The sequence below is a fragment of the Candidatus Pelagibacter ubique HTCC8051 genome, assembly GCF_000472605.1.
Taxonomy (GTDB): Bacteria; Pseudomonadota; Alphaproteobacteria; order Pelagibacterales; family Pelagibacteraceae; genus Pelagibacter; species Pelagibacter communis_B.
In genome coordinates this window covers 1,091,356-1,206,698 of record NZ_KI421440.1, presented here as the reverse complement: position 1 = coordinate 1,206,698, position 115,343 = coordinate 1,091,356, and the positions used below count along the sequence as shown (strand labels likewise).

Below are 115,343 nucleotides of genomic sequence, written 5' to 3'. Positions count from 1 at the left end.
TTTCTAGGCTTACTTCATTTAGAAATTGTTACAGAAAGATTAGAAAGGGAATTTGATGTAAATTTGTTAACAACAACTCCAGGTGTAGTATATAAAGTTCATATGAACAGTGGAGATATTATTGATCTTCATAATCCCTCAAGCTTACCAGAGCCAACATTAATTAAGTTAATTGAAGAACCATGGATAAAGGCAACTATAATTACTCCAGATGAATATTTGGGCTCAATAATAAAAATCTGTCAGGATAAAAGAGGAGTTCAAACCAATTTAAGTTATTCTGGAAATAGAGCTGTATTAAGTTATGAACTACCTTTAAATGAAGTTGTTTTTGATTTTAATGATCGCTTAAAATCAATGACGAGTGGATATGCTAGTTTTGATTATGAGATTATTGAACACAGAGAAGGTGATTTAGTAAAACTTGGAATTTTAGTTAATGCAGAACCAGTAGATGCATTAGCAATGATGATACATAAAGATTTTGCTCAAAGAACAGGAAGAGAGGTTTGCGAAAAACTAAAAGATTTAATCCCAAGACATAATTTTATGATACCAGTTCAAGCCGCAATTGGAGGCAAAATAATCGCTAGGGAAACTATTAAAGGTTTTAAAAAAGATGTTTTAACAAAAATTCATGGGGGAGGAGCAACAGATAGAAAAAGAAAACTTCTTGAAAAACAAAAAAAAGGTAAAGCTCGATCTAAACAGTTTGGAAGAGTAGAAATTCCTCAGGAGGCATTTATTGGTGTATTAAAAATAAGTAAGGAATAAATGAATAAAAAAGTTAATTGGGGAATAATTGGACTTGGAAACATTGCAATGAATTTTGCTAAAGCTAGCCAATTAACAGACAACGCTATTTTAAAAGGTATATCTAGCAAAAATAAAAAAAAAATTTCTAATTTCAAAGAATTATTTGGAGTAAAATCTGAATATTGTTTTGATAATTATGAAGATTTAATCAACTGTAGCGAAATTGAAGCAATTTATATAGCCCTCCCTAATTCAATGCATTATGATTTTATTGTAAAATGTATTGAGGCTAAAAAAAAAATTTTAGTAGAAAAACCTGCCACAAAAAATTTTTTAGAAATTAAATCCATAAAAGAAAATTATAATATAAATAAATTTTTTTATTCAGAAGGATTTATGTATTTACATCATCCACAAATTTTAGATGTTATCCAAATTTTAAAAAAAAAACTAATTGGAAATTTGATTTCTATAAAATCCAAATTTGGAATTAATATTCTTAAAAAGAAAAATTTTTTAGGAAAAGAAATTTTAAAAAAACAAGATATTAACAATAGGTTGTTTAATGAGGATTTGGGTGGAGGAGTAATTTTAGATTTAGGATGTTATCCAACTTCTTTTTGTATTTTAGTCGTGTCTTTATATTTTGATTTAGATATAAATAAAATAAAAGTTAAGACAAATAATAAACAGTTTGGAAACACTGGAGTTGAAATTGACTCGAGTGCATCTATAAGTTTTAACAATATAATTAATGCTGAAGTTGAAACTTCATTTATAAGAAATATTGGATCTGAAAGTGAAATTATTGGGGACAAAGGTAAATTACTAATTAGAGACACTTGGCAAGGATCTTCTTCTATAAATCTAATTTTAGACAATAAAAATAAAGAAATTCTTAATGATGCCAAAAATAATTGTTATTACTACCAAATAAAAAATATTAGCAATAGTATATTAAATAAAATGAGCAAACCTGATCAACCAATAATGGATTTTGAAAAAAGTTATATCAATATGAGCATATTAGAAAAATGGAAAAATAATGAAAAATAAGATTTTAGATTGCATTACTTTTTTTGATAATAATTTTATGTTTGATCTAAGATATAATATCTTAAAGAATCATGTGGACTATTTTGTGATATGTGAGTCTAAATATGATCATCAAGGAAATAGAAAAAAAAATAATTTTATACTCAAGGAAACTTATGAAAAAAATAAAATAAAATACATATTAATTGATGAAAAATTTCCTTTAAAAAATGATCCGTGGAGAAATCAGGCTTTACAAAGAGAATATATGCTAAATAAATTAAATTTTGCTGATAAAGATGACTATATTTTTTTTTCAGATCCAGATGAAATTCCCAGACCTGAATTGTTAATTGATTTTAGTTTAAAAAAAAAATTTGGAATATTTTTGCAACGTTGTTTTAATTTTAAACTTAACCTTTTTAATCCACATGAGTCCCCTTGGGAAGGCACAAGAGTAGCAAAAAAAAAGGACTTAAAATCAATTGATTTTATGCGACAAAAAATAAAATCAAAAAATTTAAATTATAGTTTTTTTCGATTTGATAAAGAGAAGAGTATAGAGCTATTCAATGAGGGGGGCTGGCATTTTAATAATGTTATGAATCCTCAGGAAATTTCACTTAAATTAACAACTTTTGCACATTCAGAGTTTTCAGACCCAAAATTTTCTGATGTAAAAATCATACAAGATAAAATAAATAGACAAGTAGATTTGTTTGATAGAGGTCATAAATATTTTAAAATTGAGATTGATAAGTCATTTCCACAATTTATAGTTGATAATAAAACTATTTACCAAAAATGGATATTATAGATAAGCTATTTTTTGTATTTTATATATGCGATTATTCTTGCATAGTATTTAATTAAATCAAAAAATTTTAGTGTAAAAAAACTTACCAAAATTTTAAAACAATAATTTGATATTTTTGATTTAAGTTTATTTATTTTATGATCACTAACATCTTTAAAATATACTAATTCATCTAAGGTAAAATATAATTCTCTTAAATAAATTTTATAAAATTTATTTTTAACTTTACTGACGCCATGAACATGAATACATTTTGAATTATAAATTTGTACAACATGTTTATTTATACTTTTAATTTTTTTGCATAATTCAAAATCAGAAAAAAAAATAAATAAATTTTCGTTAAACATTCCTACTTTTCGAAGATCTTCTATTTTTACAAACATTGACGATCCTAAAACTTTTTCTACACAAACATCTCCTTCAACTTTCAAAATTTCATTAGAATTTTCATTTTCTGGTAATTTGCCAGAATTATAACTTAGATTGTCATATTCATCATAACTAGTAGGTGAAACAATACCACAGTCTTGATTATTTTTAATATAATCATACAATTTTATTATGTTGTCTTCGTCGATATAACAATCTGCATTTTTGATAAATGCATATTTTGTCTTACAAAAATTTAAAGCTTTATTAAATCCTTTTGAAAACCCAAGATTTTTATCGCTTAGATAATAAGTTGATATTTTGAATTTTTGAATGATTCTATCTTTTAGTTTTTCATCACCTTTATTATCGATTATTATGATTTTAAAGTTTTTAATTTTCTCTAAATTTTTAAAAATAATTTCATCAGTTTCATCGTAGAGAACCATTAAAATTGTTATTTCAGGAATTATATTCATTAAATTATTTTATATAAAAAATATCATCATTATCTATTGCAGAGCTTAATGATTAAGATAATATTCTAATAATGGAAATTGTAAATAAAAGACAATGGAAGATAAATAAAATTTTTCATTATATACTAAGAGAAAGATTCAGAAAAAAAATTGAATTTAATTTTCCTAAAAATATAGATAGATGGAATTTGATAAATGAAGTAATTGTTATAAAAAATTTTTCTTCATACCTAGAAATAGGCTGTGATAACGACGATGCTTTTTCAAAAATTAAATTAAAAGACAAAATTGGTGTAGATCCTCATTCAGGAGGAAATTTCAGAGGCACAAGTGATTTATTTTTTCAACAAAATAAGAAAAAGTTTGATTGTATTTTTATTGATGGCCTCCATGAGTACGACCAAGTTAATAAAGATATATTAAATTCAATTGATAGCCTTAATGAAAATGGAATTATTTTATTACATGACTGTTTGCCCAAAAGTATGAACCAACAAGCTGTACCAAGGTTTCAATGGGTTTGGAATGGAGATGTTTGGAAAAGCATAGTAAAATTTAGATGCAGAAATGACTTAGATATTGTCACTTGTAAAATTGATCATGGAATATCTATTATTAGAAAAATTAATAATAAAGATCCTCTTTTGTTAGATATTAAAAATTTCAAAGAGTTAAAATTCAAAGATTTTTATTATAATCATATTAAATATATGAGAATTATGGAGTACGAAAAGTTAATAGAATATATTAAAGATTAATTTTCTTATCTAATTTTTTTAAATCAACAAATATATCTCCATTTTTATTTTTAAGATATTTTTTTTGAGATTCTATTGAATAATAATTCAAATTATTTACTTTTGATATTCTTTTATAATTTTTACCTGGGTGTTCAAAAGGTTTTAATTCTATAACTTTTGTTTTTGGTTTGCAGAAAATAAGATTTGTTAACGCTGCACCGTGTGCACCAATAATACAATTCGCGTTCCAAAACATATATATTTGTTTTGCAAAACTTTGATTGGCTAATCTTACAATCTTAAATTTTTTTCTTTTTAAAAATTTCTTTAACTCTAAATGATTAATAATTTGACAATGTGAAAACTTTGACTCCGCTCTATCTATATAAATGTTTTTGTTAATTTTAAATTTTTTCTTAAATTTTAGAAAAGTTTCTTTTACCCAGATTATTTCCCATCTTGGTAAATTATGTGATTGATCATGAAACTTGCCTTTAAAATACCACGGATGAGTTATAAAAAATAATTTTTTAGCATTAATATGTTTATAAATTTTACTTTTTATTATTTGTTTTTTTTTAATTCCTAGAAACTTTAAACTTTCTTCTTGTGATGAAGTTAAATTCCCTAAATAAAAATAGTCAATTTTGTTAATTGAATATTTTGACGTAAATATTCTAATTTTAGGTAATATATCCATTAACCAATGAAAGTAGTTTTCTGTACTTGCTCCCTGAACTAAAGATAGAACATTTCCATGATATTTTTTCTGAAAATTAGTTAACCCTTTTTTTAAAACTGAATTATTTTTTGCAGAAATTATTTTACTATTTCCATGCTGAAATGAAGACTCAACATGTAATTTTTTATTACTTATTGCGGCAACATTTTCTGTATTATCAGTAAAAACTGATCCATTTATTATTGAGTATATAAAATAATTTTTTTTTTTAAAAAATTTATTTTTTACTTTAATTTTTGAAATTAATTTTGAATTTTTACTTTTATCAATGCTAATATTTCCATATAAGAATTTGAAAAATATTTCTGATAATTTTTTATAATTTTTTTTTAATAAATTTTTCATTATAAATAAAAACTATTCCTTTAGTTTAAAGGCTACTAGCATATTTCCATATTCTACTAGATTGGGATAACCTTTTTTTAAAGTTTTGCCGCCACTAGAATGTAGGATGATATATTGTTTTTCATCATAAAGGTAAGTTGAAGGAGGACCCGACCCTATAAAAGGCAATTTTTTACTAAATAAAATATCTCCATTATTGCTATCAAAAACATATACCTTTTTATCCAATGTTCCTGTTGCAATTGCAATGTTGCCTGCTGTAGCTGTAACACCACCAAAGTTTTCTGTGCCTGTGTTTGGAAAACCTTTTTTTTTAAGATAATCATATTCTCCAAATGGAACCTGCCATATTATTTTACCTTTATTTAAATCTAAAGCTGTAAGAGATCCCCATGGTGGTTTGTTTACTGGATAACCATTTTTATCCAGAGCTCTATTAAAATAACTTGAGTATTTTGGTATTAAACTTTTTTTATCTTCAATCTTATTAATTCCAGTTTCCCAGAGAATATTGTTACTTGTAACATACATTATGCCATTATTATGGTCTACTGATCCACCCATCCATTCAGCACCACCGTTAAAGCTATATTGTAGTGTTTTTTTTCCTATTTCATAAGGTTGATAAAAACCAAAAATATGATTTTCATATTTAATATTTGTCTCTTCTTTAATTTTTTCATCATATGACCATAGATCTTGTTTAGAAAATTCATTTCTACCGAAAGGTTCTGGAAATTTTAAATTTGGTTGATAAAGACTAGTTTTTTCACCTGGTAATTTAGACATTGGAGCTTTACGAAATCTAAAGTTAAAAATTGGTTCTCCCGTTAGCCTATCAAGGATTAATGTATTAGATCTTTTTGTAGGGGTTACAACAACATCAATTTTTCTATTGTCTTTGATTATTGATGTTAAAATTGGTGGAGCAGGTAAGTCAGAATTCCATATATCGTGGGAAGTTTCTTGGAAACTCCAAAGAAATTCTTTTTTTTCCAAATCTACTGCAATTAAACTACTTGAATTAGGATTACTTCCTGGTCGCTGGGTGCCATCAAAATAAAAATGAGGATTACCTGTTGTAAAGTATAATATTCCTCTTTTTTTATCTAGTGAAATCCCTCCCCAAGAATTTGAACCATTGTTATTAAATTTTTTTCCTCCAAATCTTTTTGATATTTTGTTTATATATTTTAATTTCCATTTTGTTTCTCCTGAATACAAATCATATACTTCTATAGCTCTATCCCAAGTAACAATTACAATATTATCTTTATAAATTACAGGTGTAGTAACATTGAGACCAGTTCTTTTAACTTGACCATTCCCCCCAAATGACTTGATGAAATCTCCATTTTCAGCATTTAAAGCAATCAACCTCTCTCTATTAGAAAATATTATTCTTGAAATTTTATCATTATTATCTTTGTGATATAGCAAACCTCTTCGAGCTACTGAATTACCAAATTTCTTTGACTTCCAAATTAAATTTCCAGATTTTCCATCAAGTGCAACAATATATCCGCCAGCAATAGGTGTATATATTATCCCATCTACTATTATAGGATTAGCTTGAATATCTCCTTTAAAATTTTCCATTTCAAATATCCATGCAATTTCTAAGTTGGATGCATTTTTATTATTGATTTTTTTTAAATTTGAAAATCTATTTGAAGAATTGTTACCATGACTTCTTTCCCAATTTGAAAGATTTATAGGATTATTATCAATATTTTTTGTAAATTCTTTCTTATTTTTTAAAAATTTATATTCTGGAAGCTTATCTCTCTCATCATTATTTAAATTCCAATAATTTTTATGTTTATCAGAATATTTAACTAAAATATTCTCTAAAGTTCTATTATATAATTTATCAATTTTTTTAATTGTGATACTATTTACATTTTTAATATCATAAGTCACAATACTTTGATTCAAAAAAGAGATATCAATCTTTTTGTAATCTTTCCAAACCCAAAATAAAATTAGAAATAAAAATAACAAAAAAATTTTTTTTCTATTATTTTTTAATTTATTTATTAAATTCATATATTTATTTTCTTAATATATGATAAATCTACAAAACAACATGTTAATGGAGAGATGGCCGAGTGGTTGAAGGCGCACGCTTGGAAAGCGTGTAAAGGAGCAATCCTTTCATGGGTTCGAATCCCATTCTCTCCGCCATCAAATAACCCTATATTTTCAATCTTAATTAGCAATTTTTTACTTAATTTAGTGAAGATAAATAAGCATTTTTTACAAAAAATGTTATAATTTTTTTTTCCAAAAAAATTAAAAAATGACAAATAAAAACACATATCAGGCAGATTCCATTAAGGTTTTAAAAGGTCTTGAAGCGGTTAGAAAAAGACCAGGAATGTATATTGGAGATACAGATGATGGAACTGGTTTACATCATATGGTTTATGAAGTCGTTGATAACTCTATAGATGAAGCTTTAGCAGGTCATTGTAAAAATATTAATGTTAGAATTAATTCTGATGGAACTATTACGGTAAATGATGATGGTAGAGGCATTCCGGTTGATATGCATAAAGGAGAAAAAAAATCAGCTGCAGAAGTTATTATGACCCAACTCCATGCTGGTGGTAAATTTGATCACGACTCATACAAAGTTTCAGGTGGACTTCATGGTGTGGGTGTTTCCGTTGTGAATGCTTTGTCAGAATCACTACAATTAGAAATAAAAAGAGATGGAAAGAAGCACTTTATAGAATTTAAAAACGGTGAAGCAAAATTACCATTAAAAGTTATAGGAAAATCTAAAGATACTGGAACCCAAATAAAATTTTTGCCTTCAAAAGAAATTTTTTCTTCTACAAAATTTAGTGCAAACATCATTATTAAAAGAATGAGAGAGTTAGCTTTCTTAAATAAAGGTATTAAAATAATTTTTACAGATGCAAGTTTAAAAAAAGAAAAAGTATCTGAGTTTAAATTTGATGGTGGTGTACTTGAGTTTGTAGATTTTCTAGATGAAAAAAGAGAAAAATTACAAAATAAAAATGGTAATGATTTATTTAAAAAACCAATTTATATTGAGGGTAAAAAAGATAATATTGAACTTGAATGTTCATTAAAATGGAATGCAAGTTATGCTGAAGACATCTTTCCTTATACTAATAATATTTATCAAAAAGATGGTGGTACACATTTATTAGGTTTTAGAAGTGCATTGACTAGAGTTGTTAATAAATATGCAAATGAACACAATTTACTTAAGAAAAATAAGTTAGCAATTTCAGGAGATGATATTAAAGAAGGCCTAACTTGTGTGCTATCTGCAAAAATTCCTGATCCTAAATTTTCATCTCAAACAAAAGATAAGCTAGTTTCATCAGAAGTAAGGATAATTGTAGAAACAGTTATAAATGAAAAATTATCTATATGGTTTGATCAAAATCCATCAGTAGCAAAAATAATTTTAGCAAAAGTTATTCAAGCTGCAATGGCAAGGGATGTAGCTAGAAAAGCTAGAGAAAATGTAAGAAGAAAAGGTGCCCTGGAATTAAGTGGGCTCCCAGGAAAACTTGCTGACTGTCAAATAGGAAAACAAGATGGTACAGAGTTATTTATTGTAGAGGGTGATTCAGCGGGTGGATCAGCTAAACAAGGTAGAAATAGAGCTAATCAAGCTGTCTTACCTTTAAGAGGTAAAATTTTAAATACTTATGTTGAAGATTTAACAATAAAAAAAAATGGCAACGGAGATAGTTCCGAACAACAAAGAACGAAGGCTTTGTCAAAAATGATATCTTCTAATGAAATAGTTACTTTAATCAATGCACTAGGTTTAGATCCAAAAGTACAAGAAATAGATTTAAAAGACCTTAGATATGGAAAGATTATTATTATGACAGATGCTGATGTAGATGGGTCTCATATTAGGGCTCTTCTATTAACTTTTTTTAATAACAAACCATTTAATAAATTAATTGAAAATGGACATGTATATTTAGCTCAACCCCCATTATTTAAAATCAATAAAGGTACAAAGGGAATATATATTAAAGATGAAAAAGAATTAGAGGATTATATTGTTAATAACAATAAAGAATTAAAAAAATTAAAAAGAGGGTCAAAAGAATTTATAAAAGAATTAGATCTAGAAAAATCTAAAATGAATATTCAAAGGTTTAAAGGTTTAGGAGAGATGAACCCAGAAGAATTATGGAGCACAACGCTCGACCCTGAAACAAGAAATCTATTACAAGTACAGTATTCAAAAGATTTTAAGAAAGATCAAAGTCTGATACATACTTTAATGGGAAATGATGTTGCACTAAGAAAAGATTTTATAATTTCTAACGCAATCAATGTTCAAAATCTTGATATCTAATAATGAAGTTCTTTGAAACTTCAAAATATCATTTTTTTAAAAAATCAACCTATATTAGTTTAAGATGGATTGGTATTATCGGACAATTAATATCAGTTAACTTTGTTTATTTTTTTTTAAATTTTAATTTTGACTTTATCATTTGTAATTTAGTCATATTTTTGGGTATCTTAAGTAATTTATTTTTAATCTTTATATACAAAAAAACACAACTATCCGATAGGTCAGCTTTTATCTTTTTAGTAATCGATATTTTGCAATTAGGTGCTTTACTCTATCTTACTGGAGGAGTTACTAATCCATTTGTTATTTTTTTATTGATCCCAAGTATTTTTTCATCATCAAATTTAAGTTTTAGAACTAATTCTTTATTAGTATTGCTCACAACAGTTATAATTTTCATACTTACATTTTATTCATTGGAATTACCGTCTCCAATTAGTGATCATTTTCATGTAAGTCCGTACTATTTTTACTCAATTCCAATTGCATTAATAATTGCTTTATTTTTTTTAAATTATTTAGCAATGTCATTTGGAACACAATCTAGATTAAGAAGAGAGGCATTAGCAAAAATGGAAGAAGTGATGGCCACTGAGCATGAACTTTTGTCTTTAGGAGGGCAAGCTGCTGCCGCCGCTCATTCACTCGGAACCCCTTTGTCAACAATAAAGATTATTGCTCATGATCTAGAGAAACAATTTAAAAATCAAGATGATGTTAAAAAAGATATAGAGTTACTGTCTAGTCAGGTAGAAAGATGTAATGAAATTTTAAAACGATTAACTTTAAATCCTGTTGAAGAAGATGATTTCATTGATAAAGATCTTTCAATGAAAGACTATTTAAGTGAAATTATATCTTCATTTAAAGAGATTAGTAAAAAAAAGTTTATTTTTAATCATGATCAATTTTCAAATCTAAAAAAGATAAATAAATCTATAGAAATCGTATATGGCTTAAGAAATTTTATTGGAAATGCTAATAAATTTTCTAAAGAAGCAGTTTATATAAATTTAAAAAGTGATAGTGAAATTACAGAAATTATTATTGAAGACGACGGTAATGGTTATCCAAAAGATGTCTTGTCAAAAATTGGAGAACCATATTTAAGATCAAAAGATCCTATTGAAAAGTCAAAAACAGGCCTCGGATTAGGTTTATTTATTGGTAAAACACTTTTAGAAAAAAATTTTGCCTCAATCAATTGTAGAAACTCAAAAACCAGAAGTGGAGCAGAAGTTATTATTAAATGGAATAATAAAGATTTGTTTAATATTTAGTGAAATTTTCTTTTAGTTTCAAATAAAGAACTTAATTGAGATATCATAACATCCCCTAATTCATTTACATCTGTAATTTTTATTGCTCTATCATAATATCTTGAAACATCATGACCAATACCAATTGCTAAAACTTCAATTTCAGTTTTGGTTTCTATGAATTTTACCATTTTTTTTAGATGCTTTTCTAAAAAATCTCCTGAATTTACTGAAAGAGTAGAGTCATCTACTGGTGCACCATCAGAAATTACCATCATAATTTTTCTTTCTTCTTTTCTCTTCTTAATCCTATTGTAAGCCCAAGAGATAGCTTCTCCATCTATATTTTCTTTTAACAGGCCCTCTTTTAACATGAGTCCTAAATTATTTTTTGCTTGTCTCCAGTGAGTATCAGCCCCTTTGTAAATTATATGTCTTAAATCATTTAATCTTCCTGGAGTTTTAGGTTTTAAATTTTTATTCCAAAGCTCTCTACTTTGTCCACCTTTCCAATTTTTTGTTGTAAACCCTAAAATTTCAACTTTAACTGAGCACCTTTCTAAAGTTCTAGACAATATATCTGCACATATTGCAGCTATCGTAATAGGTCTTCCTCTCATGGATCCAGAATTATCAATTAATAAAGTTACAATTGTGTCTTTAAAATCTAAATCTTTTTCTTTTTTAAATGACAATGAATTATATGGGTCCATAATAATTCTAGGTAACTTTGAACTATCAAGTAACCCTTCCTCTAAATCAAAATCCCATGCTCTATTTTGCTTTGCAAGTAATTGTCTTTGTAGTTTATTTGCAAGTTTAGTTATTACGTCTTGAAATCCTATTAACTGTTGGTCTAGTGTTCTGCGAAGCTTTGCCGCTTCGTCAGCATTCTCTAATTTTTCAGCTTTTGTGACCTCATCATATTGAGTTGTAAAAATTTTGTAATCTAAATTAATATTATCAAGAGTTTTTTGAACAATTTGTTCTGAACTTTGTTCATCTGATTCAGTGTCTGAAAGTTGTTCATCTAGATTAAATTCATCAACATTATAATCAGCGTCTAAACTTGCTTGTGTTTCCTGGTCATTATTCTCATCTTTATTATCATCCTTATCTTTATTCTGGTCATCATTTGAAGGATTATCTTGTCCTTGATCTTGATTTTCTTCTTTTTTTTCTTCATCCTCTTCACTTTGAAAAATATCCATTTCTTCTAAAATTTGAGAAAATCTTGAGCTATAGTTTTCTTGATTTTCTAAATTATCCTGCAAAAATTTCTTATGTTTTTCTACTGATTGCTCAAAGTCTTTTTCCCAAAAATTTAACATTTTTGTAGTTAAAGGATTAAGTTTTATTTGATGAAAGTTTTTCAGCATATATAACTCGAATGCTTCAGTTACAGGCACATCTTCCTTTGTTCTTAATTGGTCTTTCCTTTTAGTACTAATTATATGTGAGTAGTTTTCATGAAAATTTTTTTCAATTCCTTTAAGCATTTTGCCACCTAATGCTTCATATCTTATTTTTTCTGCTATGTTGTATAGAGATCTTGAGGAAGTATTTGATGGTAGATTTTTTCTATAAACAATGTCATCAGAAAATTTTTTTTTTAAAGCAGAAGAGTCAGTTTCAGCTCGTAATTTAATAAAATCACTTGGGTTATTAAGATTATCAATTTCAATTAAATTTAAATCTTTCTTTTTATCATTTTCTGATGAGTTATCTTTTAAATCAAAATCATCTGAAATTACTTTTGCTGTTGAAGTTAATGCAATTCTAAATTTTTCTTTTAAACTTACTATCTTATCACTCATTTAAATCTGAATATTCATCAAAGACTCAGGAAGCTCTTCACCAAAACACCTTTGATAATATTCTGCGATAGTATTTTTTTCAATTTCATCACACTTGTTAAGAAAAGTTACTCTAAAAGCATAACCTATGTCTTTAAAAATCTCTGAGTTTTCAGCCCAATGCATCACAGTTCTTGGACTCATAACTGTTGAAATGTCACCTGCAATAAATCCTTTTCTTGTCAAGGAGGCCACTTTTATCATATTGGCAACTTTTTCTTTACCTTTCGCATTATTAAGATTTTTATTTTTTGCTAAAACTATATCTAATTCTCTTTCAAGGTTAAGATAGTTAAGTGTAGTTACAATGTTCCATCTGTCCATTTGACCCTGATTTATTTGTTGAGTTCCATGATAAAGGCCTGTGGTATCACCTAATCCAACAGTATTTGACGTAGCAAATAGTCTAAAAAATTTATTTTGTTTGATAACTTTGTTTTTATCCAGAAGAGTAAAGTTACCTTCTGCCTCCAAAACTCTTTGAATTACAAACATTACATCTGGTCTACCAGCATCATACTCGTCAAAAACAAGAGCGACAGGATTTTGTATAGACCAAGGTAAAATACCTTCATTAAATTGTGTAACCTGTTTTCCATCTTTAAGAACAATGGCATCTTTTCCAATCAAATCTATTCTACTAACGTGGCTATCTAAATTTACTCGAATACATGGCCAGTTTAATCTGGCAGCGATTTGCTCTATATGAGTTGATTTACCTGTACCATGATATCCTTGAACCAAGACTCTTTTATTGTGGGCAAAACCAGAAATTATTGCCATTGTAGTGTCTCTATCAAATTTGTAACTTTTGTCTATTTCAGGAACGTACTCATTTTTTTTTGAAAATGCATCTACTTCCATTTCAGAGTCGATTCCAAAAGTTTGTTTTAATGAAACTTTTATATCAGGTTGAATATTAAGATTTGGTGTCAATTTTATCTCTATAAGTATTTTTAAGCTGTGTGTAAGCTAAAGTAATTAATTTAAGTTTTTCCTCATATTTTTTGTTACCAGCATTTATATCTGGGTGATATTTTTTGACAAGCAATTTGAACTTATCTTGGACTTTTATCCACTTCAATCCAACAGAAATTCCCAATATACCAAAGGCTTTAATGTCTTTATGATTAAATTTAAATTGCCGCATATGATCGTAGTCACCGTTAATTTTATCTTTGTCCAATTCATCTCTTAATGTGTTATTCCAAAGAACCTTAAAGAAATTGTCAGAGGAGCTGAAGCTTTGTGTGGGTTTGTGCCAAATCATATCTGATTTTAAGAAATTTAAAACTTGATCATCATTCATTCCTGAAAAATAATTCCAATTTTTATTAAACTCCTTCACGTGCTCAAGACAAAGCATCCTGTATTTTTTACTGTTATCTTTTTCGACTGGTGCTTTATATTCACCAATTTTATTACAATTATTCCAGTCGCAAATATTTTTCATGATGTATAATATGTTTATGGATATAAATGAGTTAATTGCAATTGTAAAAAAAAAACTTACCGATCAAATTAATATTGAAAGCATTGAAATAGAGGATAAGTCTTTTCTTCATAAAAATCATGCTGGTAATCAAGAGGGCAGATATCATTTGAAAATTATTTTGAGTTCAAGTGAATTAAAGGTCTTGAGCAGAATTGAAAGTAATAAAAAAATTTACAAAATTTTAGATAAAGAATTAAAAGAACACATTCACTCAATACAAATACTAATTTCTTAATTCTCTTTTTAGAAACTCAGATAAATTATGTTTTGTGTATTCTCTATTTATAATTGGATGACCAATCTTTTTTAATAAAACTAAATTAATTTTATTTGAGTTGTTTTTTTTATCTTTAGCCATAAAGGATAATATTTTATTTAAATCTCTAGTTTTAAAAAATTTTTTTAATTTTGATGGCAAATTTGTCTCTGAAATATGCTTTAAGACTAAATAATAGTCATTTTTTTTAATTAAATTATTTTTTAAACTAAAACTTAATGCGCTTTGCATACCAAGTATTACAGCCTCACCATGGTTAAGTTTTTTTGAATAACCTAAAGAAGCCTCATAGGCATGAGCAAATGTGTGCCCAAAATTTAATATTTTTCTTAAGCCTTTTTCTTTTTCATCTTTTTCTACAACATTTTTTTTTATTTTACAGCTTTGGTATATAGCTTTTTCAATATATGGAGACGAAAGTTTTAAAATTTTATCACTATTTTTATCTAAAAAATTGTAAAAACTTTTATTAGCAATTAAAGAGTGTTTTAAAATTTCACCATAACCACAAATCAATTCTCTTTTTGGTAATGTTCTTAAAAATTGAACGTCTGATATAACTAGACTGGGTTGATAAAAACTTCCAATTAAGTTTTTTCCATATTTAGTATTTACTCCTGTTTTTCCTCCAATAGAGGAGTCGACTTGAGATAATAGGGTAGTTGGAATATTGATAAATTTTAATCCTCTTTTAAATAAACTGGCAGCAAAACCACTTATATCACCTGTAATTCCTCCACCAATAGAAATAACACAATCCTCTCTCGAAAAATTTTTGTTTAGCAAAATATCTAAGATTTTATTCACACTACTAAAATTCTTATTCATTTCATTAGCCTTAAAAAAATGAACATAAAGTTTTTTTGTGCGAAGAGATCTTTTAATCTTTGTAATAAATTGGTTAGAAATATTCTTATCAATAATTAGCAAACATTGTTTGAAATCAATTGAGTTTTCTTTTAAAATTTTTGATATACTGTCTCCTAAATTTGAACCAATAATAATTGAATATTTTTGAGTTTTGGTATTTATTTTTAACTTAGTGGAATTCATAATTTTTTAAAACTTTTTTAACAATTTCACTTTTAGACATTTGATCACATTTAATTTCATATACTGCTTTGGAATAAATGCTAGATCGTTTTTTTATTAAATCAATCAATTCATTTTCTGTTGCATTGAAAGCAAGAGGTCTTTTTTTACTGTTTTTTATTCTATTTAATAATATTTGATTATTCCAGTTCAACCAAAAAGAGATATGGTTTTTGAGAATTTCTTTTCTAATAATCTTGTTCACAAATGCCCCTCCACCAAGTGATATTACAATTGAATTAATCTTTAATATTTTAAGAGTTATTTTTTCCTCACATTTTCTGAAGTAATCTTCACCTTTTGTCTCAAATATTTTTGCTATAGATAGGCCTAATTCTTTTTCGATTTCTTTATCTATGTCTACGAATTTAACCTTTAATTTTTTTGCAACCAGCGAACCAATAGAGCTCTTTCCAGATCCCATCATACCTAAAAATACAAGATTTTCTTTTGATTTCATAAGTTTCTTTATTGAAAAAACACAAATATGTCTTAATTTGAAATTAACTAAAGTTATATGCAATTCAATAAAAATACAAGTTCGGGTAAAGCTAATATCATTGCTATAACTATTAAATCTATAATTGGTATTGTTGTTATTTTTGGACTTATTTTTTTTTTGAATAAAGTAGAATTTCCAGCTCCAAAAAAAGAAATAGAAAAAACTATTCCAAATGAAAATTTCAAAATTGTTAAATAAGAAAAATTTATCAATTATAATTTTTTCTTTATTATCTTTGCCATCATTTGCAGAGGATAAACCTGTAGATATTTGGAATATAGATAAACAAGAACCAGAAACTATTTCTGAAGAAAATTTATCTGTCGAAAAAAAAAAAGAAATATCTGAAAACAGTATTTATAAAATGCAATCAGATAAAAATGAAGACACTATAAAATTAGATCAAGACCTAAGGTCAAAAACAATTAAAATTGTAGGATTATATGATCCTCAAGATTATGGATTAAGTATTAGTATGTGGTCAAACTCTGATGGCCAAACATTAAAAAAACTTTTTAAAAAAATAGATCAATACGATCTTTCAAAAGATGCCTCTGAAATTCTTAATATTTCTTTATTAACGAATGCTTATCATCCAGATCAAAATATTACTGATGAAGAGTTTCTAAAATTTAAAACAAAATGGTTAATAAAAAATTCTGATCTTGAATTGATAGAAGAATATCTTATAAAAAATCAGATCACTAATTTACATCCAGAGCTAATGAGATATATGGTTGATAAATACTTATCTCAATCGGACATTAAGAAATCATGTGAGATTTTTTCTAAGATTAAAGAACCTTTAGAAAATGAATATTTATCGAAATTTAACTTATATTGTTTGATTAATTATGGAAAAAATGAGGAGGCCCAATTAATTTTAGATTTAAAAAAAGAGTTAGGTTTTAAAGATGAATATTTTGAAAATAAAATAAATTATTTGTTTGGCTATGTGGATGAAGCAGATAAAAAAATTTCTGAAAATTCTATTTTAGATTTTCATTTAGCTCATCGAACAAACCCTGAATTTAAATTTGAACCAAATGAAGATACTCCTAATTTAATTTGGAAGTATTTATCATCTTCTAATTTATTATATAGAATTCAGGATTTAGAGATTACAGATATAGATAAAATTTCAACTATTGAAAAAGCCACTCATGATAAGAATTATTCTGAAGAAGAATTATTTGATTTTTATAAGCGATTTCAATTTAGTATTAATCAACTTTTAAACACTCAAGAGACATATAAATCCCTTTCATCTATAGAAAGTAAAGCTTTAGTATATCAAAGATTACTTTTAACAGAACAGCCAAAACTAAAACTTGAGTTAATGAAAATTTTAAAAGATATTTTTGAGTCTGAAGGTATAGGAAATGCATTTGATGAAGAGCTTAAAAAATTTCTAACACAGATTGATGAAGCAGAGGTACCTTCAAATTTTACAACTTTCTATGGTCAATATGGAAAAAATGATGAAATAATTAATAAAAAGATCAAATATAATAATAAAATATTACACCAATCTAAATTGGTAAATTATTTTAATGGAGATTACGCAAAATCAAAAATTGAAGAAGATCTCAATAAGTTTTTGAAAAAAATAAAAAAAGATAAAAAATATTTTTTATCTAAGAAAGATATAATTTTTCTTGAAGCTTTAAAATCTGATGGAATTGAAATTTCAAAAAAATATGAAAATCTTTACAAAGTTAACAAATCAGAGATGCCGTCAGATATTCAGAAAATGATTGATAATAAAGAGATTGGAGCAGCATTACTTAGAATAATAGAGGTAATTGGACCAGAAAAAATTGAAGATATAGATGACGATACAGTTTACTTTATCATTAATACACTGAATCAATTAAATACCGACTCAATTAGAAATAAACTACTTTTAAAAGTTCTTCCTTTAAAAGTTTAAAAATTATAATAAAATAATCTTAATGACGGTTAAAACTATAATTATAGAACCAAATAAATTACTAAGACAGATTTCAAAGCCTGTTGAAAATGTTGGTAAAGAAGAACAAAAACTCATGAATGATATGTTGGATACAATGTATGAAGCTAATGGTATAGGTCTTGCAGCAATTCAAATAGGTATCCCAAAAAGAATTATAGTGATGGACATTGGTAAAGATGGAAAAAAAGAACCTAGATATTTTGTAAATCCAGTTATCGTGAATAAAGATCTTGTTAAAAATACTCACGAAGAGGGATGTTTGTCAGTACCTGAACAATTTGCAGAAATAGATAGGCCTCGTAAATGTGAGGTAGAGTATCTTGATTATAATGGAAAAAGACAATTATTAAAGGCTGATGGTTTGCTTGCAACTTGTATCCAGCATGAAATGGATCATTTAGAAGGAATATTATTTATTGATTACCTATCAAAATTAAAAAAATCGATGATTGTAAAAAAATTGTCTAAATTAAAATCAAATACTGCAGTCCTTTAATTGATGGCAAAAAAGATTGTTTTTATGGGTACCCCTATGTTTGCTGTACCTATTTTAAAATCACTGTATCAGAATGGTTATCCAATATCAGATGTGTATACACAACCTCCTCAAAAATCACAAAGAGGACAGAAAATCAACAAGTCACCTATACAAGGAATTGCTGAAACTTTAAATTTAGATTTTAGAACTCCACAATATTTAAAAGATAATAATGAGGAATATGAATATTTTAAAAGTATAAATGCTGATCTTGCAATTGTTGTTGCATACGGACAAATTATTCCGAAAGAATTTTTAAGTTTAACCAAAAAAGGATTTATTAATATACATGCATCTCTTTTGCCAAAATGGAGAGGTGCAGCACCAATACAACGATCTATAATGAACCTTGATAAACAAACAGGGGTCAGTGTCATGAAAATAGCTGAACAGCTTGATACAGGCCCAGTGTGTAATACTTATAAAATAGATTTAATAAATAATCTAAACGCTAATGATATATCTGAGAAATTATCTTTAATAGCAGCTGAGAAAATATTATATAATGTTGATGATATTTTAGAAGATAAAGCAAAATTCATTGAGCAAGATCATTCAAAAGCAACATATGCATATAAAATTCAAAAGGCTGAGGGGGAAATTAATTGGAATGATGAAGCAAAAATTATTATTGGAAAAATAAATGGTTTGTATCCTGCACCAAGTGCATTTTTCATATACAAAGGCGAAAGATACAAAATTTTAAAAGCAGAAATTGGCAATGGAATTGGAAAGCCAGGAGAAATTGTTTCTGATTACCTAGAGATTGTTTGTGGGGATAAACAAACAATTAAGATTAAAGAAATCCAAAGACAAGGGAAAAAGCCCCAAAATATTGGTGAATTTATGCTTGGTTCACAAATTAAAAAAGGTGAAGTAATTTAAATGGCCAGGTATCAACTGCTTATTGAGTATGTGGGAACAGATTTTAGAGGGTGGCAAATTCAAAAAAAGGGATCAACTATTCAAGGGCTCATTCAAGAAAAACTCACAAAACTTTTAAAAGAAAAAATTATTTTAAATGGTTCAGGTAGAACTGATACGGGTGTTCATGCAATTGAACAATCTGGTCATTTTGATAGCAAAAATGAAATCATAGATTTAACAAAGTTTTTAAAATCAATTAATCATTTTTTAAATGATAAAGGGGTGGCTATTAAAAAAATCAGAAAAAGAGGCAATAAATTTCACTCAAGATTTTCTGCAAAACAAAGAATTTACAAATATATAATTTTTAATCAGATTAGTGCTCCTGTGATTGAAAAAAAAAGAGGGTGGCATGTAAGAAAACCCTTAGATCTAGATTTAATTAAAAAAGGAGCTAAGAAATTAGTTGGAACTCATGATTATTCTACTTTTAGATCATCAAGTTGTCATGCAAAAAGTCCAATTAAAACAATTAAATCAGTAAAAGTTAAATCATCAAAAAACAAAATTGAAATAGAATTTAGATCACAATCTTTTTTACAACAACAAGTTAGATCCATGGTTGGTTGTTTAAAATATTTAGGTGAAAAAAAATGGGATTTGAAAAAGTTTAATAAAGTTTTTAAATCAAAAAAAAGAATTCTTTGTGCTCCACCAGCACCTCCAGAAGGACTTTTTTTAACGAGAGTGATTTATTAATTTATTTTTATTAGTCATTGCAAATTTTCTATTAATTCGCCATCTTGACTCAGATCGTACTATATAACCACAACAATTTTTAGATTTGCATTTACATTTGAACTGTTTGTAGTTTTCATCATAACCAAAACCATAATCACAAGTAAGCTCTTCACCCTTTTTAATATCTCTTATTGCTTTGACCCATAACTTTAAACCTTTACCATCATAGTCACAATTATTATTACACGAATGATTAATTAACCTTGCAGTGTTCCATGAAAAATCACCATCAAGGTCGTATCTTTTATTAACTGTAAATAAATAAATAGGTTTGCTATTATCGTATTTATCAGACTCTTCAGTTTGTTTTTTTGTGATTAATTTACCTATGTAATCAATTATTTTTGTACCTTCTTTAATATCTTTGGTAGCATATAAACCTCTACCATTTTTATCGATGTCTGACTTTTTAATTCTATAAGGTTTCATACAAGTTTTTTAGGGTTTATTTTTAAATTATCAATTAAATTCTATCAAAGCATCTACATGTCTTTTAGTGCTATCTTGAAGAGCTTTGAGATCATAGCCTCCTTCAAGAATTGAGACCACATTTCCATTACATATTGATTTAGAAATTTCTAATGTTCTTTTTGTTAATTTGTAAAAATCCTCTGTACTTAACTTTAGCTGAGCCAATGGATCATCAATATGTGCGTCAAAACCCGCAGAAAATAAAAGAAATTCAGGTTTAAATTCCTTTAATTTTTTTAAAACAAGTTCATATGCATTTAAATATTCTTCAGCAGTGGTACCTGCTTCAAGTGGAATATTTAAAATATTATTAAATTTACCCATTTCCTTTTCTGAACCAGATCCAGGATAGTAAGGATATTGGTGTGTTGAAATGTATAACACTTTTTCATTATCATAAAAAATGTCTTGAGTTCCATTTCCATGATGAACATCAAAATCAATAATTGCAACTTTACTATAATTATATTTTTTAATTAGATAGTTAGCACCAACAGCAACATTATTATATATACAAAATCCCATTGCTTTATCTTTTTCAGCATGATGTCCTGGTGGTCTTACAGCGCAAAACGCATTTTTAAATTCTTTCTGTTGAACACCATCTATAGCTGAAATTATTGATCCAACAGCATCTTTAGTAGCTTCTTTACTTCCAGGCGAAACAACTGTGTCCCCATCAAGAAAAGCCAAACCATTTTCTGGAAATGATTTCTTTACGAGATCAATGTATTTAGAAGAATGTGTATCAATTAAAAAAGATTGATCAAATTTAGCTGGTTTTTTCCAAATTAATTTTTTGTTATCAATTTTTTTAAAGTTATCAATAACAGCTGTAACTCTATCAATTTTTTCTGGATGTCCTTCGCCTGTATTATGATTTTGATAAGTATCAGAGGTAACTAGACCAGTTTTCACTTAAAATAATTTTGTAAAATATTTGAATAAATCAAAGTAAGTTTTTTTAAATCAGACAACGAAACAGCTTCATCTACTTTATGCATTGTCTTGCCAACTAAACCAAATTCTAAACAGGGAGCTATTTTTCTAATAAATCTTGCATCAGAAGTACCACCAGTTGTTGATAATTGAGGTTTGATTTTTGTAATTTTTTTAATGATATCTCTAATCATAAAAGTTGTATTATTTGGTTTTGTAAGAAACGCTTCTCCAGAAACACTATAATCAATTTTATATTTTGATTTATTTTTATTACTTATTTTTTTTATAATTCTATCAATTTTCTTTTTTATAGAACTTGAAGTGTGTTTGTTATTAAATCTGATATTAAATTTAGCATTAGCTAACCCTGGGATTACATTATCTGCTAAATTATCAATATTTATCTTAGTAATCTCAAGATTTGTTGGTTGAAAATCTTTTGTACCATTATCAAATTTAATCTTTTTTAGTTCATTTAAAATTTGCACAAGTGCTGTTGATGGATTATTTGCTCTTTGAGGATAAGCCACATGACCTTGAACACCTATAATTGAAAGTCTACCATTCATGCTTCCTCTTCGTCCTATTTTAATCATTTCACCCAATTTATTAGGATTAGTAGGTTCACCCACTAAGCAAAAATCTATTTTTTCTTTTTTCTTTTTTAAATAATCGACTACTTTTTTAGTCCCATTGATTGCCACTCCTTCTTCATCTCCTGTAATTAAAAGACTAATAGAGCCATTAAATTTTCTTTTATTTCCAACAAAAGTACTTACTGCCGAAACAAATGCAGCGATTGAACTTTTCATATCATTAGCACCTCTTCCAATTAGATGTCCTTTTTTAACAGAGGGTTTAAACGGGTTTACTGTCCAATCTTTTAAATTTCCTGCAGGGACAACATCCAAGTGACCTGCATAACAAAAATTTGGACCTTGATTGCCAAGTCTTGCGTAAAGATTTTTTACAGGTTTGCTGTTCTTCTCATTGAACTCTAAAATTTTAGTTTTAAATCCAAGTGTTTTAAGTTTTTTTTCTAAAAACTTCATTATTCCAGCATCAATAGGTGTAACTGTTGGGAATTTAATTAGCTCCTTAGCTAATTGAAGTTCATTAATTGAAGCCATAATAAATCTATTCTCTTAAAAGATCGTTAACAGAAGTTTTAGATCTTGTTTTTTCATCAACCTGCTTAATTATTACTGCACAATAAAGTGATGGGGCAGAGGCATTGTTTTTATCAGGTAATGATCCAGGTACAACCACAGAATAAGGGGGAATTTTTCCGTAAGTTATTTCTCCGGTTTTTCTATTTACTATTTTAGTAGATTGTCCAATGTACATTCCCATACTTAAAACTGATCCTTCTCCAACAATGACACCCTCAACAACTTCTGACATTGCTCCAATAAAACAATTATCCTCAATAATAGTTGGTAATGCTTGAGCAGGCTCTAATACTCCACCAATTCCACTTCCTGCAGAGATATGGCAATTTTTTCCTATTTGGCAACAACTACCAGCACGACTAAAGGTGTCCATCATAGTCCCTTCATCGATATAAGCTCCAATATTCACGTAACATGGCATTAGCACTGCATTTTTACCAACAAACGATCCTTTTCTAACAGGTGAGTTTGGTACCATTCTAAACCCAGCTTTTTCATGATCTTCTTTTGTCCAACCAGCTGTTTTACCTTTTAATAAATGAGCTTTATCATACCAGCTACTGTAGGGCCCATTTAAGTTTTCCATCGGGTAAATTCTGAAGCTTAGCATAATAGCTTTCTTAATATGTTGATGAGTAACCCATTCACCACTAATTTTTTCTGCAACTCTAACTTTACCACTATCTAAATCAGCAATCATTTGATTGATGCTATCTTTTAAACTTTGTTCAGAATCTTGGTTTACGTTATCTTTATTTTCCCATGCATCATTTATTATCTTTTCGATATCACTCATATTTTTTATTTAGATAGTTAATTTAATTTTTCTTTAATATATTAATTTCTTGAAGAAAAGAAGGCAAGTTCTTAATCTTATAATCAATATATGGTTTGTTCGAGTCTTTTTTAGCAAAGGTCTCCTCATTTTCTAGCCAACAAGTTTTCATTCCTAAATTTTTAGCCTGTTCTAAATTATGAGCAATATCTTCAATTAAAATTGATTGATTTGGATCTAAATCAAATTTTTTAATTAATTTTTGATACGGATCTAAGTGTGGTTTTGGCACATAATTTGCATCTGTAATATCAAAAGCTCCATCAAATAATCCATCAATACCAAGTTGTTTTGTAACGTTTTCAACGTGAGCATGTGATCCATTGGTAAAAATAAATTTTTTATCTTTTATTTTAATAAGTTCTTCTCTTAAAACCTCATCTTTTGGTAGCCAACTTATATCAATATCGTGAACAAATTCTAAAAACTCTTGTGGGTTGATATTGTCATGATTCATTAAACCTGACAGCGTTGTTCCATATTCATAAAAGTATTTCTTTTGAATTTCTTTTGCTTTTACAAGATCGACATTAAATTTTTCAGAGATGAAAGAAGACATCTTTTTATCTACCTCAGAAAAAACCTTAGTTTGACCACTATAGAGAGTGTTATCTAGATCAAATATCCAATATTTTATATCAATTAAATCTCTCATTGTCTTATTAGGGTTCCTGATCCTTTATCTGATAATAGCTCAAAAAGTATAGAATGGTTTTTTCTGCCATCAATAATTACAACACCTTTTACACCATTGCTCGCAACATCTAAACAATTGTTAATTTTAGGGATCATACCCCCAGTAATGGTTGCATCTTCAATTAATTCTTTGATTGAAGCTGAATTAATTTCAGGAATTAGTTTTTGGTTATTATCCAAAACACCTTCAACGTCACTCATAATAATCAGTCTTCTTGCCTCAATTTTTTTTGCAATTGAGCCAGCAGCTGTATCTGCGTTAATATTATAAGTTTGATTGCTTTCGTCTAAACCCAATGGCGCAATCACTGGAACTTTTTTATCATTTACAATTTTATCAATAATATTTTTATTAATTTTAGTTGGCAATCCTACAAAACCTAGCTCATCATTTTCTTTGATCACACTAATAATATTATTATTTTTGGAATTAATTGTCTCACTATCGCAAGATTGTTTTTTAAGAGCTTCAACTATCTCATGATTAAATTTTATTAAAACTTGTTCAACTATTTCAATGGTTTCTTTTCCTGTAACTCTTAGGCCATTAATAAACTCACTTTTAATTCCTAATTGATTTAATTTGTTGCTTATTCTTTTACCTCCACCATGAACAATAATGGGTATAAAACCCAACTTATTAAGAGTTGTAATATCTTTTATAAAAATATTGAATAAATTTTGATCAACTAAAACACTTCCACCACATTTTATAATAATGTATTCATCATTATATTTTTCCAAATACCTTTTTACCTCATCAATTGAAGGGCCATCTGATGGTAGGATTTTGTTTAATTCTTCTTCTTTTATTTCCAACATTAAGTGACGGTTTTAACTGTAGTTCTTTTCATAATGAAAACTTGTTGAGCCATAGTTAAAATATTATTTACAGTCCAGTAGATAACTAGCCCTGCAGGGAATGGAGCTAAAATTACCGTTAGGAAAAGTGGAAAGAACATAAATATTTTTGCTTGCATAGGATCTGTTGGAGCAGGGTTAAGTTTTTGCTGTATAAACATTGATACACCCATTGCAATAGGCCAAGCACCAATCATTAAAAATGATGGAACATCGTAAGGTAGCAAACCAAATAAATTAAAAAGTGACGTTGGATCTCTTTCTGATAAATCTTGTATCCAACCATAAAATGGCATTTGTCTCATTTCAATTGTTACAAACAATACTTTGTATAATGCAAAAAATACTGGAATTTGAACTAATATAGGTAAGCATCCAGACATAGGATTCACTTTCTCTTTTTTATAAAGAGCCATCATCTCTTGCTGAAGCTTCATTTTATCATCCTTATGAAGATCTTTAAGTCTTACCATTTCCGGCTGAAGAGCTTTCATTTTTGCCATACTTTTGAATGAGAAGTTTGCAAGTGGAAAGAACGCTAGTCTTATACAAAATGTAATAGCAATGATTGCGAGACCATAATTTCCAAGCAATTTAAAGAAATAATCTATCCCATAGAATAAAGGTTTTGTAATAAAGTATAAAAATCCCCAATCAATTGCTAAATCAAATTTATCTATATTTAAAGTCTCTGCATATCCATCAATTACATCAACTCTTTTTGCTGCAACAATTATTTGCATCTCGTCTTCTATGCTAGAGTTTCCTTTTAACTCAAGAGGCTCAGTTCCTACAAAATTTGCTCGAAACTTATCTTTATAATCAAATGTAGTTTTAAATTCTTTACCACTTGGAGGTATTAACGAAGTGATCCAAAATTTATCAGAAATTCCAAGCCATCCTTTTTGCGAGGTTCTTGAAAATTTTTCTTCTTGGATATCATCATAATCTTCCTCAATTAGTTCATCATCTAATGTTGCTAGAAGTCCTTCGTGAAGGATATAAAAATTTGATATATCAGGAATTTGCTTTCTAATTATTTGTCCATACGAATAGAAATCATATTCTTTATTAGTAGAATTGATTACTTTTTGTTTAATAGAGAATAAAAATTTATCATCTAAAGCTATCTCTTTCTCAAAAGTAATTCCTTGTTCGTTAGTCCAGGATAATTTAATAGGAGATTGATTAGTTAATTTATTATTTCCCGATATTGACCATACAGAATTAGAATTTGGAATATCAATATTTTTATCTGTAGTTATAAAACCACTTTCTATTAGGTATCCATCTTTAGTATTTCTTGGTGATAAAAGTTTAACTTTCTCATCGCTTTCTAAGGCAATATTATATTCTTTAAAAGTTAGGTCATCGATTGCTGCACCCTCTAAAGAAATTGAGCCAACAATGTTTTGATTTTCAAATTTAATTCTTTTACTTTGGTTTAAAGCCTCTTCTCTTGAAATTTCGCTTACATTTTCTTTCTCATCTAGACTTGGTGCATCAGAATTTTGTTCAGTTTTATTTTTTTCTGCAAGTTGTTCTTTGGTAATTGGTGGTGGTGCAAAAAAAAGTGAATAAAGAATAATTACCGCTGCTGATAAAGAAATAGCTGCAATGACGTTTTTAGTATCCATTATTTCTTTGCCTTTATCTCTTTTTTAACTGGATCAAAACCGTCTCCTCCACCTAAAAATTTTATTGGATGGCATGATAGAATTCTTTTTAAACTCATAAAAATTCCCTTAATTAGACCAAATTCCTTTAAAGCCTCTATACTGTATTCAGAACAAGTTGGTAAATATCTGCATGATTGACCTAAAAGCGGACTTATTAGAAATTTATAACCTTTGATAAATTTAATTAAAATATTTGTGAAAATGTTCATTATTTAATTTTTTCTAAATCCTGAAATAGAGTTTCTTTTATATTTTTGTACTCATTGTTTAACATAGTTGACTTAGCAATAACAAGATATGAATAGTTAAATTTTAATGTTACTTTTTTAACTGCCTCATTAATAATATTTCTTAATCTACGTTTAATTTTATTTCTTTTAACTGCATTCCCAATTTTCTTTTTAGTAACAAAACTAATATTAAGTTTACGGTTATCTTTGTCAGTAAGTTTGCCAAAAAAAATTGTAACATATTTGTTAGAAATCTTTTTTTGCTTTAACAGATTTTTGAATTCTTCGTTTTTTGAAAGAGCAAGTATTTTGCTTTTCATTTATCTAGACTGATACTGTTAATGATTTTCTTCCTCTTGCTCTTCGTCTAGCTAAAAGTTTTTGACCACCCTTGGTCTTCATTTTTGATCTAAAACCATGTTTTCTGGCTCGTTTAACGTTAGATGGCTGGTATGTTCGCTTCATAAAATGTGGTTAAAATTTATTAATTTTTCGCTCTTTATAGTAACTAAATATATAAATAGCAAATAGAAGATTATAAAATTAACATTGTATTTAATGGAAAAAGCTAAAAAAATTAAATTATTTATAGGAATATTTTATCTAACAGCTATTTGCTTATTTTTATATTTTTTCTTTTCAAAATTTAGTCTTCAGGAATTAACGTCGTATGATTTTATAAGAGAAAATAGGTCCTATTTTAATGAACTAAAAAATTCTAATTTATTTTTATTATCAGTAATTTTTTTAGCACTTACAATTTTGTGGGTGTTTCCATTTTTAGGATTTGGTTCACCCGTTGCATTGATGGGAGGGTTCATTTTTGGCCAGTGGATAGGCACTGTTTTAGTAGTCATTGGATTAAGTATTGGTGCAACTTTTATTTATTTGTTTGGCAATTATTTTTTAAAAGAATTAATAAGAGAAAAATTTTTAAATAAATTTAAAAATCTCGAACAAAAATTTAAAAAATCTGAATTTATTTATTTATTAATATATCGTTTTATAGGAGGGATACCTTGGCAGTTAAGTTGTCTCCTGCCGACTCTTTTCAATGTAAAGGTAAATAATTTTTTCTTTGCAACTTTAATTGGAATTATACCTCAAATATTTTTAGCTGTTTCTATTGGAAGTGGTTTGGAAAAAGTTATTGAGCAAAATTCAGAAGTTCCTGGTATTACTGATATTATTTATTCTGCAGATATCTATTTGCCAATACTAGCTTTTTTTGGATTAATTTTATTATCAATTTTTTTAAGAAAATTTTTCTATAAAAATTAATTATGGTGCTCCCACCCTGTACTGACCAGGGAATTAGTCATTACCAATGACTTGATATACCATTTATCTATAGGAGCTTATGACCAAAATAATATTTAGCGATTATAAAGCATTTTTTTCAAAATATTGCCTTAATTTTTTGATTAATATGCTTTATATCTACGTGAGGAAAATTTTATGGGAATTCATTACGATTATAAATCCACTAAAGGAAATAAGCTTATGGAGAAGCAAGCTAAAAGAGAGAAGAAGCTTGCTGAAAAAAAAGCTAAACGTTTAGCTAAAGAAGGACCAAAAGAAGAGGAGGCTAAACCAAAAACTTTAGATGCCTCAAAACCAATTACATTAGACTTCCTTACTAATCCAGATAAAGAATGAATTCTAAAGAAAAAAATGAACGATTAAGCTTAGCTCTTAGAAAAAATTTAAAAAAAAGAAAACTTTTTCAAAAGAAGACAAAGAAGAAAGCTAAATAATGACAGTATTATCAGATAAGTGGATAAGAAAAATGTCCAAAGAACAAGAAATGATCTCTCCTTTTGAAGAAAAACAAGTTAGAGGAAACAGTATTTCATACGGACTTTCATCATTTGGTTATGATGCTAGAGTTTCCGATGAGTTTAAGATTTTTACCAATGTTAATTCAGAGATAGTCGACCCAAAAAATTTTAAACCAACAAACTTTGTCACAAAAAAAATATCAGAATGTATAATTCCACCAAATTCATTTGTTTTAGCAAGAACAGTTGAAAAATTTAAAATTCCAGACGATGTGTTGGTTATTTGCCTTGGTAAGTCTACTTATGCAAGATGTGGAATTATTGTAAATGTTACGCCTTTAGAACCAGGTTGGGAAGGGTATGTAACACTTGAATTTTCGAACACAACACCTTTACCAGCAAAAATATACGCAAATGAGGGCGTTGCACAATTTGTCTTTTTAAAGGGAAATGAAAAACCAGAGGTGACATATGCAGATAGGGATGGAAAATATATGGGTCAAACTGGAGTAACACTACCTAAAGTATAGTTATGCAAAAACTTGAAGTCTTTGGAGCCAATAAGCTCAAAGGACAAATAAAAATATCAGGTTCAAAGAACGCTTCTCTTCCAATTTTAGCTGCAACTTTATTATCAAGAAAAAAAGTTTATCTAAAAAATTTGCCCAGAGTAAAAGATATTGAAACGATGGTAAGCTTATTGCAATCGTTAGGTTCTAAAATTAATTTTAATAAGAATAATTTAGTTATAGATAATATAAAACAAAAAAAAAGTTTTGCATCTTATAGCTTGGTCAAAACTATGAGAGCAGGAATTTTAGTTCTTGGTCCACTACTTGCAAAATTTGGAAAAGCAAAAGTGTCGCTTCCAGGTGGTTGTGCGATTGGTACTAGACCTGTTGATATACATTTGGATGCTTTATCAAAGTTAGGTGTTAAATATAAAATTGTTCAAGGGTATGTACATGCTAAAGCTCCCAAGGGATTAATTGGTAATAAAATTAAATTTCCAAAAATATCAGTTGGTGCCACGGAAAATTTAATAATTGCAGCAAGCTTTGCAAAAGGTACTACTGTTTTAAGTAACTGTGCAATTGAACCAGAAATAAAAGATTTAGTTAATTTTTTAAAAAACATAGGATGCAATATTGAATGGATTGGTAAACGTACCATTAAAATTGAAGGAGTATCTGAAGTTAATGGAGCCACTTATTCAGTAATGTTTGATAGAATTGAGGCTGGAACTTATCTAGTTGCAGCAGCTGTGACAGAGGGAAATTTAAAGATAAAAAATGTAGTTCCTCAAATTATTCAAACAGAAATAAATACGTTAAAAAAAATAGGTGCAAAAATTAAAGTTAAGAAAGACGGAATTCATATTATAGGGAATAAAAAAATTAAAAGTATAAATATCAAAACTGCTCCATACCCTGGTTTTCCAACTGATTTACAGGCTCAAATGATGGTATTGCTATGTAAAGCAAACAATCAATCAGTAATTAAAGAGGATATTTTTGAAAACAGATTTATGCACGTTGCAGAATTAAATCGAATGGGTGCTAAAATCTCAACGAATGGTAATAAAGCAAAAGTAAGTGGTAATATTAAATTTGAAGCAGCTGAATTAATGGCAACCGACTTAAGAGCTTCTGTTTCATTAATTCTTGCAGCATTAACCGCCAATGGAAAATCTGTAATAAATCGAATTTATCACCTAGATCGTGGATATGAAAATATTGAAAAGAAATTGAAAAAAGTTGGAGCTAAAATCAGAAGAGTAAATTAATGGATAAGAAATATTTAGCAAAAATTATAGCTTCAGATTATGAAGGTTTACAAATGATTTCAGCCTGTAGTGCTGGTGCAAAAGTTAAAGTGTCAGATATAAAATATTTAGCCTCAAACAAAGTTTTCCTATTATCAATTGAGAGAACTAAAATCGAAACAGATCAAGAAGATAAGAAAATCAATAGTATTTGTAGATTTGATTTTGTTGATAAGGTTAAATCTAAAAATATAGATCAAAAAAATGAAGATTTAGTTCTAGAATTAATAACAATAGATTATCTAAAAAACAAAGATGATTATGACATTAATTTAATTTTTAATGATAATGCTCACATTGCTTTGACTACAGAAACAATTGAAGTAAGACTAGAAGATCAGAGTGAAATTAAAGACTAATGAAAACATTAAATAGTAATAATAAAAATTTTGATAAAAATTTAGATAGCTTGCTTTTGCAAAGAAAGAAAAAAGTACAGTCAAATTCAGTTTCAGTTTCAAGTATTATTAAAGATGTCAGAAAAAATGGAGACAAAGCTTTAGTAAAATATGAAAAAAGATTTAATAAAAATACTAAAATTGTTCCTTCTCAAAAACAGATTTCTAATTCAATAAAATCACTAGATAAAAAAGTAAAGCAAGCAATCGATATTGCTTATAATAGAATTTATAAATTTCACTCACTTCAAAAATTTAAAAACATCTCTTACGTCGATAAATATAAAAATAAACTTGAGTATAAATACATACCCTTAGAGTCGGTTGCAATTTATGTACCTGGTTCAACAGCCTCATATCCCTCAAGTGTATTAATGAATGCTATTCCAGCAATTGTTGCTGGAGTTAAAAGAATTGTGATGATTAATCCAGGATTTAAAGGAAAACAAAATCCAGCAGTATTATATGCTGCACGTAAGTGTAAAATTAAAGAGATTTATTCTATAGGGGGCCCTTCAGCGATTGCAGCTGTAGCTTATGGAACAAAAAAAATTAATAAAGTTAATAAAATAGTAGGCCCTGGAAATGCTTATGTAGCAGCGGCCAAAAAAGAAGTTTTTGGTGATGTTGGAATTGAAGGAATGACAGCAGGCCCTTCAGAAGTCACCATTGTTTGTGATAAATTTTCAAATCCAGAATGGGTTGCAAGTGATTTAATTGGACAAGCAGAACATGATAATCTTGCACAATGTATTTTAATTTCAAAAGATAAATCTTTAATAGATAAGGTTCAAAATGAAATTTCTAATCAATTAAAAGAAATTCCAAGATCATCTATTGCAAGACAAAGTTTATCAAGTAATGGGATTTTAATGCACATTAGTTCTGATAAGAAAATAATTGATGTGGTGAATAAAATAGCACCTGAACATTTGGAGCTAAATGTAAAAAATTATAATTCATTTGTGCCAAAAATTAAAAGTTCAGGATCTGTTTGTTTAGGAAAATATGCTGTTATGGCAATGACAGACTACAATGTTGGTTCTAACCACATATTACCAACAAATGGTTCAGCTAAATATTCAAGTGGAGTAAGTGTAAATGAATTTTATAAACGGATTTCCTATATAAACTTATCTAAAAAGGGTATTGAAAGTCTTGGTCCTTCAGTTATAACACTTGCAAATTACGAAGGATTAGCGGGACACGCTCAATCTGTAAAAAAAAGAATTAGGAGAAAATAAAATTGTCTAAACAAGATTTGCTTGAATTTAAAGGAAAGGTCATGGACCTTCTTCCAAATGCAATGTTTAGAGTTAAGCTAGAGAATGGGCATACTGTTACTGCTCACACTGCTGGTAAGTTAAGAAAAAACAGAATTAGAGTATTGCAAGGCGATAACGTGACAGTTGAGATGACACCTTACGACCTTACAAAAGGCAGAATAATCTTTAGGGGTTAATTTTTGCCTCGGTAGCTCAGGAGTAGAGCAGAGCCCTGAAAAGGCTTGTGTCGGAGGTGCGAATCCTTCCCGAGGCACCACCATAAACTTTTCATCTTGAAATAATTAAAAAATCAAATTAGCCTTATGAAATAATAAATAACATAAGGACTGAGAAATAAGATGAGCACACTAACTGGTAAAATCAAATGGTATAATGGTAAAAAAGGCTATGGTTTCATCGAAAGAGATGACAAAGAAAAAGATGCCTTTGTGCATGCATCAGCAGTTAAAGAAGCTGGCATGAGATATCTAAATGAAGGGGACAAACTAGAATTTTCATTAGAGGACGGTCCAAAAGGACCTTCTGCAGTTAATCTAAAAAAAATAGATTAATTTTTAAATATTTTGAAGGGCGTTAAATCTACAAATAGATCAACTTCCTTTTTATTTTTACTTGAATAATGACAATTATTGTCTAAAAGACTGCTCATGATTATAAATATTACATACAGAGAGACTTCAAGAAGCACTCATAGAATCTGTTTCCATAGCCTGTAGGCTATTTATTTATAATATAATTTTTAATCCACACAAAAATAATATAAAAACAAGGAATGCCTGGGTGGTGTAACGGTTAGCACGAAAGTTTGTGGAACTTTAAGTTTGAGTTCGATTCTCAGCCCGGGTACCAAAAAATGAATAAAGAAAATAAATTAGTACCTGGATTACCTTCAGGTTTTGAAGATCGTTGGGATAAAAAACTTCTTCTCAAAAAAAAGCTATTAAAAGCTATTGAGAATAATTTTATCAAGTTTGGAGCAGAAGCTCTTGAAACTCCTTCGTTTGAAATTAGTGAAAACATAGGATCTTTTCTAGCAGAAGATGATAGCAATCCTATGTCTGATGTATTCTCATTTGAGGATGGTGAAAAAAGTATTACCCTTCGATATGATTTATCTAGTCCTCTAGCAAGATTTGTTGCACAAAACAATCAAGAGTTACCTTCTATTTATAAACGTTATGCTATTCAAAATGTATTTCGTAACGAAAAAGCTGGAAATGGACGTTACAGAGAATTTATGCAAGCAGACTTTGATATTGTTGGAAATGTTAATCCTGCCCAAGCAAATGCTGAACTTTGTAACTTAATTTCAAGTACATTATCAGATTGTGGATTAAACAAAGATCAATTCACTATCAATGTAAGTAATAGAAAAATTGTTCAAGGGTTAATTAATGAATTAAAAATTTCTGAAGAAAAACAAATAAAAGTTATCAGAGCAATTGATAAATTAGATAAGCCTGGATTTGGTTTAAAAGGAGTTGAAGACCTCCTTAAAAAAGAAAGAAAAGATCAGAGTGGGGCTATTACTAAAGGAGCGGATCTATTGGATGATCAAGCTGCACAAATATTAAATTTTTTAAAAATAAAAGATTTAAAAGAATTAAAAGAAACTTTAAAAAATCCATTATCTCAAGAAGGAATAAGTGAGCTTGAGAATATATTTGAGATATTAGGATATGGATCAAACCTAAATCAAGTTAAGACTAATTTTACAATCGTTAGAGGTCTTGCTTATTATTCAGATTTTATTGTAGAGACTAATTTAAATTTCAAAGTTACTAATAACAAAAGAAAAGAAGTAGATATTGGAAGCATATGTTCAGGGGGTGCTTATGCAAAACTCATCTCAAGATTTAGAGGGGTAGATATTCCAGGAACAGGAATTAGTTTTGGTGTGGATAGGTTGTTATTTGCTTTGATGCAATTAAATCAAATTAAAATAGAAGATCAAAAACCTGTTTTAGTTTGTGTAATGGATCAAAAATATTTGAAAAATTATTATGAATTAGTGGATCAATTAAGAGACAATAATATTAATGCTGAAGTCTTTTTAAACACTAAAAAAAACCTAGGTAAACAACTTGATTTAGCAAATAAACGTCAATTAACTGTTGCTGTTATTTGTGGAGAAAATGAATTTAATGAAAACACGGTTACTATTAAAAACCTTAAAGGTGTTAAGGGTGAAAACAATCAAACAATCCCAAAAGCTGATTTAATTAATGAAATCAAAAAACTTATCTGAAAATATCCTTAGATCGGTCAAATCTAAAGGATTTAAGTATATTGATTTACCCTCAGTAATTGAGGCTAATCATATTGTTCAAAGATCAGGTGAAAATTTTAGAAAATTTATATTCTCGTTTATTGATCAAAATGGAAGCGAGCTTTGTCTTAGACCCGACTTAACTATTGCTTCATGTCTTAGGTATTTGGAAAACAATTTAAAAGGAAAAGAGAAGATATTTTATAGTGGTCAGGCTTACCGAAAATCACAAAATAAAAAAGACTCTATTATTAGAGACCAAGTTGGGTTTGAAATTATTGGATCAAAAGATGAAAAAAATGATGATAAAGAAATTATCAATACTTCCTTAAAATCTTTACAAAATATTAAATATACGACAGGAACTTTAACAATTGGGAATGTTGAAATCTTTAATTTGTTAATTTCAAAACTAGATATTCCAAAACGTTGGAAGTTAAGATTATCAAGACATTTTTGGAGAGAGAAATATTTTAATGATCTATTAAAAAGATTAGAGACCAATTCAGATGTAGATCCAACTATTGTTGAGATTGATAAGAAACGATATTTTAAAATGTTAAAAGAAGATCTATCCAAAGTTATCGCAGGAAGGTCAATTAATGAAATTTTAAAAAGATTTGATAATAAGATTAGAGATCCAAGAGGAGCAAAAAAAGGTGAAAATGTATCAAAAATTATTAAGGAGTTTTTAAAAATTAAATGTCCAATTAATAAAGCTGCAAGTGAACTTAATAAGTTTTTTAAAAAGAATAAGATTAATTTAGTAGTTGATCAAAAATATTTTCCAATCTCAAATAATAAAATTTCAAAACTAAATGTTGTTTTCTCTGCTTCATTTGGAAGACAATTAGAATATTACACAGGCATGGTATTTAAAATTAATATCAAGTTTAAGACAAAAAATAGAAATATAATTAATGGTGGAAGATATGATAAATTAATTTCAGATCTTGGGGCCAAAAATCAAGTAGCAGCAGTAGGAGCCGCTTTAAATTTAAATTACTAATGAAAAAAAATATAATTAATATTGGTATTCCAAGCAAAGGTAGACTTAGAAAAGATATTTTAAAAATATTTAAAAAGAATAAACTAAACTTGGTATCTGAGCGTGGTGAGAGAGATTTATTAGGATCAATAAAACAATTAAAAAAAGTTAAAGTTTTATATCTTCATGCGAGAGAAATAGTTGAAAGACTTGGTGATGGCTCATTAGATCTTGGTTTTTCTGGATATGATTTATTTAAAGAGAGTGAAGTAAATATTCAAAATAAAATCAATGTATCTAAAAGATATGATTTTGGAAAAGCAACTTTAGTTGTTGCCATTCCTGACCCTTGGATAGATGTTCAAACGGTAGCTGATTTGGAGGAAATTGCATTTGAGTTTAAAGATAAAAAGAAGAAAAGATTAAGAGTTGCAACTAAATATCCAAATTTAACCAGAGAATTTTTATTTTCAAAAGGGGTTACTCAATTTAAATTAGTTGGAAGTCTAGGGGCAACGGAGGCTTATCCTTTTACTGGATCAAGTGAAATTATCACTGATATAACCTCAACAGGTGAAACTTTAAAAGCTAACAATCTTCGTATTTTAAAGGATGGAGAAATATTAAAATCTGAAGCATGTATGATGACATCAAAATCATCTGTAAAAAAACCAGAAGTTAAGAAATTAGTTAAACTACTTTCTAAGAATTAAATCTTTCCAATAAATTAAAATAATCTTAATAATATCAAGGTTTCTAGCGATTGCATAAAGCGCAATCACTACCCCTATTATAAATAAAATTTTTAATATTAAGAATAATTCCATTAAATAAGTTTTAAATAATTAAATATATTAATCATATTTTTACTATAAAATAAATTATTAGAATCATGGATATAATCTTAGTTGTTTTATTAGTTTTATTGGTAGGAATTGCTTCATCAATTCTTTACTTAAATCTAAAATCTAAGTCTAAGGATGATAATGAAAATAAGGAAGCTGAGGAGATAGCTAACTTAAGGACTGAAATACAGAATTTAAAAGATACTCTTAATAATACTATTAATACGTCACTTGGCTCAATGTCGACCTCATTTAATAATTTATCTACAGGAGTTACAAAAGATATGACTGAGGCCTTAACCAAAGTAGATGAAAAAGTTGGTAACTTTAATCAACAAGTTCAATTATTAAATCAAAGCCAAGAGGGGATCACTAAAATTTTAGCAGGTGTTAAAAAATATGGAACGCTTGCTGAGTTTAGTTTGGATGCATTAATTAAAGACTTGTTACCTGCTTCTCAATTTATGACTAACGTTAAGATGAAGGAAGATACCAGTGAAAATGTTGAATTTGCAATTAAGCTTCAAGGGGATGTTTTAGTCCCTGTTGATAGTCATTTTCCAGTAGAAAAATTTAAAGCAATTACCGATGGTCATGACGCGCAAGATAAAAGAGCTGTTGCAGATGCTAGAGCAAAATTAGCCACTGCCTTTAAAGCTAAAGCTAAGAGTGTTAATGAAAAATATATTGTTCCACCAAAAACTACAGATTTTGCAATTGTCTACGCTCCAACTGAAAGTTTATACAAAGAATTAACTGAATACCAAGACCCAAGCACTAAAGAATTATTAACTCAAGAATTAATGAAAAAACATAAAGTTGTAATCTGTGGTCCAAATACTCTTTCAGCTTACTTACAATCTCTTCATATGGGATTTCAATCTTTAAAAGTTCAAAAAGGTGCAACCGAAATTTATAATCACTTAAAAACAATAACCTCAAGATTTGGAAAGCATTTTGATAATATAATTTCTCTTAGAAAAAAATTAGAAGAAGCTATGTCTGTTGTTGATAAGTTTGGAACAGACGCAAGATCAATTACTAGAACACTTGAAAGCATTAAAGATCCTGAACAACTTGAAAAAGCAGTCCAAACAGAAAATGTAGAAAAATTTGTTGATCGTTCAAAACAAGCAAATAATTAATTTCTTTTTTTCTAAAATAGCGAATATAAGAAATCACATGGAGTGGAATAATAAATATATTTATCCAAAATCAACTAGATCAATAGTAGATGGCTCAAGGCATTACTCTGTAAATGAAGAAAGATTGCCATCAGTGACAACAATTTTAAAAGCAACTGAGTCTGAGGAAAAAAAAGCATCTCTTCAAGCGTGGAAGCAAAGAGTAGGCCATAAACAGGCAGCAATTATTACTCAAGAAGCCAGTAGCAGAGGTAGTGCGATGCATGAATACTTGGAAAAATTTTTACTGGGTAAATTAAATTTAGATTTATTGGGAGATAACACGAGAGAACGAATGATGGCAGATCAGATTATTGAAAATGGATTAAGAAATAAGCTTGATGAAATTTGGGGGTGTGAGGCAACATTATATTATCCAGGTAAATATGCAGGAGCAGCAGACTGTGTTGGTGTCTATGAAAATAAAGAGACAATCATTGATTTTAAACAGAGTAATAAGCCTAAAAAAGATGAGTGGATTGATGATTATTATTTGCAATGTAGCGCTTATGCTTTAGCCCATAATACAGTTCATGGATCTAATATCACTCAAGCAGTTATATTGCTTTGTACAAAAGACAATATGTTTCAAAGGTTTTTAATAGATGGTGAGAGATTAAAAGATTATCAAAATAAATTTTTAGAAAAAGTTGAACAATTTTATTCACAAAGGAGAGCAAATTGAATTACGTAGTGTGGGACATCGAGACAGATTCTGCTCAGACAGATTGGGCAACTATTATTGAAATAGGTGGAATATTATTAGACGAAAACTTTAAAGAATTAGAGCGTTTTCAAGCTAGGTGTAGACTTCCTCAGGATAGAGTTCCAAGTGCTACAGCACTTTGTATCAACAAATCAAATGTTGATTTATTAACTAAAGGTAATTTAAGTCACTACGAAATGTTAACTCAGGTTGAGCAAAAATTTAGAGAATGGTCACCTGCAACATTTTTAGGTTATTCAAGCATTAACTTTGACGATGAAGTAATTAGAAAAGAATTTTTTAAATCTTTAAGAAAACCTTATCTAACAAACACAGAAGGAAATGTTCGTCATGATGCTTTAAATATTGTTAGAGCAGCATTTGCAATCGATGAAGATGTTTTAAAAACAGAATTAAATCCTAAAGGAAATAAATCAATGAAACTTGAATCTTTAGCAAGATTGAATGGTTTTGAATCTGCTGGTGCTCACTCAGCATTATTTGATACTGAACTGACTGTTAAGGTTTTAGATTTAATTAAACAAAAACAACCAACTCTTTGGCAAGAATATTTTAAAACAAGTAGCAAAGTAATTGTTGAGAACATGGTTAAGCAAGAAAAGATATTTACTCTTAATGAATATTTTTATGGAACAAGTCGATTATATTTATGTGCTCCACTTCATCCAAATGCTTGTATGCATCCAGTGTATAAATGGGGTCAAGCAGTAGATTTAAGAGTTGATATTGAAGCTATCCAAAAATTAAATTATGAAGATTTAAAAAAGGAGATGAAAAAATCTCCTAAGTTTTTAAGAACTATCAGATCAAATAAAGCACCAATAATTTTAGACCCAAGTTTTGGAATGAAGGTTGAGCCGTACAGTAAGCTTGACCCTAACTTGATTAAGAAAAGAGCTGAACTAGTTAAAAGTAATGAAAAGTTTTCACAAGATGTTTGTAATATTTTAAGAGAAGCTGCTGAAGAAAAAATGGAAACTTCTTCACAAGAAGATATCGAGCCAGAAGAATCTATTTATTCTGGAGGATTTACGTCTGCTAAAGATCAAGCTTTATTTCCTAAATTTCATACAGGGGATTGGAAAGAAAAGTTAGCACTATTAGATAAATTTGAAGATGAAAGATTGGTTACTTTTGGTCATGGATTGATATTTAATGAGGTGCCTGAAATTTTACCAAAAGAAATTCATAAAAAAATTAAACGACGTATAGCTTCAAGAATTCTAAGTACTAATAAGGAGAAATGGTGGACAATTTCTGCTTTTTATTCAGAGTGTGATGAGATCAGAGAAAATGAAGATAAGATGTTTTCATTTAAAACTGTAGATGAAAAGCTAAAATTTCTTGATGGAATTAATGATTATGTTATGAATCTAGAGCAAAAGTATTCAGACGCATAATTTAATAAATCAAAAAAACCTATTTTTGCCCATTGAATAATCAATTGAATCAATTATATCAGTAATATGCTTAATGATTTTAAAGACGAAGATTTTGATAGTAAAATAAAAAACGAAGATATTTCAGTAATCCAGTTCTCAGCTGCTTGGTGTGGACCATGTAAAGCTCTTGTTCCAGTAATGACTAAGCTTTCAGACGAATATAAAGATAAAGCTGGTTTCTATTACGCTGACATTGAAGATGGTGGAATTAATACTGGAAGTGCCGCAGGAATTAGAGGTGTACCGACAGTTATTATCTATAAAAAAGGTGTTGAAGTAGATAGAAAAGTTGGTGGAGTTCCTGAAAGCCACATGAAAGAATTTTTAGATAAAAATATCTAATTTAAATTCAATACTTCCCCAGCAAGATATAAAGATCCAGTAATTAGGATAATATCGTTTTCCTTGACCGGAATTGACCTGATAGCATCCTGTATACTTTCTTTATAATTGATATTTTTGAAGCTATTTAGCTTATCTTTAAGCTCTTTTCCTTTAATGGAGTTTGGTTGATTGGGTATATCTATAGTGGTCAAGGTTTCAACATCCTTAAAGAAACTCATATATTCATTATGATCTTTATTAGCCATCATTCCTAAGATGATATGTTTATTACAATTTAAACTTTCTAGATATTCGTTTAATACTTTTGCGCCCAAGGGATTATGAGAACCATCAATAAAAAGTTGATGATCTTTTGCAAGCTCTTTAAGTTTACCTGATTTAATTTCCTGTAATCTTGCAATACTGTTTATTTTTGTAATTCCTTTTTTAATATGCTCATCTTTTATGCCAAAATCTTTTATGGTTCTTAACGTTGCAATAGCAGTTGAGATATTTTCTAATTGAAATTGACCTTTAACATTAGGCAATGGCAATTTTATTCCACCCAATTGATCCTCATAATAAAAGAAATCGTTTTCTTTCATTGTAAAACTATAATTTTCATTATGAAAAAACTTGTTTGAGCTATTATTAGAGATTGTTTTTTTAATACTATCTGTAATTTCTTTAGAACTTTGTTTTGCAACTATAATATTTGAATTTAAAAGAGTTGACGTTTTCTCATAAATAATTTTTTCAACAGTTTGTTCATTTTCAGGTAGCCAATCTAAATGATCAAGACCAATAGAAGTTACAATACTAGCTAGATTATTTTTAAGGATATTAGTGGCGTCAAACCTATGAAATAAGCCAGTTTCTATTAAATTGATATTATCAGGATATTGAGAAGCTTTTAGAAAATAAGCTGCAGTTAATATCTCAAAAAAGGTAATGGGTTCGTTATTATTTGCACTTTCAATTTCTTCAAATAAATTAGCTAATTCTTCATCATTAAGTTCTTCATTATTAAAAACAAACCGTTCATTAATACTTTTAATATGAGGACTAGTGTAAATATTACATTTAATATTTGCTTCTTTTAAAATAGCAAACATCGCTTGGATGGTTGAATACTTTCCATTGGTTCCTACAATTGAAATTGCTTTGAGCTTATCCTGAGGATTTCCTAATCTTTGACAGAGATTTTGAATACGATCTAAACTAAGATCTATTTCTTTAGGATGCAGCTCTTGTAAGCGACTGACTATCTTCTGAAGTTTCATTTTGCTCAGAACTTATAACAGAATTTTGCTTTAACAATATTGATAATAAAGTTCCTATTTTGGAAACAAGATCTTTACGCTCAATAATTAAATCAACAAAACCTGTTTTTTCTACATATTCACTTTTTTGAAATCCTTCAGGTAATTCTTCTTTAACAGTTCCTTGAATAACTCTTGCTCCAGCAAACGCAATTAATGCACCAGGTTCAGCGATATGAATATCTCCTAACATTGCATAAGAAGCTGTAATTCCACCTGCTGTTGGATCCGTAATACATACTAAATAAGGTAAACCATTTTTCTTTAATTCATTGATTGCAAGAGTTGTTCTAGTCATTTGAGAAAGTGAAATTAAACTTTCCATCATTCTCATTCCACCTCCAGCACTAATACATAAAAAAGGTGTTCTATTTTCTATAGCATATTGAATTCCATATAAAAAAGCTTCTCCTTCAGCAGCAGCCATTGAAGCACCTAGAAAATCAAAGTCAGATGCAACCGCAGTAATTTTAATATTATTAATAGTTCCACAAGCAACCATCATTCCACATTCCATACCTGTTTTCTTACGTGCAGCTTTTAATCTATCTTTGTATGATTTTGAGTCTGTCCAGTTCAAAGGATCATCTTTTGGAATAGGGGTCTTAAATACTTCATAGTTATTTTTACCAAACAAAATATCAAATCTTTGGCTTGGTTTAATTCGATGATGTTTATTACAATCTGGACAAACCCATAAATTTTGCTCTAAGTCTTTTTTAAGAATGGGGCCTCTACAACAACTTGTCCAATCACTTTTTGCAATATCCTCTTTTGAAGCTCTTTCATGAAAAGCAGTTTTGATCTTTTCACCTGCTTTTATTATCTTGGTAATCCAGTTCATTTAATTTTATTTTTTAATCTTTTAACGATATTAGTAACATTTGTGACAGGATTTTGTCTCTTTTTAATAGAGTTTGAAATTTCTTTACAAATTGCACTTCCAACTACCAATCCATCAGCTTTTTTGAGAGATTTTATGGTTTTTTCAGTAATACCAAACCCAATGACAACATTTTTAGATTTGTTTTGATTTTTAATTTTGCTGTATCTTTCAAGTATTTTTTTAGGAGAAACTTTTAGTTTTCCTCCAGTAGTTGAGAGCATGCTAATGTAATAAATCATATCATGAGAGTCTTTGATAATTTTTTTTAATCTAATTGAAGATGTGGTTGGAGAGACTAATTGAATAAAGTTAACTCCTGTTTTTTTGCATTTAGTAGCAAATTTTTTATTTTCAGGATAAGGAAGATCTACAACTATCAAACCATCAACTTTAACTTTTTTACATTTATCTAAAAATTTATTTTCATTATATTGAAAGATCATATTGTAATAACCCATCAAAATAATTGGTTTAGTTTTTTTTGATTTTTTAAAATCGTTTACTATTGAGAAAACATCATTGATTTTAATTCCATTTTTAATTGCTCTATATGCACTAGTTTGAATTTGGCCTCCATCAGCAATGGGAGTGTTATGAGGAAATCCTAATTCGCAGATATCTGCATAATTAGAAATTGATTTAAGTATCTCTAATGATTTCTTTTTATTGTTATCACCTGCAACAGTATAAGTAAGTAGTGCTGGTCTATTTTCACTTTTTGCATTTTGAAATGCTTGACTTAATAAAGAGGCCATTATCTTTTACCTAATCTTTCCCTTAAAATATCTCGATCTTTTTTTGCATCCCCACATGAATTCACAATAATGATTGTATCTTTACTTAATTTAGGTGCAATTTTGATAGCTTCCGCAAATGCATGACTAGGTTCTAAACTTGGATTTAAATTTTCATATTTTGTAACCATTACATGTGCATCAAGAGCATCCTCATCTGTTGCATAAGTATACCTTGCTCTTTTAGTATCTTTTAAAAAACAATGAATAGGGCTTACACCTGGATAATCTAATCCAGCACTAATTGATTCTGTATCATTGATTTGTCCTTCACTATTTTGACAAAGATAAGATGCTGCTCCATGTAAAATTCCAATTTTAGCATTTCTACTTAATGGTGCTGCATGTAGTTTTGATCTTTTAGGTCCACCTGCCTCAACACCAATTAACTCAATTTGTTTTTTATCATAATCAATAAATTCACTCCAAAAACCATAAGCAGAACTTCCTCCACCAACACAGTTAATTAGTTTAATTTTGTTTGGAATTTTTTTAAATTCTGATTTTAATTGTATTTTTAGTTCTCTAGAAATTTGCGCGGTACTCCAACCACAAATTTTAACAAATATATTTGGACCCACAGTGCTTCCAACGCACATATGGGTATTATCACAATTTGAGACCCAATATCTCATACATTCACTAACAGCATCCACCAGTGTTTGACTACCTGAATAAACTGGAACTATTTCAGCTCCATTTTTTCTCATTGCATCACAGTTGGGTTTTTGTCTCTTAATATCCTTTGCCCCCATAAATATTTTACATTTAAGGCCAAATTTTTTAGCAGCCATACTTAGCATTTTTCCTGCATAACCAGCTCCTGTATCACCAACAATGTATTTCTTACCCATTGCTTTACAGATGAGAGCATGGACAGTTGCATTGTATATCTTATGAGCACCTCCATTAGCCTCAGCAACAACCTTTGCCCAAATTTGAGCACCACCTAGATGATTTGTCAGATTATCTAGCTTTATGAACGAAGTGGGGGTTCCAATATAGTTTTTGAAATAAAAATCTCTTTTTTTTAAAAATTTTTTATCTTTTCGTAGTTTTTTAAATTCGTTTGTTAAATCTTCCACAGGTTTTTTTAAAGTCTCAGGAATAAAGCTTCCTCCAAATTTACCACCCCAAAAGCCATGTTGATCGTGCTGATCAATTAAAGGAGTCCCTTTTTTAAGTTTCATTTTTTATCTGCTCTACATTGTTTAAAAATATATCTATTTTGGATTTATCTTTTACCCCAGAAGTCTCAAGACCCCCAGATATATCTAGAATATCTGCTATTTTTTTATAATTTTCAAGATTATCATTAACTTTAATATTTCCTGCTATCATTAATGGTTTATTGATCTTTATTTTTTCAATAAGTGAATGATCAAAAGCCATACTTTTTTCATAACCCTTGCTATCGAACAAATAAATATCAGTTATCTCTGAAAATAATTGATATTTTTCAACATCAGTTTTATCTTTGATAGTTAAAGCGGTTATAATTTTTTTATTATACTTTCTCCTAATCTCTTTTATTTCATCAGGTGTACAGTCATAGATTTGATAATAATCAAAAGGAAGGTGTTTAATTTTTTCTAAAATATCTCCATCAGGTTTTACAAGCACTGCAACAAAATTGATTTTTTTTTTATCTAATTTTAATAATTCATTTAACTGTTCTACCTCAACATATCTTGAGCTTTTTTTGTAGTTACAAATGAAGCCAATAAATTGAGGTGGATAGGGATGATTGATTATAAAATTAAGAGTATTGAGATCTGAGATCCCACAGATTTTAGACCCTTTAATCATTTATCTAAGTGGTCAATTAATCTTTGAATATTATTTTTGATATTTCCTTTAATTAACGATCTTCCCATTACTATGCCTGAGACTTTATTTTTAAAAGCATCATTAGGAGTCATTACTCTTGATTGATCGTTTACACTATCTCCAGGTAATCTTATTCCAGGGGTGACAATAAATAAGTTTTTATATTTTTTTCTAACCATTTTGGCTTCTTGTGCAGAGCAAACAATACCATCACAGCCTGATTTTTTTATTAAACTAGCCTGTTTTAAAACTAATTGTTCTACAGACTTTGTGTGCCCTATTTCTCTAAGTGATTTATTATTTAGACTTGTTAGAATTGTAACACCAAGCACTTTTAAATTTTTATTAATTGATTTCGCTTTCTTTTTAATAGCTTTTAGCATTTCAAGCCCACCATTTGTGTGGACAGTTATATATTTACATCTTTTTAAGTCTTTTAAACTATCTACTGCAGATAAAGCAGTTTGTGGAATGTCATTAATTTTTAAATCTAGCCAAAAGTCTTTTTTAAAACTTTCTAAAAACTTTCTTCCATTTTTAGAGTAAAAAAATTGTAAGCCAAATTTTGGCACAACTTTAAGTTTATTTGTGTGTGTTTGTCTTATGATTTTTTTTATTTCGCTTAAATTAGAAGTATCACAGGCAACAAAAATGTTTTTATGTTTCATCGTTTAATTTTTTAAATAAGTCCTTTGACATTTTAAAGTGAATTGTTTTTTTTTCTGGTGTGTTTACTTTTTCACCTGTTTTAGGGTTTCTAGAGATACGAGCTTTTTGGATATTTGTTGAAAATACACCAAAACCTCTTAGTTCAACTCGATCGCCTCTTTTAAGAGCTCGTTTGATTTCACTTAAAATTATATTAGTAAACTTTTCGAGGTCTTTTTTTAGAAAATTAGGATAGTTTTCGGAGAGTTGTTTTAAAAGCTTTGATTTTACAATAGCCAATTTGAATCTTCTGTTTATTCTTTATCTTCTTCTTTTTTCTTTAAATCTTCAGAAAGTGATGAAAATGGTAAGTTTTTACCTGAACCCTCAGATCCATATTTGTCCAGAGCTTCTTTTTTTTCAATTTCTTCTAATAGTCTAATACTTAAAGTTACTTTTCTCTTATCTAAATCAAGATCAGCTATAGCACAGTCAAGTTTTTCTCCACCTGTCCATCTATTTGGTCTTGCATCAGCAGCATTAATTGCAATCGCTGATTTTTTAATCTGAAAATCAATTTCACAACCCTCAGGTCTAACAGTTAAACCCTTATTGTCTGTAGATACTACCTTGACTGTAATTGTCTGATTTTTGGATTTATCTTTAAACCAATCAAAAGGATCTGGTTGAGTTTGTTTAAAACCAACTCTAATTTTTTGTTCAGAAGCTTTTACTTCAAGTACTTTAACTTTAATCTTATCACCTTTCTTATACTTCTCTAATTCTTCTTCACCATTATTAAGATAAGTTAAATCATTGCAGTGTAAAAATGCATCAACATCTAAGTCTTCAACCTTTACAAATAATGAGTATTCATTTTTATTTACTACTTCACCTTCTATGATTGTACCAACTGGGTATTTATTTTCAAATGTATTAAAAGGATTATCTTGCGTTAACCTATGTGAGATTGCAACACGTCTTTTATCTTTATCGATTTCAGTAATTATACAATTAATCTCATCTCCAACTTTAAACATTTTTTTAGCAGAAATATTTTTTTTAGTCCAACTCAGTTCACTTGAGTGAAGCAAAGTTGTAAGTCCTGGTTCTAATTCACAGAATGCTCCAAAGTCCATTAGCTTAACAACTTTAACTTTATAAATTTTATTTAATTCATAGTTTTCAATATGTTCAAAAGGATCAGGAGATAATTGTTTGACGGAACAGCCAACTTGTAGTTTGTCTTTATCTACCGTAATTACTTTTAAATCATGTTTTTCACCAATGTTAAAAACTTCATCTGGATGATTAACTCTAGAATAAGAAATTTCTTGTAGGTGAACTAAAACATCTAACTCACCATTTACGTTAAAGAAGCATCCAAAAGAGCTATAACCTTTAACTTCAGCATCTTTTATGATATCACCAACTTTATATTTTTCTATAATTTTAGCTTTATCCTCTTTTTTAAATGATGAAATTATCTCTCTTCGTGAAACACATGCATTTCCTCTTACCTTGTCTAATTTTATTAAAGCAAATTTTTGAGGCTCATTCATTAAATGACTAATATCTTTCAATGGCTTGTCACTAATTTGCGAACCTGGCAAAAACATAAGAGAACCAGTATCGATGTGCTCAACAATACATCCGCCTTTACATTTAGATGTGATTTTACCCATAATTGGTTCATTTTTATCAAAGGCTTCAACAAGCTTGTCCCATCCTTTGATTTTTTGAGCCTTACTAGCAGAAACTAGAACTTCGCCATGTTTATCTTCAATTTTTTCTAATAATACTGGAATAATTTCACCAATTTTTATTTTTTCACCAAGACCCATACTTTTTAGTTCATTGACATCAAGTACCGGTTCACTTTTTAGACCTTCAACAAATAAGAAAACAAATTTTTCAGTAATTTTGTTGATTTTACCTTCTATGATTTTACCTTCTTCAATCTGGATTTTTGAAAGTTGACTATTAAGTAATTTTTCGAATTCTTGGGAGGCTGGATTTGAGAGATCTCTGTAAATTTCCATTAAGTATTAATTTTCCTGTCTATAATTTTTTTTATTTTTAAAAAACACGATCTTTTAGTAAGTTTCGATGTATTTAGCAACACTGAATCTTTAGTTTTCTTTAGAGGTGATATTTTTCTATTATAGTCATTTTTATCACGTTTTTTAATGCTTTTCAGCACCTCTTGATAGGAAATTTTTTTATTTAGACTTTTAAGCTCTTTAAAACGTCTTAATGCTCTTGTTTTAATATTTGCAGTAATAAAGAATTTTAAATCAGCATCAGGTACGATATTATAGGTGATGTCTCTTCCATCTAAACATGAGCCATTAAATTTTTTTGGAGGATTATATGCATAATTTAGCTGAAAAGAATGAACAAGTTTTCTGGTACTTTTTACTTTTGATATAACTGAAGCCTCAGTTCCTACAGTATCTGACAATAAAGCTTTATTGGAAAGATCTTTAACCTGTAAAGATTTAATTTTTGATTTGATAAATTTTTGATTAAATTTTTTTGGAAACTTTAATTTTAAATAAGCAATCATTCTATAAATTTTACCAGTGTCTAAATAAAAAAGATTATAATGTTTGGCAATAGCCTTAGCTAGAGTTCCAGCACCTGCAGCTGCAGGTGAGTCTATAGCTATTTTCAATATATTTTTTCTTTTGATCATTTTTAATTTAAATTATTTAAAATTTTTAAAAAATTAGGAAAAGAAGTTTTAATTGAATCTTTATCATATATCTTCCATTCTCCACCAAAAGTTAGTGCTGCAATGACACTGGTCATAAATACTCTATGATCTTTTAGATAATTTCTAATTATAATCTTTTTATTAACTTTTATGTTTGGGTTACCAAATATTTTTATAGAATTTTTTGTAACTATGGTTTTAATTCCGATTTCTTTCAAAATTCTTGATCCCCAATCAAGTCTTGGACTTTCTTTTTGATTTAACTCACCTAAATTTTTAAAATAAGAAACACCTTTTGCTTTAGCTGCAACTAAAAAAATAACTAGAAATTCGTCAATAGCTCCACTATTTAATTTAACTGGGCAATTTATAGAATTTAAATTTTTTGAACTTGCAATATGAATATCAGCATTTTCTTCACCTTTGTAAGTTTTTTTATTTTTTAAATTGATTTTAACACCCATCTTTTTTAAAATTTTAATTATACCTGTTCGTGATGGATTGGTATTAACATTTTTTATGATTAACTTAGATTTTTCTGAGAGGGCAGTTAGGACTATAAAAAAAGCACTTGAACTAATATCTGAAGGGATTTTATAATTTATAATTTTAATCTTTTTCATCTTATTCACACTTATAATGTCATAATTTTTTTTCCTAATTGTCCTAATTGGCAGCTTTAGGTGATTTGAGAAAAGTTCAGTATGATTTCTAGATTTTTTTGCTTTGATTATTGTAGAACCATCTGTTCTTAATCCTCCAAAAATGACAGCACTTTTGCATTGTGCAGAACCTTTTTTTTCTTCATAATATATTGGCTTAAGTTTTTTTGCTCCTAAAACTTTGAGAGGAAGGTTTTTATTATTAGTAAGCTTAAAAACAGCTCCAAATCTTGTTAATGGATCTGTAATTCTTTTAAAATCTCTTTTAGATAGACTTTTATCACCAATTAACTTTATTGGGTGAGGTGTATTAATTAGTAGACCTAAAATAAGTCTTCCAAGTGTCCCTGAATTTTGTGCATTAATAGTTAGGTTTTTTTTGTATCTATATCCATCGACACCTTTACCATAAACAATACATGTTTTATTTTTTATAATTACCTTGATGCCTAATTTTCTTATTGCGTTAATTGCAGCCATAACATCCTCAGATAGTAATAGATTTTGAGCTTTTGATTTAGCACTAGACAAAGAGGAGAATAAAATCCAACGAATACTTAAACTTTTATCTCCATCTACTTCGATTTTTTTATCAAAGTTTTTAATTTTTTTTTTTATTATTAAGTTATTAGGCATCAAATACTAACTTATTTTAAATGAGTTACCAAAATAGGCTTTTTGAGCATTGATATTATTAATCAAGTCCGAAGGTGTTCCATGAGCAACAATTTTACAATTACTTAAAATCATTGCCGCATCCACACAAGCTAGTAAATCTCTTGCCTGGTGGTCACATACGCAAATGGTGATTTGGTTTTCTTGCTGTAAATTTACAATTATTTCTTGAATCATTTTTATTGTTAAAATATCGAGTGCAGCAAAAGGCTCATCCAGTAGAAGAACTTTGGGTTCACTTAAAAGAGCTAATGCAAGAACAAGCTTTTTTCGTTGTCCACCAGACAAATATTTAGCTTTTATATATTTAATATTATCTAATTCAAATTTTGATAATAAGTAATGAATTTTATCATTCATCGAAATTTTATTTTTTATAACTATTTCACCAATTGCTCTTAAATTATCTAGCAATGTTAGGTCTGCAAAGCATCCCCCCGATTGGGGGACATATCCCAATTTGAACTTTTTAGCCCTTACATATATTGGATATTTATTTACTTCTTCACCATCAATCTTAATTTTACCATTTGATGGATCGATGAGGCCAATAAGAATATTGAATATTGTAGATTTTCCAACTCCATTAGGACCAAGCATTCCAAATATTTCTGATTGATTAATCTTAAAACTTATATTGTCTAATATTAATCTATCTCCATAAGATAAAGATACATTTTCAAACTCAATCATAGGGTTTATATCTTTAAAAGATTTTATTCTAAATTTTTTTACTATCCCCATTTTAATTTGTTTTAACTATTGATACTTTTTTATTTTTTTCATACATATAAAATTTAGTATTTTTTGTTTCTATATCAATTTCAATAACATCAGTTTTTAAAACATTTGTGTTGTTATTAAAAACTACATTTTTGGAGATAATGATATTTTTTCTTAACATAGAAAAGTCTAAATATTCTCCAATAATTTTATTTTCTAAATTTTCAATTACCACATTTTCAGTAAAAATAGTATCTAGATTAGCAGCATCATACTTTGCAAAACCAGATGATATAAGAATGATATCTGAATTTTTTAACTTAATTGATGCTTTTACATTTTTAAGAAAAATAGTTTGACTATTTTTTATATCTATTTCACCTTCGTTAGCGATAATAGTATATTCATTACCTTCTGGATCACTTGAACTATATTTTACATTTTCTATAGTATTAGAGCTATAAGATTTTTCTTCTAATTTTTCTTTTTCAATTTTAATGTTCAAATTTTCATTTGAAATACTTAACTTATCTTTATCTATATTTTTAAAATAAAATTGATTTAAAATAATTGAAAATAAGACTACTATAAATAATAAAACTATTTTTTTCTTCATCTAAGAAATATTAGACTGTAAAATATTGTGCACGTGGATTATGCCAATAGTTTTGAGCTTATCTTTCTTATTATAAACACATAGTGATGTAATTTTTTTACTGTTCATTAGTGATAAGGCTTTTGCGGCCAGCATATCTTTGTCAACTCCAACCGGATTTTTTGTCATTATATCCTTCACTTTTTTTGAATGTAGATTAAGATTTTTTTGATTAAATCTTCTAAGCTGACCATCAGTAATAATACCTTTAGTTTTTTTTTGTTTATTTTGGACAATTAAAACTCCAAGTTTTTTACTACTTAATATATCTAAAGCTTTTTTCATGTTTAAATGCTCACTTACTAAAGGAATTTTCTTGCCAATTATCATAACATCTTCGACAGTTTTTAATTGAACACCAAGACTTCCGGCAGGATGAATTTTTTTAAAATCAAATTTACCAAATTTTTTATATTGCATTGCCGATATCGCTAATGCATCTCCTAAAGCGAGTTGAGCTGTCGTGCTTGATGTTGGAACAATTCCACCAGACTCTTTAACTTCAGGAATTACAATTTTAATATCTGATGCCTTATACAAAATAGACTCTTTTTTTGACATAATTCCTATCAATAAAATTCTATTTCTATTTGCGTATTGAATAATATTTTTTAACTCATCGGTTTTACCAGAGTAGCTTATTAAAATTAATATATCTTTTTTTGATATACTGCCTAAATCTCCATGAGAAGAGTCACTTGCGGATAAATTGAATGATGGAGTGCCAACAGAAGATAACGTTGCTGATATTTTTGCAGCAATCAATCCACTCTTACCTACACCACACAATATCACTTTAGATTTACATTTTGCAATTTCAATTACTGCTTTATCAAATGAATTATTAATATTTTTCTTTAATTTTTGTAATGCTTGAATTTCAAGATCAATTACCTTTTTTGCTATGGGTATAAATTTATTTCTCATTAATGGGACCAAATATCATCTTTAAATAATGACAGATCTAAATTTACTCTAGTTTTTAAAAACTTTAAGCAATCCTTATATAGATCAATTCTATTTTCTCTCTCTAGTATTTTATTAAGTTCTTCATGAATTTTATGTAAGTACATCACGTCATTTGCACAATACTTTAATTGTGCAGGTGATAGCTCACCACCAAAATCTGAGCTTTGAAATTGTTTGCTGATATCAATATTGATAAATTCTTTTATCAATGTTTTTAATGAGTGGCTATCAGAATAAGATCTTGCTAATTTTGAAGCAATTTTAGTATCAAGAATGTTATTAGTGTCTGTTTTTAAATAATATTTGATATGAGCCATGTCTGCTCTTCCATAATGAAATATTTTTGTAGTATTTTCATCAGCAAGTAACTTTGTTAAATTTGGAGCATTATAATTTTTCCTATCAAATTGGATTATATGAGCATCTGAATTTCCTGAAGATATCTGAATTAAGCATAGAGGATCTCGTCTGACATTAAGACCCATAAACTCACCATCAACAGCTATTAGATTGCCTAAATCTAAATCATCTGGTAAATCATTTTTGTGAAGTTGAATATTATTACTCATTTCTAAAGATATATAATGGAATTCAAATGAAAGCAAAAAATTGTCTAATTTTTGGTGGCAGTGGTCAAATTGGAAGAAACTTAATTAGAAAGCTAACCAAAAATAACTACAGAGTGACAGTTGTTACAAGAAATATTCATCAAAAAAGTTACATAATTAAAACTCAGGCTAATGCTGGGTATATTGATGTTGTAGAGGCTAATATTTTTGATGAAAATAAAATTAGAAATCTTTTTAAAAAAGCTGATATTTGTGTAAATTTAATAGGTATTTTATTTGAAAAAAAACAAGGCAATACATTTAAAAATATTCACACAGTTTTACCCTCATTATTAGCTAAACTTTGTAAAGAATATAATCTTAATCATTTTATTCATTTATCAGCTTTAGGAATTAACGATGCAATAGATTCTGATTATGCGAAAAGTAAATTAGAAGGAGAGGGCAATGTACTAAAAAATTTTCCATTAGCTACAATCTTAAGACCATCAGTGGTATATTCTGTAGACGATAACTTTACTACAAACTTTATGACCTTACTAAACAGATTGCCAGTTTTTCCAATTTATTATGAAGGAAAGACTAAATTTGCACCAATTCATTGTTCTGATTTAACAGATACTATTTATCATGTTGTCTCTAAAAATATTTATTCAAAAATAATTGAATGCAATGGTCCAGAGATTATAACTTTCAAAGAACTTTTAGAAAAATTACAATCACTAATTGGTAAAAAGAGATTTTTGTTACCTTTCCCTTTGCCAATTGCTGAGTTGACAGCAAGATTTTTCGAAATTCTACCAAATCCATTGTTGACAAGAGATCAATTGAGATTGTTAAAATATGACAATGTTCCATCTGGAAAATATAAAACTAATTCAGATATTGGTATCCCTAGTGTTAGGTTTTTTGATCAGGAAGTTAAAAAGTATTGTTATATGTGGAGAGAAGGTGGACAATTTTCCACCGAAAAATACCTAACAAAAAAAGATTTAGAGAATAAAATTAACAAATAGTTTTTAAGCTGACTTTATTTTTTTTTCAATAAACTCTGGCACTTCTTCTTTGTCTGTAGCATCTTCTTTTTTACCCTTAGGTTGGTAGGCATACAAAAGATGCAGCTTGCAATAAGAAAAATCTTTTAAAGACGATCTGCCACAAAAATAAAATGATTTTTCATCTGGATGCCCAATTGGCCATTTACAAGAATTTTCATCTAATTCTTCTAATTGTTTAGGATTTTCTGGCTCAAAGTCTTTTTCAATAATTAAAGATTTAAATTTACTTTTTCGTCCTCTTTTGCTCTTGATATTTTTTATTTCTAAGGAATTTTCAAAATTTTGATTTGAGGTTGCTGCTCTTGTTTTAATTTTTGCTGAAAGGTTTAATCTGTGTGCCTTGCCAATTACAGCATTCCTACTAATACCTCCAATAATCTGAGCAATTTGACTAGCAGTGTTACCTTTGCCCCAAAGCTCTTTTAGTTTATTTACTTTTTCATCGTTCCAGCTCATATCTATATGTTGTATTTAAGTTTATAAAAATAACAATATACTGATATAAAGAGAAATTAAACAAGCAAAATCTCAAACTTATCAACAAAAATTAATTAAAATTGGTTTATAGGTATTTTCAATCATAACTTGTATCTAATAATTAAAATTTATAAAAACTGATTAATATTATGAGCTATTTAGCAAAAAATTATAATAGAAAAAAAATTTCATTTAAATATGGAAAGGGAAGCTTTTTATATTCAACAAATGGAAAAAAATATTTAGATTTTGTTCAAGGTATAGCCGTGAATTCTTTAGGTCACGCACATCCTAAATTAATAAATGCTGTAAATAGACAATCAAGAAAACTTTGGCATGTTTCAAATGCATTTCAAATACCAGAAGGAGAAATGTTAGCAAAAAAACTAGCTAAAAAAACTTTTGCTGACTATGTGATGTTTCAAAATAGTGGTGCAGAAGCAACAGAGGCTGCAATAAAAGTTGCAAGAAGATATTTCTATTCAATTGGAAAACCAAAAAAAAATAGAATTTTATGTGTTAAGAATAGTTTTCATGGAAGAACATTAGCTGCAATATATGCAAGTGGTTCTAAAAAAATGACTGAAGGTTTTGGACCAAAAGTTGGTGGTTTTGATCATTTTGATTTTGGTAATCACCAATCCCTAAAAAAAAAAATTACAAAAAAAACAGCAGCCATAATGGTTGAGACTATTATGGGTGAGGGAGGCATTAAGGTAATTCCAGATTGGTGTTTAAGAGACCTTAGAAAAATTTGTGATAAAAAGAATATTTTATTAATATTAGATGAGGTTCAATGTGGAATTGGAAGATCAGGTGACTTCTTTGCTTTTGAAAAATCAAAGGTAAAACCAGATATTGTTCCAATTGCAAAAGGTATTGGAGGTGGATTTCCAATAGGAGCAGTTTTAATGAATAAAAAAGTGGCTTCTGGAATGACAGCTGGGACGCATGGATCTACTTTTGGTGGTAATCCATTAGCAATGACTGTTGGTAATTCAGTGATGGATATAATTTCAAATAAGAAATTTCTAAAAAACGTTAAAAGTATTTCAGAATATTTTTTATCTAATCTTAAAAAAATTCAAAATGAACATCCTAATATCATTAAAGAAATAAGAGGAAGAGGTTTGTTGATAGGAATACAGCTTAAAGCAGATCAAACAAAATTTATAAAGAAACTAATGGATAATAATTTATTAACAATAAGAGCTGCTGAAAATGTTGTTAGAATTTTACCACCACTAAATGTAAAAAAGAGTGAAATTAACCAATCACTTAAAATTATAAACAAAGTTTGTTCAGAATTAAATTAATATGAAACATTTTATAAACTTGAAAGATATACCAGCTAAGGATCTTAGAAAAATTATTGTTGATGCCAAGAAAAGAAAAAAACTAAGAAAAAAGTTAAGTACTTTAGAGGTTGATAAGGGGTCTCCATTAAAAGGCAAAATGCTTATTCAAATGTTTGAAAAAGCAAGCTCTAGAACAAGAATAAGCTTTTATTTAGCGATAAAGCAACTTGGAGGTGGAACTTTAACGCTAAGATCAAATGAATTACATCTTGGTCAAGGTGGTGAAAGCATATCTGATACAGCTAAAATACTCTCAACTTATGGTGATGGATTTATGCTGAGAACAGATAGTGATAAAAAAATTGAAGATTTTAAAAATTATTTATCAATTCCATTAATAAACGGCTTAAGTCCATCATCACATCCAACTCAAGTTTTATCAGATGTTTTTACTGCTGAAGAAATAAAGAAAAAATCGATTTCGAAACTAAATATTTGCTGGATTGGAGATTCTAATAATGTTTTAGACAGTTTAATTGCAGCATCGGTAAAATTTTCATTCAAACTAAACATAGGATGTCCAAAAAATTTTGAACCTGGCAAGGAAGTTAGAACTTGGGTTAAGAAAAATAATAAAAAAATATTTATTTATAACGACCCAAAAAAAGCTGCTACTGGAGCTGACGTTATATTTTCAGATAAAGTTATTTCTCTGAATGATAAAGTAAATAAAAAGAAAAAAATTGAACAATTTAAAAAATTTAGGATAGATAAAAAATTAATGAGCTACGCAAAGAAAGATTGCATTTTTCTCCACTGTTTGCCTCGTGGATCTGAAGTAAGTGATAAAGTTTTTTTAGGAGAAAAATCTCATGTTTGGCAACAAGCTCTTAATAGAGTTCATGTTCAAAAAAGTATTTTATTATATTGTTTTGGAAAATTAAGGTAGTGGTACTGGACTATCTGAATTTTGATTTAAGTATTTTATAACTGAAGCTCTATCTTTTTCTTTTCTTAATCCAGCAAATGCCATTTTTGTTCCTTTAATCCATTTTGCAGGTTTAATTAAGTAACCATTTAACTCTTCAAATGTCCATTCTTTATCAAATGATGCTAGCGCTTTAGAATATTTATAATCTGAAACAGCACCAGTTTTTCTTCCAACGACATTATATAAAGCAGGACCAATATTATTTTTTCCACCTTTAACAATTGAATGACATGCAGCACACTTTTTAAAAACTTTTTCACCTAAAGTAACATCTCCCATTGCCATCAATGCTGCGATATCAATTTTTTCTTCTACAGCTGTCTTTGTAGATGAAGATATAGTTGTAGCTTGTTCAACTTCAACTGCGTATCCAGGAGTTTTAGGTTTTTCCACATGAAATATGACGTTTGATAATTTACCAATTCCAATGACTAAAAGTGCAACCATTAACACAGCTGCTACAATTTTATTAATTTCAAAAGAATCCATTTTTCAAATATTATGTTGGAACGTATATCACGATAAATTAAAAAATTACCAAAATTTAATGTATAAATTTGCCTCTATTTCTATTTAATGGTTATAATAATAATTCAATAATTAATGAAAACATTAACTATTATACCCTCACGATTATCGGCAACTAGGCTGCCAAGTAAGCCTCTGTTAAAAATTAATAATATATCAATCATATCCCATGTTTTTAAAAGGGCTGAAGAAGCAAATATTGGTGAAGTAGTTGTTGCGGCGGAGGATCAAGAAATAGTAGATGACGTTGAAAAAAATGGAGGTAGAGCCATTCTAACAAGCAGAAACCATAAATCAGGAACTGATAGAATTTACGAGGCATTTAAAAAACTTGAGGTTAATGATGTAGATTTAATAATGAATTTGCAAGGTGATGAACCAGCAATTGATATTGATGATATTATAAGTCTAAATAAAAAAATGGTTAGTAATCAGTCTAAAATGGGTACCCTTGCTGCTAAAATGAAGGATCTCAAAGAATTAGACAATGAAAATATTGTAAAAGTTATAACTAACAAAAATTTAAACAATGAAGAGTTTTCTAAAGCAAAGAATTTTTTAAGAAGATCAACAGAAATGGTTAATATTTATCACCATATTGGAATTTATTGTTATTCTACTGAAACATTAAAAAAATTTGTTGAATTAAATCAATCTAAAAATGAAATTGAAAATAGATTGGAACAGTTGAGAGCATTAGATAACGATATTGAAATAAATGTTGCGCTTGCAAGCTCTTCTCCAATTGGAGTTGATACAGAAGAAGATTATCTGGCCTTAAAAAAAATTATGGAATATAAAGCTTAATGGCAAAAATTTATTTTCAAGGCACTTTTGGAGCTTATTCACATTTAGCTGCATTGTCAGTTAATCCAGATGCAGAAATTATACCATGCAAGACTTTTGATGATTGTTTTAATAAAGCAAGTTTAGAACCTGATTGTAAAATAATTATTCCTGAATCAAACAGGATTACAGGAAATATTGGTATTGAATATTTAATATTCAAACATAGACTAAATATTTACGAAGAACATTTTCAAAAAATAGAACACAATTTATTAGGCCAACCTGGTGCAAAACTTAGAGATATAAAAGAAGTGTATTCTCATGCACAAGGTTTGTCTCAATGTTCAAAATTTATAAAAGATAATAATATAGTAGAACATATCAGGGCAGACACAGCAGGATCTGCAGAAATGATTTCAAAAACAAAAGATATTAAGCAAAGTGCAATAGCTTCTTCTTTGAGTGCCAAAATTTATGGATTAGATATTGTTAAAAAAAATATCGAAAACGAAAATGGTAATTTAACAAGATTTTTAGTAATGGGAAAAAATATTTCTCAACCTGAATTTGGGGATAATAAATATATTACTTCTTTTTTATTTAAACTTAAAAGTAAGCCTGCTGCTCTTTACCAATCTTTAGGCGGATTTGCGATCAATGGTGTAAATTTAACAAAACTACAAAGTTATCCGGAAAAAAATACTTTCGATTCATTCTTTTTTTTGTGTGATTTAGATGGCCATATAGAGGATCCAAAAGTACAAAAATCTTTAGAGGAGCTGGGGCTCCATTGTGAAGATTTTCACGTCTTAGGTGTTTTTGAGGCTGATCAGTTAAGAGATAAAAAAAAATAATCTTTTCTTGTAGAATAGAAAACATAACTGTTATAATAGTTTTGGAGGCTAGAGGTGGATGCTGCTTGAACCCGACCAGATCCTAACGGAAGCAGTCGTAGAGACAGTTATTCAGGTTCTAGTCTCCTTTAAATAAATAAAATGAACAATAATTCTAAAGTATTAGCATTAAAGTATAGACCAAAAACTTTTGATGATCTTATTGGTCAAGAAGCAGTGTCTGAAACTATAACAAATGCTATCAAGGCAGACAAAATTCCCAATGCCTATCTATTCACCGGAATAAGAGGAATTGGTAAGACTACAACTGCTAGAATTGTTGCAAAAGGACTTAATTGTTCAAATGGAATAGAAAATTTATGCAAAAAAGATTTGTGCGATAATTGTAAATCAATAGCGGACTCTAGTCATATTGATGTGCTTGAGATGGATGCGGCAAGTAAAACTGGTGTAGATGATGTAAGAGATCTAATTGAATTTTCCAGATACGGTCCAACTTCAGCAAAATATAAAATTTTTATAATTGATGAAGTTCATATGTTAAGTAAACAAGCATTTAATGCTTTGTTGAAAACACTTGAGGAACCACCAGAATACTTAAAATTTATTTTTGCAACTACAGAAATTAAAAAAATACCCATTACTGTGATTTCAAGGTGTCAAAGATTTGATTTGTCTAGAATTAAATCATCTGAATTATTTAATTTTATTAAAGATATAAAAGAAAAAGAAAACGGTAAAGCATCAGATGAAGCTTTAAAATTAATTGTAAAAATATCAGAAGGATCTGTAAGAGACGCATTATCTTTATTAGATAGAGCTTTACTAAGCCTAGATGAAAAAACAGAATTAGATCTTAATACTGCACAAAAAATTTTTGGATATTTTGATAAATCTCAATTAATTAATTTATTTGAATTAATATTAAGAGGAGAAGAGGAAAAAGTAATTAATATTTATAGAAAAATTTATGATCAAGGTGTTGAACCAAAAGTATTTATTAATGATTTTTTAGAAATATTATATTACTTTAAAAATATAAATTCATTATCTTTAGAGAGTACAAATTTCTCACTTAATGATCAAGAGTTTTCAAAAATTAAAGATATTTCTAACCAGGTAGACTCTGAAGTTTTAATTTTATTTTGGCAGTTTGCAATTTCCTCACTTGAAGAATTAGATATAGTCTCTAACCAACACTTATCAATTGAAATGTTCTTAATAAGATTAATGCACTTAAGCTCAATTAAGTTAAACAAAAATTTGGATCTAGAAGTAAGCAATGATAGTTTAAAAAATCGAACATTAGATGAAGAAAATGATCAGAAGTCAGAAGACAATTCAATAATTGTTAATCAAATAAAAAATATCGTTCAAGAGGAAAAACAAAAACCAAAAGTTAAACCAGAGATAAAAACAATAGATAAAAATTTAATAAATTCATTTGAAGACCTTCTTGATATTTGCACGCAAAAAAAAGAAATTAAATTAAAATATGAATTAGAAAAAAATGTTAACCTTGTAAAATTTGAAAGAAATAGAATTGAAATTTCTTTTAATGATAATTTAGATAAAGATTTTGTAAAAGATCTTTCTTCAAAACTCTATGAATGGACCACTGAAAGATGGATTATTACGTTTAGTAAATCTAAAGGTGAGATGTCAGTTAAAGAAAAACAAAAAAATAAAAAAGATGAATTAATTTATGAAGTAAAAAGTTCAGAAATTTATAAAAAAGTAATGAAAAAATTTCCTGATGCAGAACTTATAGATGTTAAGTTGAATGAAAAAAAAGAGGATAAAAATGACTGATTTTACAAAGATTTTAGATAAAGCTAAGGAACTAGAGGCTAAAATGAAAGAAAGCCAAGAAAAAATTAAAGAGATTAAAGCTGAAGGAGTTTCGGGCTCTAATTCAGTTAAAATTACTCTTGATGGGGAAGGTGAGATGCAAAAAATTGAATTATCTAATGAAATTATTAAAGAAGATAAAACAATAATTGAGGATTTAATTGTTGCTGCTCATAATAGTGCAAAATCACAATTAAAAACAAAGACCACTGAAGAAATTTCAAAAGCTACGGGAGGTTTTGGAATTCCTGGTTTTAAATGGCCGTTATAATTAATGCAGAATATTAGTGAGATTGAAGAATTGATTAAATTAATTTCAAAGCTTCCAGGTCTAGGACCAAAGTCAGCAAAAAGAATAGTTCTTAAACTTATTAATAATCGAGATGAGCTAGTAAAGCCTATGGCTAGTACATTAGCTCAAGTCTATAAAAATGTAACAAGATGTAACTCATGTGGTTCATTAAAATCAAATTTAAATGGCTGTGTTAATTGTGAAAATTTAAGAGAAAAATATACAAAAGTTTGTGTTGTAGAGGATATTGCTGATCAGTGGTCAATTGAAAATTCGAATATTTTTCAAGGATACTTCCATATTTTAGGAGGAACAATTTCTTCTGTTGGCCAAAGAAAAGAAGATCTTTTAATCAATTCTTTAGTTGAGAGAGTAAATAGAGACAACATAGAGGAAGTTATACTTGCAACAAGTGCAACTGTTGAAGGGCAAACTACAGCTTATTATATTCAAGACAGTTTAAAAAATACTAATGTAAAAGTTACAAAATTAGCTCAAGGATTGCCTGTAGGTGGTGAGATTGAAAGTTTAGATGATGGAACGCTATTTTCAGCTTTTAAAAATAGATCTAACTTAAATTCTAATTCAGATTAAGTTTCTTTTTCAATCTATTTTGATGCAATAATGGTTCAGTATACCCTGAAGGTTGTTCTTTACCTTTAAAAATTAAATTACATGCTGTTTTGAATGCTAACGATCGATCAAAGTCATCACTCATATTAATATATTTTGGATCACTTTTATTTTGATCATCCACAATTTTTGCCATTTCTTTCATTATGTTTGTAACTTGAACTTCAGTAGTTATTCCATGATGTATCCAATTAGCAATATGTTGTGATGAGATTCTAAGTGTTGCTCTGTCTTCCATCAGTCCAATGTTATTTATATCTGGAACTTTAGAGCACCCAACTCCTTGATCAATCCATCTAACTACGTAACCAAGTAATGTTTGTGCTGAGTTTGATATTTCACTATTAATGTCTTCCTCAGACCAATTTGGCCTGTTTGCAACAGGAACTGTTAAAAGATCATCTAGTTTTGCCTTTTCTCTTTTTGCAATATTTTTTTGTTCATCAAAGATATTTATTTCATGATAATGCAATGAATGTAAAGCGGCTGCAGTTGGGGACGGAACCCAAGCACAATTAGCTCCTGCTTTTAAGTGTCCTGTCTTTTGTTCCATCATATCCTTCATTTTATCCGGCATTGCCCACATTCCTTTTCCAATTTGAGCTTTTCCTGACAAACCACATTTTAATCCAACGTCAACATTGTTATTTTCATATGCCAAAATCCATTTAGAAGATTTCATATCTCCTTTCTTGATCATTGGTCCAGCTTCCATTGAAGTGTGCATTTCATCACCTGTTCTGTCTAAAAACCCAGTATTAATAAAGAAAACTCTATTTTTTAATGTTTTAATACATTCTTTTAAATTTGATGAAGTTCTTCTTTCTTCATCCATAATTCCTATTTTGCAAGTATACTTTTTTAAACCCAATACTTCCTCAACTTTAGAAAAAATTAAATCTGTAAATTCAGTCTCATCTGGCCCATGCATTTTTGGTTTTACTATGTAGATTGATCCTGTTCTAGAATTTGATTTAATTTTTAAGTCATGAATTGCTGCAGCTACAGTAATAAATGCGTCCATAATTCCTTCAGGCACTTCATTACCATTACTTAAAATTATCGAGGGATTTGTCATTAAATGACCTACGTTTCTAACCAATAATAAACTCCTTCCATGTAATTTAAGTCCTTTACCATCTTTTGAAATATAACTTCTGTTTGGATTAAGTTTTCTTTCAAATAATTTTCCATCTTTTTCAAACTGTGTTTTAAGGTTACCTTTCATCAAACCAAGCCAGTTTCTATAGCAAATAACTTTATCTTCAGCATCTACCGCTGCAACACTATCTTCGTTATCACAAATTGTTGATACAGCGGCTTCTAAAATTATATCACTGATCCCTGCATGATCTTGTTGAGCACTAAAAGCTCTTGAATCTCTTAAAATCTCAATATGTAAGTTATTATTCTTTAATATAATTGCTGAAGGGTTATCGGCTTCTCCTCTGTGACCAATAAATTTTTCTTCTTCAGCTAAATCAAATATATCGGCTCCCTTCAAAATTTTTAATTTACCTTCTTTAATTGCAATACTTGTAATTTTATGCCAACTAAGATCTTTAAGTGGAAAATATTTATCTAAAAAATCTCTTGAATATTTGATAACCATTTCTCCTCTTAAAGGATCATATCTTTCAGATACACTGTCTTCGGATTGTTCTATAACATCAGTTCCATACAAACTATCGTATAAACTCATCCACCTTGCATTTGCCGCATTAAGAGCATAACGCGCGTTCATGATTGGTACAACTAGTTGTGGCCCTGCTATTTTTGTTATTTCATCATCTACATTTTCTGTTTTTATTGAAAAATCTGGCCCTTCCTCTTTTAGATACCCAATCTCGTATAAAAATTTTTTATATTCATCTAATTTAATTTCATCGCCTTTATTTTTAATATGCCAATCATCAATTTTTTTTTGTAAAACTTCTCTAAAGTTAATTAATTCTCTATTTTTTGGTTCAAGCTCGTTAACACTTTTCTCAAATCCCATCCAAAATTTATCAGATGATATACCCGTATCTATTAATAGCTCATCATTAACAAATTTTGATAGGCTTTCTGAAACTTTGAGAGAATGAATATTTATATATTTATCTGGCATATCACATTTGTTACCCCATCTGTATTTTTGCCTGAGAGTTTTGCTCCTTCGGCGGAAATTAATCTCTTTCCAGAGTGTTATGCTTTGATCGGTCCATTTGCCTGAGAGTTTCCGGGGTGGTTGCTCCTTCGGCGCTAAAACGCTGTTAGTCTCTCCCGATGAGAAATTTGTATCGTTTAAATATTTTAAGTCAATTAATAATGCTAAAAATTAGTTTTAATTAACATTTTATTGCCTTTTTTATAATTTAAGTTTCTAATATAAACAATTTATGAAAAATTATCTTAATTTTGAGACAGATATTAAAAATTTAGAGTCTGAGATAGAAAAATTAAAAGATCCTTATAATCAAGACGGTCTCTCAGAGGTAGATACTCAAAAAATATCTAGCACACAAGCCGAACTTGATGAGAAATTAAAAGATATTTATTCTAACCTTGATCCCTGGCAAACTACAATGGTTGCTCGTCATGAGGACAGGCCAAAATCTAAGTTTTTTATTGACAACTTGTTTGATGATTTTATTTCTTTATCAGGAGATCGTTTTTATGGTGAGGATAAGTCTGTTTTAACTGGATTTGCAAAATTTAACGGCACATCAGTTTTAGTAATAGGTCAAGAAAAAGGTGAAAATTTAGAGACTAGAATTGAAAGAAATTTTGGAATGATGAGACCCGAAGGTTATCGAAAAACAATTCGATTAATGAATTTAGCAAATAAATTTAATATTCCAATAATATCATTTATCGATACTCCAGGAGCATATCCAGGAGTTGGAGCTGAGGAAAGAGGCCAGGCAGAGGCTATTGCTAAATCAATCGAGTGTTGCATGGAACTAAGTGTTCCAACTTTAGCAATAATTATTGGAGAAGGAGGTTCTGGAGGCGCAATTGCTTTAGCGTCATCTAATAAAGTTATTATGTTAGAAAATGCTATTTATTCTGTAATTTCTCCAGAAGGGTGCGCAACTATTCTGTGGAGAGATCCTAAAAAAATGCTTGATGCTGCAAAAGCCATGAAGCTTTCAGCAAAAGATTTATTAGAATTAAAAGTTATTGACGAGATAATTTCTGAGCCACTAGGAGGAGCTCATAGAGATAGAGATCTAATGCTAGATAATTTAAGAGACTCAATTTCAAAAAATTTAGACTACTTTAAAGAATTATCTTCTGAAGAAATAATGAATGAAAGAAAGAATAAGTTTTTAAAAATTGGAAGAAATAAAGGATTTGTCAGTAACCCTGAAGATTTAAGCACTCTTACAATTAAAGATAATAATTTTGAGAAAATTTTTAAATCTAAAAAAGTTTTAATTGGTTCAACAATTACCGTTTTAGTTTTATTGCTTTTTGCTTTTAGTCTATTCTAAAATTTATAAGGCACCGCAACAATATTTAAATTTTTTACCAGATCCACATGAGCATGGCTCGTTTCTACCAATTTTCTTTCCGCTTTTAATATGATCTATTATTGATTTTTTGTTTTCTTCTTGTTGTTCTGTTACAACTTTTAAATTCATTAGAATAGTTACATAATCTAATTTTAATTTATCAAGAAGATTAGAAAATAAATCAAAAGCTTCTTTTTTATACTCAACCAAAGGATCCCGTTGTCCATAAGATCTTAGTCCAATTACTTGTCTTAGTTGCTCAAGATACTGAATATGGGATTTCCAATTAAGATCTATCGATTGTAAGAAGATTCTTTTTTCTATTTCTTTTGCATGATCTTCACCTAAAAGTTTCACTCTTTCTTGTCGAGACTCTGAAAATTTATTAATAATTTTTTCTTTCAATCCTTCATCTTTTGCAGAAATTAATTCTTTTAATTCTAATTCATCAAAACTTTTACCAACAATTTGTTTTAAGCGATTGCTAAATTCATTACTTTTAGGATTTGATAAATTTTGAATTTTTAACTTAATTATATCTTCAATAATTTCTTTTAAAAATTCATCAGAATAGTCAAATATATTTTGACTATTCATTGCATTTTTTCGCTGAGAAAATACGACATACCTTTGATCATTTAAAACATTGTCAAATTTAATTAAGGTTTTTCTAATATCAAAATTTCTTGCTTCAACTTTTTGTTGAGCTCTTTCCAGAGCTTTATTGATCCAAGGATGATCTATACTTTCTCCATCTTTAAGTCCTAATTTTTCTAACATTTTGTTCATAGATTCTGATCCAAAAATTCTCATTAAATCATCCTCAAGACTAACATAAAATATAGAGCTTCCTTCGTCACCTTGTCTACCTGCTCTACCTCTTGCTTGATTATCAACTCTTCTCGACTCCATTCTTTCAGTTCCAACAACAAACAATCCACCCAAAGATTTTATTTTATCTTTATCTATTTTAAGTTGATCCTCTTCGATAGATCCTTTTTTACCACCAAGTTGAATATCTACACCTCTTCCGGAAATACTTGTTGTAATTATTACTGATTTTTCTTTACCTGCATTAGCTATTATATCTGCTTCATTTTCATGATTTTTTGCATTTAAAACAACATGTTTAATATTTTTTTTCTTTAATAATATTGAATAGATTTCAGATTTATTAATGCTTGAAGTAAAAATTAAAATTGGCTGACCAACACTATGACGATCAACAATTTTTTCAATAATGGCATCATTTTTTTCATTTTCTGTCCTAAATATTTGATCATTGTAATCTTTTCTAATCATTTCATTATTAGTTGGAATAATAACAACTGACAAATTATAAATTTCAAAAAATTCTTCAGCTTCAGTTGCAGCCGTCCCAGTACATCCAGATATTTTTTTATATAGTTTAAAATAATTTTGATATGTTATCGATGCTAAAGTTTGATTTTCTGCTTGAATATTTATTTTTTCTTTTGCTTCTAAAGCTTGATGTAAACCATCACCAAATCTTCTACCTTCAAGAATTCTTCCTGTAAGTTCATCAATAATTTTTAAACTTTCATCTTTAATAATATAATCTTTACCTTTTTCAAATAAATGATTAGCTCTAAGCGCTTGATTGACATGATGCACTAAGTGTAAATTTTCTGGATCGTAAAAGTTATTATTTTTTAAAATACCTGCATCAGAAAAAAGCTTTTCTACATTGTTAATTCCATCATTAGTTAAAAGAATACTTTTTTCTTTTTCATCTATTTCGTAATCCTTATTATTTAAAATTTTAACTAGTCTATCAGTAGCAAGGTACTGAGCCGTTTTATCCTCCGATGAACCTGAAATTATTAATGGCGTTCTTGCCTCATCGATTAAACATGAGTCTATCTCATCAACTATAGAAAATAAATGTTCTCTTTGAACCATTTCATTTTCTGAAAATTTCATATTATCTCTTAAGTAATCAAATCCAAGCTCACTATTTGTTGCATATGTGATGTCACAATTATAATTTCTCTTCCGTTCTTTATCATCTTGATCGTTATTAATGTAACCAGATGACAAACCTAAAAAGTTATAGATTTGCCCCATTTCTATCGAGTCTCTTTTTGCCAGATAATCGTTCACAGTAACAATATGAACACCTTTTGCATTAAGAGCGTTTAAGTATGCAGCAAGAGAAATTGTAAGAGTTTTACCCTCACCTGTTCTCATTTCGGCAATCTTACCTTCATGAAGAACAATTCCTCCAATAATTTGAACATCAAAGTGTCTTTCATTCCTAGTTCTTTTTGAGGCCTCTCTTACCAATGCAAATGCTTCAGGTAAAAGTTCATCCAAGGTTTTTCCTTGTTTAATTTGCTCTTTATATTCTTGGGTTTTTTTTGGAAAATCTAAGTCATCAAGTTTTTTAAATTGATCTTCAAGTGAATTTATTATTTTTACAATTTTACCAATTCTATCAAGCTCTTTTTGATTGCTAGATTTAATAAATTTTGTAATTAGATTTAATGGATTAAACATGAGTATTTGATTTATTCTTTACTTATATTGTTTAATATATGTATTAAATAATTATTTTAAATACTATGGGAATTAATTTATCAAACTTTTTATCCTCAAAATCAAAAAATACTAGAATGATTGATTTTCAAGACCTTGATCATGTTGATGGTCTGTCTATTTCTGTTGTTAGTGCAAATTTGTACAATAATAATAGAGATGACTTATCTATGTTTTATTTTAGAGAGGGAGCAAATTATGCTTCAGTATACACTCAGTCAAAAATAGTATCTGAAAATATTAAATGGAATTTAAATCAAAATAGCAAAAGAATTTATTCTCTTCTAGTTAACACTCGGAATGCTAACGCCTTTACGGGTAAACAAGGATATGAAAGTTTAAAGAAATTATCAGATATTATTTCATCTGAATTAAATAAAAAACAAGAGCTAGATGAGGATATTCCAAAAAAAATTACCTCAAAAGATATAATATTTGGTTGCACAGGAACTATAGGAGAAACCTATCCATATGAAAAAATTTCTCATCAAATCCCAAGTTTAATTAATAAAATTAAATATACTCAAAATAAATTTATTTGGATGAAAGCTGCACTTAGTATTATGACAACTGACACTAAGCCCAAGTTAGCAATGGAAGAATGCATAATTTCAAATAAAAAAATTAAGATTTATGGAATAGCAAAAGGCTCAGGTATGATCCATCCTAATATGGCTACTACTTTAGTTTATGTTTTTACAGATGCGAAATTATCAAATGACATTTTAAATAAGTTACTTAAAAAAAATATATCAACAACTTTTAACGCTATAACTTGTGATGGCGATACAAGTACAAATGATATGGCAACAATCTTTGCAACCTGTAAAGCAGATAACGTTCAAATTAAAAATATAAATGATAAAAAAATACAAAATTTTGACAAAGCTTTAAATAAGGTTTTATTAAATTTAGCAAAAAGAGTGGTTTCAGATGGAGAAGGGTCCTCAAAGTTTGTGACGATTAATGTAAAAAAATGTAAATCCGAAATAGAGGCTAAACAGATTGCTCTTTCAATTGCTAACTCTCCATTAGTGAAAACTGCAATTGCTGGCGAAGATCCTAATTGGGGTAGAGTAATTATGGCGATAGGTAAAGCTGGACCAAAAATAAATTTAAAAAAACTTTTAATTAAATTTGGAAATTTGCAAATTGTACAAGATGGAAAATTACATCAAAGTTATGATGAAACAAAAACTTCAGAATATATGAAAAATGAAAATATTGATCTTAATATTGAAATTTTTACAGGAAAGAAAAGTTTTACTGTTTATACAATGGACTTCACGAAAAAATATATTGATATTAATACAGATTACAGAAGTTAGTGGTATTGAAAATTTTGTAATAATTATTAATTCTATAATATGATCAAATATAAATTATCATGTAAAGACTGCGAGATAACTTTTGATAGCTGGTTTGCTTCATCCAAAGAATTTGAAAAATTAAAAAAAAAACAGTTTCTAGTCTGTCATATTTGTAATTCTAAAAAAGTGGACAAAACACTTATGGCACCAAGTATAAAGAACAACAAAAAAGTTATAAAAAATAATTTGCAATTAGATAAATACGAAAATGTAAAAAAAACTATTAAAAGCTATCAGAAATTTATTAAAGACAATTTTAAGTTTGTTGGCGAAAATTTTGCTTATGAAGCTCGATCTATACACTATAATCCTAAAAAAAAATCCAAAGGTATATACGGAAATGCTTCTAAGAAAGATCTTAAGGAGCTTAAGGAAGAGGGCATTGATGCGCAGATGATTCCCTGGGTAGAAGATAAAGAAAATTAGAGTTTTATAGATTTTACAATATAATTTATTGAAGCATCAGAAGAAACACTCCACTCATCTTTAATAATATTAAAATTCATCCCATCTAATTTTTCTAATTTTAGATTATTTTTGCTTAAAATTTTTTTAAGATCTTCTGGTCTCACAAATTTTTCCCAGTCATGGGTTCCTATCGGAAGCCATCTTAAAACATATTCTGCCCCAATTATTGCAAACACATATGACTTTAATGTTTTATTAAGAGTTGCAACAAACATAAGACCATTTTTTTTAAGAAGTTTTGAGCAAGAATTTATAAAAAAATTAATATCTTCAACGTGTTCAACTATTTCCATATTTAAAATGACATCAAATTTTTTTTGAATTTTTAACTTTTCAGGAGATGAGCATAAATAATTAATTTTAAGTTTATTTTTTTTTGCATGCAACTTAGCAATATTAATATTTTTACTGGACGCATCAATTCCAGTCACGTTCGCACCTAATCTTGTCATTGGCTCAGAAAGAAGCCCTCCACCACATCCTACATCTAGTATATTGATTTTATCTAAAGGTTTTTGTTTAGCCTTTAATTTAAAACTATTGATAATGTTTTCTTTAATATACTTAATTCTTATTGGATTAAACTTATGAAGTGGTTTAAATTTTCCATTTGGGTCCCACCATTCAGCCGCCATTTTTGAAAATTTTTCAATTTCTTTTTTATTTACACTGCTCATAATCGATAATTAGTTGACATAACAATTAAGATGTATTTTATCAATTATTTATTAAATTATAATAAATAAATTTGATCAATGAAAACTGTTGTTTTAAAGTTTGGTGGAACTTCTGTAGGAAGTATAGATAGGATTAAAAAGGTATGTAAAATTATATCTTCTTATAAAAAGAAGAAAAATAAAGTAGTAGTGATTTCATCAGCTATGAGCGGTGTAACTAACGAATTAGTTAATAAATCTAAATTAATTAGTAACAATTTTGACAAAGCAGAATATGACACTCTTTTATCTACAGGGGAGCAAGTTTCTTGTGCTTTAATTGCTGGAAGATTAAATCATATTGGGTTTAAATCTAGATCTTGGTTATCTTGGCAAATACCAATTATAACCGAAGGTTCTCACACAGCAGCTAGAATTAATAGAGTGGTTTCAAAAGAATTACAGAACTATCTTAAAGTTGGAGGCATTCCTGTAATCACAGGCTTTCAAGGGATAAACAAAAATTATAGACTAACAACTATTGGTAGAAGTGGATCAGACGCGACAGCAATCATGTTAGCTAAATTTATTAAAGCAGATGAGTGTATTATTTATACTGATGTAGACGGTGTTTATACAACAGATCCTAGGCAGTATAAAAATGCTAAAAAAATTAAAAAAATATTTTATGACGAAATGCTAGAAATGGCATCTTTAGGCTCAAAAGTTATGCAACCAACTTCTGTGCAAGACGCAAAATTGAATAAAATAGATATAAAGGTTAAATCTTCATTTGTTTCAAAGTCTGGAACATTGATCACAAATTCATCTAAAGCTTTTAGTGATCAAATTATAACCGGAATTTCATCAACAAAAAATGATGCAAAAATTACAATTGAAGGAGTTAAAGATAGACCAGGTGTAGCAGCATCTATATTTAAACCTCTATCTCAAAACTTGATAAATGTAGATATGGTTGTCCAAAATATTTCACTCAATGGTAAAGAAACAGATCTTACGTTTACAATCAAATCTGAAGATTTAAAAAAAGCAGAAAAATTAATTAAGCAAAATAAAAAAATTTCTTATAAAAAATTATCTTTTGATAAAGATGTATCTAAAGTTTCAATTATTGGAGTTGGAATGATAACAACTCCAGGAATAACCTATCGAATGTTTCAAGCTTTAGCTTCAAAAAAGATAAATATATTGGTAATATCTACATCTGAAATTAAAATATCAGTTTTAGTTGCTTCAAATAAAGTAAAAAAAGCTATAGCTGTATTGCATAAAGAGTTTAAATTAGACTAAATTTTATGAGCCTCAGGCCCTTCAGAAATATTAATCGAAAAAAAACAAAAGTAATAAATGTTGGTGATGTGAAGATTGGTGGGGACAATCCAATTTCAGTTCAGTCAATGACGAATACCTTAACTACTGATGTTAAAGCAACAATCAATCAAATTAATAATATTGCTAAAGAAGGTGCTGATATTGTTAGAGTTTCATGTCCCGATAAAGAGTCTACAGCTGCACTTAAAGAAATAGTTAATCATGTGCCAATACCAATTGTAGCGGATATACATTTTCATTATAAAAGAGCAGTTGAGGCCGCAGAAAGTGGGGCAAAATGTTTGAGAATTAATCCAGGCAATATAGGTGATAAAGTAAAAATTCATGAGGTTTTGAGCGCAGCAAAAAATAATGATTGCTCAATTAGAATAGGAGTAAATGCTGGATCTCTTGAGAAAGATATTTTGGAAAAATTTAAAGAACCTTGCCCTGAAGCTTTAGTTGAAAGTGCACAAAGAAATATCAAGATTTTAGAAGATCAAGATTTTTTTAACTTTAAAATAAGTGTAAAATCTTCAGATGTTTTCCTATCGATTGCTGCATATCGTCAACTTTCTAAGGTAACAGACTACCCATTACATCTTGGAATAACTGAGGCTGGAAGTTTTGTGTCAGGAAGTATAAAATCATCAATAGGTCTTGGATCTCTATTAATGGATGGGATTGGAGATACAATAAGAATTTCTTTATCAGATGATCCAACTCAAGAAATTAAAGTAGGAAATGAAATATTAAAATCACTAGGTTTAAGAAACAGGGGAGTTAAAATTATATCATGTCCATCGTGTGCCAGACAAGCTTTTCAAGTAATTGATACAGTCAAGATTTTAGAAGAAAAACTATCTCATATAAAAACCCCAGTTACACTCTCAATAATTGGATGTGTAGTAAATGGGCCTGGTGAAGCAGCAATGACAGATGTGGGTATTACAGGAGGCGGAAAAGGCAACAATATGCTGTATCTTTCTGGTGTTCAGAGTAAAAAAGTCTTAACAAATGAAATAATTGATAAAGTAGTAGCTGAAGTAGAAAAAAAAGCTTTAGAGTTAGAAAAAAATTAATGATACCTGCAAAAACAATTGAAGAACTTATATCTAAGCATTCAACTTTAGAAAAAGATCTATCTACTGGTGAAATAGACAAAAAATTATTTGCAGAAAAATCAAAGGAGTATTCCGATGTTAACGAAATTATAGAAAATGCAAGAAAATATTTATCATATGAAAATGATAAAAAAGATTTGGAAAAAATTTTAAATGATAGCTCTGTAGATAAAGAATTAAAAGATATGGCTGAACTTGAATTGTTAGACTTAAAGTCTGAATTCGAAATAAATGAAAAAAAATTGAAATTATTTTTACTTCCAAAAGATGAAGCTGATAAAAAAAATGCCATCATAGAAATCAGAGCAGGAACTGGAGGGTTAGAAGCAAGCTTATTTGCTTCAGATCTTTTTAAGATGTATGAAAAAGTTAGTCATAAAAAAAGATGGACATTAGAATTAATATCAATTTCTAGGAGTGATGCCGGAGGGTTAAAAGAGGTTATAGCATCAATAAAAGGAACTAATATTTATTCAACTTTGAAATATGAAAGTGGAGTTCATAGAGTCCAAAGAGTACCAGATACAGAAACACAAGGAAGAATTCATACTTCAGCCGCAACAGTAGCAGTATTGCCAGAAGCAGAGGAGGTTGATCTTAAAATAAATGAGTCTGATTTAAGGATAGATGTTTTTAGGGCAGGTGGACCTGGAGGACAGTCGGTAAATACAACAGATAGTGCAGTAAGAATTACCCATATACCGACAGGGTTATCAGTTTCCCAGCAAGATGAAAAATCTCAGCATAAAAATAAAGCCAAAGGTATGAAAATTTTAAGGTCAAGGTTATATGAATTAGAAAGATCAAGAATTGACCAAGAAAGATCGCAAGATAGAAAAACAAAAATTGGAACAGGAGATAGATCTGAAAGAATTAGAACTTATAATTTTCCCCAAGGTAGAGTGACAGATCACAGAATTAATTTAACGCTTCACAGGTTAGAGGAATTTTTAGAAGGTGAAGCTTTTGATGAAATGATTGAGTCACTAACCTTACAAGCACAAGAAGATAGTTTAAGTAGTTTAAATTAAATGAATATTCAGTCTGCAGTTATTGAAGGTGTAAATATTCTGAGAGATAAATCTATTTTATCAGCTCAACTCGACACAGAAATTTTAATGGCTAAAGCTTTAGACAAAAATCGTGAATACATAATTTTAAATCATAATAAAGTTTTAAATATTAAGAATTTAGAATATTTTAAAAAATTAGTGCATGAACGAGCTACTAGAAAACCAATAGCCTATCTATTAAACAATAAGTTTTTTTGGAAAAGTGAATTTTATGTAAATAAAAATGCACTAATACCACGTCCTGATACAGAAATTGTTATAGAACAAATTTTAAAAGTTACTAAGAATAAGAATTATTTAAGAATTCTTGATATTGGAGTTGGTTCAGGCTGTATTCTATTGAGTATTTTAAAAGAAAGAAAGAATTTTTACGGATCAGGAATAGATATTAGTAAAAATTCACTAGAAATATCTAAAATAAATGCAAAAAAGCTCTTATTAGAGGAAAGAGTAAAATTTTATAAATCAGATGTTGACAAATTTACTCAAGGCAAATATGATTTGATTGTTTCTAATCCCCCTTATATTAAAAAAAGTTATTTAAAATATTTGGAGAATGATATTTTTAAGTTTGAGCCTAAGTTGGCTCTAGACGGTGGATTAGATGGTTTATCAGTTATCAGAAAAGTAATAAAAAAATCATCTGAACTGTTAAAAAAAAATGGAAAATTTATTTTAGAGATTGGTTTTGATCAAAAAAGTAAAGTTATTAAATTATTAAATAATAAAGGTTTTTATATAAATAGTACAGTTAAGGACCTTGCAAAGAATGACCGTTGCATTGTAAGTACTAAAATATAATTAAATAAATTTATGGTAACATTTAGAAACAATAATAACCCTAGAAGAAATAATTTCAGAAGAAATGATAGAAATTTTAAAAGTAATGGAGATAGACCTAAATTTGGATCAAATTACTCAAATAATGATAATTTCAAAAGAAAAGTTCCTGGAAGAAATAATCACAATGCGCCAAAATTAATTGAAAAATACAATGATTTAGCAAGAGAGGCATCTTCTAATGGAGATAAGATATTATCTGAAAATTATCTTCAGCACGCAGATCACTTCACAAGAATTTTAAATGAGCAAGAAAATTACAAAAAACTAAAATTTGCTGAAAATAAATCTACTGAAAACAATTCAGAAATTAAAGATTTATCTGATAAATCTGAAGTAATTAATACTAATGATAAGAAAATTGTAACAGAGATTAATCAAATTTCTAAAGAAAAAACTGAGACAAGTTAGTTTAATCCAATAATTTTTTCTGATTTCAAAACATTTAATTTTATTTTTTTAGTTTCAAAAAGTTCTCTGTTTTTACCCTTTAAAATTTTACCTGATGGAAGTTTTAGTTTTTGAGAATTAACTTTTTTTCCATTAACAATAACTTCATAATGCAAATGTGGACCAGTTGATTTTCCAGTCGATCCAACATAACCAATAGTTTGACCTTGTTTTACCCTAACACCTTTTTTAATTCCTCGTGCAAATTTAAACATGTGTGCATAAACTGTTTCATATGTTGAGTTATGTTTTATTTTAACGCAATTACCACCACCTCCACACCAACCAGCTTTTTTGACTATACCATTTCCAGAAGCCATAATTGGTGTTCCTTTAGGTGCTGCAAAATCAGTTCCTCTATGCATTTTGTTAAATCCATCTATAGGATGTTTTCTCATTCCAAAAGATGATGATAATCTTGCACCATTAATAGGTGTTTTCATCAAAGCCTTTTGAACACTTTTTCCATTTTTGTCGTAATGGCCCTCAACATTTTCTTTATCAAAATAATATAATGAATTATCCTGACCACTTAATTTAAGATTTGCAAAAATGATTTCTCCTGTTTCAATTACTTTATTATTCTTATCAATAAATACTTCATACATAATTTGAAATTTATCTTTTTTACGAATATCTCTTTGAAAATCTACTTGAAATCCATAAATTCTTGCAAATTCGATTATAGTATTAGGCGGTATATTTTGATCAGTTGCAGCTTTATATAGACTTTGAAGAATTACATTTTCATTATAAATAATTTTCTTATTTAATTTTAAAGTTAATATTTTCTCATTAAATTTTTTTTCTTCACTGCTCTTAGATAAATAAATCTTTTCAGTATTAGAAATTTGAAAAATAAATTCTTTTATTTTATTATTAGTTTGATCTAAAATAATTTGAATTTTTTGGTTAGTATTTAATTTATTAATGTTAAACTTTTTTAAAAGACTTTCTTTGATAGCACTTATCTCTTCTTTTTCTATTGAATAACCACTTAATATTTTATCAAAAGTTTCTCCAGATTTGATTTTATGATTAAATTTTTTGTATCTAGGTTCTAAGTTATTAACAATTTCATTAAGAGTTTTTTTTAAATAAATATTATTAATAAAATTATTGTATTGATTTTTATTTAACTTTTTTTGATGATTAGATAATGTTGCAATTGTTATTGTGAAAACAACTAGAAAGATTAATCCTAGTATTTTTAAATTTTTAAAAAAAAATGGTATAAGTGTTTTTATCATTTATAAATGTTTTGATTAGAATTATTAGTTTAGCAGTGTTAAAAAATCAAAAAAAACCCAATAAAATCATCAATTTTTTGTTTTTTTTTTATTCATAAATGCTTGATTTCCTTTTATTTTAGCCTATAAGCGTCACACTTTCTCACTGAAATTATTGTTAACACAATAGATTAGTGTGGATTATTGGGCTTTTTAGACCCAATTAGCTATTTGAAAAGTAAAAATTTAAGAAGAGAAGTGTGGACGGTTAAGGTTACCAAAATTTGTCGTACACACTTCAACATTATATAAATTTTATTCTTAGAATTTATATAGAAGCTAGTGTGCGCCGTTTTTAAACTTGAGAGTTTGATCATGGCTCAGAACGTACGCTGGCGGCACGCCTAACACATGCAAGTCGAACGAAGTAGCAATACTTAGTGGCAGACGGGTGAGTAACATGTAGGTATCTGCCCTTTGGCCTGGAATAACACGAGGAAACTTGTGCTAATACCGGATAAGTCTTTACGGAGAAAGCTTTATGCACCATTGGATGAGCCTGCACTTGATTAGTTTGTTGGTGGGGTAATGGCCTACCAAGACTGTGATCAATAGCTGATTTGAGAGGATGATCAGCCACATTGGGACTGAGACACGGCCCAAACTCCTACGGGAGGCAGCAGTGGGGAATCTTGCACAATGGAGGAAACTCTGATGCAGCGATGCCGCGTGAGTGAAGAAGGCCCTTGGGTTGTAAAGCTCTTTCGTCGGGGAAGAAAATGACTGTACCCGAATAAGAAGGTCCGGCTAACTTCGTGCCAGCAGCCGCGGTAATACGAAGGGACCTAGCGTAGTTCGGAATTACTGGGCTTAAAGAGTTCGTAGGTGGTTGAAAAAGTTAGTGGTGAAATCCCAGAGCTTAACTCTGGAACTGCCATTAAAACTTTTCAGCTAGAGTATGATAGAGGAAAGCAGAATTTCTAGTGTAGAGGTGAAATTCGTAGATATTAGAAAGAATACCAATTGCGAAGGCAGCTTTCTGGATCATTACTGACACTGAGGAACGAAAGCATGGGTAGCGAAGAGGATTAGATACCCTCGTAGTCCATGCCGTAAACGATGTGTGTTAGACGTTGGAAATTTATTTTCAGTGTCGCAGGGAAACCGATAAACACACCGCCTGGGGAGTACGACCGCAAGGTTAAAACTCAAATGAATTGACGGGGACCCGCACAAGTAGTGGAGCATGTGGTTTAATTCGAAGATACGCGCAGAACCTTACCAACACTTGACATGTTCGTCGCGACTCTAAGAGATTAGAGTTTTCGGTTCGGCCGGACGAAACACAGGTGCTGCATGGCTGTCGTCAGCTCGTGTCGTGAGATGTTGGGTTAAGTCCCGCAACGAGCGCAACCCTCACTTTTAGTTGCCATCATTAAGTTGGGCACTCTGAAAGAACTGCCAGTGATAAGCTGGAGGAAGGTGGGGATGACGTCAAGTCCTCATGGCCCTTACGTGTTGGGCTACACACGTGCTACAATGGTATCTACAACAGGAAGCAAGACTGCGAAGTTAAGCAAATCCCTAAAAGATACCTCAGTTCGGATTGCACTCTGCAACTCGAGTGCATGAAGCTGGAATTACTAGTAATCGTGGATCAGCGTGCCACGGTGAATGCGTTCCCGGGTCTTGTACACACCGCCCGTCACACCATGGGAGTTGGTTCTACCTTAAGGCAAGGTTTCAAACCCTTGACCACGGTATAGTCAGCGACTGGGGTGAAGTCGTAACAAGGTAGCCGTAGGGGAACCTGCGGCTGGATTACCTCCTTTCTAAGGATGAATGAAAGTAAAATTTCATTCTAAATAATATACATCGGTAATGTTGACCGTCCTCATTTCTCTTCTTAAAGTAGTGTTTCTCTTGCATGGGGGCCGGTAGCTCAGTTGGTTAGAGCACACCCTTGATAAGGGTGGGGTCGAAAGTTCGAGTCTTTCTCGGCCCACCAACATAAGATCATGGGGGATTAGCTCAGCTGGGAGAGCGCCTGATTTGCATTCAGGAGGTCAGCGGTTCGATCCCGCTATCCTCCACCAAAAACACTTAGCTATAATAAATTGTAAATAAAAATAATAATTAATATCAATATCTATATCCGAACATTAGTAATGTTATTAGCTAATGTTCAAAATAAAAATTTGATTCAACACAGAATTTTTTTCTGTGCATAAATCAAGCGTTTAAGGGCGTGTAGTGGATGCCTTGGCACTGAAAGCCGATGAAGGACGTGATATACTGCGATAAGTTTCGGGGAGCTGTATGTAAGTTTTGATCCGAAAATTTCCGAATGGGGAAACCCACCACTTTATGTGGTACTTTAAACTGAATACATAGGTTTAAAGAGACAACCTGGAGAACTGAAACATCTAAGTAACCAGAGGAAAAGAAATCAATTGAGATTCCGTTAGTAGTGGCGAGCGAACGCGGACTAGGCCAGTAGTTTTGTTAAAAAAATTTGAATAGTTTGGAAATGCTAACCATAGAGGGTGATAGTCCCGTATGAGTAATGTTTAACAAAATTCTTGAGTAAAGCGGGACACGTGAAATCCTGCTCGAATATAGGGGGACCACCCTCTAAGCCTAAATACTCTTCAGTGACCGATAGTGAACTAGTACCGTGAGGGAAAGGTGAAAAGAACCCCTATTAGGGGAGTGAAATAGAACCTGAAACTGCATGCCTACAATCAGTCGAAGCTCTTTTTAGAGTGACGGCGTACCTTTTGTATAATGGGTCAGTGACTTAATTTATAAAGCAAGCTTAAGCCATCTAGGTGTAGGCGCAGCGAAAGCAAGTCTTAATAGGGCGATTAGTTTTATGAATTAGACCCGAAAACGAATGAGCTTACCATGAGCAGGTTGAAAGTTGGGTAACACCAACCGGAGGACCGAACCAGTTGACGTTGAAAAGTCTTTGGATGACTTGTGGTAAGGGGTGAAAGGCCAACCAAATTCGTAGATAGCTGGTTTTCCGCGAAAACTATTTAGGTAGTGCGATGAATAAATAGACGTTTAGAGGTAGAGCACTAAATGGGCTAGGGGGAAGAGATTCTTACCAAACCTAATAAAACTCCGAATGCTAGACGTTGTTCTTCATCAGACAGACTGTGGGTGCTAAGGTCCATGGTCGAGAGGGAAAGAGCCCAGACCACCAGATAAGGTCCCCAAATTATGATTAAGTGTGAAAGGATGTGGAAATTCCTTAACAGCCGGGAGGTTGGCTTAGAAGCAGCCATCCTTTAAAGATAGCGTAACAGCTCACCGGTCTAATAGAGTTTCTGCGCCGAAGATGTAACGGGGCTAAAATCATATACCGAATCTGTGGGTTTATAAAACTTTCGAGTTTTATAAGCGGTAGCGGAACGTTCTGTAAGCCTGTGAAGGGATACCTGTGAGGGATCCTGGAGGTATCAGAAGTGCGAATGCTGACATAAGTAACGATAAAAGAAGTGAAAAACTTCTTCGCCGAAAATCCAAGGGTTTCTGCGCAAGGTTAATCCGCGCAGAGTTAGTCGGCACCTAAGGCGAGGGCGAAAGCCGTAGTCGATGGAAATAAGGTTAATATTCCTTAACCAGATGGTAGTGACGGATCTTGTAAGTTGTGTACTCTTAATGGATTGAGTATGCCGCGAAAAGGTTCCAAGAAATAGCTCCATCATTAGACCGTACCCTAAACCGACACAGGTGGATTAATAGAGTATATTTAGGCGCTTGAGAGAATGATGTTGAAGGAACTCGGCAAAATGCTTCCGTAACTTCGGGATAAGGAAGACCTGTTTTTAGGCAACTAGAGATGGGTGGCACAAGCCAGGGAGAAGCGACTGTTTATCAAAAACACAGGGCTCTGCTAACACGTAAGTGGATGTATAGGGTCTGACGCCTGCCCGGTGCTGGAAGGTTAATGCGGTTGGTGCAAGCTAACTTCTGAAGCCCCAGTAAACGGCGGCCGTAACTATAACGGTCCTAAGGTAGCGAAATTCCTTGTCGGGTAAGTTCCGACCTGCATGAATGGCGTAACGATTTCTCCGCTGTCTCCAACATCAACTCAGTGAAATTGAATTCTCCGTGAAGATGCGGAGTTCGCGTAGTTAGACGGAAAGACCCCGTGCACCTTTACTGCAACTTTACATTGGTATTAGGAAAAACATATTTAGTATAGGAGGGAGACATTGAAGCAAAGGCGTCAGCTTTTGTGGAGTCACCAGTGAAATACCTCTTTTGTTTTTCTTGATATCTAACTGATTGCCGTCATCCGGCATCAAGACATTGTATGGTGGGTAGTTTGACTGGGGCGGTCGCCTCCCAAATAGTAACGGAGGCGTGCGAAGGTAGGCTCAGAACGGTCAGAAATCGTTCGTAGAGTGCAATGGCATAAGCCTGCCTGACTGTGAGACTGACAAGTCGAGCAGAGACGAAAGTCGGTCATAGTGATCCGGTGGTTCTGAGTGGAAGGGCCATCGCTCAACGGATAAAAGGTACGCCGGGGATAACAGGCTGATACTGCCCAAGAGCTCATATCGACGGCAGTGTTTGGCACCTCGATGTCGGCTCATCACATCCTGGGGCTGGAGCAGGTCCCAAGGGTTTGGCTGTTCGCCAATTAAAGTGGTACGTGAGCTGGGTTCAGAACGTCGTGAGACAGTTCGGTCCCTATCTGCTATGCGTGTAGAAGAATTGAGAGGAGTTGACCCTAGTACGAGAGGACCGGGTTGAACATACCACTGGTGGACCGGTTGTAGCGCCAGCTGCAGTGCCGGGTAGCTAAGTATGGAAGAGATAACTGCTGAAAGCATCTAAGCGGGAAACTCACCTCAAAACTAGTTCTTCCTATAGAGCCGTGGTAGACCACCACGTTGATAGGCTGGATGTGGAAGCGCAGTAATGCGTGCAGCTGACCAGTACTAATAGCTCAATTGGCTTGATTTATGCACTGAAAAAAATTTTAAAATTGATTAAATTATTTATTTTTTATAAACCCTCAACATAAATTAATGTTGAGGGTTTATTGTTTGTAAAAGAGACGCATTCAATGGGCTTTTGTAAAAGTGTTAATTTTTTCTCATTTTTAAACCTTTGGAGCTTAGATATTTTTTTACATCAAGGGGTGTAGTTTCTGTAAAATGAAAAATACTCGATGCTGCAACTGCCTGGATATTGGTTTCTTTTATCACTTTGTAAATATCTTCTGCACTACCTGCGCCACCAGAGGCTATAATAGGAATGTTGGATGATTTGTTAATTTTTTTTATTGTTTCGATATCATAACCATTCATCATCCCATCATGATCAACAGATGTTAATAAAATTTCTCCTGGTTTATTTTTTTCAATTTTTTCTATATATTCAAATAAATCAATTTTTGTTAATTTTTTTTCTGCATTTAAAAAAATTTTTTTATTTCCATTTTTATCTTTTTTATAATCAATTGATAAAATAATGCATTGACTTCCAAAATGCCTAACTGCATCATTTATTAATTGATAATTTTCTAAAGCAGCACTATTAATTGAGACTTTATCTGCTCCTCTTCTCAATGTTTCTTCTATATCTTCGATACTTTTAATGCCCCCACCAACAGTTAAGGGCATAAAGCATTCATCTGCAAAGTCATCAATTAAATTGAAATCTATTTTTTTATTTTTATAAGCCACAATATCTAAAAAAATTATTTCATCTACACCCCTAAGACTATAAAGCTTAATATTTTGAAATACTGATCCAACAGTTCGCCAGCTATTAAATTGCTTGCCTTTTACCAGATTTGATCCATTATATAGAAGAGAGGGTATAATTCTTATCTTTAACATTCAATATCAATAAAATTTTTAATTAATTGTAGTCCAGCTGTTAAACTTTTCTCAGGATGAAATTGGACACCAAAAATATTTTTTTTACAGACTGAAGATACGAATGTATCTTCATATTTTGTTGTTGTTAAAATATCATCATTATCTTCACAAACAAATCTATAACTATGAACAAAATAAAAATCTGTTTGATTTTTGATATTTTTAAGAATAGAATTTTTTTTGTTTACCTTTATTTCATTCCAGCCAATATGGGGTAGTTTTAATTTTGTTTCTTTCATTTTTTCAATATTGCCTGGTATTAAATTGAGACCATTTTCTTTTCCATTTTCAAAACCTGTAGTTGCTAAAACTTGCATACCAAGACAAATTCCTAAAATAGGGGTATTGTCATCAAGTGCTTTTGATATTATCAAATCAAAGAGGTTATATTTTTTTAAATTATTAACTCCTATTTTAAATGATCCTTGACCAGGAAGAATAATTTTATCTGCGCTGTTTATTATTGTTGGATCTCTAGTAACAATACCTTTAAAGCCATGATAAGTTATTGCACTATTAACAGAGTCTATGTTTCCACAGCTATAGTCTACAATTACAATTTTGCTCATTAAAAAAATTCTGAATTATTAAGAATAAGATTTTGATTTTCGTCTTTTATTAATTCATTTTTATTATTACACTTAAAAAGTTTTTTGTTCGTAAATTTATCACAAATTAAATTAAATTCGTCTAAAGAGCAGTCAATTTCTTCTAAAATTTCTGATAATTCAATCCCTAAATAAGTGGATGGAAATTTTCCACCAAATTTTTTCACAAGTTTTTTTGCTTCATTCCTAGTTATTCTGTTTCGTCTTATTTTCCAACAACACCAATCTGTTGTCCTATCATAACCAAACTTAAGAAATTTAAAATAATCATGAATTCTCATTTGAACATTGTCTAAATTTTCATAGTCAACAATAGATCCTTCCACATTTGTATGATATTTTTTAAAACCATTTTTGATCGAAATAACTGCATTTTCCTCACCATCCCATGGAAAAAAATGTCCTAGAAATATTCCTATTGTTTTATTTTTTTTAATTTCCTCATTTTCTGGATAAGTATAAAGGTATAAATCTTTTGGATTTATAGACATTAAATCAGCAATGTCAGTAGTTCTAAGACCAAGCAAACCACCAAACTCTTCTAGCCACGATCTGTCAAGTATGTGATTATCTTCTTTGTATAGTGGTCCACCATTTTCATTTTGAGGGTTCTCACCCCACACAATTATTGGTATTTTAAATTGAACTGCAATTCTAATTGGAATAGTAAAAATTGTTATATGTTCTGCCCAAGAAATATCACCAACTGTCTCTAAAGTGAATTTATTAATTTTTCTTCTGATAATTGGATTGGTGGAAACCTCAATAAAGTCTACACCAATTTTTTTAAGATTTTCAATATTATATCTGCCTAAATCAGAGAGTTTATCAGTCGAAGCATTCACACACAAAGGTTTGTAGCCCAACTCTAGAATTTTTAATGTTTGATAAGTACTATCCTTACCACCACTACAAGGAATTACACAATCATAGTAGCTTGACAAATTTTTATTTTTTTTAAAAATATCATGAAATTTTTTTTTTCTTTCTACCCAGTCTATTTGTTTTCTTTTTTCAAAAAAGTAACATGCCGAACAAATATTTTTGTCATAAAACTCTAAATCAGGTTTTGTGAATGGCATTACACATTTTTGACAATATTTAATCTGATTTGAAGAATCTTTATTATTTTGTAAATTCATTAGATTTTTCTAAGCTTTTTTTGTGATTTCATTTTACAAAAATTTTTTTTAATAGTTTATACTTTTTTTTTATAATAAAAAATTATAAAATTTTTACTCTTTTTCTTAAATTTAAAATTATTTTTAATTACCATAATTAATGAAGGAATATTATTTTCATCAATTGAAGCAGAACAAATTTTAAATTTTTTTCTTTCTAAAAACTTTTTAAGTGATAATTCCCCTAAGTTTTTACCTCTATATTTTGAAGATATTGCCCATGAAAGAATTGGTATTTTTTTTTTTTCATATCGGATGTAACCAACTCTTTTTTTTTGATGGTTAATTATATAAATTTCCCTTTTTTTATTATTTGAGCACCACTTTCTATGATTGGTCATTGAAATTATTTGGGAATTTTTTGAAAATTTTCTAACTAATTTTTCATTTCTAACTTTTAAAATAAAATCAAGATCAATACTATTTGAGGTAGTCTTTATTAAATTAATCATAATTAAAATATATCTTTCCAAAAAATAGGCTCATTTTTATTTATATTTTTTTTTAATTTTTTGTTTATGATTTTATTAAAAAAAGATGCACAAATACCTACTTTAGGTCTTAGGGTTTTTAAATCATCTTTATAAATCTTTTTATTTTTAAACAATTTTTTTTTTGCATAAATTGACCTTCGAAAATAAAGGTTTTCTTTATTAATCTTTATTTCTTTTTTTTGAAATGAGCTTTTAAAAATCTCTTCAGATAAATTTCTAATTTCATTTATATTTTTTGGTAGAATTGAGAACTTGCTATCTTGGGATTTATCATTTTTTTTTAGCTTCATATGTTTTTCAATTGCAACAATACCAAGAGTTGTGGCACAAAGAGAAGATACTACTCCATTAGTATGATCTGATAATCCAATCATATTTTTTTTAAATATTCTTTTAAGTTCTTTAATTCTATTAATGTTTGAATTTTCTAATTTTGTTGGATATTCAGAAACACAATGTAAAATAATTACTTTGTTATGGTATTTATTAATAACTTTAAGAGATTGTTCAATTTCTTTTATAGTACTTAATCCCGTAGATAGAATAATTGGCTTTTTTGTTTTCGCAATTTCATTGATTAAGTTTAAATCTGTAATTTCAAAAGATGATACTTTATATAAATTAACCTTTTTTTTTTCTAAAAATTTTAAAGCTTTAATACTAAATGGAGTACTAAATAAGCTTATTTTCTTTTTTTTGGCAAGTTTAAAGGCCTCATGGTGCCATTCATATGGTGTACAAGCTTTTTTATATAAATCCCAAAGTTTTTTACTTTTCCATATTCCATGTTTAATCTTAAAGTTAGAATTCTTTAATGTAATATCATCAGGTTCATAAGTTTGAATTTTTACAAGATCTGCGCCATTTTTTGAAGCAGCTAAAATTAATTCAAGAAATCGTTTTTTACTTCCAGCATGGTTCCCAGAAATTTCTGCAATCACCACTGGCCTTTTTTTATAATCAAAATAAATATCTTTATTAATCTTAATTTTCATTGAATTTTTTTGCATTAAGCATTAATTATAAACTTATTATATAGCTATTATTTCAACATTATGAAGAAAATTAATCACAAAATAATTATCAAAGAAATTGAAAATATACGAAAAAAAAACAATGAACAATGGATGAAGATAATGACTATTGCTTTTGATTATGCTCCCAAAAAAGCTGGAAATGTTTTGAAAAAAATTAATTCTAATGATATGAAAATTTCTGCCTTAGTATCTAAATTAGCTAATCAATAATGAGAATTGATTATGGCAAACAAAAAATTTTTTCTAAAGATATTTCATTAACAAAAAAGGCATTAAAAAAACCATTCCTCACACAAGGAAAAAATGTAAATCTGTTTGAAAAAAAAATTCAGTCATTTTTAAAAGTAAAGCATTCAATAGTATGTAATAGTGGAACATCAGCAATCCATTTGGCTTTATCTGCAATTGAGCTAAAAAAAAATGATATAGTTTTAATGCCTGCTATAAATTTTATAGCAGCATATAACATGTCATTATCTTTAGGTGCTAGAGTTTATTTAGTAGATGTTAATCCCATCACAGGACAAATGATGCCTGAAAACTTATTGAAAGTTATAAAAGAAAATAGATTAAAAAAAATCAAGGTAATAATAACAATGTACCTTGGGGGTGCTCCAGAAAATATTTTAAGTTTTTATATGATTAAAAAAAAATTCAAGTGTTTTTTAATTGAAGACTCGTGTCATGCGTTTGGATCGTCTTATAAAATAAATAAAAAAATTTACAATATCGGATCGTGCACACACTCTGATATTTCTACTTTTTCTTTCCACCCATTAAAAACTATTACCACAGGAGAGGGGGGTGCAGTAACAACAAATAACTCAAAAATTGCATCAAAAATCTTATTGTTGAGATCTCATGGTCTTTTTAGAAAAAATATTAAAAAATATTGGGATTACCAAGCAAAGAGTATTGGATTTAATTATCGATTAAGTGATATTAATTGTGCTCTGGGTGTTTCTCAAATGGGTAGTATTCAAAAAATTATAAAAAAAAGAAATAAAGTCGTAAAATTATATAAAAAAAAATTATTAAAATTGAAAAAGTTTATTAGTCTTCCATTATACTCAAAAAATATATATTCTTGTTGTCATTTAATGTTAGTTTCAATTAATTTTGATAAATTAAAATCTAATAAAGAATTTTTTTTTGATTATATGAATAAAGAGCTTATTTTTCCACAACAACATTACATACCTTTATTTAAGGTTTGTAAAAAAAAAATTGATAAAAAAAAATTTGTTAATACGTTAGAATTTTTTAAAAAAAGTGTAAGTTTACCTATTTTTTTTTCTATAACTACTAAACAGATTGATAGAGTTGTGAACTCAATAGAAAAGTTTATTAAGATTAATTTAAGAAAAAATGAAAAATTATTTTAAAAATAAAACTATTCTTATCACTGGAGGCACAGGTTCTTTTGGGAAAGCCTTTGTAAATTATCTTATTTCTAAAAAAATCCATTTAAAGAAAATAATTGTTTATAGCAGAGACGAGTTTAAGCAATTTGAGATGGCAAAAGAATACCCTGTCGAAAAATATCCTTTTATGAGATATTTTTTAGGTGACGTTAGAGATAAAGATAGACTTGATAGAGCATTAAATGGTGTGGATATTGTTATACATGCCGCAGCATTAAAACAAGTTCCATCAGCTGAATACAATCCAATAGAATATATAAAAACAAATATATTAGGTGCTCAAAATATTATTGAAACTTCACTAGATAATGGTGTTAAAAAAGTTATAGCCCTATCAACTGACAAAGCAGCTTCACCTATAAATTTGTATGGAGCAACCAAATTGTGTTCTGATAAACTTTTTGTAGCTGCGAATAATATTAAAGGTAATAAAAATATTTTATTTTCAGTTATTCGATATGGAAATGTAATGGGTAGTAGAGGATCAGTAATTCCTTTTTTTATGAACATTAAAGGAAAAAGTTTCTTTCCAATTACAGACTCAAGAATGACTCGTTTTAATATTTCATTATTTGAAGCAACAGAGTTAGTTGCTTGGTCTATCAAAAATTTAAAAGGTGGAGAAATATTAGTTCCAAAAATTCCATCATATAGAATAATTGATGTGGCTCATGCTGTATGCAATAAAACAAAAAAAAAAATAGTAGGTATAAGACCTGGAGAAAAAATTCATGAAGAAATGATCACTTCCAGTGATAGCCAAGATACCTATGATTTTGGAAGTTATTTTGCAATTATTGCCCCTAATTTTGTAAATAATTATAAAAAAAATAAACTAAAAAAAGTTAAGTCAGGATTTTCTTATAATTCAGGGGACAATACTGATTTTTTAACAATTCCTGAAATAAAAAAACTAATAAATAAAATTTAATTTTTATTTGTGAATATTGCAATCATACCAGCTAGACAAGGAAGTAAAAGAATTAAAAATAAAAATATGAAATTATTTTTTAAAAAACCAATTATTTATTATACAATTAAGATGCTCAAAAAATCTAAAATTTTTGATCATATTATTATCACTTCAGATAGTAATAAAATATTGAATTATTGTAAAAGGCAAGGTTGTGATATTTCGGTTAAAAGACCCAAAGACCTATCTGATGATCAAACAACTACTCATGCGGCTATAAAGCATGCTTTAAAAAAACTGGAAATAAAAAATCAAAATGACGATAAAATTTTTTGTATTTATCCATGCAACCCGCTGCTTCAAATAGCAGATATAAAAAAATCTATTACTATTTTAGAGGAAAATAAAAAAAATTATATCTTCACTGTTTCAAGGAACTCAAATATGTTTACAAATTCTATCTTTTTAAACAAACTAAATAAAGTTAGATTAGTCAAAAATAAAACTATGTTAAATAAAAACAGTTATACAGATGCAGGTCAATTTTATTTAGCTCATTACAAAACTTGGAAGAATCATTCAAATATACATAAGAATGGAGTATGTCTTGAAATTCCTGAATGGAGAGCTGTCGATATAAACTATACAAGTGATTGGAAAAAAGCTGAAATTATCTTTAAGTATTTGAGCAATTTATCCAAATAATATCCACTATCTATGTAATAAAATATTATTGAGTTACAGAACTTTTTTGGTCAAACATTTATTCATTTCAATACAGTATAGTTAAGCTTACTCTCTAAATAGGAAATCCCCATTTGATTAAAAAGAAAACTCAATTGAAAAAAAGGTTTTTTGAGATATATAAAATGATATAAAATTAATTAAATATTAATTATTTAAATTAAAATATAAATGAAAATTCCATTAAATATTCCAAGCGTTAGCAATTTAGAAAAAAAATACGTCACCGAAGCAATAAATCAAAACTGGCTCTCAATTAATGGAAAAAATACTAAAATTTTTGAGAAAAAATTTGGCATTTTAGTTAAAAGAAAATTTACACTTGCAGTACAAAGTGGTACAGCCGCACTACATGCAACTTTAAAAGGGCTAGGTATAAAAAAAAATGATAATGTGATTGTTCCTGATTACACATGTGTCTCTAATTTATCAGCAGTTTCCCAGTGCCAAGCAAAAGCAATATTGGTTGATTTAGAGAGAGATACACTTGGTTTAGATTATGAAAAAACAAAATCTGCTATATTAAAATATAAACCTAAAGCATTACAATTAGTTCATGTTTATGGTTTTCCAGCAAGAGATACAATTAAAATAATTAATTTATGCAAAAAAAAAAAAATTTTTGTTATTGAAGATGGAAGTGAGTCACTTGGTGCTGAACTAAAAAATAAAAAAATAGGATCATTCGGAGATGTAAGTGTTTTTTCTGTTAGATCTGAAAAAATGATTGGTGTTGGTGAAGGTGGAATAATTACAACAAATAATAAAAAAATTTATGATAGAATTAAATTAATTGCATCAAGAAATTCACCTTATAGATCCACCAGAGATCCTTACTGGAAAAAATATTATACCTCTGGGGAGGGTTATAATTATTTGATGCCACATTTGTTGGGTTCAGTTGCAAGAGCACAAGTAGAAAGGTTTAAAAAAAAAATTTTACTAAAAAAGATTAAAGTAGGGGCATTATATAGAAAAATATTTAAAGAAAAAAAAATTACCTTTACTCAAAAAATTTTACCAAATCATAAGCCAGTTTTTTGGTTAAATAGTATCTTTTTTAAGACCTTATCCGAAAAACAAGTTCAAAAAGTAGGAGAAGGTTTAATGAAAATAGGCATAGAAGTTAGATCAGGTTTTTGGCCGCTTCATGATATGCCTAATTTTTTATCAATAAAAAATAAAAAAAAAGAATCTGCAGAAATTTTTAGAAAAACTTTAGTTTTACCTTCTAGTTATAATTTGAATGAAAAAGATATTAAATTTATTTATAAAAAAGTTGTACATTTATTAAATAAATATAGTTAAACGTAAAATAATTCTAAACATAATGTTAAGTGAATATTTAGCTAATTATAAAATATTAAAACAGTTTGTTAACCATAATTATAATATTTTTTCTAATCAAAAAAATAATAATCAAATTTTCCTTGTAGAATTTCATGGATGGCAAGGAATTCACATTGCATTTTCATATCTTATCAATTTTTTTTTGGCAAAAAAAAATTTCAAAATTGTAGCATTTGAAAGTTATAATATATTTAATCATAATAAAAATACTTTTTTAAATAAATTAAAATGGGTAATTGGAAAATTTTTAAAACTCAGAAATTTTGGTATATATAAATCTTTTGGCGTAAGTGATTTTATAAAACCACAATATAATAATTTTTTAGAAAAAAAAAGTCTTAAAAAATTAAAAATATTTTATAAAAATAAAAATAATCTAAGAGATTTAGAAAATTTAAAAGTAGAAAATATTTGGATTGGTGATTTGATCTATGACTCATATTTGAAAAAATTTTCTACTCATACAATTGATCTTAATTCTAAAGATTTTAAATTTTTTTTCTTCCAATGTTTGTGTAATTTTTATTTTTGGAATAATTATTTTGAAAAAAACTCTATAAAAGGAGTCTTGGTTGCACACTCAGTCTATATATCTGGGATACCACTAAGAATAGCTAATAAAAAAAATATTAAAAATTTTTATTTTACAGGGTCTAATATTGTTAATGGGACAAATAGAATTGTTTATAAAAATAAACAAAATAATACAGATATTCATTTTAGATTTTATAAAAAATTATTTCAAAATTTCTCAACTATAGAAAAAAAAAAAAATATTCAACTAGGTAAAAAATATTTAAGAGAATTGATTGAAGGAAAAAAAAAATATTTTTATCTCAAAAAAACAGCATTTAAAAAAAAAAAACTTTCCAATAAATATTTCAATAAAAATAATAAAAAACTTAAAGTAATAATTTATCCCCATCTCTTTACTGATAGCCCCCATGTATATGGCAACCATTTTTTCCCTGATTTTTTTGAATGGTTAAAATTTTTGGAAAAAGTGATTAAAAAAACAAATTATAATTGGTATATAAAACGACATCCAAATGAGGATAAAATAACTAGAAAAATAATCAAATTATTTATTAAGAAAAATCCTAATGTTAAATTGTTACCTAAAAATTTTTCAAATTTCTATATTAGTAAAGCAAAAATTAATTTTGCTTTAACACTTTATGGAACAATTGGAAGTGAGTTACCAGGGTATAATGTAAAGGTAATAAATGCCTCAATAAATAATCCACACTTTGACTATAATTTTTGTATTAATCCAAAAAATATTACAGAGTATAAGAAAATATTATTAAATTTAAATAGTAATACTTTCAAAATTAATAAAAGAGATCTTTATGAATTTCATTATATGAAAAATCATTATTCAAGTTTTAATGATTATATATTTTCTAAAGTTGAGGACTATTTTAAGTATGCAAAAAAAAGGCAAATTTTTCTTACAAATAAAAGTTACAAAATATGGTTAGAAAATTTTTCAATTCAAAGACATAAAAATATAGTTAAAATGATTGAAAAATTTGTTGTTTCAGGTGATTATATGATTTTTAAATCACATAAGTAAAAAAAATTTTGATAATTTTTTACTCAACTCGTTGATAAAAATTTAAAATTAGATTATTGTTCTTCCACCATCAGCAATTAAGTTATGACCTGTCATATATTCTGAAGCATCACTACATAAAAAAACAATAATACCATTATACTCTTTTTTATTAGCCATTCTACCCAGTGGTATTAATCTACAAATTTTTTTAACAAAATTTTTATTTTGGTTATGAAAGACTCCTCCTGGACTGAGACTATTGCACCTTATGTTATCTTTTCCTAGTAATGAGGCGTAGTATTTAGTTAAACCGACTATTCCATGTTTTGTAACTGAATATGAAACTGGTTTAGTATAATTTTTGATATTTGAATATATCCTCTGGTCTGGAGCTATTATTGATAAATCAGAGGCAATATTTATAATATTTCCTCCTTTATTATTGATCATATTCTTTGAAAATATTTCAATTATATTTTTTACTGAAGTTAAGCTTATTTCCAAATCATCTTTCCATACATCTTTATTTCTTATAGATGGTGGAGGGTTATTTGCTGCATTATTTATTATAGTGTTAATAAATATTTTTTTTTTGTTTAGATGTTCATTTAATTTAAGTAATTTATTTTTATTAGATATATCAATATTGAATTCATTAAATCTATTTAGCTCTTCATTGTTAAATCTAGCTTTAAGTTTATTAATTTTTTTTTGATCGATATCTATTACAAAACAATTTGCTCCTGATTGAATTAATGATTTTGTAAACTCACCACCCAACAAGCCTCCTGCACCAGTTATAAGAATATTTTTATCATTTAAATCAAACATCAATTAGTATTTCCATCAACTTTAATATCAACACCAGTAATATAATTACTATTTTTTGAAATTAAGAAATCAATTACATTAATTATATCTTGTGTTAGACAAAATCTTCTTAAAGATACATTTGCGTTTATAAATTTTTTTATTTTAGCTTTATCAATAATATATTTTTTATACCAATTATTATTTTTTTGAAATATATGTCCAGGTGATACTGAATTAATAATAACTTTCTTTTTTGCTAATTCTTTTGAGATTTGATTAGAATAATTTATTAAGGAATTTTTTGCTAACGAGTAAGCAATTGGGGCATTACCTTTAAAATATCCAGCTATAGATGCTATTGTTATTATTCTTAAGTTCTTAAAGTTTTTTTTATTAATCAAGACTTCTATTGGATTTATTGCTGTAAATAAGTTTTGCTCATATGCTTTTTTATAATTAATATATTTATTGTTAATAGTATATTCAGTTTTACCACTACCCGCATTACAAATAAGATAATTAATTATTTTTTTTTCTTTTTTTATTTTTGAGAATATATTTTCTACTTCTTGAAGTATACTTAAATCACATTCATAGACTTCCAAATTTTTATTATTAATTTTCTTTTTTATTTCCATTAGCTTTAGTTTATTTCTTGCTAAAACAATCACATTAATTTTCTTTTTAAGAAAGTACTTTGTAATTTCTATACCTAACCCATAAGAACCACCACATATGACTACATTTTTTTTATTTTTCATGAATTTTATTTTTAATAAAACTTAAATTCTTTAATGTTTCGTTTTTTACCTTTTTTCCATTTTTTGGCATATATGTTTGTAAAATTAAATTATTTTTATATTTTATCTGTGAAAGATATTTGAATAATAATTCAAAATCAACGTCCCCCTTTCCAAGAGTAGTAGTTTGTCCACCTTTTTTTCGATCTTTAATATGAATATTAAGCACTCTGTTAAAGTAATGTTTTTCATCATCAAAATTATACCCAAAAAATGCTGAGTTGCCTGTGTCATAATTTATACCAAATGATTTATCTAAACTATCTATAAAAGAATTAACTTTTTTTGGTAATAAATCTACTTCAAATAAAATTTTTGTTTTCTTTAGGTTATTATTTTTTTTTAATAATTTAAAATAGTTAACTATTTTTTTTTGATTTTCTTTTTTAATACTTGAGTTGTCAACTAGTGGTATCACTATAAATTCAATATTCAATTGATTACAAATATTTAAAAGTTTAAGTAAAAAATTGTTTGTTTCTTGCTTTTTTTTACTCCAAACTGGTTTTTGCATAAAAAAATCAGCAGTAATTGAGTTTAATTTGATATTATTTTTTTTCAAAATTTTTTTAACAAGTATTGGTTTTTGAATTAGTGGGTTTGATAAAAAATTTTTATAATCTAAAGTCCATTCTATATATCTAATTTTATACTTCTTTGCTAAACGAATTTCTTTTATCCAGTTTGTCCATGGAAAAGACTGTATTCTAGATTTGATTTCTCTTGGAACCAATCTACCTTGCATAATTCCTATTTTTTCCAACATCTTAATTTTATAATAATTTTGCAATTTTTAAATCAATTGGATTATTGATATCATGAGTCTCTTTTTTATTTTTAATCTCGATACCTAGTATTTTTCCAGTCAACATATCTTTTTTTTTAATAAAATTTTTATACTTTGAGATTATTATTAGACCAATAGGTTTATATACACTATCTAGGTAGTGTCTGTTGAAATTAGTTGCCGAAAATCTAAACTTTAATTGATTATCTTTTTTTCTAATAACATAGTCAGGGTGAGAAGTGTCTTGAATTTTAACAATTGAAATAAGAGAGTCATATTTTTTATTTTTTAATAACATATTTATAGCTTTGGAAAGAGTTTCTTTTTTTCTAAATAAATATGTTGGTTGTAATTCTATAACATAATCAAATTTCTCATTAATTTCTTTTAGAGTGTGTAGTAAAGCAAGATTTGTTTGAGAGTTTTTTTTTGATAAATTTTTGGGTCTTAATTTTTCACACCAAGCATCTTGTTTCTTTGATAAATTTTGAATTTTTTTAGAGTCAGTAGATACAGCAACCTTAGTAACTTGCTTAATACTTTTTGCAACTTGAATACATTTTTCGACAAGAGATTTACCATTAATTTTTTTTAAATTTTTATATTTTATACCTTTAGAGCCAATTCTTGCAGGTATTATTACTATTATTTTTTTTCCCATTTTGATTATTTTTTTTGTTTTAATTGCTTACTAATTTTGTTATTTAAACCGATGACTTTCCTTATAGCAGAAATTGGTATAAATCATAATGGTGACATGAGTGTTGCAAAAAAACTAATTGATGAGGCTCAAATTGCAGGATTTGATGCTGTCAAATTTCAAAAAAGAAATATTGATAAAGTTTATAGTAAAGAAATTTTAGATTCCCTGAGAGATAGTCCATGGGGAACAACTCAAAGAGAACAAAAGAAAGGTTTAGAATTTGATAAATCTCAATATGAAGAAATAGACAATTATTGTAAAGCCAAGAATATGATTTGGTTTGCATCTGCATGGGAGACAGATAGTCTGGAATTTTTAGATCAATTTGATTTAAAGTATAACAAAATTGCGTCAGCAATGATTGTTGACTCTAATTTTTTGTATCAAGTAGCTTTAAGAAAAAAACATACGTTTATTTCAACTGGCATGTCAACTATTGAAAATATTGAGAATGCAGTGGATATTTTTAGAAAAAATAATTGTTCTTTTGAGCTAATGCATTGTGTGTCAACCTATCCATGCAAACCAGAAGACGTTAATTTAAAAGCAATAAATTCATTAAAAGAAAAATTTAATTGTAAAGTGGGTTACAGCGGACATGAAAATGGAGTGGTAATATCACTTGCAGCATACACTTTAAATATATCTTCATTAGAAAGGCATATAACTTTGGACAGAACAATGTACGGCTCTGACCAATCAGCATCACTTGAAATTAAAGGCATGAGAGAGCTAATTAATGGAATTAAAAAAATTGATAATTCATTAGGAGATGGAAAATTAGGTTTAATTTTAGATGATGAAAAAAAAATAGCACAAAAATTACGATCTCATATTTTGTAATTTAAGTAAAAATGATAAATCTTAAAAAGCATATTGCTAATTCAATAAATTTAAGAAAAAAAATTTTTAAATTTTCAAAAGATATTAACTTTATAATTGAAAAGATTTACAAATGCCTAAAAGATAATAATAAAGTATTTATTTGTGGAAATGGTGGGTCAGCTGCGGACGCACAACATATTTCAGCAGAGTTTTTAGTCAGATTAAATCCAAAAATAAATAGAAAATCATTTCCTATAATCTGTTTAGGTAATGATATGACATATCTTACAGCATGTGGAAATGATTATGGTTTTAATGAAGTTTTCTCAAGACATTTATCAGGTTTAAATAAAAAAGATGAAAACAATATTTTAATATGCCTCTCAACTTCTGGAAATTCTAAAAATATAATCAATGTTCTTAAAAAAGCTAAATCAGAAAAGATATTTTCTATAAGTTTCCTGGGCAAAGGAGGAGGGGGGGCAAAAAAAATATCTGATAAGTCAATAACGATTTTAACAAAAAATACTGCTTTAATTCAAGAAGAGCATATGTTTTTAGCTCATTACATCTTAAATGCTGTTGAAAAGAAACTACTATCAAGAAATTAATTTTTAATGCAAAGAATATTGATTTTAATCACAAATGATAATTTTGTTAGAAATTATATCAATACGGGTGCTTTTAATGAAATAGAAAAAAATTTTAAATGTTTTTTTGCTACGAACAAAGAATTAAAGATTAAACTCAAAAAAAAAAGAATGTTTACATATTCACATGATAATGATGATAAAAAAAAATATGGTAAAATTTGTTTAAAGCAAACTTTTTTAAATCATAATATTTCAAAATCAGTCAATTTTTTGATTAACAAGTATTTACAAAACAAGATTTGGTGGACAGAAGAAAATTTTTTTAGAAAAATTATTAATATACCAAAAAGAATAATAGTAAAATTTTATAAAACTTTTCTTTATTTATTTTTATCAAGTTTTATTGGACAATTATTTTTTAAAAATAAAAAAATAAAACTAAAAAAAAATAAGGAATTAGAATATGCAATTGATATTGCAAATCCAGATTTAGTTATAATTCCTACCCAGGGTCAGGATATTGGAGATTATGATATGATAAGAATCTGCAAAGAAAAAAAAATTAAAACCCTAAGTTTAATTGATAATTGGGACAATTTATCCTCAAGAGTGATGTTAAAACCTTACGCTGATTTTTTTGGTGTATGGGGTGAGCAAAGCAAAAAACATGCTATCAAAATTCAAAAAATAAAAAAAAGTAAAGTTTCAATAATTGGTACTCCGAGATTTAATGAATATAAAAGTTTTCAAAAAAAATCTTTATTTAATTTTCAATATATTTTATTTTTTGAGGCATTTGGTCTAACTGACAATTTAGATGAAATATTAGACAGATTAGAAAAAATTCTTAATACCCGTTTATTTAAAAAATATAAATTAATTTACAGACCACATCCTTGGAGAAACGACAACAATATAATTAATATTAAAAAATATAAAAACATAATTATAGACCCACAATTAAAAAAGAATTATTTAAACAAAAAATTTGATTCATCTATTCAGCCAGAGTTATCATATTATCCAAAGTTAATTTCAAATGCTAAATTCATAATTTCTGCTCCTACAACGATGGTTATTGAATCTCTGATTTTTAAAAAAGATACTATTGTGCTTGGACACAAATCTAACACAGTTTTTGATCACTATAATCATGTTGTGAAATTAGATCATTGTGATGATATTGAAAAGATTGATAACTTACAGTTATGTTGGAATTTGGACGATTTATATCAAATATGTAAAATATTAATTCTAAAAAAAAGTAAAAAAAAAAATTTAAAAAATAAGAATTCGTTAAAATTAGATTATTTTATCTATCAAAATAAAAGCTCATACGGAAAAGATTTATTAAGTCTTGTCAATAAAATAAACTAATGAATGTCTACTTAAAAGGTTATAAATTAATTAAACATAAGTTTAAGCACACTATTTCAATACTATTATTTTTTAGTCTAATAGGTGCATTTTTAGAGGGTCTTGGTTTAGCCTTAATACTCCCAGTTGTCGAACTATTAACTAAACCAGATGAACTTTTAAACAACTCATATTTTAATTTCTCTTCTTTCTTTAAAAAAAATATTACGTATGAAGATACTGTATATATTTATATATCAATATTTTTTATTATTTTTTTACTCAAAAATATATTTTTAATTTTAATTGGTTACTTTCAGTCAAAAATATTGCTGGGTATAAATTTTTATCTTTCAAACACAATATTTAAAAGTTTGTTAAGTCAAAACTTCTTAAATTTATTAGAGGAAAAATCTTCTACTATTATTAGAACTATGATTTCACAAACCAATATTTTTTCTTTAAATTTTATCCATAGTATTGCGGTAATTGTTGCTGAATTACTTACTTTTTTTTTTATATTGTGTGTTATTTTCTTTGTTACTAATAAAGAATTATATTTAGTTATTTTTTTGTTATTATTCATTTTATTTTTGTATTGGTTTTTTTTTAAAAAAAAGATTTATGAACTTTCAAAAAAAACAGAAATGGAAGAAATTAATAGATTAAGAAATTTAACAAATGGAATAGATTCAATTAATGAGATAAACATTTTTAATATTAAAAATTATTTTATTCAAGATGATAATCAAATCAATATTAAGCTAATAAAATTAGCATTAACAACTAGCTTAATAAGAATATTTCCAAAAGGAATTATTGAAATTGTTTTGATATTATGTTTTTCGTTATTTGTTATATTTACAATTAGTAACGATCTTAATTTTATAGACTATCTACCCTCAATAGCAGTGTTGGCTGCGGCCTTATTCAAATTTATACCTACTCTTAATAAAAGCATGATTGCGATTCAGAGAATAGGTCAGTCAAAACCTATTATAGAAAATATTGTTAATAAATTGAGTCTTATAGAAAATAAAATTTTACCTACCATTAACAACAAAAATTTTAATCACAAATTTGAATCATTGGTTTCATTAAATGATTTAACTTTTACATACCCAAATACTGATAAAAAGATATTTAATAAATTAAATTTTAATATAAAAAAAAATCAAAAAATAGGAATATTTGGTAATACGGGTTCTGGTAAATCAACTTTAGTAAAAATTTTAATGGGTATAATACCAGCAAATTCAGGAAATATTACAATTGACAAATATAATATAAATGAAAATGTAGAGAGCTGGCATAAATTGATTAGCTATATTCCACAAAAAATATTTTTATTTGAGTCAAGTCTAGAAAATAATATTAAACTTTTTGATAATGATAACAGTGAAAAATTTAAAGATATAATCGATAAAGTTTTTAGAGATGTTAAAAGTTTTGATAAATTATCTTCTAGTGTAAGCAACAATCCTTCTAAATTATCTGGTGGTGAGATTAAAAAGGTTGGAATAGCAAGGGCACTATTTAAAGATCATGAAATCTTAATAATTGATGAAGGTACAGCAGGATTAGATAAAGAATACTCAGAATATATTATCTCAAAAATATTAAATTTAAAAAAAACTATTATATTTATAAGTCATGATATGAGTCAGTTAAAAAAGTTTAATGATATTTATAAGTTAACTGAACAAGGTATCCAGAGAGTCTCCTAGCTAACTTTGTAATTTTTTAAAAAATATATGATCAAGTTTCTTTTAAAAATATATAAAAATTGTTAATAATTAAAAGATATAATTTATGAAAAATAATAAAATACTTTTATATGGAGGGCTATCAACATCATATTTAGTTTATGAAAACTTAAAGTCACAAAATAAAAAAGTTGATTTCATTTTCGATGAGTTTATCAAAAAAGCTAATTATAAAAGTAAAGCAAAATTTTCAAATAAAAAAACTGATCTTAAAAATTTTATAAAACAGTCAAAATATTTTTTTGTTTGTATTGGAATGTATGATGGATTCTTAAGAGATTATATATCCAAAATTTTTATTAAAAAAAATTTAACTCCATTATCAATAATTTCAAAACACTCTATTGTTGACAAGAATACTACAATAGGTCATGGCTTACTATGTTTGCCAAATTCAGTAATACATAAAAAAGTAAAAATAGGAAATAATTGTTTACTAAATGTAAATTCTGTAATTGATCATGAATGTATTATTGGTGATGGTGTTCATGTTATGGGTTCAGCTTATATTGCAGGTAGAGTTAAAATTGGAAATTTTTCATCCATAGGCGCAAATGCAACAGTATTACCAGATTTAAAAATAGGAAAAAATTCAATCATAGGTGCAGGTGCAGTCGTGACTAAAGATGTAAAAGATGGACAAGTAGTTGTTGGAAATCCAGCAAAATTTTTACGGCTCAATAAAAAGAAATATAATCTAGAAATAATATAAGTGATTAAAGTTGCATTTATATTAAACTTTAGAAAAAAAGATTGGCTTGGTGGTTATAATTATTACATAAATTTGTTTAAGTGTCTTCATTTGCTTGGAGATAAAAAGATCATGCCTGTGATAATTACAGACAATAGAAGTGAAATTTTAAAAGACAAATTTTTTAAGAGTTATCAAGTTATAGAAACAAGTCTAGTAAATAGAGGTAATTTATTTATTAGAATTGTTCAAAAATTACTCATAATTTTTTTAAATAGAAATACGCTATTAATTAAAGTATTAAAAGAGAAAGGTGTAAAGTGCTTATCCCACGCAGAATCTCTAGGTAAAAAATCTTCTATTGCTTCATTTCCTTGGTTCCCAGATTTTCAGGAAATCAATTTACCAAAAAATTTTACTTTTAAAGATAAGTTTTTTAGAAGACTAAATGTCATTTTAGCCACAAAACACTCTACAAGAATAATTGTAAGCACAAAAAGTGTTCAGCAAGATTTGAAAAAAATTTCTGTATCAGGTTATAAAAAAAGTTCTGTCATAAAGCATAATGTATTAATTGAAAATAATATAAAGTTTATTGAGTTTTCTGTATTAAAAAAAAAATATGATATCAAAAATAATTTTTTTTTAGTTCCAAATCATTATTGGCAACACAAAAATCATATCTGTATATTAAAAGCTTTAAAATACTTAAAAAAAAAAGGGTTTGACTATCATGTAATATCTACAGGTTTATTTCATGATCATAGGAAGACATCTCACATAAATTTTTTAAGCAAATATATTAAAAAAAATAAATTAAATTCTAATTATAAAATTTTAGGAGTAATCCCGTTTATAGATATGTTAAGTTTAATGAAATATTCACTATCTGTTATTAATCCCTCAAAATCTGAAGGTTTAAGTAATAGTGTTGAGCAAGCGAAAGCACTCGCGAAAAATGTAATTTTGTCGAATATACCAGTGCACAAAGAGCAACTATCAGATAACTTTTATTATTTTAATCCAAACGATAATAGAAAGCTTGCTTCTTTAATGTGTAAAGTAGCAAAATCTAAAGTTAAATGGTCTGAAAAGAAAATAAAAAAAATTCAAAAAGTAAATTTAGCTAAGAATTTAAATTTTGCTAGAAGTTTTCAAGAATTAATTATAAAATATGTCAATATTTAATCAAAATAATGGCTGAAGATATTTCTCAAAAAATAATTGATAAAGCTTATTGTAATGCTTATTACATACCTAATTTTAAAAATGTTTTAATAAAAAAAATCTTTAAAGTTTTACTGATAAAAATTATTTCTATTTATAGAGTAATAATTTCTTATATTAAGAAAATATTTTTAAAATTACTTTTAACCTTCATGAAAAGTAATAATGAAAAAAATTCTGTTATTACAATAAAAAAAATTGATTTTGAAAACAAATCAGAAGAACTAAAAAAAAATGGATGGTGTTATATAGAAAATTTTCTTGATGATAAAAGTTATGAAAATATAAAAAAAAACTGGCCTAATAATATTTTTTTTAAATTCAAAAATAATCCTATCAAATTTTATTATATTGGACTTGAATATTTAGGCTTTCTTCCTGGAAAATATTTAGATTATGACAAGAAGATAATTTCTTTACATCCATATTTGAAACATTATTATAATTATATACTTTCAAATGAATTCTCTGAATTTATTAATAAATTAGTAAATGACAAAATAAATTTCCAATGTTACTCAATAGCCTGCTCTAGTGCATGGCCAAAATCTTTTTTAGCCCCTCATATTGATACAATAAGTGTTGATGATGATATAAATAAAACATTAAACTGTATTCATTTTGTAGATGGCAATGATGATGATGTTGAGTTCTCTGGAGCAACAGGGATATACAAGGATAATGAATTTAAAAAAAAAATTTTTATTCCTAAAAGTTTAAAAAATAGTTTATTAATTTATAATTCAAAAAAAAATTTTTATCACGGTTTTGATATTATGAAGAAAAAAAATTATAGAAAAACTGTAATGTTTCAATTTTTTAAAAAAGATTAAAATTTTAAAATTAATTATGTTGCATATATGAAGTCTGGCAATGTAAATTTTATGAAAATATTTTTTAAAAAATTGATATAAATGATTAACATGAAAATTGGAGTTATAGGTGAATTTGATAGAAAGGGTGGTGGCTCTTATCATCAATCAAAAAAAATTTATAAGATTTTGTCTAAATTTAAAGATTTTAATTTTAAACTTTTGACTGTTAATCCTCAAAAAAAGATAACAAAAATAAATGAAGAAAAAACTCTTTTTTATGAAACTAATTTTATTGACCAACTTTTTTTTTTATTTTACTCATCAAAATTAATTAAATCACTACTTAAAAAATTTAATATTAAAAGTAGATTCGAAAAATTCCTAAAAAAAAATCAAATTGACTTAATATTTTTTTTAGGATGCTCAAGATTATCATTATTTTGTAATAGTATTGATTATGTTACTTATATCTATGAGTTTCATCATTTATCGAGACCCGATCTTCCAGAATATAAAGGATGGTCGGACTTTGATTTTAGAGAAGAACTTTTGGATACAAATATAAAAAAATCTCTCTCATTAATTGTTGATACTCAAAAAAAAGGTAAAGATTTGATCAAATATTATAATTGTTTTGAGGATAAGATTAACGTGATTCCTCTTGTTACAAGCATAACTGAATTAGAAAATAAAGCAGAAGCTCAAATTTCTAATAAGGTCCTTGAGTATATAAAAAAAAATAAAGAGTATTTTTTTTATCCAGCTCAATATTGGTCACATAAAAATCATTATTATATTTTACGTGCATTAAAATTATTGAAAAAAGACTATAATCGATCAATTCAATTTGTTTTTACAGGACATAAAAAAAACAACTTTAATTTTTTAGTAAATAAAATGAATGAATTTGGTTTAATTGATCAAATAACTTTTTTTGAATATTTAAACGATACAGATGTAAAGAGTTTGTACATGAATTGCAAAGGTATAGTTATGCCATCATTAGTTGGATATTCATCATTACCATTATACGAAGCATTTTTTTTTGAAAAACCAATTTTTTATACTAAAGATTTGCTGGATATATCCCTTCAAAAATATGTTAATCAAATTGATATTGATGATCCAAAAAATTTAGTTAAAGAACTGATTAATTTTGATAAAAATATAAAAAATATAAACTCAAAAGTAAATTTGGCTAAATTTTTTTTCGATGAAAATTTAGCCCAAGATCAGATTTCATCTAAATATATTGAATTTTTTAATAAAATTAAAAATCAAACAAGTATTTATAAATAATTTTTTAGGATTTCTTTACAAACATTGATTGGTGATTTATGTGATTTATAATTGAGTATTTTTTTTGCGAGTCTATTAGACCCTATTATTCTGCGATTTACATCTTTATTTAAACATTCTTTTTTAATATTATATTGAAAATATTGTTCTAAATAATTTATAACCTTATTTATATAAAATCTTCTACCACTAGATAAAATTAACATATCAATTTCTTTTTTTGTAATTGATAATTTATAAATTCCATTACAGATGTCTTCTGCATGAGAAAAATCTCCGTTAATATTTAGTTTATATATATCTTTAATAAATCTAAAATCTTTGTTAACAAAAGATTTAACAATTCTAGGTAATAAAAATTTTTTGTTACGAAATATAGAGTCATGATTAAATAGGATTGCTGTTGAGGCGTCTATTTTTTTTTCATTTTTCATTCTCATAATCATTTTATGAGCATCTATTTTATAATTACCATAATAATCATTAGATTTAAGTGTAGTCTTTTCTGAAACTTTTTTGTATGTATCTTTAAACATTAAAGATGATCCAGCAAAAATTAATTTTGATCTTAAATTAACCTTTATAATTGAGTTTAAAAGATTAGTAGTACATTTTAAATTTTTTAAATAATTTATTTTGTAATTTTTTTCATTTTTTCTTTTTTTATATGTTTCGTTTTTAGAAGCTAAATGAATAATTATATTAGGTCTTATTATTTTAAGATGGTTTATTATTTTTTTTTGAATTGTTAAATCGTTAAAATTATATTTTACTTTTGTAATCTTTCTTTTTCTTTTTTTTTCAATAAACCCATAAACTTCAAAATTTTTCTTTTGAAATATTTTAGACAAAATTATCCCATCTTGTCCCAAAGCTCCTGTGATGAGTACTTTTTTCAATTTTATATTTCTTTTAATTATAGTATTGAATTACTAATAAATCTAATATTAAACAATTAAAATAATTAATGTAATTGCAATGTTGATAAATAATATAATTATCAAATTTAAAAAAATATTTTTTTATAAAAAATATGAATTTTTTAGAAGATTACGTTTAATTTTTAATATAGATCAAAAAATTTACCTATATAAACAAAGTCTTATTTTGCCTCCAGGACATTTATTGTCAATATATAATTATTTGTATCCAAAATATGATCAATTTATTTCAAAACTAGTAAAAAAAATTGATAATAATAAAAGTGTTATAGATATAGGAGCAAACATTGGTGACACACTTTTTAGATTATATCATAACAACCCAACACTTAAATATTACTCAATAGAAGCTGATGAATATTTTTTTAAATATTTAAGCAAGAATAAAAAAAAAATTTCTAATAATTTACAATCAAACATAACTTTAATTAAAGAGTTAGTAGGACTAGATTTATCAGGAAATTTAACCAATACTAATACTGGCACAAAAACACTTATCCAGGGCGACATAGGTTTAAAAAGCAAAACACTCGACCAAATAATTTTAGAAAACAATATTGAGGATATTTCTTTAATTAAAGTTGACGTTGATGGATATGATTTTAATGTTTTATTTTCTGGAATGAAAAGTATTATTAAATACAAGCCTAAATTATTTTTCGAATATATGAGCTTAAACGAAAAAGATTATATTTCTCTAATAGAAAAACTATTTAATATTGGCTATAAAAATTGGTCTATTTTAGATAATTACGGAGAGATTTTGTTTGAAAATGAAAGTTATTTGAAAATTATTGAATTTATAAAATCTAACAGCAATAATAAAATAATTATAGATATTTATTGTTATTAATAAATATTAGTCTGAGTCAATGATAAAAAATAATATACTTATGACTCAAGTTACTGTATCTGATAATTGAAAATTGCTATTAATAAACAAGATAATGAAATCATTAAACTGTAAAAATTGCAGAAACTGTAACAAAAAAAATAATTTTTATGAGTTATTTTCCTTGGGAAAATTAAGCTATACAGGAAAATTTCCAAAAAATAAAAAAATTAATATTCCTAAATCAGAGATTAAATTAGTGATTTGTAAAAACTGCAAGTTAGTCCAAGTAAGTAAAGAATTTGATCTTAATTATATGTACGACAATAATTATGGTTATCGAACTGGAATAAATCATACAATGACAAGTCATGTGAAAAGTATAACTAATGAGCTATCTTTAAAAAAAAACTTTTTAAACAAAAGTGATTATGTTTTAGATATTGCAAGTAATGATGCAACATTATTAAATTCATATCAAAAAAATTTGACTCGTGTTGGTATAGACCCAACTATCAATAAATATAGAAAGTTTTATAATAATATTGATTTTAAAATCAGTAACTTTTTTTCAAAAAAAAGACTTACTAAAGTATTAAAAAATAATAAATTTAAAGCTATTACTGCATTAGCAGTTTTTTATGATTTAAAAAATCCCAATCAATTTTTGAAAGATATAAGTGAAATAATTGATGAGAAAAAAGGTATTTTTATTTTAGAATTCCAAGACCTATTATCTATTATTAAAAATAATCTTTTTGATACAATTTGTCATGAACATTTAGGTTATTATTCAACAAAAATAATCCTTAAAATGGTAAAAAACAATAATCTTAAAATTTTAGATATTAAAAAAAATAAAATAAACGGTGGAAGTACTCGATTTTATATTTGTCATAAAAAAGCAAACTATAAAATAAAAGAAAATAAAATTAAAAAAGTGATAAAATATGAGCTAAAGTTTAAACTAGAAAATAAAAATACATACAGAAACTTCTTTAAAAAAATAGTTAATATTAAAAAAAGATTAAATAAAAAAATAAATGATATTAAAAAACATGGTAAAATTATTCATGGTTATGGAGCTTCCACAAAAGGAAATGTATTATTACAATTTTTTAATATTAATAAAAATCATTTAGATTTAATTGCTGACAGAAATCCACTGAAAGATGGATACTACACACCAGGAACAAAATTACTCATTAAGAATGAAAAGTATTCTAGAAAAATAAATCCAGATTACTATCTTGTATTACCTTGGCACTTCAAAGATGAGATTATAAAAAGAGAAAAAAAAATTAGATTAAAAGGTACAAAATTTATATTTCCATTGCCTAATATTGATATTAAATAATTTTGTAGGCTAATTAACATATTTTAATTACATATAAAAATAATATATGTAATTAAGTTATAATAAATTATGAAAATTGTAATATTCGCTATAAAAGTTTTTTTAGATGCTTATAGAGATACAAAAAGAATCATTAAATATTTTAGATTAGTTGCCTTAAATGGCTTTGTAATTATACCTAAACTTTTTTTGATCAGATTATTTTGTACACTAAGTTTTTTTAGAAATTTAATTAAAATTAAAATACACAATAATCAATCTTTTGATGAATATTTTATCAAAAAAGGTATCTGCTCTAAAGACTTAACTTATAAAATTGATGAAGATGGCTGTACTAAAACATATATGTTGAAAGATAATCTAAGAGAAAAATTTCTTAATGAAGCAATTAATAATAATGATTTAGAATATAAAAAAAACAGGCATATAGATCAAAATATTTTAATAAAAAAAGAACAAGAAAATTTAGAGGATTATATTAATAGATTAATAAATAAAAATATAAGTCGCGTAACAGGTTTTATTGATTTGAAAAAAGATAGTAGTGTTAAAACTTTTTTGACATCTAGGCCAATTATTTCCCTTGTACAAAATTATTTGAATAGCCAAAATTTCTCTATTAGTGCATCCTTTTTTGTATCAAATCCAATTAAAATTTCTAATCAAGAAAAATATGGTAACGCACAATTTTTTCATTGGGATAATGATTTTTCAAAATTTTTAAAACTATATATTTATCTTACAGATGTTGATGTAGACTCGGGTCCCCATATTTATATTCCAAAATCACATAAAAAAAAAAAATTAGAAAGTAGTCTTCCAAGACTATATGATGATAATTTCATTTATAACTCTTACGATCAAAAAATTGAATATAAGGGAAAGGCTGGTTCTATTTTTTTTACCGATGGGTATGGTTTACACAAGGGTGAAACACCACAAAAAAATTCAAGAATAATTTTAAATGTTCACTTTGGAAGAAATAAAATATTATATTCAAATAAAGACATATTTTATAAGAGCAATAATTAACTTTAAAATAAATTATTTTGATATAATTAATTAAACTTAAACTTTTACATAAATAATTAATGAACATCAAAATTATTAAAAAAAAAAATTATAACAAAATAATTATAATCTTAATAATTATATTAATCATATTATATCAAACTGATTTTTTTAAAAAACTATATTTTACCTTAAGCAGGTCATATGAAACAAGATTGATTAATGAATATCAATTTTGTGGTAGGGAATCGATTGGGTTTCTGAGTAAAATAAAAAAACAATTTAATATTGATTATCAAATACCAATAATTAACTATGCAACATCTCCCAATTCAAGTTGGTATTTTAATGGTTTAAAAAAAATAAAAACTAACAAGGTAATATTCTTAAATTATAGTTTAGATAATAAAAATTTTGATTATAAAAAAAATAATAAATATTCACATAGATTAAATTCATACAAGATACTTTATAAATATAATAATTGTTATTTTCTGCAAACAAATGATTGAAACTTTATCAATAATTTTACATTTTCTTGTTATTACAATATTTTGTTATGCTCCAAGTTTTGTATGTTCATTTATAAAAGGTGAAAAAAATCTAGATATTATTAATCGTTTAGAGGTTGGATTAGTATTTAATTTATTTTTACTTTTAATACTTTCCTTTATTTTAAGAAGTGGTTCAAATTTTATATATTATTTTTTAATAATGATTTTTTTGATAAATTTATTATTTTTACTAAAAGATTTATTTGTTAATTATAAATTTAAATTATTGAAAATTAATTATATATTCTTTCTGTTATTTCTTTTATTTTTTATTTTTTCAATAGATTTATCAAATAATCTTAAATTAGGGTGGGACGCACAAAATTATTGGCTAGCTAAAAAATTAGTTTTTACAAATGGTGGAGATTTTTTTGACCTTAAAAATACTCCTAGAGACGATTATCCATACTTAGGATCATTTTTATGGCATATTTACTCTAAATTAAGCCTTTTAGGATATGAATATTTTGGAAGGTTATTTTATTTGTTTTTATTTTTATTGTCTATTTTTTCTATAGCATCAATAATTAAGGTAAATACTTTTGAAAAAATTATCTTAATTTTTGTATTAATTTTTTTAATTTATAAAGTTGAGTTATTCAATGGCTATCAAGAAATTTTAAATTTCTCATTGTTAATTTTATTAACCAAAATATTTTATGAAATTTTAACTGAAAAAATACCTATAAAACAATTTGATAACAAATTTATTTATTTATTTATTTTAATTAATTCTATAATTTGGATTAAAAGTGAGAGTACTGTTCTAATAATAATTTTTTTATTTTCATTAATATTAGTAAAAGAAATTAATTTTAAAATTAAAATCTTGATGACTTTAGTGTTTATTTTTTTACTACTAAATAAATTTTATATTTTTGGTTTTTTAGATTTGTCACACGAAATACAAAAAGGAAATTATGAATATTTTAAAATATCTAATTTTTTTGATTTTATCAATTTTCCTAGGGCTATATTAACTTTAAAGTATATATTCTTTTATTCTCTTGATAATTTGATTTTACCTGTATCGATTATTAGTTCGGTAGTTATGTTAAAATATGATAAGAAAAACATATTTATTCTTCCTTTTTCGTTCATGTTAGTTCTAGGTTTTGGATTTTTTATGGCAGCATTTTTATTGACATCTTTCCCTTTAGAGTGGGTTTTATGGGTGTCATTGAGTCGAATAATTTTTGAAACTAGCGGATTATATATAATTCTGATTCCTTTATTTTATGATTTTTTAAAAAGAAAAAAATTTTTTAATAAAGTTTAAAATATTGTTTATAATGAATTTTCTATTATAAATTTTACCTCTTATTTTTAATTTTTTATCTTTTATTTTTATAACCTTGCAGAGGCCAGACTCTAGAAAATTAAAACTTATATGAAATTTATCTGTATTTGAGTTGTAAATTTCAAGCATTCTAAAAAAAGTTTCTTTATTATTTCGCTCCACCCAATAATTATCTCTATAATGATTCTTACAGTATGGTAGCCATGAGATATCGTCTATTAACATTATCCCATTTATTTTTAATTTTTTAAAATATAGGTAAAAAATTTTCTCAACATGGTCAGCTGTATGGGTTGTATCTACAAATATTATATCTATCTTTTTCTTTAAATGTTTATCTATTTTTTTATAATTATCATCTCTACAATTTATAAAAGTCCATTGTTTATTTTTAAAAAGATGACTGCAATCAGAGGTATCAACAGATATCAGATTACCTTTTTTAATGTTTTGTAAAAAATATTTTGTAGAATTACCATATTCAACACCAAACTCTAAAATTCTAGGCTTTTTTATTTTTTTTAATTCTTTATCAATTAAATTTTTTACTTTGAAACTCATATGAATTAATTTTTTTTAAAAATATTCATAATATTATATTTTATAATAAAATAAATTGCCTTAATGCCATCAACCCATGTTATTTTTTTACCCTCTAGGTATGTTCGCCCATAATATGAAATTCCAACTTCATATATTTTATAATTTTTTCTAGAAATTTTTGCAGTAATTTCAGCCTCGAACCCAAATCCGTCTTCTTCAATTTTTATGTCCTTTAAGATTTTACTTTTAAAAACTTTATAACAAGTTTCTATATCTGTTAAATTTAAACCAGAAAATATATTTGATAGAATTGTTAAAAACCCATTTGCTACTCTATGCCAAAAGTAAACTGCTCTGTGGGGGTTGCTTCCGATAAATCTTGATCCATAAACTATATCTGCTCTACCAGATAAAATAGGTTTAATAAGTGACATATATTCATTAGGATCATATTCTAGGTCAGCATCTTGGATCAATATTATATCGCCTGTTGCTTCCATTATTCCAGTTCTTAGGGCAGCACCTTTACCCTGGTTAGAGGAATGAAATATTATTTTATCAATTTTTTCGTTTAATCTATTTTTTAAAATATCTACCGTTGAATCTTGAGAGCAGTCATCTACTACAATTATTTCTATATTTTTATATTCTTGATTTAGGACTTTATTGATAACGGTTTCAATACTTCTATCTTCATTGTAACAAGGAATTATTATTGATAATTTCATTAAATTTTTTATTATTATTTATCTATATATAATTAATTATATTCATTTAATTTTTTTTATCACTATCATCTTATATGGTGTCCAATATTTCGCTAAAGGTGAGCATAAAGCCTCCACCATTTTTAGAAAAGAATTTAAAAAAGAAGGTAAAAATTGCTTAAAATTTAAACCACCTGAAAATAAATATCTTAATCCATTTATTTCATACTGTTGGTGTATAATATCTAATCTTTGTCCATATTTTTTTTTGAATATTTCAATATCTCTCACAAAAATGTTATGCGCTAGTGCTTGATTGGCATTAGCTAGTGGTCCAAATGTTTCGCTATTATCCCATTCAATTTTATTAGTGTCAAAATATTCATCTTTATGTAAATTTTTATGCAATACCCTAGAAAAAAAACCATTATGAGGTTCTATTAATATGCAACCACCATTTTTTTTTAAAACACGAATTAATTCATCAAAAAATTTTGTTGGATAGGGAATATGGTGAAAAACATTAATTCCATATATACATTTTATTGAGTCGTTATTAAGATTCAATTTAGTAGCATCAAGCTCTAAATCATATTTTATACCTTTTCTTTGAAATTCTGATGTTAAAATATTCTTTCTAATATCTTTAAAAAAACCAACACCCGATCCTAGTTCTACCTCCAAACCATCAATAAAAAAATATTTGTCACAAATTTTTGCCATATCTTTATAAAATGTTAAAAATGCAGAATTAAGTAATTTTTTTTTTCTTAGGATTGATAGATGAATTTTTAGTAATTCGTTGCTATTTACATCAACATTTAAAACTTCTTTTTCATATAGTAAATTTCTAATTTTATAATTCATTGATTAAATATCTAAATTATTAATGTATATTCATAATATAAATAATACATCATAAATACAATCTAGTGAAAAAAAAAAATAAAAAAATAGTTATTATAGGAAAAAGTACAAAGTTTAAAAAAATTATTTCATCAATATTTTATCAATCTGACATAAAAGTTTTTTCGTGGAGGTCAATAAAAAAATTAAAATTAGATAAGAATATTATTGAAAAAAAAGTGGATTTAATTTTAGTCTGTGGATATGATTTTTTAAGTCATTGGTATTCATTTAGAAGATATTATAATGTGAATGTAATCTTACCACTAAAATTAATTGATTCTATATCTACAAATAAAACTATAATTTTATACATTGATACAATATATAAAGTAAAAAAAAATTCTAAAATCAAAAAAAGATATACATTTTCTAGATATGAATATGCTAAGAAAGAATTAGCTTATAAACTTTTTAAAAAATTTAATAATTTAAAAATTTTAAATATTCCAGTGATCAAAAATAACAAAAATAAAGTTGATATATTTGGAAATAAATTTATGATTATTTTGTTTAATATTCTATTATATTTAGATCTTGTTAATTCTGTAAAAATATCAAAATTAAAAAAAATGGTAAATGACTCGATTAACACAAAGACAAAAATCAACCCTTTTAAAATTAAGCCTTTAGGTTTATCAATTCCAAGAAGTTTATTTTTAGATAGACTATTAAGATTTATTTATGATTAAAAATTTGGTAATAGGCTCAGGATTTTCAGCAGCAATCACAAAAATATTTTTAGGAAAAAATTCAAAAGTAATAGGTTTTAAAAAAAAAAATTTATTTGATAATCAAAATTTTTTAAGAAGAAAATCACTTGATATAAACAAATTTTTTTCAAAAAAGACATTATCATATGGCACATTAAAATTTAGATTAAAGAAAGGAAAGTTGCATGATAGATTAATTCTAGGTGGTAACTCAACTATTTGGGGTGGACATTTAAATTTAAGAAAACTTACAAATAAAATTATAATTCTAATTAAAAAAAAAGCTAAATTTGTAAAATTAGATTATTCAAAAACAGGCACTATATCTAATGATAATAACATACATCAATTGCAAACATATTCTGGAAAAATTTTAAGTTCTAATAATATTTTAAACAAAATTAAAGATGGTTATATTCTAAGTTTTTTTGTAAAAGAAAATAAGATTTATATTAGTTGGATCAACCAACAAAATAATAAATTACATCAAACTCAAGTTGATAAGTTATTCCTATGTGTGGGAGCAGTTCAATTTTTAGATTTACTTTATAGGTCTAATATTCTCAAAAATGGAGATCTAGTAGAGTATTCAGAATTTTACCATAAATATAAGATTAGAAGCATTTATTCAAAAATTCCAAGAAAAAACATTACCGTCATCAGATATAAGTTATCAAGAGCAATTGGACACTATTTAGGAATACAATTTTTTTCTAAATTTTTGAAATTACTTAATTTTATTCCATTATGTGTTGATCAATGTTTTTATAAAAAAAAAATAAATTATAAATTATTACTCAAAAATGGTGAGTTTAATGAGCAAATTTATTCAAGATCAATTCAGAATTTTGGTCAATCAATTCACTATTGTAACCTGAGAATTAATAAGATTTCGATTAATAAAATAATTAAAAAAATACATCCTAATATTTATGGGATAGGGATGTCCTTTGTAGATCAAAATATACCAGGTCCTATTTCCAATGATATTATTTTAGACTCGTATAAAAAAACAATTAATATATAGAAATAATATCAAATGAATCTACAATTTTTAAAATTAGTAAAATTTATTAAAAAAAAAATTACTAATCCATTTATTAAATATTTGTTTTTTATTCTATTAATAATCATAGGATCTTTAATTTATATTTTTTATGTAAACGACAATTGTAAGTCATTAAAGTTTTTCTCAGCATACAAAGATCTTGGTATTGAGCATATTAGGCCATGTTTTTCAAAAGGAAATTTGAATAATAAAATTAAAAAAGTAATTAAAAAATCCCCATTAATTTTTGAATATGCCAGAAGTATAAAAAGAAATCGTTTCGGAGGATCTAATCAAGATATTCTTTCTTTTGAAGATAATTCTAACTTATTAGAAAATAGAGATGATTTACCTAAATATAAATATCAAAAAGGTTTACTCTTCAAAGAAAACAAGCAATTAGATAAATTTAATAATAACGAACAAACTACTGAAAATTCTTCCTGGACCAGGTCTCACGGTGGCAATTGGAATACACATTTTAGCAATTCAAATTTAATAGATAAAAAAAATATAAAAAAATTAGATTTAATTTGGAAACGAACATCTATCAAAAAAGATGATTTTAAATCATACTACAAGCAAAATATTGAGATCAACCCAATAGTTATTAATAAAAAATTAATTTATATTACCTCAGATTGGAAAATTGAAGCAGTAGATGGTGTAACTGGAAAAAAAATATGGGATATTGATACAATTTTCCAACCCTCAAGAAGAGGTATTGTTAGTTATATTAATGAAAAAAATAAAGAATATTTATTTGTACCAGTTGGAGGTAGAATTTATAAAATTGATGCTAAAAATGGAAAATTAGTAAAATCTTTTGGCGACAAGGGATCTATTAGTAGCTTAACCATAGTTGCTCCAATGGTTTATAAAGATTCATTAGTTAGTGTATCAATTATGAGGTCAGTTGACGTTTTTGATATAAACTCTGGAGTAAAAAAATTTGGTATTTCCGTTCATGATAAAAGAAATTTTAGTGGAGGTGCTCCTTGGGGTGGAGCAGCACTCGATAAAAAAAAAGGAATAGTTTATATTGTTACAGGAAATCCTCTTCCATCTCTTTATGGAGTAAACAGACCTGGTGCAAATAAAAATACGTCCAGTATTGTTGCCTTTGATTTAAACGCAAGAAATATACTTTGGGCATTTCAAGATGTTAGTCACGATTTATGGGATTATGATATTGCGAGTCCACCTATAATTCATAATTTGGAAATAGAAGGCAAACTATTTGAAACCATAATAGCTTTAACTAAAACGGGAAATGTTATTTTATTAGATAGAAATAATGGAAAACCTATTTTTGATTTAAGATATAGGAAAGCTCCAACTTCGGATGTTCCAAATGAGATTACTGCTAAATATCAATTAGATTTAGAAAAGCCAGAAAAGTTTTCAAAAGTTGAATTTACCAAAAAAGATTTTGATAAGCTTTCTAATGAAAAGATTAAGAAAATAAAAAAAATTGTTAATCAATCAAAAATAGGATGGTTTGAAGCTCCTTCTTTTAAAAAAGATTTAATCATTTTTGGCTTACATGGAGGTGCTCAATGGCCTGGAGCAGCAATAGATCCTTATAAGCATGAATTATTCATTCCAACCAATAATGTTCCATGGAAATTAAGATTATATTTACAATCAATGGAAAATCCTAATAAATATTTCATAAAAAATAAAAAAGCATTGAAAACTTATTATAAAAATTGTTCTAGTTGTCATGGGAAAAATAGAAATGGTAAAAAAATAAAGGATGGTGAAAAATTAATTAAGTACGTTCCTTCATTAGTTGGGTTATCAGGTAAAATGTCTAAACCACTCTTTGGAGAAGAGGATTTAAATGTTAAATTGAACATTGCCCATAATGAAAAATTTAAAGATATAGATTTAGAGCAACTTAAGAAGTTATTTAAAGATTGGGATAATTATTTGTATGATAATAAATTAATAAGAGTTGAAAATAATGTAAACTCATGGACTCAATTTTTAACTAGTGACGACATGCCAGCATCAAATCCTCCTTGGGGATATATTTCTAAAGTAAATTTAAGTAACGGAAAATTAGAATGGAAAAAGTCAATTGGAAAAAAATTCATAAATGGTGAATGGATTGAAACTGGTTCATCAATATTTGGTGGGGTTGCGCTTAACAAAGCTGGTATTTTGTTTGTTACAGGAACAAGTGATAATTTTGTTTATGCGATAGACTCAACTTCTGGAGAAGAGATATGGAATTATAAAATGAAAGCAAGCGGAAGTGCTCCACCAATTTTATATGAAATTAATGGAAAACAATATTTGTCAATAATATCAACTGGCGGAGCATATCATGATTATAAGGAAAAAGACTCAACAATATATACATTTGGCATAAGGTAAAAAGGTGGTAAAAAAAAAAATATGGAAATTAAATTATATTCCAAAATCAAAAAACTTAAG

General features: G+C 27.5%; 115 protein-coding genes, 5 tRNA genes, 2 rRNA genes and 1 riboswitch (1 of these 123 running past the window's edge). Of the genes, 71 read left to right on the top strand and 51 right to left on the bottom strand.

Features of this window, described 5'->3' with window-relative positions; all coding sequences use genetic code 11:
* The 3 genes in view from lepA to F754_RS0106520 are tightly spaced (each overlapping or abutting the next) and all read left to right on the top strand, a layout consistent with a single transcriptional unit that may run on beyond the window.
* Positions 1–774: the 3' portion of a translation elongation factor 4 gene (lepA, locus tag F754_RS0106530; protein WP_023649113.1), read on the top strand. The gene continues 1,032 nt to the left of window position 1, outside the view; 774 of the gene's 1,806 nt are visible here — the last part of the coding sequence; its start codon lies beyond the left edge, outside the window; its stop codon occupies positions 772–774.
* Positions 775–1,812 carry a Gfo/Idh/MocA family oxidoreductase gene (locus tag F754_RS0106525; RefSeq protein WP_023649112.1) on the top strand — a complete coding sequence of 346 codons (1,038 nt, stop codon included), beginning with the start codon at positions 775–777 and terminating at the stop codon, positions 1,810–1,812.
* Entirely contained in the window at positions 1,802–2,608 is an 807-nt protein-coding gene (locus tag F754_RS0106520) for a hypothetical protein (protein ID WP_023649111.1), read from the top strand. Before F754_RS0106525 ends, F754_RS0106520 begins: the two co-directional genes overlap by 11 nt.
* 5 nt (positions 2,609–2,613) lie before the next feature.
* Here the strand turns inward: F754_RS0106520 and F754_RS0106515 are convergent, their stop codons facing one another.
* Positions 2,614–3,459: a glycosyltransferase gene (locus tag F754_RS0106515; protein WP_023649110.1), complete on the bottom strand. Its 846-nt coding sequence runs from the start codon at positions 3,457–3,459 to the stop codon at positions 2,614–2,616.
* A gap of 71 nt (positions 3,460–3,530) precedes the next feature.
* Here F754_RS0106515 and F754_RS0106510 point away from each other — a divergent pair, with 71 nt between their 5' ends.
* Positions 3,531–4,217: a class I SAM-dependent methyltransferase gene (locus tag F754_RS0106510; RefSeq protein ID WP_023649109.1), complete on the top strand. Its 687-nt coding sequence runs from the start codon at positions 3,531–3,533 to the stop codon at positions 4,215–4,217.
* On the opposite strand, the gene F754_RS0106505 is transcribed toward F754_RS0106510, so the two are convergent.
* Both F754_RS0106505 and F754_RS0106500 read right to left on the bottom strand, forming a co-directional pair.
* Positions 4,207–5,286, bottom strand: a complete 1,080-nt coding sequence (locus F754_RS0106505) for a glycosyltransferase family 61 protein (RefSeq protein ID WP_023649108.1) — start codon at positions 5,284–5,286, stop codon at positions 4,207–4,209. The two genes, F754_RS0106510 and F754_RS0106505, sit on opposite strands and share 11 nt — an antisense overlap.
* Positions 5,287–5,298: 12 nt before the next feature.
* The gene (locus F754_RS0106500) at positions 5,299–7,335 is read right to left on the bottom strand and encodes a PQQ-binding-like beta-propeller repeat protein (RefSeq protein ID WP_023649107.1); all 2,037 of its coding nucleotides are present in this window, start codon (positions 7,333–7,335) and stop codon (positions 5,299–5,301) included.
* Between the two features lie 48 nt (positions 7,336–7,383).
* Between F754_RS0106500 and F754_RS0106495 the strand changes: the two genes are divergently transcribed.
* The 3 genes from F754_RS0106495 to F754_RS0106485 all read left to right on the top strand — a co-directional run bounded on the left by F754_RS0106495 (position 7,384) and on the right by F754_RS0106485 (position 10,932).
* Positions 7,384–7,473 (top strand) — tRNA-Ser (locus F754_RS0106495).
* A 115-nt stretch (positions 7,474–7,588) separates the two neighbouring features.
* The gene (locus tag F754_RS0106490) at positions 7,589–9,649 is read left to right on the top strand and encodes a DNA gyrase subunit B (protein WP_023649106.1); all 2,061 of its coding nucleotides are present in this window, start codon (positions 7,589–7,591) and stop codon (positions 9,647–9,649) included.
* A gap of 2 nt (positions 9,650–9,651) precedes the next feature.
* The gene (locus tag F754_RS0106485) at positions 9,652–10,932 is read left to right on the top strand and encodes an ActS/PrrB/RegB family redox-sensitive histidine kinase (RefSeq protein WP_023649105.1); all 1,281 of its coding nucleotides are present in this window, start codon (positions 9,652–9,654) and stop codon (positions 10,930–10,932) included.
* On the opposite strand, the gene F754_RS0106480 is transcribed toward F754_RS0106485, so the two are convergent.
* From F754_RS0106480 to F754_RS0106470, 3 genes are read right to left on the bottom strand one after another with little or no spacing between them, the layout of a single operon-like run.
* Positions 10,929–12,728 carry a cobalamin biosynthesis protein CobT gene (locus F754_RS0106480; protein WP_023649104.1) on the bottom strand — a complete coding sequence of 600 codons (1,800 nt, stop codon included), beginning with the start codon at positions 12,726–12,728 and terminating at the stop codon, positions 10,929–10,931. The genes F754_RS0106485 and F754_RS0106480 overlap by 4 nt on opposite strands.
* A complete protein-coding gene (gene cobS / locus F754_RS0106475; protein ID WP_023649103.1) occupies positions 12,729–13,703 on the bottom strand; it encodes a cobaltochelatase subunit CobS in 975 nt (324 codons plus the stop codon).
* The gene (locus F754_RS0106470; protein ID WP_023649102.1) at positions 13,687–14,220 is read right to left on the bottom strand and encodes a DnaJ domain-containing protein; all 534 of its coding nucleotides are present in this window, start codon (positions 14,218–14,220) and stop codon (positions 13,687–13,689) included. The genes cobS and F754_RS0106470 overlap by 17 nt, the downstream gene beginning before the upstream one ends.
* Here F754_RS0106470 and F754_RS0106465 point away from each other — a divergent pair.
* A complete protein-coding gene (locus F754_RS0106465; protein WP_023649101.1) occupies positions 14,219–14,497 on the top strand; it encodes a BolA/IbaG family iron-sulfur metabolism protein in 279 nt (92 codons plus the stop codon). The genes F754_RS0106470 and F754_RS0106465 overlap by 2 nt on opposite strands.
* Here the strand turns inward: F754_RS0106465 and aroB are convergent.
* Both aroB and F754_RS0106455 read right to left on the bottom strand, forming a co-directional pair.
* Positions 14,486–15,592, bottom strand: coding sequence for a 3-dehydroquinate synthase (aroB, locus tag F754_RS0106460; RefSeq protein WP_023649100.1), 1,107 nt, complete (start codon positions 15,590–15,592; stop codon positions 14,486–14,488). The genes F754_RS0106465 and aroB overlap by 12 nt on opposite strands.
* The gene (locus F754_RS0106455; protein WP_023649099.1) at positions 15,579–16,091 is read right to left on the bottom strand and encodes a shikimate kinase; all 513 of its coding nucleotides are present in this window, start codon (positions 16,089–16,091) and stop codon (positions 15,579–15,581) included. The genes aroB and F754_RS0106455 overlap by 14 nt, the downstream gene beginning before the upstream one ends.
* Positions 16,092–16,148: 57 nt before the next feature.
* Between F754_RS0106455 and F754_RS0106450 the strand changes: the two genes are divergently transcribed.
* From F754_RS0106450 to truA, 5 genes are read left to right on the top strand one after another with little or no spacing between them, the layout of a single operon-like run.
* The gene (locus tag F754_RS0106450) at positions 16,149–16,331 is read left to right on the top strand and encodes a hypothetical protein (RefSeq protein WP_023649098.1); all 183 of its coding nucleotides are present in this window, start codon (positions 16,149–16,151) and stop codon (positions 16,329–16,331) included.
* On the top strand, positions 16,306–18,066 hold the full coding sequence (locus tag F754_RS0106445) for a hypothetical protein (protein ID WP_023649097.1): 1,761 nt from the start codon (positions 16,306–16,308) through the stop codon (positions 18,064–18,066). The genes F754_RS0106450 and F754_RS0106445 overlap by 26 nt, the downstream gene beginning before the upstream one ends.
* Positions 18,067–18,088: 22 nt before the next feature.
* Positions 18,089–18,604, top strand: a complete 516-nt coding sequence (locus tag F754_RS0106440) for a peptide deformylase (RefSeq protein WP_023649096.1) — start codon at positions 18,089–18,091, stop codon at positions 18,602–18,604.
* A gap of 3 nt (positions 18,605–18,607) precedes the next feature.
* Entirely contained in the window at positions 18,608–19,531 is a 924-nt protein-coding gene (locus F754_RS0106435; RefSeq protein WP_023649095.1) for a methionyl-tRNA formyltransferase, read from the top strand.
* Positions 19,532–20,272, top strand: a complete 741-nt coding sequence (gene truA, locus F754_RS0106430; protein ID WP_023649094.1) for a tRNA pseudouridine(38-40) synthase TruA — start codon at positions 19,532–19,534, stop codon at positions 20,270–20,272.
* On the opposite strand, the gene F754_RS0106425 is transcribed toward truA, so the two are convergent.
* The 10 genes from F754_RS0106425 to rpmH are packed head-to-tail and all read right to left on the bottom strand — an operon-like array spanning position 20,252 to position 27,665.
* Entirely contained in the window at positions 20,252–20,743 is a 492-nt protein-coding gene (locus F754_RS0106425) for an SET domain-containing protein (RefSeq protein WP_023649093.1), read from the bottom strand. The two genes, truA and F754_RS0106425, sit on opposite strands and share 21 nt — an antisense overlap.
* A gap of 30 nt (positions 20,744–20,773) precedes the next feature.
* Positions 20,774–21,703: a histone deacetylase family protein gene (locus F754_RS0106420; RefSeq protein ID WP_023649092.1), complete on the bottom strand. Its 930-nt coding sequence runs from the start codon at positions 21,701–21,703 to the stop codon at positions 20,774–20,776.
* The gene (dapE, locus tag F754_RS0106415; protein WP_023649091.1) at positions 21,700–22,857 is read right to left on the bottom strand and encodes a succinyl-diaminopimelate desuccinylase; all 1,158 of its coding nucleotides are present in this window, start codon (positions 22,855–22,857) and stop codon (positions 21,700–21,702) included. Before dapE ends, F754_RS0106420 begins: the two co-directional genes overlap by 4 nt.
* A 7-nt stretch (positions 22,858–22,864) precedes the next feature.
* Positions 22,865–23,695 carry a 2,3,4,5-tetrahydropyridine-2,6-dicarboxylate N-succinyltransferase gene (gene dapD, locus F754_RS0106410; RefSeq protein ID WP_023649090.1) on the bottom strand — a complete coding sequence of 277 codons (831 nt, stop codon included), beginning with the start codon at positions 23,693–23,695 and terminating at the stop codon, positions 22,865–22,867.
* A gap of 22 nt (positions 23,696–23,717) precedes the next feature.
* Positions 23,718–24,389: a pyrimidine 5'-nucleotidase gene (locus F754_RS0106405; RefSeq protein ID WP_023649089.1), complete on the bottom strand. Its 672-nt coding sequence runs from the start codon at positions 24,387–24,389 to the stop codon at positions 23,718–23,720.
* A complete protein-coding gene (gene argB / locus F754_RS0106400; RefSeq protein ID WP_023649088.1) occupies positions 24,386–25,252 on the bottom strand; it encodes an acetylglutamate kinase in 867 nt (288 codons plus the stop codon). Before argB ends, F754_RS0106405 begins: the two co-directional genes overlap by 4 nt.
* Entirely contained in the window at positions 25,252–26,928 is a 1,677-nt protein-coding gene (yidC, locus tag F754_RS0106395; protein ID WP_023649087.1) for a membrane protein insertase YidC, read from the bottom strand. The genes argB and yidC overlap by 1 nt, the downstream gene beginning before the upstream one ends.
* Positions 26,928–27,179, bottom strand: a complete 252-nt coding sequence (yidD, locus tag F754_RS0106390; protein ID WP_023649086.1) for a membrane protein insertion efficiency factor YidD — start codon at positions 27,177–27,179, stop codon at positions 26,928–26,930. Before yidD ends, yidC begins: the two co-directional genes overlap by 1 nt.
* Positions 27,179–27,520, bottom strand: coding sequence for a ribonuclease P protein component (gene rnpA, locus F754_RS0106385; protein ID WP_023649085.1), 342 nt, complete (start codon positions 27,518–27,520; stop codon positions 27,179–27,181). The genes yidD and rnpA overlap by 1 nt, the downstream gene beginning before the upstream one ends.
* Before the next feature lie 4 nt (positions 27,521–27,524).
* Positions 27,525–27,665 carry a 50S ribosomal protein L34 gene (gene rpmH, locus F754_RS0106380; protein ID WP_008545591.1) on the bottom strand — a complete coding sequence of 47 codons (141 nt, stop codon included), beginning with the start codon at positions 27,663–27,665 and terminating at the stop codon, positions 27,525–27,527.
* A gap of 93 nt (positions 27,666–27,758) precedes the next feature.
* On the opposite strand from rpmH, the gene F754_RS0106375 reads away from it, so the two are divergent.
* From F754_RS0106375 to F754_RS0106285, 17 genes are all read left to right on the top strand, one after another.
* Positions 27,759–28,481 carry a VTT domain-containing protein gene (locus tag F754_RS0106375; protein ID WP_023649084.1) on the top strand — a complete coding sequence of 241 codons (723 nt, stop codon included), beginning with the start codon at positions 27,759–27,761 and terminating at the stop codon, positions 28,479–28,481.
* Positions 28,482–28,658: 177 nt separating this feature from the next.
* On the top strand, positions 28,659–28,859 hold the full coding sequence (locus F754_RS0106370) for a hypothetical protein (RefSeq protein WP_023649083.1): 201 nt from the start codon (positions 28,659–28,661) through the stop codon (positions 28,857–28,859).
* A gap of 97 nt (positions 28,860–28,956) precedes the next feature.
* Complete coding sequence (locus F754_RS0106360; protein WP_023649081.1) at positions 28,957–29,511, top strand: dCTP deaminase; 555 nt, start codon at positions 28,957–28,959, stop codon at positions 29,509–29,511.
* A 2-nt stretch (positions 29,512–29,513) separates the two neighbouring features.
* A complete protein-coding gene (murA, locus tag F754_RS0106355; protein ID WP_023649080.1) occupies positions 29,514–30,767 on the top strand; it encodes a UDP-N-acetylglucosamine 1-carboxyvinyltransferase in 1,254 nt (417 codons plus the stop codon).
* Positions 30,767–31,165: a DUF2948 family protein gene (locus F754_RS0106350; protein ID WP_023649079.1), complete on the top strand. Its 399-nt coding sequence runs from the start codon at positions 30,767–30,769 to the stop codon at positions 31,163–31,165. The genes murA and F754_RS0106350 overlap by 1 nt, the downstream gene beginning before the upstream one ends.
* Entirely contained in the window at positions 31,165–32,448 is a 1,284-nt protein-coding gene (hisD, locus tag F754_RS0106345; protein WP_023649078.1) for a histidinol dehydrogenase, read from the top strand. Before F754_RS0106350 ends, hisD begins: the two co-directional genes overlap by 1 nt.
* A gap of 2 nt (positions 32,449–32,450) precedes the next feature.
* A complete protein-coding gene (gene infA / locus F754_RS0106340; protein ID WP_023649077.1) occupies positions 32,451–32,666 on the top strand; it encodes a translation initiation factor IF-1 in 216 nt (71 codons plus the stop codon).
* A gap of 5 nt (positions 32,667–32,671) precedes the next feature.
* Positions 32,672–32,746 (top strand) — tRNA-Phe (locus F754_RS0106335).
* 82 nt (positions 32,747–32,828) lie between these two features.
* Entirely contained in the window at positions 32,829–33,041 is a 213-nt protein-coding gene (locus F754_RS0106330; protein WP_023649076.1) for a cold-shock protein, read from the top strand.
* Positions 33,042–33,264: 223 nt separating this feature from the next.
* Positions 33,265–33,339 (top strand) — tRNA-His (locus F754_RS0106325).
* Between the two features lie 4 nt (positions 33,340–33,343).
* Entirely contained in the window at positions 33,344–34,738 is a 1,395-nt protein-coding gene (locus F754_RS0106320; RefSeq protein ID WP_023649075.1) for a histidine--tRNA ligase, read from the top strand.
* Positions 34,716–35,768, top strand: coding sequence for an ATP phosphoribosyltransferase regulatory subunit (locus tag F754_RS0106315; RefSeq protein ID WP_023649074.1), 1,053 nt, complete (start codon positions 34,716–34,718; stop codon positions 35,766–35,768). Before F754_RS0106320 ends, F754_RS0106315 begins: the two co-directional genes overlap by 23 nt.
* On the top strand, positions 35,768–36,460 hold the full coding sequence (locus F754_RS0106310) for an ATP phosphoribosyltransferase (protein WP_023649073.1): 693 nt from the start codon (positions 35,768–35,770) through the stop codon (positions 36,458–36,460). Before F754_RS0106315 ends, F754_RS0106310 begins: the two co-directional genes overlap by 1 nt.
* 179 nt (positions 36,461–36,639) lie before the next feature.
* Positions 36,640–37,737, top strand: coding sequence for a DNA recombination protein RmuC (locus F754_RS0106300; protein ID WP_023649071.1), 1,098 nt, complete (start codon positions 36,640–36,642; stop codon positions 37,735–37,737).
* Between the two features lie 37 nt (positions 37,738–37,774).
* Positions 37,775–38,461, top strand: coding sequence for a hypothetical protein (locus F754_RS0106295; RefSeq protein ID WP_023649070.1), 687 nt, complete (start codon positions 37,775–37,777; stop codon positions 38,459–38,461).
* Entirely contained in the window at positions 38,458–39,903 is a 1,446-nt protein-coding gene (locus F754_RS0106290) for an exodeoxyribonuclease I (protein ID WP_023649069.1), read from the top strand. Before F754_RS0106295 ends, F754_RS0106290 begins: the two co-directional genes overlap by 4 nt.
* Positions 39,904–39,969: 66 nt before the next feature.
* Complete coding sequence (locus F754_RS0106285; RefSeq protein ID WP_023649068.1) at positions 39,970–40,287, top strand: thioredoxin fold domain-containing protein; 318 nt, start codon at positions 39,970–39,972, stop codon at positions 40,285–40,287.
* On the opposite strand, the gene F754_RS0106280 is transcribed toward F754_RS0106285, so the two are convergent.
* From F754_RS0106280 to F754_RS0106215, 14 genes are read right to left on the bottom strand one after another with little or no spacing between them, the layout of a single operon-like run.
* Positions 40,284–41,552, bottom strand: a complete 1,269-nt coding sequence (locus F754_RS0106280) for a folylpolyglutamate synthase (RefSeq protein ID WP_027303487.1) — start codon at positions 41,550–41,552, stop codon at positions 40,284–40,286. The two genes, F754_RS0106285 and F754_RS0106280, sit on opposite strands and share 4 nt — an antisense overlap.
* Positions 41,506–42,435, bottom strand: coding sequence for a hypothetical protein (locus F754_RS0106275; protein WP_023649066.1), 930 nt, complete (start codon positions 42,433–42,435; stop codon positions 41,506–41,508). Before F754_RS0106275 ends, F754_RS0106280 begins: the two co-directional genes overlap by 47 nt.
* The gene (trpA, locus tag F754_RS0106270) at positions 42,432–43,232 is read right to left on the bottom strand and encodes a tryptophan synthase subunit alpha (RefSeq protein ID WP_023649065.1); all 801 of its coding nucleotides are present in this window, start codon (positions 43,230–43,232) and stop codon (positions 42,432–42,434) included. The genes F754_RS0106275 and trpA overlap by 4 nt, the downstream gene beginning before the upstream one ends.
* Positions 43,232–44,461, bottom strand: coding sequence for a tryptophan synthase subunit beta (locus F754_RS0106265; protein WP_023649064.1), 1,230 nt, complete (start codon positions 44,459–44,461; stop codon positions 43,232–43,234). Before F754_RS0106265 ends, trpA begins: the two co-directional genes overlap by 1 nt.
* Entirely contained in the window at positions 44,451–45,080 is a 630-nt protein-coding gene (locus F754_RS0106260) for a phosphoribosylanthranilate isomerase (protein WP_023649063.1), read from the bottom strand. Before F754_RS0106260 ends, F754_RS0106265 begins: the two co-directional genes overlap by 11 nt.
* Complete coding sequence (gene pyrF / locus F754_RS0106255; RefSeq protein ID WP_023649062.1) at positions 45,077–45,769, bottom strand: orotidine-5'-phosphate decarboxylase; 693 nt, start codon at positions 45,767–45,769, stop codon at positions 45,077–45,079. The genes F754_RS0106260 and pyrF overlap by 4 nt, the downstream gene beginning before the upstream one ends.
* The gene (locus F754_RS0106250; protein WP_027303485.1) at positions 45,759–46,049 is read right to left on the bottom strand and encodes an integration host factor subunit beta; all 291 of its coding nucleotides are present in this window, start codon (positions 46,047–46,049) and stop codon (positions 45,759–45,761) included. The genes pyrF and F754_RS0106250 overlap by 11 nt, the downstream gene beginning before the upstream one ends.
* Before the next feature lie 14 nt (positions 46,050–46,063).
* Complete coding sequence (locus F754_RS0106245) at positions 46,064–47,791, bottom strand: S1 RNA-binding domain-containing protein (RefSeq protein ID WP_023649060.1); 1,728 nt, start codon at positions 47,789–47,791, stop codon at positions 46,064–46,066.
* On the bottom strand, positions 47,791–48,444 hold the full coding sequence (locus tag F754_RS0106240) for a (d)CMP kinase (RefSeq protein WP_027303484.1): 654 nt from the start codon (positions 48,442–48,444) through the stop codon (positions 47,791–47,793). The genes F754_RS0106245 and F754_RS0106240 overlap by 1 nt, the downstream gene beginning before the upstream one ends.
* Positions 48,445–48,449: 5 nt before the next feature.
* Positions 48,450–49,766, bottom strand: coding sequence for a 3-phosphoshikimate 1-carboxyvinyltransferase (locus F754_RS0106235; RefSeq protein ID WP_023649058.1), 1,317 nt, complete (start codon positions 49,764–49,766; stop codon positions 48,450–48,452).
* Between the two features lie 6 nt (positions 49,767–49,772).
* Positions 49,773–50,549, bottom strand: a complete 777-nt coding sequence (locus F754_RS0106230) for an ATP-binding cassette domain-containing protein (RefSeq protein WP_023649057.1) — start codon at positions 50,547–50,549, stop codon at positions 49,773–49,775.
* 1 nt (position 50,550) lies between these two features.
* Positions 50,551–51,144, bottom strand: a complete 594-nt coding sequence (lptC, locus tag F754_RS0106225) for an LPS export ABC transporter periplasmic protein LptC (protein ID WP_023649056.1) — start codon at positions 51,142–51,144, stop codon at positions 50,551–50,553.
* Positions 51,145–52,110, bottom strand: a complete 966-nt coding sequence (locus F754_RS0106220) for a KpsF/GutQ family sugar-phosphate isomerase (RefSeq protein ID WP_023649055.1) — start codon at positions 52,108–52,110, stop codon at positions 51,145–51,147.
* Positions 52,110–52,721, bottom strand: a complete 612-nt coding sequence (locus tag F754_RS0106215) for a 3'-5' exonuclease (protein ID WP_023649054.1) — start codon at positions 52,719–52,721, stop codon at positions 52,110–52,112. Before F754_RS0106215 ends, F754_RS0106220 begins: the two co-directional genes overlap by 1 nt.
* 26 nt (positions 52,722–52,747) lie before the next feature.
* Between F754_RS0106215 and F754_RS0106210 the strand changes: the two genes are divergently transcribed.
* The gene (locus tag F754_RS0106210; protein ID WP_023649053.1) at positions 52,748–53,737 is read left to right on the top strand and encodes a complex I NDUFA9 subunit family protein; all 990 of its coding nucleotides are present in this window, start codon (positions 52,748–52,750) and stop codon (positions 53,735–53,737) included.
* A 3-nt stretch (positions 53,738–53,740) separates the two neighbouring features.
* On the opposite strand, the gene F754_RS0106205 is transcribed toward F754_RS0106210, so the two are convergent.
* Positions 53,741–54,235, bottom strand: coding sequence for a hypothetical protein (locus F754_RS0106205; protein WP_023649052.1), 495 nt, complete (start codon positions 54,233–54,235; stop codon positions 53,741–53,743).
* A 170-nt stretch (positions 54,236–54,405) separates the two neighbouring features.
* On the opposite strand from F754_RS0106205, the gene F754_RS0106200 reads away from it, so the two are divergent.
* Positions 54,406–55,572: an aspartate aminotransferase family protein gene (locus tag F754_RS0106200; RefSeq protein WP_023649051.1), complete on the top strand. Its 1,167-nt coding sequence runs from the start codon at positions 54,406–54,408 to the stop codon at positions 55,570–55,572.
* A 1-nt stretch (position 55,573) separates the two neighbouring features.
* Positions 55,574–56,503, top strand: a complete 930-nt coding sequence (gene argF / locus F754_RS0106195; RefSeq protein ID WP_023649050.1) for an ornithine carbamoyltransferase — start codon at positions 55,574–55,576, stop codon at positions 56,501–56,503.
* On the opposite strand, the gene F754_RS0106190 is transcribed toward argF, so the two are convergent.
* On the bottom strand, positions 56,495–57,034 hold the full coding sequence (locus tag F754_RS0106190; RefSeq protein WP_023649049.1) for a cytochrome c family protein: 540 nt from the start codon (positions 57,032–57,034) through the stop codon (positions 56,495–56,497). The two genes, argF and F754_RS0106190, sit on opposite strands and share 9 nt — an antisense overlap.
* A gap of 114 nt (positions 57,035–57,148) precedes the next feature.
* Between F754_RS0106190 and kdsB the strand changes: the two genes are divergently transcribed.
* The 5 genes from kdsB to recR all read left to right on the top strand — a co-directional run bounded on the left by kdsB (position 57,149) and on the right by recR (position 61,453).
* Entirely contained in the window at positions 57,149–57,880 is a 732-nt protein-coding gene (kdsB, locus tag F754_RS0106185) for a 3-deoxy-manno-octulosonate cytidylyltransferase (RefSeq protein ID WP_023649048.1), read from the top strand.
* The gene (locus F754_RS0106180; protein ID WP_023649047.1) at positions 57,880–58,716 is read left to right on the top strand and encodes a prephenate dehydratase; all 837 of its coding nucleotides are present in this window, start codon (positions 57,880–57,882) and stop codon (positions 58,714–58,716) included. The genes kdsB and F754_RS0106180 overlap by 1 nt, the downstream gene beginning before the upstream one ends.
* Before the next feature lie 141 nt (positions 58,717–58,857).
* Entirely contained in the window at positions 58,858–60,528 is a 1,671-nt protein-coding gene (gene dnaX, locus F754_RS0106175; protein WP_023649046.1) for a DNA polymerase III subunit gamma/tau, read from the top strand.
* Positions 60,521–60,838 carry a YbaB/EbfC family nucleoid-associated protein gene (locus tag F754_RS0106170; protein WP_023649045.1) on the top strand — a complete coding sequence of 106 codons (318 nt, stop codon included), beginning with the start codon at positions 60,521–60,523 and terminating at the stop codon, positions 60,836–60,838. The genes dnaX and F754_RS0106170 overlap by 8 nt, the downstream gene beginning before the upstream one ends.
* Positions 60,839–60,841: 3 nt before the next feature.
* Entirely contained in the window at positions 60,842–61,453 is a 612-nt protein-coding gene (gene recR, locus F754_RS0106165) for a recombination mediator RecR (RefSeq protein WP_023649044.1), read from the top strand.
* Here recR and F754_RS0106160 read toward each other — a convergent pair.
* Entirely contained in the window at positions 61,440–63,602 is a 2,163-nt protein-coding gene (locus F754_RS0106160; protein ID WP_023649043.1) for a malate synthase G, read from the bottom strand. The genes recR and F754_RS0106160 overlap by 14 nt on opposite strands.
* A 79-nt stretch (positions 63,603–63,681) precedes the next feature.
* A riboswitch (glycine riboswitch) is annotated at positions 63,682–63,770 on the bottom strand.
* A 103-nt stretch (positions 63,771–63,873) separates the two neighbouring features.
* Here F754_RS0106160 and F754_RS0106155 point away from each other — a divergent pair.
* On the top strand, positions 63,874–64,971 hold the full coding sequence (locus F754_RS0106155; protein ID WP_023649042.1) for an acetyl-CoA carboxylase carboxyltransferase subunit alpha: 1,098 nt from the start codon (positions 63,874–63,876) through the stop codon (positions 64,969–64,971).
* Between the two features lie 3 nt (positions 64,972–64,974).
* Here F754_RS0106155 and secA read toward each other — a convergent pair whose 3' ends face one another.
* A complete protein-coding gene (gene secA, locus F754_RS0106150; protein ID WP_023649041.1) occupies positions 64,975–67,512 on the bottom strand; it encodes a preprotein translocase subunit SecA in 2,538 nt (845 codons plus the stop codon).
* 65 nt (positions 67,513–67,577) lie between these two features.
* Between secA and argJ the strand changes: the two genes are divergently transcribed.
* Positions 67,578–68,879 carry a bifunctional glutamate N-acetyltransferase/amino-acid acetyltransferase ArgJ gene (gene argJ / locus F754_RS0106145; protein WP_023649040.1) on the top strand — a complete coding sequence of 434 codons (1,302 nt, stop codon included), beginning with the start codon at positions 67,578–67,580 and terminating at the stop codon, positions 68,877–68,879.
* A gap of 39 nt (positions 68,880–68,918) precedes the next feature.
* Positions 68,919–69,347, top strand: a complete 429-nt coding sequence (locus tag F754_RS0106140; protein WP_023649039.1) for a DUF1178 family protein — start codon at positions 68,919–68,921, stop codon at positions 69,345–69,347.
* On the opposite strand, the gene ubiG is transcribed toward F754_RS0106140, so the two are convergent.
* Complete coding sequence (ubiG, locus tag F754_RS0106135; RefSeq protein WP_023649038.1) at positions 69,344–70,066, bottom strand: bifunctional 2-polyprenyl-6-hydroxyphenol methylase/3-demethylubiquinol 3-O-methyltransferase UbiG; 723 nt, start codon at positions 70,064–70,066, stop codon at positions 69,344–69,346. The genes F754_RS0106140 and ubiG overlap by 4 nt on opposite strands.
* A gap of 78 nt (positions 70,067–70,144) precedes the next feature.
* Here ubiG and F754_RS0106130 point away from each other — a divergent pair, with 78 nt between their 5' ends.
* The 5 genes from F754_RS0106130 to F754_RS0106110 are packed head-to-tail and all read left to right on the top strand — an operon-like array spanning position 70,145 to position 74,825.
* Entirely contained in the window at positions 70,145–71,356 is a 1,212-nt protein-coding gene (locus F754_RS0106130) for an aspartate kinase (protein ID WP_023649037.1), read from the top strand.
* 5 nt (positions 71,357–71,361) lie between these two features.
* On the top strand, positions 71,362–72,459 hold the full coding sequence (gene ispG, locus F754_RS0106125; RefSeq protein ID WP_023649036.1) for a flavodoxin-dependent (E)-4-hydroxy-3-methylbut-2-enyl-diphosphate synthase: 1,098 nt from the start codon (positions 71,362–71,364) through the stop codon (positions 72,457–72,459).
* Positions 72,459–73,532 carry a peptide chain release factor 1 gene (gene prfA, locus F754_RS0106120; RefSeq protein WP_023649035.1) on the top strand — a complete coding sequence of 358 codons (1,074 nt, stop codon included), beginning with the start codon at positions 72,459–72,461 and terminating at the stop codon, positions 73,530–73,532. Before ispG ends, prfA begins: the two co-directional genes overlap by 1 nt.
* The gene (prmC, locus tag F754_RS0106115) at positions 73,533–74,375 is read left to right on the top strand and encodes a peptide chain release factor N(5)-glutamine methyltransferase (protein ID WP_027303482.1); all 843 of its coding nucleotides are present in this window, start codon (positions 73,533–73,535) and stop codon (positions 74,373–74,375) included.
* A gap of 12 nt (positions 74,376–74,387) precedes the next feature.
* On the top strand, positions 74,388–74,825 hold the full coding sequence (locus tag F754_RS0106110) for a DUF4167 domain-containing protein (protein WP_023649033.1): 438 nt from the start codon (positions 74,388–74,390) through the stop codon (positions 74,823–74,825).
* On the opposite strand, the gene F754_RS0106105 is transcribed toward F754_RS0106110, so the two are convergent.
* Positions 74,822–76,114, bottom strand: a complete 1,293-nt coding sequence (locus tag F754_RS0106105) for a M23 family metallopeptidase (protein ID WP_023649032.1) — start codon at positions 76,112–76,114, stop codon at positions 74,822–74,824. The genes F754_RS0106110 and F754_RS0106105 overlap by 4 nt on opposite strands.
* Before the next feature lie 336 nt (positions 76,115–76,450).
* Between F754_RS0106105 and F754_RS0106100 the strand changes: the two genes are divergently transcribed.
* From F754_RS0106100 to F754_RS0106085, 4 genes are all read left to right on the top strand, one after another.
* Positions 76,451–77,925 (top strand): 16S ribosomal RNA (locus F754_RS0106100).
* Between the two features lie 99 nt (positions 77,926–78,024).
* Positions 78,025–78,101, top strand: a tRNA-Ile gene (locus tag F754_RS0106095).
* A gap of 12 nt (positions 78,102–78,113) precedes the next feature.
* Positions 78,114–78,189 (top strand) — tRNA-Ala (locus tag F754_RS0106090).
* A gap of 134 nt (positions 78,190–78,323) precedes the next feature.
* A 23S ribosomal RNA gene (locus F754_RS0106085) occupies positions 78,324–81,076 on the top strand.
* The 16S and 23S rRNA genes sit together here with 2 tRNA genes alongside, the layout of an rRNA operon.
* A gap of 122 nt (positions 81,077–81,198) precedes the next feature.
* On the opposite strand, the gene hisF is transcribed toward F754_RS0106085, so the two are convergent.
* The 5 genes from hisF to F754_RS0106060 are packed head-to-tail and all read right to left on the bottom strand — an operon-like array spanning position 81,199 to position 85,292.
* Positions 81,199–81,957, bottom strand: a complete 759-nt coding sequence (hisF, locus tag F754_RS0106080) for an imidazole glycerol phosphate synthase cyclase subunit (RefSeq protein ID WP_023649031.1) — start codon at positions 81,955–81,957, stop codon at positions 81,199–81,201.
* The gene (hisH, locus tag F754_RS0106075; protein WP_027303481.1) at positions 81,951–82,568 is read right to left on the bottom strand and encodes an imidazole glycerol phosphate synthase subunit HisH; all 618 of its coding nucleotides are present in this window, start codon (positions 82,566–82,568) and stop codon (positions 81,951–81,953) included. The genes hisF and hisH overlap by 7 nt, the downstream gene beginning before the upstream one ends.
* On the bottom strand, positions 82,568–83,749 hold the full coding sequence (locus tag F754_RS0106070) for an N-acetyl sugar amidotransferase (RefSeq protein WP_082254673.1): 1,182 nt from the start codon (positions 83,747–83,749) through the stop codon (positions 82,568–82,570). The genes hisH and F754_RS0106070 overlap by 1 nt, the downstream gene beginning before the upstream one ends.
* A gap of 56 nt (positions 83,750–83,805) precedes the next feature.
* Positions 83,806–84,240: a GNAT family N-acetyltransferase gene (locus F754_RS0106065; protein ID WP_155242596.1), complete on the bottom strand. Its 435-nt coding sequence runs from the start codon at positions 84,238–84,240 to the stop codon at positions 83,806–83,808.
* 2 nt (positions 84,241–84,242) lie between these two features.
* Positions 84,243–85,292: an N-acetylneuraminate synthase family protein gene (locus F754_RS0106060; protein WP_023649027.1), complete on the bottom strand. Its 1,050-nt coding sequence runs from the start codon at positions 85,290–85,292 to the stop codon at positions 84,243–84,245.
* 45 nt (positions 85,293–85,337) lie between these two features.
* Here F754_RS0106060 and F754_RS0106055 point away from each other — a divergent pair, with 45 nt between their 5' ends.
* The 6 genes from F754_RS0106055 (at position 85,338) to F754_RS0106030 (ending at position 91,329) form a co-directional block, all read left to right on the top strand.
* Positions 85,338–85,529 (top strand): hypothetical protein, encoded by a 192-nt coding sequence (locus F754_RS0106055; RefSeq protein ID WP_023649026.1) that lies wholly within the window; start codon positions 85,338–85,340, stop codon positions 85,527–85,529.
* Complete coding sequence (locus F754_RS0106050; RefSeq protein ID WP_023649025.1) at positions 85,529–86,704, top strand: DegT/DnrJ/EryC1/StrS family aminotransferase; 1,176 nt, start codon at positions 85,529–85,531, stop codon at positions 86,702–86,704. The genes F754_RS0106055 and F754_RS0106050 overlap by 1 nt, the downstream gene beginning before the upstream one ends.
* Positions 86,688–87,674, top strand: a complete 987-nt coding sequence (gene pseB / locus F754_RS0106045) for a UDP-N-acetylglucosamine 4,6-dehydratase (inverting) (protein ID WP_023649024.1) — start codon at positions 86,688–86,690, stop codon at positions 87,672–87,674. The genes F754_RS0106050 and pseB overlap by 17 nt, the downstream gene beginning before the upstream one ends.
* A gap of 9 nt (positions 87,675–87,683) precedes the next feature.
* Positions 87,684–88,361 (top strand): acylneuraminate cytidylyltransferase family protein, encoded by a 678-nt coding sequence (locus F754_RS0106040; RefSeq protein WP_023649023.1) that lies wholly within the window; start codon positions 87,684–87,686, stop codon positions 88,359–88,361.
* A 210-nt stretch (positions 88,362–88,571) separates the two neighbouring features.
* Positions 88,572–89,708 (top strand): DegT/DnrJ/EryC1/StrS family aminotransferase, encoded by a 1,137-nt coding sequence (locus F754_RS0106035; RefSeq protein ID WP_023649022.1) that lies wholly within the window; start codon positions 88,572–88,574, stop codon positions 89,706–89,708.
* A gap of 22 nt (positions 89,709–89,730) precedes the next feature.
* Positions 89,731–91,329, top strand: a complete 1,599-nt coding sequence (locus F754_RS0106030; RefSeq protein WP_023649021.1) for a hypothetical protein — start codon at positions 89,731–89,733, stop codon at positions 91,327–91,329.
* Between the two features lie 48 nt (positions 91,330–91,377).
* Here the strand turns inward: F754_RS0106030 and F754_RS0106025 are convergent, their stop codons facing one another.
* Genes F754_RS0106025 through F754_RS0106010 form a run of 4 tightly spaced genes read right to left on the bottom strand, consistent with a single transcriptional unit; the run spans position 91,378 to position 94,372 of the window.
* Positions 91,378–92,142 (bottom strand): SDR family oxidoreductase, encoded by a 765-nt coding sequence (locus F754_RS0106025; protein ID WP_023649020.1) that lies wholly within the window; start codon positions 92,140–92,142, stop codon positions 91,378–91,380.
* Complete coding sequence (locus F754_RS0106020; RefSeq protein ID WP_023649019.1) at positions 92,142–92,885, bottom strand: SDR family oxidoreductase; 744 nt, start codon at positions 92,883–92,885, stop codon at positions 92,142–92,144. The genes F754_RS0106025 and F754_RS0106020 overlap by 1 nt, the downstream gene beginning before the upstream one ends.
* Entirely contained in the window at positions 92,875–93,690 is an 816-nt protein-coding gene (locus F754_RS0106015; RefSeq protein ID WP_155242595.1) for a TIM barrel protein, read from the bottom strand. Before F754_RS0106015 ends, F754_RS0106020 begins: the two co-directional genes overlap by 11 nt.
* Before the next feature lie 7 nt (positions 93,691–93,697).
* Entirely contained in the window at positions 93,698–94,372 is a 675-nt protein-coding gene (locus F754_RS0106010) for an acylneuraminate cytidylyltransferase family protein (protein ID WP_023649017.1), read from the bottom strand.
* A gap of 51 nt (positions 94,373–94,423) precedes the next feature.
* Between F754_RS0106010 and F754_RS0106005 the strand changes: the two genes are divergently transcribed.
* The 8 genes from F754_RS0106005 (at position 94,424) to F754_RS0105970 (ending at position 102,986) form a co-directional block, all read left to right on the top strand.
* Entirely contained in the window at positions 94,424–95,257 is an 834-nt protein-coding gene (locus F754_RS0106005; RefSeq protein WP_023649016.1) for an N-acetylneuraminate synthase family protein, read from the top strand.
* Positions 95,258–95,268: 11 nt separating this feature from the next.
* Positions 95,269–95,850 carry an SIS domain-containing protein gene (locus F754_RS0106000; RefSeq protein WP_023649015.1) on the top strand — a complete coding sequence of 194 codons (582 nt, stop codon included), beginning with the start codon at positions 95,269–95,271 and terminating at the stop codon, positions 95,848–95,850.
* A 6-nt stretch (positions 95,851–95,856) separates the two neighbouring features.
* The gene (locus F754_RS0105995; protein WP_023649014.1) at positions 95,857–97,209 is read left to right on the top strand and encodes a hypothetical protein; all 1,353 of its coding nucleotides are present in this window, start codon (positions 95,857–95,859) and stop codon (positions 97,207–97,209) included.
* Positions 97,209–98,915 carry an ATP-binding cassette domain-containing protein gene (gene tadA, locus F754_RS0105990; RefSeq protein WP_023649013.1) on the top strand — a complete coding sequence of 569 codons (1,707 nt, stop codon included), beginning with the start codon at positions 97,209–97,211 and terminating at the stop codon, positions 98,913–98,915. The genes F754_RS0105995 and tadA overlap by 1 nt, the downstream gene beginning before the upstream one ends.
* Positions 98,916–99,000: 85 nt before the next feature.
* Entirely contained in the window at positions 99,001–99,666 is a 666-nt protein-coding gene (locus F754_RS07660) for a NeuD/PglB/VioB family sugar acetyltransferase (RefSeq protein WP_023649012.1), read from the top strand.
* Entirely contained in the window at positions 99,667–100,833 is a 1,167-nt protein-coding gene (locus F754_RS0105980; RefSeq protein ID WP_023649011.1) for a glycosyltransferase, read from the top strand.
* Between the two features lie 8 nt (positions 100,834–100,841).
* A complete protein-coding gene (locus F754_RS0105975; RefSeq protein WP_023649010.1) occupies positions 100,842–101,705 on the top strand; it encodes a hypothetical protein in 864 nt (287 codons plus the stop codon).
* Between the two features lie 90 nt (positions 101,706–101,795).
* Entirely contained in the window at positions 101,796–102,986 is a 1,191-nt protein-coding gene (locus F754_RS0105970; RefSeq protein ID WP_023649009.1) for a glycosyltransferase, read from the top strand.
* Here the strand turns inward: F754_RS0105970 and F754_RS0105965 are convergent.
* Positions 102,977–103,885: a GDP-mannose 4,6-dehydratase gene (locus F754_RS0105965; protein WP_023649008.1), complete on the bottom strand. Its 909-nt coding sequence runs from the start codon at positions 103,883–103,885 to the stop codon at positions 102,977–102,979. The genes F754_RS0105970 and F754_RS0105965 overlap by 10 nt on opposite strands.
* A 226-nt stretch (positions 103,886–104,111) precedes the next feature.
* Between F754_RS0105965 and F754_RS0105960 the strand changes: the two genes are divergently transcribed.
* The 4 genes from F754_RS0105960 to F754_RS0105940 all read left to right on the top strand — a co-directional run bounded on the left by F754_RS0105960 (position 104,112) and on the right by F754_RS0105940 (position 108,960).
* Complete coding sequence (locus F754_RS0105960) at positions 104,112–104,780, top strand: FkbM family methyltransferase (protein ID WP_196228286.1); 669 nt, start codon at positions 104,112–104,114, stop codon at positions 104,778–104,780.
* A 94-nt stretch (positions 104,781–104,874) separates the two neighbouring features.
* Entirely contained in the window at positions 104,875–106,116 is a 1,242-nt protein-coding gene (locus tag F754_RS0105955) for a class I SAM-dependent methyltransferase (protein ID WP_023649006.1), read from the top strand.
* A gap of 345 nt (positions 106,117–106,461) precedes the next feature.
* Positions 106,462–107,148, top strand: coding sequence for a phytanoyl-CoA dioxygenase family protein (locus tag F754_RS0105950; protein ID WP_155242600.1), 687 nt, complete (start codon positions 106,462–106,464; stop codon positions 107,146–107,148).
* A 483-nt stretch (positions 107,149–107,631) separates the two neighbouring features.
* The gene (locus F754_RS0105940; RefSeq protein WP_023649003.1) at positions 107,632–108,960 is read left to right on the top strand and encodes a hypothetical protein; all 1,329 of its coding nucleotides are present in this window, start codon (positions 107,632–107,634) and stop codon (positions 108,958–108,960) included.
* On the opposite strand, the gene F754_RS0105935 is transcribed toward F754_RS0105940, so the two are convergent.
* From F754_RS0105935 to F754_RS0105925, 3 genes are read right to left on the bottom strand one after another with little or no spacing between them, the layout of a single operon-like run.
* Positions 108,928–109,542 (bottom strand): class I SAM-dependent methyltransferase, encoded by a 615-nt coding sequence (locus tag F754_RS0105935; RefSeq protein WP_023649002.1) that lies wholly within the window; start codon positions 109,540–109,542, stop codon positions 108,928–108,930. The two genes, F754_RS0105940 and F754_RS0105935, sit on opposite strands and share 33 nt — an antisense overlap.
* Positions 109,543–109,547: 5 nt before the next feature.
* Positions 109,548–110,252 carry a glycosyltransferase family 2 protein gene (locus tag F754_RS0105930; RefSeq protein WP_023649001.1) on the bottom strand — a complete coding sequence of 235 codons (705 nt, stop codon included), beginning with the start codon at positions 110,250–110,252 and terminating at the stop codon, positions 109,548–109,550.
* A gap of 42 nt (positions 110,253–110,294) precedes the next feature.
* Positions 110,295–111,098, bottom strand: a complete 804-nt coding sequence (locus F754_RS0105925) for a methyltransferase domain-containing protein (RefSeq protein WP_023649000.1) — start codon at positions 111,096–111,098, stop codon at positions 110,295–110,297.
* A gap of 65 nt (positions 111,099–111,163) precedes the next feature.
* Here F754_RS0105925 and F754_RS0105920 point away from each other — a divergent pair, with 65 nt between their 5' ends.
* The 3 genes from F754_RS0105920 to F754_RS0105910 are packed head-to-tail and all read left to right on the top strand — an operon-like array spanning position 111,164 to position 115,283.
* Positions 111,164–111,829 (top strand): hypothetical protein, encoded by a 666-nt coding sequence (locus tag F754_RS0105920; RefSeq protein ID WP_023648999.1) that lies wholly within the window; start codon positions 111,164–111,166, stop codon positions 111,827–111,829.
* Positions 111,822–112,877: a hypothetical protein gene (locus F754_RS0105915; protein ID WP_023648998.1), complete on the top strand. Its 1,056-nt coding sequence runs from the start codon at positions 111,822–111,824 to the stop codon at positions 112,875–112,877. Before F754_RS0105920 ends, F754_RS0105915 begins: the two co-directional genes overlap by 8 nt.
* A 12-nt stretch (positions 112,878–112,889) precedes the next feature.
* The gene (locus F754_RS0105910) at positions 112,890–115,283 is read left to right on the top strand and encodes a PQQ-binding-like beta-propeller repeat protein (protein WP_023648997.1); all 2,394 of its coding nucleotides are present in this window, start codon (positions 112,890–112,892) and stop codon (positions 115,281–115,283) included.
* The last annotated feature ends 60 nt before the right edge of the window (positions 115,284–115,343 follow it).

Excerpts from the sequence above, each read along its gene's own strand:
- F754_RS0106525 (WP_023649112.1), top strand. The coding sequence starts at position 775 with ATGAATAAAAAAGTTAATTGGGGAATAATTGGACTTGGAAACATTGCA.
- F754_RS0106520 (WP_023649111.1), top strand. The coding sequence starts at position 1,802 with ATGAAAAATAAGATTTTAGATTGCATTACTTTTTTTGATAATAATTTT.
- F754_RS0106515 (WP_023649110.1), bottom strand. The coding sequence starts at position 3,459 with ATGAATATAATTCCTGAAATAACAATTTTAATGGTTCTCTACGATGAA.
- F754_RS0106510 (WP_023649109.1), top strand. The coding sequence starts at position 3,531 with ATGGAAATTGTAAATAAAAGACAATGGAAGATAAATAAAATTTTTCAT.
- F754_RS0106505 (WP_023649108.1), bottom strand. The coding sequence starts at position 5,286 with ATGAAAAATTTATTAAAAAAAAATTATAAAAAATTATCAGAAATATTT.
- F754_RS0106500 (WP_023649107.1), bottom strand. The coding sequence starts at position 7,335 with ATGAATTTAATAAATAAATTAAAAAATAATAGAAAAAAAATTTTTTTG.
- F754_RS0106490 (WP_023649106.1), top strand. The coding sequence starts at position 7,589 with ATGACAAATAAAAACACATATCAGGCAGATTCCATTAAGGTTTTAAAA.
- F754_RS0106485 (WP_023649105.1), top strand. The coding sequence starts at position 9,652 with ATGAAGTTCTTTGAAACTTCAAAATATCATTTTTTTAAAAAATCAACC.
- F754_RS0106480 (WP_023649104.1), bottom strand. The coding sequence starts at position 12,728 with ATGAGTGATAAGATAGTAAGTTTAAAAGAAAAATTTAGAATTGCATTA.
- F754_RS0106465 (WP_023649101.1), top strand. The coding sequence starts at position 14,219 with ATGATGTATAATATGTTTATGGATATAAATGAGTTAATTGCAATTGTA.
- F754_RS0106470 (WP_023649102.1), bottom strand. The coding sequence starts at position 14,220 with ATGAAAAATATTTGCGACTGGAATAATTGTAATAAAATTGGTGAATAT.
- aroB (WP_023649100.1), bottom strand. The coding sequence starts at position 15,592 with ATGAATTCCACTAAGTTAAAAATAAATACCAAAACTCAAAAATATTCA.
- F754_RS0106455 (WP_023649099.1), bottom strand. The coding sequence starts at position 16,091 with ATGAAATCAAAAGAAAATCTTGTATTTTTAGGTATGATGGGATCTGGA.
- F754_RS0106450 (WP_023649098.1), top strand. The coding sequence starts at position 16,149 with ATGCAATTCAATAAAAATACAAGTTCGGGTAAAGCTAATATCATTGCT.
- F754_RS0106445 (WP_023649097.1), top strand. The coding sequence starts at position 16,306 with ATGAAAATTTCAAAATTGTTAAATAAGAAAAATTTATCAATTATAATT.
- F754_RS0106440 (WP_023649096.1), top strand. The coding sequence starts at position 18,089 with ATGACGGTTAAAACTATAATTATAGAACCAAATAAATTACTAAGACAG.
- F754_RS0106435 (WP_023649095.1), top strand. The coding sequence starts at position 18,608 with ATGGCAAAAAAGATTGTTTTTATGGGTACCCCTATGTTTGCTGTACCT.
- truA (WP_023649094.1), top strand. The coding sequence starts at position 19,532 with ATGGCCAGGTATCAACTGCTTATTGAGTATGTGGGAACAGATTTTAGA.
- F754_RS0106425 (WP_023649093.1), bottom strand. The coding sequence starts at position 20,743 with ATGAAACCTTATAGAATTAAAAAGTCAGACATCGATAAAAATGGTAGA.
- dapE (WP_023649091.1), bottom strand. The coding sequence starts at position 22,857 with ATGGCTTCAATTAATGAACTTCAATTAGCTAAGGAGCTAATTAAATTC.
- dapD (WP_023649090.1), bottom strand. The coding sequence starts at position 23,695 with ATGAGTGATATCGAAAAGATAATAAATGATGCATGGGAAAATAAAGAT.
- F754_RS0106405 (WP_023649089.1), bottom strand. The coding sequence starts at position 24,389 with ATGAGAGATTTAATTGATATAAAATATTGGATATTTGATCTAGATAAC.
- argB (WP_023649088.1), bottom strand. The coding sequence starts at position 25,252 with ATGTTGGAAATAAAAGAAGAAGAATTAAACAAAATCCTACCATCAGAT.
- yidC (WP_023649087.1), bottom strand. The coding sequence starts at position 26,928 with ATGGATACTAAAAACGTCATTGCAGCTATTTCTTTATCAGCAGCGGTA.
- yidD (WP_023649086.1), bottom strand. The coding sequence starts at position 27,179 with ATGAACATTTTCACAAATATTTTAATTAAATTTATCAAAGGTTATAAA.
- rnpA (WP_023649085.1), bottom strand. The coding sequence starts at position 27,520 with ATGAAAAGCAAAATACTTGCTCTTTCAAAAAACGAAGAATTCAAAAAT.
- rpmH (WP_008545591.1), bottom strand. The coding sequence starts at position 27,665 with ATGAAGCGAACATACCAGCCATCTAACGTTAAACGAGCCAGAAAACAT.
- F754_RS0106375 (WP_023649084.1), top strand. The coding sequence starts at position 27,759 with ATGGAAAAAGCTAAAAAAATTAAATTATTTATAGGAATATTTTATCTA.
- F754_RS0106370 (WP_023649083.1), top strand. The coding sequence starts at position 28,659 with ATGGGAATTCATTACGATTATAAATCCACTAAAGGAAATAAGCTTATG.
- F754_RS0106360 (WP_023649081.1), top strand. The coding sequence starts at position 28,957 with ATGACAGTATTATCAGATAAGTGGATAAGAAAAATGTCCAAAGAACAA.
- murA (WP_023649080.1), top strand. The coding sequence starts at position 29,514 with ATGCAAAAACTTGAAGTCTTTGGAGCCAATAAGCTCAAAGGACAAATA.
- F754_RS0106350 (WP_023649079.1), top strand. The coding sequence starts at position 30,767 with ATGGATAAGAAATATTTAGCAAAAATTATAGCTTCAGATTATGAAGGT.
- hisD (WP_023649078.1), top strand. The coding sequence starts at position 31,165 with ATGAAAACATTAAATAGTAATAATAAAAATTTTGATAAAAATTTAGAT.
- F754_RS0106330 (WP_023649076.1), top strand. The coding sequence starts at position 32,829 with ATGAGCACACTAACTGGTAAAATCAAATGGTATAATGGTAAAAAAGGC.
- F754_RS0106320 (WP_023649075.1), top strand. The coding sequence starts at position 33,344 with ATGAATAAAGAAAATAAATTAGTACCTGGATTACCTTCAGGTTTTGAA.
- F754_RS0106315 (WP_023649074.1), top strand. The coding sequence starts at position 34,716 with ATGAAATCAAAAAACTTATCTGAAAATATCCTTAGATCGGTCAAATCT.
- F754_RS0106310 (WP_023649073.1), top strand. The coding sequence starts at position 35,768 with ATGAAAAAAAATATAATTAATATTGGTATTCCAAGCAAAGGTAGACTT.
- F754_RS0106300 (WP_023649071.1), top strand. The coding sequence starts at position 36,640 with ATGGATATAATCTTAGTTGTTTTATTAGTTTTATTGGTAGGAATTGCT.
- F754_RS0106295 (WP_023649070.1), top strand. The coding sequence starts at position 37,775 with ATGGAGTGGAATAATAAATATATTTATCCAAAATCAACTAGATCAATA.
- F754_RS0106285 (WP_023649068.1), top strand. The coding sequence starts at position 39,970 with ATGCTTAATGATTTTAAAGACGAAGATTTTGATAGTAAAATAAAAAAC.
- F754_RS0106280 (WP_027303487.1), bottom strand. The coding sequence starts at position 41,552 with ATGAAACTTCAGAAGATAGTCAGTCGCTTACAAGAGCTGCATCCTAAA.
- F754_RS0106275 (WP_023649066.1), bottom strand. The coding sequence starts at position 42,435 with ATGAACTGGATTACCAAGATAATAAAAGCAGGTGAAAAGATCAAAACT.
- trpA (WP_023649065.1), bottom strand. The coding sequence starts at position 43,232 with ATGGCCTCTTTATTAAGTCAAGCATTTCAAAATGCAAAAAGTGAAAAT.
- F754_RS0106265 (WP_023649064.1), bottom strand. The coding sequence starts at position 44,461 with ATGAAACTTAAAAAAGGGACTCCTTTAATTGATCAGCACGATCAACAT.
- F754_RS0106260 (WP_023649063.1), bottom strand. The coding sequence starts at position 45,080 with ATGATTAAAGGGTCTAAAATCTGTGGGATCTCAGATCTCAATACTCTT.
- pyrF (WP_023649062.1), bottom strand. The coding sequence starts at position 45,769 with ATGAAACATAAAAACATTTTTGTTGCCTGTGATACTTCTAATTTAAGC.
- F754_RS0106245 (WP_023649060.1), bottom strand. The coding sequence starts at position 47,791 with ATGGAAATTTACAGAGATCTCTCAAATCCAGCCTCCCAAGAATTCGAA.
- F754_RS0106235 (WP_023649058.1), bottom strand. The coding sequence starts at position 49,766 with ATGCCTAATAACTTAATAATAAAAAAAAAAATTAAAAACTTTGATAAA.
- F754_RS0106230 (WP_023649057.1), bottom strand. The coding sequence starts at position 50,549 with ATGGGGATAGTAAAAAAATTTAGAATAAAATCTTTTAAAGATATAAAC.
- lptC (WP_023649056.1), bottom strand. The coding sequence starts at position 51,144 with ATGAAGAAAAAAATAGTTTTATTATTTATAGTAGTCTTATTTTCAATT.
- F754_RS0106220 (WP_023649055.1), bottom strand. The coding sequence starts at position 52,110 with ATGAGAAATAAATTTATACCCATAGCAAAAAAGGTAATTGATCTTGAA.
- F754_RS0106215 (WP_023649054.1), bottom strand. The coding sequence starts at position 52,721 with ATGAGTAATAATATTCAACTTCACAAAAATGATTTACCAGATGATTTA.
- F754_RS0106210 (WP_023649053.1), top strand. The coding sequence starts at position 52,748 with ATGAAAGCAAAAAATTGTCTAATTTTTGGTGGCAGTGGTCAAATTGGA.
- F754_RS0106205 (WP_023649052.1), bottom strand. The coding sequence starts at position 54,235 with ATGAGCTGGAACGATGAAAAAGTAAATAAACTAAAAGAGCTTTGGGGC.
- F754_RS0106200 (WP_023649051.1), top strand. The coding sequence starts at position 54,406 with ATGAGCTATTTAGCAAAAAATTATAATAGAAAAAAAATTTCATTTAAA.
- argF (WP_023649050.1), top strand. The coding sequence starts at position 55,574 with ATGAAACATTTTATAAACTTGAAAGATATACCAGCTAAGGATCTTAGA.
- F754_RS0106190 (WP_023649049.1), bottom strand. The coding sequence starts at position 57,034 with ATGGATTCTTTTGAAATTAATAAAATTGTAGCAGCTGTGTTAATGGTT.
- kdsB (WP_023649048.1), top strand. The coding sequence starts at position 57,149 with ATGAAAACATTAACTATTATACCCTCACGATTATCGGCAACTAGGCTG.
- F754_RS0106180 (WP_023649047.1), top strand. The coding sequence starts at position 57,880 with ATGGCAAAAATTTATTTTCAAGGCACTTTTGGAGCTTATTCACATTTA.
- dnaX (WP_023649046.1), top strand. The coding sequence starts at position 58,858 with ATGAACAATAATTCTAAAGTATTAGCATTAAAGTATAGACCAAAAACT.
- F754_RS0106170 (WP_023649045.1), top strand. The coding sequence starts at position 60,521 with ATGACTGATTTTACAAAGATTTTAGATAAAGCTAAGGAACTAGAGGCT.
- recR (WP_023649044.1), top strand. The coding sequence starts at position 60,842 with ATGCAGAATATTAGTGAGATTGAAGAATTGATTAAATTAATTTCAAAG.
- F754_RS0106160 (WP_023649043.1), bottom strand. The coding sequence starts at position 63,602 with ATGCCAGATAAATATATAAATATTCATTCTCTCAAAGTTTCAGAAAGC.
- F754_RS0106155 (WP_023649042.1), top strand. The coding sequence starts at position 63,874 with ATGAAAAATTATCTTAATTTTGAGACAGATATTAAAAATTTAGAGTCT.
- secA (WP_023649041.1), bottom strand. The coding sequence starts at position 67,512 with ATGTTTAATCCATTAAATCTAATTACAAAATTTATTAAATCTAGCAAT.
- argJ (WP_023649040.1), top strand. The coding sequence starts at position 67,578 with ATGGGAATTAATTTATCAAACTTTTTATCCTCAAAATCAAAAAATACT.
- F754_RS0106140 (WP_023649039.1), top strand. The coding sequence starts at position 68,919 with ATGATCAAATATAAATTATCATGTAAAGACTGCGAGATAACTTTTGAT.
- ubiG (WP_023649038.1), bottom strand. The coding sequence starts at position 70,066 with ATGAGCAGTGTAAATAAAAAAGAAATTGAAAAATTTTCAAAAATGGCG.
- F754_RS0106130 (WP_023649037.1), top strand. The coding sequence starts at position 70,145 with ATGAAAACTGTTGTTTTAAAGTTTGGTGGAACTTCTGTAGGAAGTATA.
- ispG (WP_023649036.1), top strand. The coding sequence starts at position 71,362 with ATGAGCCTCAGGCCCTTCAGAAATATTAATCGAAAAAAAACAAAAGTA.
- prfA (WP_023649035.1), top strand. The coding sequence starts at position 72,459 with ATGATACCTGCAAAAACAATTGAAGAACTTATATCTAAGCATTCAACT.
- prmC (WP_027303482.1), top strand. The coding sequence starts at position 73,533 with ATGAATATTCAGTCTGCAGTTATTGAAGGTGTAAATATTCTGAGAGAT.
- F754_RS0106110 (WP_023649033.1), top strand. The coding sequence starts at position 74,388 with ATGGTAACATTTAGAAACAATAATAACCCTAGAAGAAATAATTTCAGA.
- F754_RS0106105 (WP_023649032.1), bottom strand. The coding sequence starts at position 76,114 with ATGATAAAAACACTTATACCATTTTTTTTTAAAAATTTAAAAATACTA.
- hisF (WP_023649031.1), bottom strand. The coding sequence starts at position 81,957 with ATGTTAAAGATAAGAATTATACCCTCTCTTCTATATAATGGATCAAAT.
- hisH (WP_027303481.1), bottom strand. The coding sequence starts at position 82,568 with ATGAGCAAAATTGTAATTGTAGACTATAGCTGTGGAAACATAGACTCT.
- F754_RS0106070 (WP_082254673.1), bottom strand. The coding sequence starts at position 83,749 with ATGAATTTACAAAATAATAAAGATTCTTCAAATCAGATTAAATATTGT.
- F754_RS0106065 (WP_155242596.1), bottom strand. The coding sequence starts at position 84,240 with ATGATTAATTTAATAAAGACTACCTCAAATAGTATTGATCTTGATTTT.
- F754_RS0106060 (WP_023649027.1), bottom strand. The coding sequence starts at position 85,292 with ATGCAAAAAAATTCAATGAAAATTAAGATTAATAAAGATATTTATTTT.
- F754_RS0106055 (WP_023649026.1), top strand. The coding sequence starts at position 85,338 with ATGAAGAAAATTAATCACAAAATAATTATCAAAGAAATTGAAAATATA.
- F754_RS0106050 (WP_023649025.1), top strand. The coding sequence starts at position 85,529 with ATGAGAATTGATTATGGCAAACAAAAAATTTTTTCTAAAGATATTTCA.
- pseB (WP_023649024.1), top strand. The coding sequence starts at position 86,688 with ATGAAAAATTATTTTAAAAATAAAACTATTCTTATCACTGGAGGCACA.
- F754_RS0106035 (WP_023649022.1), top strand. The coding sequence starts at position 88,572 with ATGAAAATTCCATTAAATATTCCAAGCGTTAGCAATTTAGAAAAAAAA.
- F754_RS0106030 (WP_023649021.1), top strand. The coding sequence starts at position 89,731 with ATGTTAAGTGAATATTTAGCTAATTATAAAATATTAAAACAGTTTGTT.
- F754_RS0106025 (WP_023649020.1), bottom strand. The coding sequence starts at position 92,142 with ATGTTTGATTTAAATGATAAAAATATTCTTATAACTGGTGCAGGAGGC.
- F754_RS0106020 (WP_023649019.1), bottom strand. The coding sequence starts at position 92,885 with ATGAAAAATAAAAAAAATGTAGTCATATGTGGTGGTTCTTATGGGTTA.
- F754_RS0106015 (WP_155242595.1), bottom strand. The coding sequence starts at position 93,690 with ATGTTGGAAAAAATAGGAATTATGCAAGGTAGATTGGTTCCAAGAGAA.
- F754_RS0106010 (WP_023649017.1), bottom strand. The coding sequence starts at position 94,372 with ATGGGAAAAAAAATAATAGTAATAATACCTGCAAGAATTGGCTCTAAA.
- F754_RS0106005 (WP_023649016.1), top strand. The coding sequence starts at position 94,424 with ATGACTTTCCTTATAGCAGAAATTGGTATAAATCATAATGGTGACATG.
- F754_RS0106000 (WP_023649015.1), top strand. The coding sequence starts at position 95,269 with ATGATAAATCTTAAAAAGCATATTGCTAATTCAATAAATTTAAGAAAA.
- F754_RS0105995 (WP_023649014.1), top strand. The coding sequence starts at position 95,857 with ATGCAAAGAATATTGATTTTAATCACAAATGATAATTTTGTTAGAAAT.
- tadA (WP_023649013.1), top strand. The coding sequence starts at position 97,209 with ATGAATGTCTACTTAAAAGGTTATAAATTAATTAAACATAAGTTTAAG.
- F754_RS07660 (WP_023649012.1), top strand. The coding sequence starts at position 99,001 with ATGAAAAATAATAAAATACTTTTATATGGAGGGCTATCAACATCATAT.
- F754_RS0105975 (WP_023649010.1), top strand. The coding sequence starts at position 100,842 with ATGGCTGAAGATATTTCTCAAAAAATAATTGATAAAGCTTATTGTAAT.
- F754_RS0105970 (WP_023649009.1), top strand. The coding sequence starts at position 101,796 with ATGAAAATTGGAGTTATAGGTGAATTTGATAGAAAGGGTGGTGGCTCT.
- F754_RS0105955 (WP_023649006.1), top strand. The coding sequence starts at position 104,875 with ATGAAATCATTAAACTGTAAAAATTGCAGAAACTGTAACAAAAAAAAT.
- F754_RS0105950 (WP_155242600.1), top strand. The coding sequence starts at position 106,462 with ATGTTGAAAGATAATCTAAGAGAAAAATTTCTTAATGAAGCAATTAAT.
- F754_RS0105940 (WP_023649003.1), top strand. The coding sequence starts at position 107,632 with ATGATTGAAACTTTATCAATAATTTTACATTTTCTTGTTATTACAATA.
- F754_RS0105935 (WP_023649002.1), bottom strand. The coding sequence starts at position 109,542 with ATGAGTTTCAAAGTAAAAAATTTAATTGATAAAGAATTAAAAAAAATA.
- F754_RS0105930 (WP_023649001.1), bottom strand. The coding sequence starts at position 110,252 with ATGAAATTATCAATAATAATTCCTTGTTACAATGAAGATAGAAGTATT.
- F754_RS0105925 (WP_023649000.1), bottom strand. The coding sequence starts at position 111,098 with ATGAATTATAAAATTAGAAATTTACTATATGAAAAAGAAGTTTTAAAT.
- F754_RS0105915 (WP_023648998.1), top strand. The coding sequence starts at position 111,822 with ATGATTAAAAATTTGGTAATAGGCTCAGGATTTTCAGCAGCAATCACA.
- F754_RS0105910 (WP_023648997.1), top strand. The coding sequence starts at position 112,890 with ATGAATCTACAATTTTTAAAATTAGTAAAATTTATTAAAAAAAAAATT.